The organism is Polyangiaceae bacterium (assembly GCA_015075635.1).
Classification (GTDB): domain Bacteria; phylum Myxococcota_A; class Polyangia; order Polyangiales; family Polyangiaceae; genus JADJKB01.
The window spans coordinates 739,908-852,277 of the sequence record JABTUA010000002.1 but is presented as its reverse complement, the minus strand read 5'-3'; the positions used below and the strand labels follow the sequence as shown (position 1 = coordinate 852,277).

Below are 112,370 nucleotides of genomic sequence, written 5' to 3'. Positions count from 1 at the left end.
GCCCCCGTACGCCGACGCTGCGGATGCCCGCCCCGAGCGACTCGTCGTGCTTTCGCCCTTCGCGCTTGACGCGGCCGAGCTGACGGTCGGGAAGTTCAGGTCCCTGGCTTCACAGCTATCGGCCGCTCCGACCTTGGCGGACCCGAAGCTCGATCCACGCGTCGGCTGCACCTACTCGCCGAGCGGCACCAACGACGACTTGCCCGTGAACTGCCTCGACCGGACGCTGGCCGCGGAGGTCTGCGCGCTGATGGGCAAGCGCCTGCCGACGGAAGCCGAGTGGGAGTACGCGGCGTCCGGCGCCGGAGTCGAGTCGACCTTTCCCTGGGGCGAGGACGAGGACGTGTGCGACCACGCCACGATCGCGCTGGGTGATCTGAGTCTGAGCCGACAGGACCCGAGCTGCCGCGCCATCAATCAGGTGATCTTTCCTGGTTTGGTCGCCGGCGGAAACCCGCTCGATCGCACCGCCCTCGGCCTGGTGAACATGGCCGGCAACGTGGCGGAGTGGGTCGAGGACGACTATGCGCTTTACGACGCGCCCTGCTGGACGGCGGGCCCGCAGCTGAAGGACCCGGTGTGCGTCGCTTCGAGTGCCCGCGCCTCGGTGCGTGGCGGCTCCTGGAAGAGTGGGCGGCAGTACGCGCGGGCCGCGGCACGCTCGAGCGCCGACACGGGTGACTCGGGCACGGGCGTCCGCTGTGCGAAGAGCGCCGGCGGCCCCTAGGCTCCGGGGATTCGGGCCGCCGATGCGCCGCCGGCGAACGCCTGCGCCCGTCGGGATCCGGCTCCCACACGCGCGCGGAGGCACTTCAGCCCGGCTTCCTGCCCACCATCAGCTGCTGCGTGTCGAGCAGCGTGATCTCCGGTCCATCGAGGCCCGCGGCGTGGAACCACTCGCGGCTCTGGCGCATCGTGGGGCTCGTGCCGTGGTTGGTGTAGAAGAGCATGGTCAGCCCGAAGAACACGGCGTTCTGCGGTCCCTTGCCGTGCTCGTCCAGGAACATGTCCTTGAGCGCCAGGTAGCCGCCGGGGCTCAGGCTCTTCGCGGCGCGCGCGACCAGCGCGGCGTTGTCCTCCGCCGACTCGCTGTGGACGACGTTGGCCATGAAGATCAGATCGTAGGGACCGCCGAAGCTCTCCACGTCGTGGAAGTTGCCCTCGCGGTACTCGAGCGCGGTGCCGTGCCGTGCCTTGGCGTAGGTGATGGCGTGGGGCAGGTCGAACAGCGTGGTCGAGAAGCCGGCGTCAGCGAACGCCCGCGCGTAGCGGCCGTGGCCCCCACCCAGGTCGAGCACGCGACCGCCCGCCGGCAAGAGCGGGGAGAGCCAGTCGAAGCTGCTCTGCGCGGCGGCGCCGCTCGAGTCGTAGAGCATGTCGAGGAAGCGCTTGGTGTGCTCGGGATCGGCGGCGATGGTCCCGCCCGTGGTCGCCTTTGGCTTGCCTCCCGCGTCCTTGACCGGGCCGCCGTCGCGGAGCACCTCCTTCATGCGCCCCAGGTCGGTGAGCGTCTCCAGGTTGCGCTCGGTGGGCATGCCGCCTTCGTCCATCAGGCGCCGCCCCGCCTCCGTGAGCACCAGCCGCTTGCCGTCCCCGGCGACCAGGCCCAGGTACTTCAGCACGGGCAGCGTCGTCGCGATGGCGCGTGGATCGGCGCCGAGCTCCTCGCGGGTCGCCGGCCCCTTGCGCAGGCGCGCGAACAGGCCGAGCGCGTTCCACGCGCTGACGACGGCCAAGGCCTTCGCGGCCCACACCCACTCGGTAGCGTCCCGTTCGGTCTCGAGCTTCATGGATCGACCACTATGTCGCCTTGAAGAGCCAGATCAACCCCAGGATGCTCACGACCAGCACGCCGAGGGCGATCAGCGCGACCACCACGTCCGTCAGGGTCCAGCCCCGCCGCACCGGCGCCGGCGGATTGGCGGCGCGCTCCGGGACCTTGGCGATGGGGGAGGCCGCTCGGGGCCCGAGCTCCGGGGCGATCGGGCTGACCTCGTCCTCGACCGCCTGCGCGGGCTCCGGCGACGCGTTCGGTGCGTCGATCAGGTCGTCCTCGCGCAGGCGCTCGTCCGCCGCGCGCTCGAGCTCGGCCAGCGCCTCGCTGACCGGGTCCTCGTAGCCGAGCAGGTTGGCGCCGACGCGGAGCGGCACGCTTTGGGGCCAAGGCACGTCCTTGCCAGCCTCGAGCTTGCGCTCCCCCAGGCTCGCGCCGTTCTTGCTGCCCAGGTCCCGCACCAGCACCTGCCCCCCACGGCGCTGCACCTCCACGTGCTTGCGCGAGGCGTCCGCGTCGTCCAGCACCAGATCCACGCCCTGCCCGCGCCCGAGCACGTAGGGGCGGCCCGGCTCCGTGAGCGCCAGCTCGCGCCCCGCGTCGGGTCCCTCGCGGACGAACACGCGCACGGCCGCGGGGTCGCCTTGGGCGGCCAGGGCCTCGGCCACCAGCCCGAGCGCTATCTCCTTGGTCGCCACGTTGGTGGCTGCCGTCGGCACCACGTGCTCGACGCGGAGCTCGAGCCAGATGCGTCCCACGCGCACCATGTCCCCGGACCGGACCACACGCGGCGCCTGGGGTGAGAGACGCACCGGTCCCACGAAGGTGCCGTTGGTGCTGCCCTCGTCCACCACGATGTACTCGCTGCCGCGCTGTCGGATGGAGGCGTGCCGGTGGCTCACGCTGGCGTCGGGCAAGCGCACGTCGCAGCCTTCGCCCCGACCCACGACGATGCGCGGCGCGTCGAAGGTCACCTTCGGCGCCGACTTCAGGTCGCCGGAGCGCACGATGACCGTCAGCGCCATCGGCGCGGATATTGGCTACGGAGAAGGGCAAAGGCAAGTTGACGCCGTTCGCCCGCTAGGCGCGCCGCCGTCCCGGTGACAAGCTCGGGGGCGACCGATGGGCGAGCTCCTGCCCCTGATCGCGCTGGGCCTGATGTTCGCGGCCATGGTGCGCAATCTCGGCCGGCGGAAGTCGGCAAAGGAGCGCCCCAAGAACGAGCCGGCGCCGGCCGAGGTCGAGCCGGCCGCGCCGCTGGCCGAGCTGGCGCGGCGCGCTCGGCTGAGCGTACGTGGCGATCAGGCGAGCGGTGTGGTGCGGGGCGTGCTCGTGACCGTGACGAGCGCCGGCGGCCGGCTCTCGCTCTCCGCCCCGCTGAGCCTGCAGCTCGGCGCCGTGCGCCGGATCGCGCCGCGACCAGCCTACGACTCGAGCGGCGTTCGGTTCAGCGTGAGCCCGGGGTTCGATCGAGCTCTCGTCATCGACCTCGACTCCGGTGCCACACCGGAGCTGGTCCGCGCCGAGCTGAGCGGCGCGCTGACCAGCGCCCTCCTGCGCGCGGCGCTCGAGGGGCTCGAGCCCGAGCTCACCGCGACGACCATCCGGCTCTCGCTGCCCTCGAACCGCCGCGCGCACGAGCACCAGAGCGCGCTGGGCCAGCTGGTCACCATCGCCAACGCGGCGGCCACGCGCGCCGACCCGGAGCCCGAGTCACCCCGGCAGCGCCGCGTGTTCGCGGTCTGGAGTCGCCTCGGGCCGGTGGAGGAAGCGCCAACTCGCCTCACGCTGGAGCGCCCGAGCGGTACGTTCGAGCTCGAGCTCGACGCCGACGCGCGAGAGACTCGGATCGATCTCACGTTCGCCAGTCCCGTGGCCACGGATCTGGCGGTAATCAGCGCCGAGCCGCACGCCGAGCCGTTGGAGGATCTCGAGCTGGGCGACGCGGACTTCGACCGCATGTTCGTCATCGGGGGCGACGAGGACGAGGCCCGGCGCGAGCTCGGCCCGGAGGTGCGAGAGGCGCTGCTCGTGCTGGTGCGGGATGGGGCGGCCGTCGAGGTTCGACCGGACGTGCTGACGGTCACCGTGCCCGGCGCGCTCGACCGCGAAACCGCCGTCGAAAGCTGGATCGGCGCCATGGAGCGGGTCGCCGCGGCCTTCGCGGAGCGCTTGGAACGCAGCGCGTATCGCTGAGCCTCACGCGGAGAGCTTGCAGCGCTTCCCAGTCGGCGAGCTCGTGTCGGCCTTGCAGGTGCCCGGGCAGCAGTCGTTGTCGCTCTGACAAGCCGTTCCAGAGACACCGCAGCAGAACCCTTTGGTGCCGCACTTGTTGCTGCAGCACTGAGCGGGTGCCGTGCACGCCGTGCCGAGGTCTTGGCAGCTCCCCGAGTCGCCAGCGTCCGTAGCGCTGCCCGCCGCGCCGCTCGAGCCGGCCGCACCGCCGGTCGCGCCGCCTGCTACGCCGCCCGATCCGCCGGCACCTCCCGTGGCGCCGCCTGCTGCACCGCCAGTTCCGGTTCCGGCGCTGCCGCCGGTGACGTTGCCCGCGGCGCCGCCGGTGGCCGCCCCTGCCGCGCCGCCGCTGCCCGACTCGTCCGACCCTTCACAGGCCAAAGCGAGAAAGGCCAGGGAAGTTGCCACGAAGACAATGCGTTCGATCGACATGGGCCGGAGGATAAGTCCGTTGCGAAGCCGGCGCCGCAGGTTCCTCCGGGGGCCCTGCGCAACACTTGCACCCGAGGTGCTGTCCACCGGGGGTGTCCCTCAAGGCTTGTAGCTCAGCGCGATGGTCGGATTGAAGACGGTCGAGTCGCAGCCGTCGTCGATGCCCTTGTTGATCACGAAGTCGAGCTTGTCACCGGGCGCGACGCTGGTGGCCACGTCGAAGCTCACCCCGACGCCGTCGTCCTTTGCGACGCTGTTCTGCCAGAGCACGCTCGCGCCCTTGCGGATCGACACGTTCACGCCGTCCGACCCGCAGCCCGCGTGGCCGTCGTAGGCCTTGCCGGTGATCTTCACGTTGCCGGTCTTCGTCGCCGTCCAGCGCCTCACCGCGTCGAGCGCGGCGCCGGGGTGCCCGCCGCTCGGGTTCAAGAGCAGGTAGGTCTCGGCGCCCTGCCACCAGTTCTTGCTCGCGTCGAAGACCATCGGGCTGCCGTCGGAGCTCAGGTAGCTCCAGCCCTTCGTGCCCTGCACGCCCGAGAAGTCGGCGGAGGCCTGGAAGCTGGCGGCGCACCAGCCGTCCTGACACGTCTCGCCCGCCGCGCAGGCCTTGTTGCAGCCTCCGCAGTGGCTGGTGCTCGAGCTCACGGTCACGCACTGGCTGCCGCACAACGTGGTGCCCCCGAAGCAGGCGAGCACGCACGAACCGTTGCTGCAGCTGGCGACGCCGTTCGGCGGGTCGGTGCAGGCCTTTCCGCAGGTCCCGCAGTGCTGCTTGCTGGTCTTCGTGTCCACGCACGCACCCGAGCACAGGCTCAGACCCGAGGTGCACGCGCAGGCCCCCGACTGGCAGGTCTGGTTCGCCGCGCAGGGGCTGCCACACCCTCCGCAGTGCTGGGGATCCGTCGCGGTGTTCACGCACGACCCGCTGCAGTTCGTCAGGGCCCCGCAGTTGGACGCGCACGAACCGGCCAAGCACACCTCCGACGCCGCGCAGGCCTTGCCACAGCCGCCGCAGTGCTCGTGGTTGGCCTCGGTGTTGATCTCACAACCGTCCGCGGCTTGCTTGTTGCAGTCCGCGTAGCCCACGTCGCAGGCCTTCACCGAGCACTGGTCGGACTCGCACTTCGCCGACCCCTGGGCCACCACGCACGGATCGCAGGCGGTGCTGCCGCAGCCGTGATCTGGGTCGGTCGTCTCCACGCACGCGCCGCACCACTTCTGACCCGGCCAGCACAGCGCACCGTCTTCCGGGCTCGTCGTGTCGTGGCCGGCGTCCGCCGAGCCACCGCTCCCGCCGGAGCCCGGCGGCTCGTCGCTGGACGACTCCACGGCCATGCAGGCGACCGCTGCCGCTGCTGCCACCATCCAGGCGACCGAGCGCATTCCGATAGAATAGCCCATCCCGGACTGGACAGCGGATCTCGCGGTCGATAGCGTTCCTTTCCGTGTGGGAGTGGCTCTCCGTCCTGGTGGTGCTCGCTTCGGGGTGGACTCAGCGCTCGGCGATCCAGAGCCGCGTGCACGACCACGAGTTCGATCGGGTCAGCGTGCAGAGCTCCGAGTGCTCGCTCGAAGTGAAACTCTGGTTCACCGCGCCGGAGTCCGGCTACAAGGACCGCTCGCCTCGGCGCAACAGCTACCTGTTCCGGGCGCGCGTGAAGCTCGACGACGGGCGGCAGGTGACCAGCGAGCTGTTCCGGACCTCGAAGCCGGGTCGAAAGCTCCAGACCTGGACCCACGACACCAGCGCCGAGGGCTGCTGGGCCAAGCAGAAGCCCGCGCTCCGCTCCGTGGTCGTCAACGGCTGCCGCGGCCGGCGCTGCGTGGTGCCGGAGCTCGAGTAGCCGTCAGTCACACTCCGCGTACGCCTCCTCGAAGATCGAGGCGCCGAGCGTGGCGTCGCCCCAGACGTTGCCGGAGAAATTGGTGTTCTGGCAGTTTCCGCCGTCCCAGAACGGGTTCGAAGTCCCGTCCTTGTTCGTCCAGAGGGTGCGGTTGCCGATCATGGCGTTGTCCTGACACGTCACGCCGGACTGATCCCAGACGTAGGCTCCCACGTTCGAGTAGGCGTTCTTCGGGCTGAAGGCACGGTTCTGCTCGAACGTGATGTGGCTACCGCCGGCGATCGCGAAGCCGACGTTGGCCGTCTCGACCAGCGTGTTGTGGTGGACGTACAGGTACTCGGAGCCCGAGTCGCCGGTCATGATCCCGGAGCCGGAGGTGCTGGGCCCACCGCCGCGCAGGCGGTTGAATGCGATCTCGATCGGGCTCTGGGCGGTGCCGCCGGACTTGTACATGCTCACGTGGTCTTCGGGGCCCGCCTGGTAGCCGGGCACGGTCTGGTCGCTGACGTTGCACGCGATGCGGTGGCCGGCGCCGTGAATGTCGTCGAATTGCACCATCTGACCTCGGGGCATGGGCCCGCGGATGCGCGTCACCAGGTTGTGGTCGAAGACGATGTCGCCGTTCGGGTCGGTCTGGGCGTAGAGCGCGCTCGCCACGTCGTCGAAGGCGACGTGATCGACGCGGACGTCGTGGGAGGCGTAGAGATACACGCCCACGCCCTCGGAGCCGGGACCGCAGGGGCCGATCTTGCTGTCCGTGATGCGCACGTTCTGGACGCCGTCGCCCTTGATGCAGGGCCCGCTGGTCGAGGTGACGTGGACACCGCTCACGGTCTGCCCGCTGACCAGGGTGATGGGACCCGAGGGCGTGAAGGTCGTGCTGGAGGGGCCGATGCCGCCATTGCCGCCGCCGCTGCCCGCGGCGCCCGCAGCCCCACCGGTCGCGCCGCCGCTGCCCCCGCTGGCCGTACCCGCCGCGCCCCCGCTCGGGCTGCCGGCGCTGCCTCCGTTGCCTCCGCTGGCCGCGCCGCTAGCGCCGCCGCTGCCTCCCGTCCCCGCCGTCTCATCCGTCTCGGAGCAGCCGGCGAGCAAGAAGGCCAGCGCGAGCAGGGCTGCCGAAGAGCGCATCCCGCGGAGTCTAGCTCATCGCGTATGATCACCCCAGATGAGCCAGCCGAAGGACGTGCACGCGACCGCGGTTCAGCTGGGCGGGGTTCCCCCGATCTCGAGCGGCTCGCTGCCCAAGAACCGCAGCGTGTTCACGGTGCTCACCGGGCCCGAGCCGGGGCGGGTGTTCTCGCTCGACGGGGCCGAGCTGGTGTTCGGGCGGGACGACGCGGCGAGCGGCAAGCTGCCCGACGACGGGCTGTCGCGGCGTCACGCCCGGGTGTTTCGCAAGGACGGCGTCACCTTCGTCGAGGATCTGGGCAGCACCAACGGCACCTTCGTGGGCGAAGAGCGCATCAGCGCCGCGCGCCAGTTGGCGGACGGCGATCGCATCGGCCTCGGGCGCAACGTGGTGGTCAAGTTTTCGCTGCTCGACGCCCTGGAGGAGGAAGCGCAGCGCGCGCTCTACGAGTCCACCGTGCGCGATCCGCTGACACGGGCGTACAATCGGCGCTACCTCGAGGAACGGCTGAACAGCGAGCTGTCCTACGCGGGCCGGCACGGCGCCGACTTGACCGTGTCGATGATCGACGTGGACCACTTCAAGCGCATCAACGACGGATTCGGCCACCCCGCCGGCGACCTGGTGTTGAAGATGGTCTCGTCGGCGATCAGCCGCTCGCTGCGCGCAGAGGACGTGTTCGCCCGCTACGGCGGGGAGGAGTTCGTGGTGGTCTTGCGCGGCATCCCACCGGACAAAGCCCTGCAATTTGGCGAGCGGGTCCGCGCCCTGGTCGAGTCCCTACCCGTGACCTGGGAGGGCAAGCGCATCCCCATCACCGCCAGCGTCGGCGTCGCCACGATGACCGCCGCGCGCCCCTTCGCGAGCGGCGCCCAGCTCATCGCTGCCGCCGACGCCGCGCTCTACGCCGCCAAGCACGGCGGGCGGAACCGCGTCGAAGCCGGCTGAGGCCCCCGAAACTTGGCCAAACGCGCCGCGGCGCCCTACCTCCCGGGCGTGGCCCCGTCCCCTCTCGTCCTTGGGGGCGCGGCTCACGGGAGGCAGACATGAGCTACGAACAGGAACGGCGCGCCAGCGGAATGCAGCGCGTCCCCGTGCAGGCGCTGGTCGAGATTTGTGGCCGCGACGTCGGCGGTGCACCGGCCTTCGAGGCCGAGAGCATCGACGTCAGCGGGCGCGGCATGCAGCTTCGAACCGCGTACCTGCCGGAGGTCGGCGCCCCCCTGGTCTGCCGCTTCGAGAACGGCGGCAACGAGATCGTGGTCGAAGGAGCCGTGGCCTGGCGCCGGGAAGGCGACCGAGGCGGCGAGTTCGGCATCAAGTTCACCGCGCTGGACAGCGGCAGCGTCGAAGCGCTCAAGGCGCTGTGCGGCATGTCCGGCGAGACGGCCCAGGAGGCGGAGCCAGGGCACGACAAGGACGAGAGCCAGTCGCCCGCCGGCGCGGGGATGCGCGTGCGTCTCCACATCGACGGGCTGGGCTCACCGATGAAGGCCTGCGTGCGCACCGGCACTCACAAGCAGGTTCAGGTGGCCTCGAACCTCGAGTTCCTCAAGGTCGGGCGCCACCTGGAGATCGAGGACGTCGGCGCCGGCGAGCGCCGCGGCGCGCAGATCGACGGCGTGGACGTGGTGATCGACCCCCAGACGCGGGTGCCGCAGCTGGTGGTCGCGCTGCGCTACGACGGCGCGACGGACGACACCCCCGAGCCCAGCGTGATCGACTCCGAAGATGGCGCGGAGATCGGCGGGCGCGGCGCGAACATCGGCGGCTTCACCGCTGCCGCCGCCAGCACCGAAGACGAGGGCACGTTCGGCGACGACGACTTCGTGGACGGGGCGGAGATGAACGAAGAGGCCGCCGCGATGCGTGGCAAGGTCGCCAACATGGCGGTCGAGGCAGGCGCTGCGGCGAAGAAGGGCGGGGCCATGTTCGCCAAGCTCGGCGGCGCCGCCGCCGTCGGGGTCGGGAAGTTCTTCAAGGGAGCAGGGGCGAAGGTGATGGAGCTCAAGCACAAGCGCCAAGGCGACGCGCCGCGCCGGACCACGGCCGCCGCGCCCTCGGGGGCGATGTCCCAGATGGGTCGCAAGCTGCGCCCGCAGACGGCCGCGGCTCAGGAGACCGAGCCGACGGAGCCGACCATCGATCCGGCGGCGAAGAAGCGTCGGGTCAAGAAGATCGCGGCGGCCAGCGCGCTCGGCGTGCTCTTGCTCACCGTCGGCGTGATCGCGATGAAGAAGCCGGCAGCGCCGCCCGGTGCCGAAGCGAGCAAGGAGCCCGCCGCGGCCATCGCGGTGGCCGCGAAGCCGGGTGACGTCATCGACGTGGACGAGCAAGGCAACCCAATCGCGGCCGCGAAGGGTGCCGACAAGATGGCCGCCCCTGGCGCGACCGGCGCCAACGCCGACGTGCCGCTCTTCGGCCCGACGCCGATGGCCACCATGGAGCCCGCGCCGCTCGGTGCGGTCCCCGGCTCCGCCGACGACGCGGAAGGCGGCGAAGAGGCCGAAGACGCCAAGGGCGCCGAGGCCAAGGAGAAGGCCGCCGCCAGCGCAGCGGTGGAAGACGAGGTCTTCGGCGAGTCCGGCGACGAGGGCGAAAAGGCCGGCGGCGATGCGTCGCCGTGGGGCCACGGCAAGCTGCACGAGCCGGTCGTGCACCGCCTGCGGCTCGACAAGGCCGGCACGAAGATCCAGGGCGCGGTCAACGCCACCGGCTTCACCGTGGTCCTGCCGGGCGTGAAGGTGATGGAGTCACCCGACGGCATCATGCAGCGCGACTCGCGCATCGCGCGGGTGAAGACCAAGAACGGCTCGAGCGGCGCCGAGATCAGCTTCCAATTCAAGGACGGCATCCCCGGCTACAAGGTCCGGCTGAAGAAGGACTCGGTGGAGTTCTTGATCAGCTCGGCGGCGAAGCAGGGCGGCGCCGGCGTGGCGAGCACCGGCGGCAAGAAGGCCAAAAAGAAGACCGCGTCCGTCACCAACGACAAGAAGGCGGCGAAGAAGGCCTCGACCGGCAAGAAGGGCGGCAAGGCGACCGCCAAGAAGAAAGCGAAGAAGAAGGCGGGTTGAGCGCCTTCGGGTCGCGACGAGCCCCGTTGCCGAGAGCGGCAGCGGGGCTTTCGTCTATTCGGCGTCTGGTCGAGGGGCGTGCGAGTCGTCACTCGCGCGAAAGGGGGCCTTGTCCACCAACGCTCCCGGCTGGGCGTCGTAGATGTGGGTGAGGCGCACCTCGGAGTGCGCCTTGTGGACGTGCTTGCGGGCGCGGAAGATCTGCCCGAGCGGGCGCATGCTCGGGAGGGTGTTCCAGGCGTTGAACTGCAGCGGCGACCACGGGAAGCGCTGGCTCAGATCGGCCTGGGCGGACGCCGGGAAGGTGAGAGTGCCGACGGGGACGTAGGGCGACTCGGTCTCGTCCCACTGGAGGTCGCAGTACTCCGCCGCCATCACGCTCTTCGGAGGATCGTCCGGGCCGGGAGTCGGGATGCACCCAGGGGTCGCCAGCTGGACGCACAGGTCGAACACCGCGTCCTTGCCCGCGGCGACCCAGGCCTTTGGCGCGTCGCGGTGCAGCGTCGTGGGCTCACCGGACGCCTCCGCGGTCCGACCGAGGTCGTGCGTCGCGTCGCCGAAGCGTTTGACGAGCATGCCGATGACTCTGCGTTGAGTGCGACCTGTTCGAGGCACAGATGAGCTCCTTTCCTTCGTCCGCATGCGTGCCCACGGCGCTGCCGCTGACAATGACCACCAAGGGCAATCCGTGCACACCCCATTCGACGTGGGGTGTGCCCGAACCGTCTCACGGTGTGAGAATGGCGAGCGTCGCGCGAAGCATCGGCTCGAGCAGCGGCTCCACCTCGCAGAGGCGCGCTTGCTCGACGGCTCGCCGCGCGTCCGCTCGCTTGAACCCCATCCGAACCAGCGCTCCGAGCACCTTTTCGGACACGCCGCCCTCGGGCGCGGGCGTCGGCGCCGGTGGCGCCGGTGGCGTGCTCTGTCTTCGCCTCGCTCGCGCCTCCGAGATCTCGTTCTGGATGTGGTCCTCACCGAAGACCTGGCGCGCTCGGTGGGCGTTGTGAGGTCTGCAGAGCAAGCAGCAGTTGTCCACCGTCGTGGGCCCGCCCTTCGCGAACGGGTCGATGTGCTCGATGGTCAAGAAGCGCGTCGCCGAACACCGCCGCCCCTCGGCGTCCGTGAAGGTGCACTGGTCGCCGTCCCGCTCCCTGACCGCTCGCTGGACTTCCACCGGAACATGCCGCGAGCCCGGCTTCGTCTCGCGGCGCTTGCGGGGCTTGCCCGCGCCGGCGCGGCGCTTCGTCTCCCGCTCGATGAGCAGGTCCAGCGCGCGCTCGAGGATCGTCGCGAGGTCGCCGCTGGGCACCGTGTGGCTGAGCAGCGCCCGGGCCTGCTCGAGCTTGTCGCGGAACGCAGCGTGGGCGCTGAATTCCACGCGAACGCTCTCCGGCGAGAGCGGCTCGACGCGAGGGCGAGGCGCCTGGGCCGGCGGGGCCGGGGTACCTGCCCCGGACCATGTGGACAACTGCCCTTGTACCGGCTCGGGCGTGACCGGGGTGATGGTCGGCGGCACGGCCGGCCGCGGGAACCAGCGGGCGAGCAGCTCCTCGAGCTGTCGCTTGGACTTCCCTCGCGCCTCGGCGAGGAGCTGCTCGGCGTTGTCGTCCGTCAGGTGGCCGGAGAGCAGGAACAGCCCCGTCAGGTGGAGCTCGCCGCTGGCGAGGTCATCGAGCACCTGGGGGAACTGCTGGGCCAGGCGGGCCACACGCACACGCTTGGTCGCGCTGTCCTCGGAATAGCCGAGGCGCTCGGTGCAGTAGGCGAAGAGGGAGGAACACGCATCGTCCAGGTACAGGTTGCGGCGGTCGAGCTCTGCCAGGTGGAAGATGACGTTGGCGCACGCCGACCGCTCCGAGCTCACGGCGGCCGAGAGCCGCTCGCGAAGCTCGTGGTCGGAGACCGAAGAGAGAGCGTTCATGCTTTCTGGTCTACCACGCGATTTTTCGAGCTCACCGCTGGCACGCAGAGCGCGTTTCGAGCACCGGAAAGCGTCGCGCGTCGTCGCGCGCACGAACGCGCACGAGCGCGTCAGCACGGGCGAGCGAGAGGCCATCGGCGGCGTGGTCGTCGAACGCGAACGAGCGTCGCCAGAAAATGCGTCAAGAGAAATCGACGGTCTCGATGCTCTTTCTCTCAGGTCACCGTACGCTGAAATGGTGCTGGCACGCGGCCAGCTGGGGCGTGCACGGGATGCCCTTGGTGGTCTTTGTCAGCGGCAGCGCCGTGGGTCCGGAAGCTGCGACCGAGCGGGACTGGCTCACTCCGGCGCGTGGTAGATGATCCTCGCGCGCTCCCGGCTCGCGTGGAAGCGTCGGTCGGTCGTCAGATTCCGTGGCACGCCCGGATCGCGCAACATGGCCAGGTGCTCGTTGGCCATGCCGCGTACGTGGGGCGGCTGCGTCGCGTCGGCGACGAGCTTCTGCATCGTGCTTCGGCAGCGATCGCCGAGCAGGCTGAGCGCCCAGAACGCCTGGTCCACGGCCTCGTCGGTGGCCAGCCGGGCCGCCTCGCCGACGAGGCCGCAGGCGCCCTTGGGCTGCGTCTTGGCGAGCAAGTACACGCTGAGCTCGCGGGTGAAGCCCTCGCGGTCGAGCAGACCGAGCACCCAGCGTTCGTCCCCGCGGGCCGCGAGCTCTTGCACGATGCGGCCGTGCTCGGTGACGACGTGGGCGCCGAAGCGCGGCCAGGCGTCCCGCGAGTAGCGGCGCATGTGCTGCTGCCTCGCCATCTGCAGGCGCTTCACCGCCAGATCGGCTGCCCCGGGCAGCTCGAGGCGCATCATGTAGTACGCCGCCACCCAGGGCGCGGTGCCGTCGTCCTGCTCGTCGGCTACCCAGGCGTCGAGCTGCTTCTTCGCCGCCGTGTCGCCCAGCGCCGCGAGCGCCGCCAGGTGCTTCGCGCGCTTCTCCGGCTGGTAGTCGTTGCGGCTGCGATCGCCCGCCACGTCCGGCTCCTTCGAGCGCTTGGCGAGCCAGGCGAGCAGGCGCTTCTTCGCCGGATCCGCCGCTGCGCTGCGGGTGGCCTCGAGCCAGGTGAGCATCTCGTCGTAGCGATGCCGGTGCATCCACACGTCCAGCTCGGACGCGTCCTGGCCCGGGTAGAGCGCCGGCATCAGCGTGCTGTAACACTCGACGCTACGCTGCGTGACGAGGGACGCCGTGTTCAGCTCGGCCCGCAGCTCCCGCGCGAGCTCGGCGTCTCCGAGCCGCAGACGCGTCGCAAGGACCGCGCAGCCGCCGGAGCCGTGGGCGAGGGCCACGCTGTCCTTGCTGACCTTGGCCGAGGCGCGCCGGAGCAGCGCCAGGGTCTCCGGCGTCGGCGTGACCAGGAGCGGCAGCAAGTCCGAGTAGAGCGTGACGTTCTGCGAATGGAGCTTGGGCTCGTCGAGCCCGCGCGCGATGAGCTCCTGCGCGTACTTCTGCGCCAGCGCGGGATCGAGCCGTGGCAAGCTGTCCAGGGTGTCGCGCCAGAGGTTCCATCCGTCGCGCTCGAGCGAGCGCAACAGCGCCAGCACCCGCGGCGCCGAGGCCACGTCGCCGAGGTCGGCCAGCGCGCGCGCCGCGGCGTGCTTGGTGCGACGGCGCTCGCCGTGCTCCCACGGCTCGGCCTCTCTGGGCAGCGGGCGGTCGAGCTCGCGCTGCAAGAGCGGCGCCGCCTCGGCGATGGACAGGTACCCCGCCGCCAGCATGTTCTCCTGCCGCCACGACTCCGTGTGCGGGTGGCCGTAGAAGCGCGTTCCCGGCGCGGCGCCGATGGCGCGCAAGATCCCCGGCGTGCCCCGGGGCACGCCGATGCAGTAGAAGGTGTTGCGGCTCTCCAGCGCCACGACCGCGGGCTCCTCGGGTCGCGGCGTCGGCTTCGGCCGCGTCGTGCGCCGCGACGGCATCGGATCCACCTCGGCGACGTCGAAGACCTCGAGCTTGGCGCGCTCGAGCCGGGGTGGCCGGCGGCGGGCGAGGGGCATCCAGTCGTCGGCCTCGCGAGCGCGCTGCTCGGGCTCCGGTCGGACCGGCGCGACCTTGCGCTCCTCGTGACAGACCGCGTAGCGCGGCGGGTGGGCGAGCGCGGCGCCGGAAGCGAGCCACACCGCGGCGAGCCAGCGCGCGTTCATGGCGTCGCCTCGTAGAGCGCGCTCTCGGCGTTCTCGCGGGCATCGCAGTAGAGCGTCGCTTCGGGTCGGCGCGAGCTGAAGAGAGCGCTGGCCCAGTGCGAGCCGCGCTGTTCCGGTAGGCGTACCTGATAGCTGGCCTCGACCCAGAGCTCGCCGTCGAGGTAGCGCACGGTGTGGACGTGCAGCGGAGCCGAGGGTTCGGAGAAGCGCAGGGTCGGCAGCGAGACGCGCTCCGACCCGCGGTAGAGCGCGCGCCCGCCCGCCAGCCAGAGCGTGCCGTGACCGTCGGTGGCGACCGACATCAAGCCGTCGGTGACCTTCGTCTCCACCCGCGTCCATTCCTTGCCGTCGAAGCGCGCCAGGTACGCCGCGCGCTCCGATGGCTCCTTGAAAGGCTCGTACGCCGTGGCGTAGAGCTCGCGCTCGCTCGCCGCCGCGAGGCTCAGGTTGACGATCCCGGCGAGCGTCTCCCCGCCCGGCAAGAGCGTGGCTCGCCAGCGCTTCGCGCCCGGCGCGCCCAGCGCGACGACCAGGTTGGTGACGCCGTAGTTCGCGGCCTTCTCGTCGTCGCAACGTCCGGCCACGACCAGGCCTCCCTCGGGTGTCGTGGTCCAGGTCAGGGGTACGAACGCGAGCTCCTCACTGCACAGCTCGCGATCGGGCAGCTCGGGCAGGTCTCGCGCGGACCTCGGGACCGTCACGGGCTCTTCGGTCGAGCGCCAGCCGGCGTCGAACAGGTATCCGGCCGGCGTGCGCTCGAACAGCGGGCCGCGCTTCAGCAAGCTATAGCGGACGGTGGTGCGCACCAGCCAGGGCTCGTCGGCGCTGCCGCCGAGGGCCAGCTCCCCGACTACCCAGCCGCGCGCGTCCGTGGGCAGCCCTTGCAGCAACGAAGCGCGCCGGAACGCCTTGCCGCCGCGCAGCTCGACGATGGACTCGGCCGTCGCTAGCCGGTCGCCGGGTAGCCAACCCGCCAGCACGCGGCCGTGATCGCCGTAGACCAGGAAGCGCCGCTTCCCCGCCGCCTGCACCGACAGCTTCGGGCACGGCCCTTCGGCGAAGACGTGGAGCTCCGAAGGTGGCGCGGCGGCTGCCGCCGGAGCGCGCGGCGGGGCCGGCGTGCACGCGCTCGCGAGCGCGGCGAGCGAGAGGGTCAGCGCGAGCTTCACGAGCGCCGCGAAGATATCACGGAAAATCTCGGCGCCCCCTTTACGCCGGCGCCGAGATCTGGCCCGCTCCCGCCGGAAAGAGAGGGACCATGGATCCGTTCGCCCCCATCAACGGCATTTCGCTGGAACGCTACGCCGAGCTGGGCGCCGCCCTCGACGGCGTCGACAAGGACAAGGCGAAAAAGGAGGAGATCCTGCGGGCGGAGGGGGTCACGGTCGCCGACTACGACGCTGCGGTCGCCGGCTGGACGGCTCGGATGCAGGACATGTCGCTGATGGGCCGCGTGGCCACGGCGTTCATGCCCATGTACCAGGCCGCGCTGGCCCGCAAGAAGGGTGGCGCCGCCCGCGTCAGCTACGAGGACTACGTCCACGTCAGCGCGCTGATCAAGATCTACGGCTTCGAGGCCGCCATCGAGGCGGCGGGTGTCTCGATGAGCGACTGGACCGAGGCGGGCGGCCACTGGAACAACACCATGGCCGCCAACATGATGCAGTACGCCGGGCACCACAACTACGTGAGCCAGGAAGAGGCGAAGATCCGCGGCGGCGCTCCGCCCCGCAAGGTCACCGTCACGAAGGACACCAGCGCCGCGGCGCAGGCCGCGCCGAACGCGCAGGCCTTGCAGCAGCAGGCCATGATGGATCCGGTGCAGGCGGCGATGATGAACCCCGCCTACCAGCAGTCGCAGATGGCCGCGGCGTCGATCATGGCGAACCCGCTGGGCTTCGGCCTGGGGCAGGCGGCGAGCTTCATGACTGGCGGCATCGTAGCAGGCTCGAAGGTCAAGGTGGCCTGGTCCGACGGCAACCAGTACCCGGCGTCGGTGATGCAAGCTGCGCCGAACCAGTACCTCGTGCAGTTCGACAACGGCTCGCAGCAGTGGGTGCCGTCGAACGCAGTGAGCAAGGCGTAGCGCCATGAACTGCGAGACGTGCGGCGCGACGCTGTCCTTGCAGGACATGACGCAGCCGAACTGTCCCTACTGCAAGAACGTGCTCAAGCACCACGCCCGCGCGGCGGAGCACGCGGCGCTGGTGAACAAGGTCCTGGACGACCGCATCCGCGCCCAATACCCGGGCATGCCGCCCGGGCAGGTCCCGCAGATCGGCTACGGCTTCGGCGCCCCGATGAACCCAGGGTTCCAACAGTTCCAGGAGCAGCAGTTCCAGACCGCGATGAAGCGCGCCGGCTGGATCACCGTCGTCTCCATCCTGGTGCCCATCGTCATGCTGCTCGTCATCGGCGGCGGCATGGTGGCCTGGATGCTCTTCAGCATGTAGCGACGGTGACACTGCGCCAGAGCTATCGCTGCCGGGGTTGCGGCTTCGGCTTCGGCCCCATCGGCGTCGGCCCGCTGTCGCCCTCGCGGCGACAGGTCTTCCGCTACTGCCGCGCTTGCTGCACCGGGCAGGCCCTGTTCGTCACGGACCCGGGCCAGGTGCTCGGCTGCGTTCACTGCCGCTCCGGGGAGCTCGTGGACGTGCAGTCGAGCTGTCCGCTGTGCGGCTCCGCCGAGGTGGGTTGGGAGACTCGGCTCTGAGTCAGAAGCGGTAACCGAGGCCAGTCGCCAGCCGGAAGTCCCAGCTGCTCTGGGCGGTGACCTCGTACTCGAGCGTGGCGGGATTGACCTTCACGCGGTCCGACCACTTCGAGTCCTGGGACATGTTCTTGGCCGCGCGCAAGTCGATCGGGATCTCCAGGTTCTCTCCGAGGTGAATCGCGAGGCCGAAGGCGAAGGTGAGCATGGTGGAGCTCTTGCTCTTCGCCGAGATCAGGTCCTCGATCTGCTGCTTGTTCGCGACGTTCTCCTTGACCTCGATGCTCGCGTCCACCGAGCTGCCCGCCACGTACTCGGGGCCCAGGCCGAGCCACAAGCGCCCGAAGGGAGTTGGCACGATGCCCTTGAAGAGCAGGCCCGTCCTGAGCCCGCTCATCGTGACCTTCTCCGTGACGTCCACGACGCCGTTGTAGGTCACGTTGCGCTGCAAGGCGGAGCTGTCGTAGCCGAGGTCGAATTCCACCCCGAGGTGCTGGACGAAGCGCGCCTCGTAGTAGGCTGCGGCGCCCCAGCCGAAGCCGCCGCCGCTGGCGGGGAACCCGAGCCCTTCGTAGCCGGCAGGAGAGACGTCGCTCGGCGCGGTCCAGACGTTTCCGCCTGCGAGGAGCTTGAGCCCCGCGGAAGACTCGAAGCTCTTGGGTTTGACCGCCGCCGGCTGGGCCAGCGCTGGCCCAGCCCGGAGCGCGAAACAAGCCCCCAACATCACCGGACCCAACCAGCGCTTGCCCTGCATGGCCGCGGAGCCTACGCCCCATGGGCGCGCGTGAGAACCCGCGGCGTGGCGTCGAACGCCTGGCCACTATAGAGTGACGTCATGCGGATCTTTGCTTGGCTGGTCTTGGGGACACTATCGCTGACCGCTGGCTGTGGCGGTGACTCCGACTCCGGTGGCGGCTTGGGAGGTGGCGGGTCGGGGGGAGCAGGCGGCAGCACCGGAGGCTCGAGCAGCGGTGGCGCGAGCAGCGGTGGCAGCGCGGGCTCGGGTGCCGGCGGCGGCGCGACGGGTGGTTCGGCGGGCACCGGTACGGGTGGCAGCGCGACCGGAGGCGCGGCGGGCACTGGAACGGGTGGCAGCGCGACCGGAGGTGCGGCGGGCACCGGCACGGGTGGAACGGGCACCGGAGGCAGCGGCACGGGTGGCAGCGGCACGGGTGGAACGGGCGGTGGCACCACTTGCACGAGCAACGCCAGCTGCACCGGCCAGACCTACTGCCTGTTCCCGGACAACCTGTGTGGCAAGGGCCAGGCCGGAACCTGCGACACCATCCCCAAGATGTGCCCCGACATCGCCGCGCCGGTGTGCGGCTGTGACGGCAAGACCTACGGCAACGAGTGCGAGGCTCACGCCGCGGGGGTGAGCGCTGCCAGCAAGGGCGCGTGTCCCAGCACGGGTGGGTGCACGTCGAACACCGAGTGCGGCGCCGGATACTGCAAGAAGGCGGACGGGAGCTGCAACTCGACGGGTAGCTGCGCCACCAAGCCGTCCGCGTGCTCGGGCCTCTACGACCCGGTGTGCGGTTGCGACAAGAAGACCTACAGCAACGGCTGCGTGGCAGCGAGCTCGGGCGTGAACGTGGCGAGCAAGGGCGCGTGCAACTGAGCAGGGGAGAGCCGGGATGAAGAACGGGATGCGAGGGTTGCTGAGCGCCGGCTTGTGCGCGCTCTGCTTCGCGCACGCGTGCGGCGGGGAGTCCGAGGGCGATGGCGGCGGCGGCAAAGACGCCGGCAGCGGGGGCAGCGACGCCAGCGCGGGCGGGGGCAGTGCCGGCGCTGCTGGCTCGAGCGGCGGCGCGGCCGGCAGCGCGGGAAGCGGCGGCGCGGGCGGAGCGGCTGGCGCAGCGGGCGCCGGCGGGACCACGAGCGTGAGCTGCGCTCCACCGAGCGACGTCACGAAGGCGGCGGTCTGCGTGCTGCTCCAGCCCGAGCCGATGAAGTTCCTGCCCACGGATCCCAAGCTGGACGGCAAGGGAGTGCTGGTCGTGCAGCTGTTCGACACCGCGCAAGTCGAGACGGCGGACGGCGGCGAGGTGCCGGCGGTCGCCACGGTGGTCTTGCCCACGCCGAGCAGCGACGGCGGCCAGTCCGAAGACACGCTCGCCAACCTGACCCAACAGCCGATCCGCTTCGACGCCCTGCCGGTCCCGAGCGCGCTCCACGCACGGGCGCTGTTCTTCGACGACACGAGCGTCCTCGCGAGCCCGGTCGACTTCCCGGTTCCAGGCGTCTGGATCGCGGGCATCGATCTCGGCGCCGGGCTCACCGAAGACCCCCCGCTCTTGCCCGTCGCCGCCACGGCGGGGCAGGGCACGGGGGTGACGCGCAAGCTGTGGGCCCTGCGCAAGCTGACGGTGCAGGTGTCGCGCGCCGCGGGAGTGAGCCCGAAGGGCAACGGGCAAGGGCCCCTCGGGGTGCTGGTGACCGACAAGGCCCAGGTGAGCTCGACCTCGAAGGTGTTCGGCACCGGCGTGTTGCCGTGCGCGGACGTGTCCGGGACGCAGAAGGCGAACGTCGGTGGCATCCTGTTCGGGGCGGGTCCCTACTGGCTGACCGCGGTGCTCGACGACTATGGCGTGGGCAGCAACGACCTGTCGGGGGCGTTGACGGCGCTCGAGCTGACCGGCGGGGGCCCGAAGATCCCGGCGAAGAACCAGCTCAACTTCGCGCCCGACGCCTACGCGGTCAACGCCACGGTCGAGCTCGACCTGGCCTTCGATCCGCCAGACGGCGGCGGAGACGCGGTGAGCTGCGGGACCGCGGACGCGGGCGGCGACTGACGCTCCGAGCCCCCGCTTCGGCTTCGTGCTAGACGGCGCGACGATGCCGGAGAGCACCCATGTCGAATGAGCTAGCAGCGACCCCGGACTGGCGCGCGGGCGTCGCCGCGATGGTCGAGAGCCGCCGCGCCGAGACCTTCATCCTCACGCTGATCATCCTGAACGCCGTCGTCCTCGGGCTGGAGACGACGCCCTTCGGGGCTCGCCACATCACCGTCCTGCACCAGCTCGATCGGGTCATGCTCGGTGCGTTCGTGATCGAGCTGGTCGCCAAGATGGCGATCCACGGACGCAACTTCCACCGCGATCCGTGGCGCATCTTCGACTTCGTGGTGGTCGCCATCGCGTTGCTCCCCGCCACGGGCCCGCTCGCCGTGCTGCGCGCCCTGCGCGTGCTGCGCGTGCTGCGCCTGATCACGGTCGTGCCGACCATGCGCCGCGTGGTCGGCGGCCTGCTCAGCGCCATCCCGGGGCTGGGCGCCATCATGAGCATCATGGTGTTGATCTTCTACGTCGGCGCGGTGATCGCGACCAAGCTGTTCGGCGCGGACTTTCCGGAGTGGTTCGGGTCGATCGGCAAGAGCGCGTACACGCTGTTCCAGGTCATGACGCTCGAGAGCTGGTCGATGGGGATCGTCCGTCCCGTGATGGAGAAGCACCCCTTCGCGTGGGCGTTCTTCGTGCCTTACATCCTGGTCGCCACCTTCACGATGCTGAACCTGTTCATCGCGGTGATCGTGAACGCGATGCAGTCCCAGGCGCTTCAGCAGCGCGAGGAGGGGGAGGCCGCGGTCGAAGAGGACGCGCAGGCCGACCGCGCGGTGATCCTGGCCGAGGTTCGCAGCCTGCGGCAGGAGGTCGCCGCGCTTCGCCGCGAGCTCGGCGGGGTCAGCGGCGGCTGAGCGCCTCCCCTCAGGGCAGCTTCTGCCCGCGATAGGTCTTCATGAACGCCAGCCGATCGGCCTGGGGTGCGTGCAGGCCGTTGGCGCCCCAGTCGTAGCTGACGAAGCCCGCGAAGCCGACGGCGTTGGCGGCCTTGGACCGCACCTGGATGGCCTTGTGCCAGTCCGCCGCGCTCACGGCCTGGCGTCCCCATTTGATCGCGATGCCGTTGTCCATGACCGTGCCGGTGTTGCCGAAGTGCTCGAACAAAAAGAGGCGGCTCTTCGGCACTCCGCGCGCCATGTACGAATTCAGGGACGCGGCGTACTGCGACTGACACCACGCCAGCGAGAAGCCGCTGTCCTTGATCTCCTTGCCGGACAGGTACGACTCGATGCCGATGAAGGCGTACTTCGCCAGCTCGGTCCAGGACTCGCCGTTCGCCGCGACGGTCTGGAACGGGGCGGCCACCACGGTCGCCTTGCCGTACTTCTGCTTCATGGTCTTGGCGAAATCGATGACGAACTTCCGATACTCCGGCAGGCTCTTCCACATGCTGGGAGAGATCTCGTTGACCAGGAACCACTTGGGCACGCCGCAAGGAAAGCCCTTCTTGGCCTTCGCCAGCGCGGCGTCGGCGCGCGCGACTCCGCCGAGCTTCCAGTCGGTGTTCATGTCGTCGATGTAGACGGCCTGGAGGTTGCCGCTGCCCCAGGTGACCGACTTGTTCTTGTCGGAGCTCACCGCCAAGAAGTGACCCGGGAGCGCGGCGAGCGCGCTGAAGTCGGGCAGACACAGGCACTTGTCCTCGGCGCCGCTGCACTGGCCGGTGGGGTTGCACTGCAAGGTCGCGACGTCGAAGCGCGGCACGAAGGGGCCCGGAGGCGGACCGTTGGTCGGGCATCCGCTGGGCGCGTTGGCTGGCGGAGGCTCTTCGGCGGGCGTCGGGTCCTCTGTGGGCGGGGGCTCTCCGCCGGGCGGGGGCTCCTCCGGTGGGTCGGCGGGAGGCGCGCCGGCAGCGCCTCCGGGGTCGCCGCTCTCGCCCGCCATGCCGGACGCGCCGCCGAGGTCGTTCGGCACGCCCGCCGCACCGCCTTCGCTCCCTGCCGCGCCCCCCATCTCCGGCCCCCCGGGCTCGCCGGCGCTTCCCCCGGCTCCACTCACGACGTCGTCGTGAGACCCGGCGGTCGCGCCGTCGGCGGGGTCGCCGCAAGCGGACAGAGTGAGAAGCGCGAGGCATGCCCAGGCAGGTGAATTGAAGGCCATGCACGCCCTTCAGCAACCCATGTGCCAGGGCATTTTCCGCGGAGCTTCGGCCGTGCTCGAGCGCCGGCGCGCGCAGTTGAGCACGGGCCTGCGCAGCCTTGACGACGCCGCGTCCCTCGATTGGCATCCTCGACATGCGCGCCTTCGCCCTCGGCCTCTGCCTGATCGCCTGCGCATCGCAGCCGCCCGCGCAGCCCGCGCCCGCGCCCGTCGCCGCGGCCGCGGCGCCGCCCGAGCCCAGCGCGTCCGAGCCGCCCGCGGCGCCCGAGCCAGAGCCGCCGCTCGCCGCCGCCGAGCCTGAGCCGCCCGCCGTCGCGGAGCCCGAGCCACCCGCTGCCGAGCCCGAGCCGCCGAGCCCCGAGCCGCCCGTTGCCGCGGCCCCGCCGGCACCGCTGCCTGCTTCGGCGACCGCGCGGGATCCGCGCATGGCCGCGCAGCGCCCGCGGGCGCGTGCGCTGCTGGTCACCGAGCTGCAAGCGCTGGAGCGCTTGCACCAGGCGACGCCCAAGAGCTCTCCCGATCGCCCGATGCTCATGCGGCGGCTCGCCGAGGGCTACGTCGAGCTCGAGTACGCCGCGGAGCGGGAGCCGGGCGGAGCGAAGGTCGTGCAGGCCGCGCGCAAGAACGCGCTGAAGTACTACCTGGCGGTCCGCAGCGACTACCCGACGTTCGCGAAGCTCGACGAGGTCCTCTACTACGCCGGTTACGAGCACGAGCGCGGCGGCAACTTGGCGCAGGCCCGCGCGCTCTACCGCGAGCTCGGAACCAAGTTTCCGAATTCACCTTTCCTCGTGCGCATCCCCAAGAAGGTGCTGGGCCGCTGACGCGTGATGCGGATCGTCGCCGTCGCCGACACGCACCTCTACCACCGCGAGCTCCGGGTCCCGGACGGCGACGTCTTCGTCCACGCCGGCGATCTGTGTCGCAGCGGCCACGTCCGCGAGCTGGCCATCGCACTCGACTGGATCGCGGAGCTGCCGCATCGCCGCAAGATCGTCGTGGCCGGCAATCACGACTGGGCCTTCGTGCGCGACCGGGTCACGGCGCTCCGCCTGCTCGGGCCGGGGGTCGTCTACCTCGAGGACGAACGCCTCGACATCGGCGGCGTGTCGTTCTGGGGCAGCCCCTGGCAACCGGAGTTCTGCTCCTGGGCCTTCAACCTGCCGCGCGGTAAGGCCCTGGCCGAAAAATGGGCGCTGATCCCCGAGCCTGTGGACGTGCTCGTCACCCACGGACCGCCCCAGGGCATCGGCGATCGCACCAGCACCGAGCGGCGCGAGGGCTGCACGGACCTGCTGGTGCGGGTCCAGCAGGTGAGACCTCGGCTGCACCTGTTCGGTCACATTCACGAAGACGGCGGAGCCTGGCTGCTCGACGACACCTGGTTCGCCAACGTGACCACCTGGGAGTGCGAGCGAAGCCCGACGGTCTTCGACATCGACGTCGCCACCAAAGTCGTCACGGCCGTGGACGTCCCGGTTGCGCGGGGCCGCGACTCGGGCGCGTGAGCACGCGCGCACCGCGACGCCACCGCTTCCCTCGGCGACGGGTAGCTGGCGACGCCGGTTCCCACGCGGTAGGCTCGCAGCGTATCCCGCCCCGTCGTCTCCCGGCTCGGTGAGCTCCTCGCGGGGCGGGGCGACGTGAAGCTCGCCCTCCTGTTCGGCTCCTACGCCACCGGAAGTGGCCTGTTCGCGATTGGGGTGAACGCGCGAGAAGACTTCATCCTGGCGCGTGTCGCCAAGGACGGCTCCGTGAGCTGTGAGACATGGCCCCGACTGCCGGCCGGGCACCTGCAGCTCACGCTCGCGCTCTGGCCGGAGCGAAACGTGATTCAGCTGCCACGTGATACGCGACCCTACCTGGGCCTCTCGATCCCACCCCCGAAGGCGGGTTGGGGCGTCGGGTGGTTCTTCGCGACGAGCCGCAACTCCGCATGGCTGCAGATCCCCAAGTTCCAGGACGGGCGCAGATGGACTTCCCACTTCGACGGGAAGCGCTGGGTGCTGGCATCGGACCTGCCTTTCGGCATAGCCAACGACATGTGGGAGGACTTAACCGGGGTGACTTGGGCCATCCCCGAACGCGGACCGGTATTCGGGCTCAGTCCCGGCTGGGTCCGCCCGACCTGCCTGGCCAAGAATCACGGGAAGACTTGGAGTCTGGTTTCGGTCCCAGGGGACAGCTGGTTTCAGCCGCACTGGCTGACCGGAACCGCGGCGGACGACATGTGGTTCGTGGGCAGAAGTGTCGTACTGCAATGGGACGGTAGTCAGTGGCGTGTCGAGAGCTTTCAACCTCCCGTCGACCGACCTACGCCGGTTGGGGCGTCGTTCGTGGGTCGGCCATTCATGGACCAGTCCGGCTCGCTCTGGCTTCTGGGCACAGATCATTCAGACGGGAAACAGAAGCTCTTTCGGACCGATCCGAAGCCGCCCACCTCTGTCCGGGGTAGGCCACCCGGCTGAACCCTCCTTCACCCCCTCCGCCCCCGCCCCTTCCTCGTCACCGTCTCGAGCGCCGTCCGCGGGCTCGTGGTCAGCGTGTCGCTGTCGTCCTCCCCGCGTGCGAGACGCGTGAGCCCTGCGAACGCGATCATCGCCGCGTTGTCCGTGCAGGCGCGGAAGGCCGGCACGACCACGCGCAGCCCGGCCTTCTCGCCGGCCGCGTGAGCGCGCTCGCGGAGCTCGCGGTTGGCGGCGACGCCGCCGCCGAGCACCAGCGTCTGCACGCCCTCCTGCCGCACGGCGAGCATCGCCTTCTTCACCAGCGTGTCCACCACGCGGCGCTGGAACGCCGCGCAGATGTCGCGGAGCGTCTGGTCGTCTCCGGGGCGGCCGTGCGCCTCGACCCAGCGGGCGACGTTGGTCTTCAGGCCGCTGAAGCTGCAGGGGTGCCCCCACTCGCCGCGCTTCGCGCGGCGCTCCGTAGGAAGGGGAGGTACGGGACGCTTTACACGATTCTGCCGCTGATGAGTGGTCGCTGATTCAGGGTTTCGCCTTGTCTCGCTCCTCTAGTGTGGCGATCAGGATGGGGAGGACGATGCGATCCTTCGCGCGCCCGGCCTTGGTCTTCACCGCGATGAGTGTCGGCAGATCGAGCACGAGTAGTCGGCGCCCTTCGTCGACCACCGACTCGGCATGCGGCAGGAGCTCCTCGTAGCCCTGGCCCTCTCCGAGCTCGCACAGCGGGTCGAGAGGGCCCAACGACGTCGAGAGGTTGATTTGGCCCTTGCCCGCCAACATCTCGGCGGTGGGCCGCAGCCCGCGATTGGCCGCATCGTAACGCATGGTCGCGTCGAGCTGAAGGACGAGGTCGAGCAATCGAGCCACATTCTCGGGTGTACGCCGGTGCACGATGTCCAGATCGTTCGTGGTCATCGGTGCCCCGTGGATCACTGCGGCGGCACCGCCGACGACGATGAACTCGACCCCGCCATCGCACAGCTTCGCGAGCAGCGCGGGGAGATCAGCCGCGCTCGGATGTCGCCGCATCGCGGATCCTGGCCAGTGATTGCGCCGCCTTCGACGCGGAACGCAGCCTGTCCCAGGGCGATTGCTCGAGCGACAGACCGATCAACGTACGATCGACGTCGGCGATGGCTGCGCGGACCTCGGCGTCGAGAGCTTCGATCAGCTCGGGGAGCGTGGGCACCGTCGAGGTCGGTGCCACCTCTCGAAGCCGAGCTGCTCGCGCTGCCATGACCGGATTCTACACGGCGAGACTCCCCGAGTGGAGGTGTACTTCGCGTCGGAGGCGCCTCGGCGCTCGTGCCCGCGCCTTCGCGGCGCGAGCTCCGGCTCCACGCATCACCCCCTCCGCCCCCGCCCCTTCCGCGTCACCGTCTCCAGCGACGTCCTCGGGCTCGTGGTCAGCGTGTCGCTGTCGTCCTCACCGCGCGCGAGCCGCACGAGCCCCGCGTAGGCGATCATCGCCGCGTTGTCCGTACACGCTCTGAACGGCGGCACCACCAGCCGCAGGCCCGCCTTGTCTGCCGCGGCCTGCGCGCGCTCGCGGAGCTCGCGGTTGGCGGCGACGCCGCCGCCGAGCACCAGCGTCTGCACGCCCTCCTGCCGCACGGCGAGCATCGCCTTCTTCACCAGCGTGTCCACCACGCGGCGCTGGAACGCCGCGCAGATGTCGCGGAGCGTCTGGTCGTCTCCGGGGCGGCCGTGCGCCTCGACCCAGCGGGCCACGTTGGTCTTCAGGCCGCTGAAGCTGAACTCGAGCGTGGCACGGCTGGGCATGGGTCGCGCGAGGGGGATGGCGTCGGGGTTGCCCTCCTTGGCCAGGCGATCGATCACCGGGCCGCCGGGGTAGCCGAGGCCCAGGGCCTTCGCGACCTTGTCGAAGGCCTCGCCGGCGGCGTCGTCGCGCGTCGCGCCGAGCTCGCGCACTTGCGACAGCTCCAGGCCGTCCACGCGGTAGAGCGCGGTGTGACCGCCGGAGGCGAGCAGCGCCACGAAGGGCAGCTCCGGCGGCGGCACGGGCGCGAGATCGGGGTACGAGAGGAAGACCGCGAGCAGGTGACCGACCAGGTGATCGACGCCGACGACGGGTTTGTCCGTGGCCCAGGCCAGACCTCGGGCGAGCTGCACGCCGACCAGCAGCGCGCCGGAGAGGCCGGGGCGGCAGGTCACCGCGATGCCGTCCACGTCGGCCAGCGTGACGCCGGCCTTGTCGAGCGCGGCGTGCAGCACGGGGCCGCCGTTCTTCAGGTGATCCCGCGAGGCGAGCTCGGGCACGATGCCGCCGAACGCGGCGTGCACCACCTGGCTCTGCACCACGTCGGCGTGCACGCGGCCGGTGTCGTCCACCAGGGCGGCGCCGGTCTCGTCGCAGGAGGTCTCGAGGCCGAGGACGAGCATGCTCAGAAGCCGCAGTCGTCCTTGCGGCGCGTCATCGGGAAGAGCGCGAAGCCCGGCTGAGGCGGCTCGGTGGCGGCGGCCGCGGGCGCTGGCGGAGGCTTCATCAGGCGCACCTCGACGTCGTCGTTCCTCAGGAGCGAGACCACTGCCAGCATCGGACCCGAGCAGGTCGAGTCCACCCAGGCCATGAAGTTGTGGTCACGCCCCATGCCGAAGTCGAAGGTCGAGAGCGGGTCGTGGAGCATGGCCTCGGTGATGCGCATGGGCGCGGCGTGCAGGATCGGTTGGCCCGTGCACGGATCTTCGGACGAGACGCTCGTGGTCAGCGTGCCCGGCGTGCTCGACAGCTGGTCCGTGTCCAGCGTCATGCGCAGGCGCAGGTCGTTGTCGGGGAATCCCTCGCGAAACGGCGTCCCGGTCACGAGGTTACCGCAGTAGGCCTCGCCGTCCTTGGTGTCGAAGCGATCCAGCGTGCTGCAACCGAGGGTGGCCGCGGCAGCGGCGAGGAGCAGCGCCGCCCTCACTTGGCGCCTCCGGCAGCGCGGGCCGCGTCGCGGACGCGGGGCTCGGCGTCAGTGCCGGCGATCTTGCCGGCGATCTCCCGGGCGGCGGCCGGATCGATCTTGCCCAGGGCGATGATGGCGGCCTCGCGCACCAGCGCCGTCTTGTCCGAGAGCGCCGCGCGTCTGAGCGCCTCGACGGCCTTCTTGTCGGCCGTGCCGGCGGCGAGCACGGCCAGCGTCTCCGCGGCCCGCACCCGCGCGGGCCAGTCCTTGGCGCTGCCGACCAGCGCGGTCACCGCGGGCACGGCGCCGGCCGGGCGCGTGCGCTCGACGGCGGCGAGGGCCGCACGCTGCACCGTGGCGTCCGGATCGTCCAGGTGATCGAGCACCGCGCGCTCCGCGCTCGGCGCGCTCTGCGTGGCCAGGAGCTGGATGGCGCGAGCCCGCACGTCCGGCGCGGGATGGCTCGCCAGCGCGACGAAGGCGGGGACGGTGCTCTTGGCGATGTCCTCGGCGGCCTTCTCGGCCTCGGCGCGCACCGCGGCGCTCACCTGCTCGAGATCCCGAGTGAGCGGGCCGAAGGCGGGCTTGCCGCCGCGGGCGAGGAGCGCGTCGCCCACCGCGCGGGCACGCTCCGGCGAGCTCTGCGCGGCGGACAAGCTCGCTTGTCCGAGGGAGGGCGCGAGCTTCACCAGCGCCTTGGCGTGCTCCTCGGCGGTGTAACCCTTGGGCACCAGCCGCTCGAGCACGGCACGCACGTCGATGCGTCCCTCGGGGACGATGAGCGCGTCGCGCGTCGCGCGGTGCTCGCCGGTGGCGATGACCAGCGCCGCTGCGGTGGCCGCGGTGGCCAGCGCCGGATCGCCGCTGACGAGGGCCTCGGCGATCACCCGCGACGCGCCGCTCGCGCCGAGCCGCGCCAGGGCGATCACCGCGGCGCCGCGCGCGCCGCCGTCGCTCGACTCGGCGAGCTGCGCCAGGGTGTCCGCCTGGGACTTGTCGCCGATCTCGCCCAGCGCGAAGGCGGCAGCCGCGCGCGGCAAGCCGCCCGCGTCCACCGAGCGCGCGATCTCGCCGAGCTCCGCGCCGGCGCGCTTGTCCTTGATAAGCCCGATGCCGATGGCGCCGAGGGCGCGCAGGCTGGGCGAGTCGCTCTTCAACATCTTGCCGAGCAGCGCCCGGGCCTGGGGCGACTGCATGCGCGCCACCGACCAGGCTGCGGCGACCACCACCGGATCCGACTCGTCCGCCCGGATCTGTCCGCCCGGCGCCAGGACGTCGCCGAGCTTCGGCAACAGCGCCGGATCCCTGAGCGAGCCTACCGCGAGCATGGCGCGCGCGCGCAGCTCCGCGTCGGCGTTGCCGGTCGCGAAGGCGAACAGCGCCGAGCCGGCACTCCTGTTCTCGATGTAGCCGAGCAGCTCGATGGCGGTGCGTTGCTGCTGGTCCTTCTCGTCGGTCAGCGCGTCGAGCAGAGGCTTCACGGCGCGCTCGCCGATCTTCTTCAGCTCAGCGCGCGCCTTGTCGGCGGTGGCGGCTTCGGGGCTCCGCGCGTGGTGCGCCAGCGGGAAGGCCATGGCGCCGTAGAGCTCGACCAAGAGGCGCCGGTAGAGCGGCTTCTGCGGGTTGCCGAGCGCGACCGGCAGCAGCTCCTTCTCCAGCGACTCCAGCGTGCCCTTGCCCAGGTTCACCTGCATGCTCAGGCGCGCCGCCTGGGCGACCAGCTCCTCGTCCGGCGACGCGCGGATGACCCGGCGGAGCAGGCGGTCGGCCTCGTCGAGCTCGCCTTGCCCCATGAGCAGCTCGGCGAGCTGGAAGTAGACCGCGAACAGCCGGTCGTTCTTGGCGATGGCCTGGCGGAAGGCGTTGATCGCGCGCGAGGTGTCCTGGCGGCGGCGGTACATCTCGCCGAGCTTCTTGTGCCCCTCGGCGTCGTCCGGCGAGAGCTCCACCGCCTTGGCCGCGTATTGGATGGCGTCGTCGTCCTGGTAGAGCTCGGCGGCGTAGCCCGCCATGCGCTGGTAATACTCGCGGGCACGCTTGGGGTCGGCCAGGGTGAGCTTCTTCAGCGTGGCGATGGCCTCCTTCAGCTTGCGGCGCAGGACCAGCACGCGCTCGAGCTGGGTCAAGCTGCCGATGTCGCCGGGGGCCTTCTGCACGATCAAGCCCAGCGTGCGCTCGGCGTCGGCGTAGCGCCGCAGGCGGACCTGCACCTCCGCGAGGAGGCGGCCTGCCTCCAGGTCCGGGGGCGTCTGCTTCAGGCGCCGGTCGAGCGGCACGGCGCGCTGCTCGAGCTGCCCGGAGAGCCCCCACAGCGTGACGATGTGCTGGCGCGCTTCGCGGGCCAGGTGCTCGTTGCTGTCGCCGGCCTCCTTGGCGATGGCCTCCCAGATCTTGCGGGCCTCGTCGTACTGCCGGTTACGCTGCTCGACGCTGCCGGCGCTCGCGCCGGTGCGCTCCAGCCCCATGGCGTAGGCCTTCTTGTACTTCATGGCCTTGGGCTGGAGCTTCATCGCCTCGCGCAGCGCCTCGATGGCCTGCTGCGGCATGTCGTGCTCCAGGTACACCTCGCCGAGCACCTCGTTGGCGCGGGCCTTGTCCGGCACGATTATCTTGATGCGCGCCCAGGTCTGCTGGGCCTTCGTCTTGTCGCCCTCTTGCCAGTAGCGGTCGCCCAGCTCGACCAGGTGGCGCGGGTCGCCGCGGCCGGTCTTCGAGAGCCGCTGGAGCACGTCCATGGCGCGCTGCTTCTCCTCGACACGCTCGTAGAAGTCCACCAGCGCCGCCAGCGTCTCCTCGTCGTTGCCCGAGCGGGCCTCGAGCTTCTTCAGCTGCTCCAGCGCCTTCTGGCGGTCGCCGCGCTGAATCAAGGCCTCCGCCAGCTGGAACACGTAGTCGGGGTTGCGGGGCGCCGCGCGGATCAGCTCCTCGAACTGCTTGATGGCCTCGTCCAGCTCCCCCTGGATCTGTAGGAGCTGCACGACCTTCAGCCGTGTTCCGACGTCGTCGGTCTTCTTGCCCAGCGCTTGCTTGTAGGTCTTGAGCGCCTTGTCCACCTGACCCGTCTCTTCGTACAGGCTGCCCAGCATGCGCAGCTGCTCCGGGTCGGACACGTTCTGGCCCTCGAGCTCCGTGATCAGATCGCGCAGTCGATCTTCTGCGCGGTAGATCTCCACAGTGATCTCGTAGATCTCGCGCCGGATGCCGGCCTGTGTCCCCGCGGTCCGCAGGGCCTTACGCAGCATCTCCATGGCTTCTTTGCGCTTGCCCTGCTTGGCCAGCGCGCGGCCCAGGTCGCGCTGCGCCGGGCCGAGCACGCGGTTGTCGCCGGCGGCCGCCTTGACCACGTCCTCGTACTCCGCCGAGGCCCGCTCGTAGTCGCCGCGCAGCATCAGCTCGCGGCCCAGCTCACCGCGCACGTAGAACGAGCCCTTCGCTCGCGCGACCAGCGCCTTGTGGTGCTTCTTCGCGTCGTCGAAGCGTTTCAGGTCGAGGGCGAGCTGCATCAGCGTACGCAGCACCTGCTCCTTGTCCGCGTCGTTCTTCAAGAGCGGCAGCGCCGCCTCGTAGCGCGCCACGGCGGCGGTCTTGTCGCCGCGATCCGACAGCAGGTTCGCGAGTGCCATGATGGCGGTGGGCTCGCTCGGCTTCTGCGCGATGGCCTTCTCGTAGGTGGCGATGGCCCGCGCGTGCTGGCCGTCTTGCTTGTAGATGCCGGCGAGGGCCACCTGCGCGTTCCAGCCGTCGGCCGCCTCCGCGCGCTTCTCGAAGTCGGCGATGAGCTTCTCGACGTTGCCGTCGCGCTCCCGGTAGAGCTCGGCCAGGCGCTGGAGCGGGAAGGGCGCTCCCGGCTGGGCGAGGACGATCCCGGTGTAGCGCTGGATCAGCGCCTCCTTGCCGGGACCCTTCGGCCCCTTGCCTTCCGGCTCGGCCCCGGGCTCGCCGCCCGGCTTGCCGCCGGGCTCGGCACCCGGCTTGCCGCCCGGCTTGCCGCCGGGCTTGCCGCCGGGCTTGCCGCCGGGTTTGCCGCCCGGCCTGCCGCCGGGCTGGAAGGTGCCGGGCTTCTTCCCTTTCTTGCGCCCGTCCGGGTTGAACTGGGCGTCTGCCGACGAAGGCAGCGCGACACCCAGCGCGACGACGGCGAGCAGGGCGCGGAGGGTGGGGCGGAGCTTCACGGTCCAAATCCTACGTGGGCGGCCCCTCCGGGGCCACACCCGTGGAGGTTGGACGCACGAGCGGCCGATCTCGTGGGCTTCTCGGCGGGGTCCCGGCCGGTGTAAACCCTTCTGGGGACCCCCACGATGCGCTGGCACGCCGCCCTGCTCGGCCTCTTCGTCGGAACGGCGACGGCCTCGTGCTCATTCCTGCTCGACTTCGACGAGCTTCAGAAGGAGCAGGGGGCGGCGACGGGAGGGACCGGCGGGACCGGTGGGACCGGCGGTGATGCCGCCGTGACGATCCCCATCGGGGAGGCGGCTCAAAAGTTCGCGGAGGCGCTCTGCGCGCGCTTCGAGGAGTGCATGCCCGGCGCCGGCGCTCTGGTCTACGGCGACGTGCCCTGCGTCGACTACACGAAGCGGCGTCTGGCCGACAGCGTGCTCGCTGGGATCGACCAGCTGCCCCCGGACACTGCGGAGTACCATCCCGAGCTGGCACCGGCCTGCGTCGCGGCGCTCCGCTCTGCGGGCGCGCCCAAGAGCGAGTGTCCGAAGGCGCTCGAGTGGCCGACCGAGTGCGAAGCCGCCGTCGAGGGCAAGGTCGCCGAGGGGAAAGGCTGCGTCCACCCTGCGCAGTGTGCACCCGGCCTGTACTGCGATCTCGCCTCGGGCTGTCCCGGCAAGTGCAGCCCGAAGCTCGGCGAGGGCTCCCCTTGCTACGAGGGGATCTGCGCGGAGGGCCTGAACTGTCAGGAGCTCAAGGCGCCGGAAGGGTCGTTCTGCACGAAGCCGGTCGCGACTCCCGGCGCGCCCTGTGGCGGCGACGCGTTGCCACGCTGCACCATCGGCATGCTCTGCGTCGGCGTCAGCTTCGATCAAGACGCGGGCGCGGACGCCGGCGCCAGCCCCGGCAAGTGCAAGGCCGCCGAGAGCGTGTTCGCCTCCGGCGCGACGTGCAACTGGACGAACGGAGACCTCTGCCAGCCCGGCCTTCACTGCAAGCTGAAAGACGCGCAGGGCAGCGGCGACTGCGTCGCCACGGTCCAGCTCAACGAGCCCTGCGGGCTGGCCATCCCGGACATGTGCCCTGCCGGTCAGTACTGCAAGCCAAACGTGTTCAATCCGCCGCAAGTGTCCCTCGCCGGCTCGTGCACGAACCTGCCGGACATCGACGACGCCTGCGCGGTCGACGCGATCTACAACGAGAACTGCAAGGCCGGCACGCGGTGCGTGAACGGCTTCTGCAAGGCGTTGGTCCCTATCGGCGTCGCGTGCAAGGACAACGAGGTCTGCTACAGCGGTCTCTGCAACAACGAGTGCGTGCCGCCGATCTTCTGTAGCCAGTGACGAGCCCGAGCGCGAGCAGCGCGAGCCAGCTCGAGCTCGAGCTCGAGCTCCCACGGACCCGACACCCACACCCGCCGTCGTCGCTCGACTCGGTGGTCGAGCCCTTTCCGCCGCCGCCGCTCCCGCCGCCGCTGCCACCGAGAGTGCTGCCATCGATGGGGCTCGCGTCGGGGAAGCCGCCGCCGCTGCCGCCACCGCCGGCGCTGCCGCCGCTGCCCGCGTCCGGGTCGCCGGGCGTGCCGTCGCAGGCGTCGCCCATGCCGTCCTTGTCCGTATCCTTCTGGTCGGTGTTCTTGATCAACCGGCAGTTGTCCACGCCGTCGAGGATGGTGTCGTCGTCGCTGTCCGTGTCCTGGAAGTCGGGCTTGCCGTCCTTGTCGGTGTCCACCGGCGGCAGCAGGGGATCGGCCGGGCTCTCGACGGAGTCCTTCACGCCATCGCCGTCTGAGTCGTCGTCGTTGTAGTCGGGCTTGCCGTCCTTGTCGGTGTCCACGGGCGGTGTGGTCGGGTCTTTGTCGCCGGCCTCGAACAGGTCGAGGATGTTGTCCCCGTCGTTGTCCCCGTCCAGGTAGTCGGGCTTGCCGTCCCCGTCCGTGTCGCCGGTGGTGCCCTCGACCTCGTCCGGGATCGGGTCGTGCGCTGTCTGGGCGACCCAGGCCAGCGTGTTGAGGAAGAGCTTCTCGTTCGCCGGCTGGGTCACGAACATCGAGCCGCAGCCGCTCTCCAGGTAAGGCCCAGCGAAGTGCTCCTCGTCGCCGAACGAGACGGCGCGCGCCGAGCCCGGTGAGCTCGTGCCCAGGTCCAGCAGCAAGGAGTTGGGCCCCTTCGAGTTCGTGGCCAGCTCCACCACGCCGCTCTCCATGTTCTTGAAGGAGCAGTTCCAGCCGGTGGAGAAGGTCGCGCCGACCAATCCGAAGGGTCCGTTCATCACCGGCGTCGCGCTGCCGGCGCTGGTCACGTTGGCGACGTTCTCGCCGGCGCAGTCGCTCTTGTCGGCCATGAAGGTCACGCCCTCGTTCTGGAACGAGATGAACCCGACGCCGCCGAGCGCGTAGGTGCGGAAGGGCATGAACACCTGGCGGTCCACCTGGATCTTGACCGGGTTCAACAGCAGGATGTCCGCGCCGTCGAGCTCGCCGGGGTCGAAGCTGTCGAAGGGCGGGTTGAAGACGAAGTCGTCCTTCACCGTGCCGCTCGCGCCGAACTTGGTGGTGTCCTTCACCAGCTCGCGGCCGCGCTGGTACCAGATGCCGTCGTGGAAGCTCCAGTTGGCCTTGGAAGTGCCGCACTCCAGGCTCAGCGCCTGCGACGGCGCGCGCAGCTTCAGCGTCTTGGCTTCCGCGCTCGACGCGAACGCCAGCGCTGCGATCACGGCCAGCTGAGCGACATGTCCGGGGCGCGTCATGCCCCCATGCTAAACCAATTGTGGGACTTCAGTTCCCGCCGCCGCCCGGTGAGCCGCCGCCCGGCAAGCCGCCGCCGGGCAGGCCGGGGATCAGGCCGCCGCAGGTCTGACCGCAGTTGGTGAAGAAGCACTGGAGCGACTGGAAGGCCTTGAACGCGGCCTGGAAGTCGCCGTTGAAGCACTGCAGCATGCACTGGAGGTTCGGACCGCCGCCGCCGCCGGCCAGGCAGTTCTGCACCGCGCAAATGGTGCCGTCGCGGCAGGCCTGGTTGAACAGGCACTCCTGCACCGACGGGCACTTCTGCACGATGCAGCCGATGCACGCGATGGGGCCGGTGCCTCCTCCGCCCCCGGTGCCGCTGCCGCCGGTACCGCCGCCGCCGGTGCCGCCCGTGCCCCCGGTGCCCACGCTGCAAGGGCAGCTGTTCGCGTTCTGGCACTGGCCCACGGCCTGCGCGAGACCGACGGAATTTCCGAGCGGCCCTCCGTTCTGGTCGATGACCCCCTTGCACGGGCCGGTGTAGCACTGCACCCCTTTGCAGCCGGTCGACCAGACGCAGCCCAGGATGTCCAGACACCCGCCGTCACTGTCGCAGTCGGTCAGCTCCTCGAGGCAGTTGCCGCAGGTGCACATCTCGCACGGCGAGCCGCCCGGGTTGGAGCAGACGTTGCTGCCACCGCCGGCGCCGCCGGCGCCACCTCCGCTCACGCCACCGCCGGGTGCGCCGCCGTCGCCGGAGACGCCGCCGTTGCCGCCGACCGTGCTTCCTCCGCCACCGCTGACGGCGCCCGCGCCACCGCTGCCCGCGGCGCTGGTGTCGAGGCCGAAGTCGATGGTGCTGCGACCACCGCAGGCCATGAACACTAAAGTGAGTGAAGCGAAGAGCCCCGCACGAGATCGCGACCGTGAGCGCATGGTCTGCTCCCTTGAGCCTCGGGGTTGGAACGGACACCCGCGGTGTGCCCGCCGCCCGAAAGGTGACATGGTCTACCACAACGCCGCGCGCGCGGGGGCCGCTCGGCGGCAGGCTTGTCCTACATCCACGCAGGGGGGCGTGGTAAACGCGCCCAGATGACCTCGGCGAAGCCGGAGACGCCCCCTCCGGACCCGCCGGACCGGGCCGAGGAGGTGCGGACGGGAGCCGCTCGGGTCAAGCGCGCGCTCCGGCCGGTGCTCGCCGTCTTCGCCGTCGTCTTCGTGGTCTGGGCGTTCCGCGATCTGGTGCGGCGCTGGGACAGCAGCAGCGTCCACATCAGCTGGGGGCTCGTGGCGTTGTCCCTGGTGCCGCTCGGGCTCGGCGGCTTGGTGCTCGCTGGCGCCTGGGCGTATCTGGTCGAACGCATGGCGGGCTCGAAGGTGGCGTTCGGCCCTGCCCTCGCGCTGCACGCGGAGAGCCAGCTCGCCCGCTACGTCCCGGGAAAGGTCGGCATCCCCGTGGTGCGCATGGCCGGCGCCAAGGGCATCGGCGTCCTGCCGGCGGTGGCGGGCTCGTCGGTGTTCGTCGAGCTCGCCTCCTTCGTCGCCGTGGGCGGGCTGGTCGGCTTCGGCTTGATTGCTTGGCTCGGCCAGAGCGACGCGAGCCTCGGCGCGTTGCTCGGGCGCTTCGCCCCCATCGTCGTCGGACTGCTCGGGCTGGTCGTCGCCCTGCTCGTGGTGGTCGATCGGCGGCGCTGCCCGGCGCGCCTGACCCGCGCCCTCGGCCTGCAAGGCGAGGGGCCGCTGGTGCCTCGCCGTCTGCCGCTCCTTCACGTGGCGTACTGGCTGACCTGGGCGCTGCACGGCTACTTGGTGACGCGCGCAGTCGGCGCCGACGCGCTCGGTGCCTGGTCGAGCTCGGGCATGTTCGTGGTGGCGCCCATCGTCGGCTTCCTCGCGCTCGCCGCGCCGGCGGGCGCAGGTGTGCGCGAGGCGGTGCTCTCGATGGGCCTGGTGCCCGTCGTGGGCGCGGCCCCGGCGCTGTCGGCGCTCCTGCTCTCGCGTGGCGCGACCTTGGTGGCTGACGTGGCGGTCTGGCTCGCGCTGCGCCCGTTGCGCGCGCGCCAGAGCTCAGGCCGCTGAGGCTTCGACCGGGGCGACGCCCGCGACCTCGTAGCCGTCGGCGTACTCTGGACGAACCCGTCCCGTCTCGTCGAGCAACCAGAGCGGCGCATGCCGGCGCGGCACGCGCATCTTGCCGTGGTCCGCGTAGGTGCCAAACACGAGATCCCACACCGGGCTGGTCACGCCGTGGTTGGTGTTCGGGTTGGAGAAGTGGTGCGAGAGGTGGTGCTTGCGCGCCCAGCGCCCGTAGAAGCCGCGCGGCGCGTGGGTGTGCGTGCGGCGGTGCAGGATCTCGTAGCCGGCGTAGGTCAGCCCGAACCCCAGCACATACGACAGCGCGCGCCTCGGTCCGAAAGCCAGCGAGCCCAGGGTCCCGACCGCCGCGAGCGCGACGGCGGCGGTCTTCACCTTGCGCTCCGTCGGGGTGAAGTAGCGCGTGTCGGTGTGGTGCGCCTGGTGCTCGGAGCCGAAGTCCCCGTCGAACAGCCCGGGCTTCTGGTCGCTCTTGCGCTGCCGGGGTGCGTGGCCCGCGAAGCGGTGCAGGGAGTACTCGGCGAAGCTCCAGGTGGCGGCACCGGCGACGAAGGCGATGGGCGAAATCATGGGCCCCGAGGTAACACCTGATCCGCACCCTGCCCAGGGGGGGGCCGGCACGGATCTTTCAATGGACCCGCCCACAGGCCGAATTTCGCCGCTCTTGCGGCACAAAGGTGAGCCAATGCCGACAACGCTGTCAGACCGATCATTTTCCTGGGCATTCGCTGCGTTCGCGTGGCTCGCGGCGTGCGGCGGCTCCACCACCGAGGACGGAACCGGGACCGGTGGGGCTGCTGGAACTGGCGGAGGCGGGGGCGTCACGTGCAGCTACGGTGGAAAGACCTATCAACCGGGGGACTCGTTCCCCGCCGGCGACGGCTGCAACACCTGTGGCTGCGGCAGCGACGGCTCCGTCGGCTGCACCTTGATGTGGTGCGCGACCCCCTGCGAGTACAACGGTCAGCTCTACTCGCCGGGACAGTCCTTCCCCGCCGGCGACGGCTGCAACACCTGCACCTGCGACTCGGGCGGCGGCGTTTCCTGCACCGAGATGGGGTGCCCCACCGCCTGCGTCTACGGCGGCAAGCCCTATCAGGTCGGCGAGACCTTCCCTGCGCTCGACGGCTGCAACACCTGCACCTGCACGCAGCCCAAGGTCGTCTCGTGTACGACCAAGGCCTGCGCCTGCGATCCCGCGAAGGAGTGGTGGCGGAACTACGTGGCAACCGATCCCAAGACCTGCATGGTCATCGACTACGCATGCCCCGAGCACACCACCGGCTTCCAGAACCAGTGCGGCTGCGGCTGCGAGCAGGACAAGAGCTGCCCGCAGTTCATCGACTGCATGCCTCCCACGGACTGCACGGAGCTCGTGAAGAAGTGCCCGTACTCGGGCGTGGCGTACTGAGCGATCCCCTGCGATGCGCCGAACGTCCGCGGGATGGACGTTTCGTGCGTCGGAGGGGCGTGCGACGCGCCGAACGTCCGCGGGATGGACGTTCCGAGCGTCGGAACCCCCTGCGACGCGCCGAATGTCCGCGGGATGGACGTTTCGTGCGTCGGAGGGGCGTGCGACGCGCCGAACGTCCGCGGGATGGACGTTTCGTACGTCGGAGGGGCGTGCGACGCGCCGAACGTCCGCGGGATGGACGTTCCGAGCGTCGGAACCCCCTGCGATGCGCCGAACGTCCGCGGGATGGACGTTTCGTGCGTCGGAACCCCCTGCGACGCGCCGAACGTCCGCGGGATGGACGTTCCGAGCGTCGCAACCCTCTGCGACGCCCCGAACGTCCGCGGGATGGACGTTCCGAGCGTCGGACATCGGATGGGCTACGAGGCGGGATGGGGCGCCCGGCGACCACATGGACGCACGTGTCCCGCGCGATCGGGCACGCAACTGGCTCCCCGGTTGGCCGATGCATGGGCATGCCGATCATCCACGTCGTTGCCCGCGCTTTGCGCGGACACAAACCCCTCCTCGAGCCTCGCGCCGCCTGGTGGTTGATGTGGCGCCTCCGCATTGCGTTTCCGGAGGCGCTGTCGGCGTGCGTGTTGCCGGACCACTTCCACCTGATCACGTGCACTCCGGATCCGCCGCGCGCACGCGGGCGCTTGTCCAAGATCCTCGCCGTGCTGACCGTGCGGGCCGGGATGCGTCACCTCTTCGAGCCGGTGCCCGAGCCTCGCGTGGTTCCTCCAGGTGGGCACCTGGAACGGAGCGTGCGCTACGTTCATTTGAACCCCTGTCGGGCGGGCCTCGTCTCCGATCCTCTGAGCTGGCCGTGGTCCACGCACCGCGGTCTGATCGGCGCCGAGCTCGACCCTTGGGTGACGACCGAAGCGCTGGCCGGCGCCCTGGGGCGTCCCGCACGCGGGCTGGCAGAGTGGCTGCACGCCTACGTCTCCGGGGACTCCACCGTAGCCGTCGAGGGCACGGAGCTCCCGACGCCCGCCCTCCAGACCGAGGTGCCCAGGGCGCTCTTGGGCACCGTGCGCGTCGCTGCGCTCTCGGCAACGCCGTGGTCGCCGGCCTGGCGCCGGCGCAAGCTCGTCGTCGAGCTCGCGCGTCATCAGGGTTGGAGCGACGCGGATCTCATCGCGCGCACCGCTGGATTCTGCGCCCGATCCGCGCGTCGCTGCCGCACAGCCGTCCGCGACCGCGTCGCTGAACGCGCCGCCGCCCTGTGCCTCGGCGATCCGCGGCTGCTCTTGCCCGAAGCTTGGCTCCGCCCCCTGGGTCCCGTGGCGCGCTGGCCTGGCGCGAGCGCGTCGGGTACCCTGGCGGGCCGAGCGTTCGCATGAGCGACAGGGTCAGGGTCGGCGTTGCGCGCAGCGTGGGGGTCACGCGGCTTCCCATGCACATGGTGGATGCCGCGGTGACGCTCGCGCGCCTCGAGCGCTTCTGCCGGGCGCTGGGGGGGCGCCTCGGTCTGGTCGCCGAGCCCGTTCAGACCCGCAGCTACGCGGAGCTGGTGCAGAAGCTCGACGACTGCGAGGTCGACGTCGCTTGGTTGCCCCCGGTGGTGGCGCTCCACGCGACCCAGGTCGGGTTGGCGCTGCCGCTCCTGGCGCCGATCCGCGGTGCTTCGTCGAGCTTTCACACCGCGCTGTTCGCGCGGGCCGCGTCCGAGCTCCGCGGCGTGGACGACCTCTCGGGAGCTCGCGTCGCTTGGGTCGATCGCGAGAGCGCCGCAGGCTACGCCGTGGTCCGCGCTGCCCTGCGCGCGCAGGGGCACGACCTCGCGCGACTGTTCTCCCGAGAGAGCTTCGAGGGCTCGCACCAGGCCGTGGTGCAGTCGGTGTCCGACGGCACCGCCGACGTCGGCGCTACTTATCTGCACCGCGGCGCGGGAGGCGCGCTCGTCAGCGCTGGCTGGGGCGACGCCGAGATGCGTGTCGTGTTCGAGCACGGGCCCATCCCGGCGGACGTGGTCGCCGCCTCGGTCGAGCTCGAGCCGGCGCTCGCTTCGCGGGTCGTCGGCGCGTTGCTCGACACGCCGCCCTCGGAGCTCCGCGGCGCGGCGCGCGAGCTGTTCGAGGCCGAAGGTTTCGTCCGCGTGGACGCCGCGCACCTCGGGCCGCTCGCGTCGCTGATCGATCACTTCGACGATCGCCGGGGCGATCGGTGAACGAAGGCCCGTCGGGGTTCATCCCTCCGAAGCACGCGCCCTGCGCGGCTTGCGGGCGCCCGCTCGACCCGAAGGCTGCGCTCTACTCCAGCCAGGGCGAGCTCATCTGCGACGGCTGCTTCGGGACGCAGGGCGTGAACGATCGAGTGAGCCGCGCGGCCCGCAACATCGCGTTCGGGACCTTGGTGGCCGCGCTGGTCAGCTGGTTCTGCAACCCGTTCTTCATCTTCAGCATCATCGCCATCGCCAACGCCGTCGGCGCGCTGCGCCTCTTGGTACGCGCCGAGGTCAAATCATCCCTGGGCTCGGCCCACAGCTCGATGATGATCGTGTCGCTGCTCGGTCTGGGCATCGCCGCGGCCCGCCTGCTCTTGGAGCTCGGGGTCGTGGGTCTGTCCATGTTCTTGCGCTGAGCGTGGAACTCGGCGCCCCGGTCGGCTGTCCCAAGGCTCATGTCTCGCTCAACGGCCGTGTTGGCCCTGGGTCTCTTCGCCTGCGCCGCGAGCCCCGAGCCGCCGCCGCGCGCTCCCGCGCCGCTCCCAGTCGCCCAACCCGCCGCGGCTCCCGTCGCGCCGGCTCCCCCGCTCGCCGAGGCCCCACCCGCTCCACCACCTGCTCCGGATCCCACTCACGCCCAGGTCGTCGCCCGCGTCGTCGGCATGACGACCGACCCGGCGCTCCGGCAGCGCGTCGCGCGCCGTGGCCTCGACGTCGTGAACGTGGCCTGGGAGGACACCGGCCGCGCCTGGGGCTCCGCGCTCGGCCCGAACATCTCCGACGTCACGCTGCAAGTCCGGTACCGGGACGGCGAGGCGCGTTGGGAGCGCACCGCGTTGATGCCGGTGGTGCGCTTCCCGAACTTCACCGACCGCACCGCCGACATCAAGAAGAGCCGACTGTTCGTGCGCACGGGCAACCACAAGGCGAACGGCAAGCTCGCTTCGACTCCGCTGAGCGACGTGCTGCGCAACCTTCCCGGGTACCTGTCGCGGCCTGGCAGCGTGCGCGGCAACGGCAGCTTCCTGGCGGCGCGCGACACGCACTTCCTGGTCGCGGCCCAGGCGGTGTTCCTGCCCATCCCGGCCAAGGGCAGCGCCGAGTTCAACCCGGTGGTGTTCAACTACCAGTCCGCGCCGAAGTCGCCGGCCGTGCTCACGCTCCTGGTCAGTCGCCAAGGCACCAGCATCTCGATCATCGACAACCAGCCCGAGGACGCCAGCGTGGCGGGGCGCGGTCAAGAGCTGTACTTCAACGCCGCCGGCCAGCGCGCGCCCTTCAAGGCCGAGCGCAGGAGCGAGGTGGCCGCGCGCATCGCCGCCCAGGGTGGACCCAGGAACGACGACGAACGAAGCGCCCTGGCGAGCGGCGCCGACGTGATGTTCCTGATCCAGGTCCCGCTCGTGCACCGGCACCGCGGCGTGCTCGGCGGGCTGGCCACCGGGAACATGTGGGGGGACGCCATCGGAGACGCCTACGGCGCCGGAGGCCTCGGCCTGTCGGGTATCGGTCAAGGTGGCGGCGGCGTCGGCACCTTGGGTCACGGCGCCGGCAGATCGAGCGACGTCGAGCGGGCCGTGATCGGCCACGGCGACAAACGCGGCCCCTTCGGCGAGGGCGGTGGGCTCCGGCTCGAGCGCGACGCGCGCTTCCCCGTGCGGGTGACGGTGCAGTTCTACAAGGCCACCAGCAACGGCGTGGTGAGTGACGCTGATCTCGATGCCATCGCGAAGAACATCGGCAGCGTCTACGAGCACGCCGACTTCGTGGGCTCACTGGTCATTCCCACCGATGACGCGCGCCGGCCGACGGCGTGGCAGAGCGTTCCCGGCGAGTGGTTCCCGTGGTGACGTGACGGTCACTTCTCGTCGTAGGGATTCGCGGCGCCGACCTCGTCGCTGAGCACCTTGCCGTCGAGGCCGATTGTCCCCGTCCAGCCGTAGGCCGTATCCGAGCTGTCCTTGTAGATGTGCCCATCGAGGAACAGCTTGTCCTGGCGCAGGCGGACGTTCTGCGCGAACGGCGTGTTCTCCTTGCCCTGACCCCTGAGCTTCGTGTCCCAGACCACCGCGCCCTGGAGATCGATCCGGAGCAGGCGCACGACGGCGCCCCGCCCTGGGTGCACGTAGGAGAGCACGTAGACGACGTAGCCGTCGTCGAGCTCGGCCGCGCTCGCGCCTTCGTAGTCGAGGAACCCGCGGGTGCGGTAGGCGCGCTCCCAGGTGGGAGCGCCCGCGGCGTCGAGCTTGGCCACGACCGGCCGCGACTTGCCGACTTGGTACTTGCCACCTGGGTAGTCCGCGCGGGTGCCGACGACCAGGAACCCACCGTCAGCCGTCAGCAGAATCGGCGCAAGGTACCCTTCGACGTTGCCGATCCGGCGCTGGTGATAGCTGTAGGTGTCGAGCTTCGTCGTCTGGATGAAGCGTCGCGCGGGCTCGAAGCGCTCCGCTGGGATCGGCTCGAGTAACGGAGCCGGGGGCGGCGGTGCCGACGCGGTCACGGCCGGCACTGGCTCCGCCGGAGGGGAAGCGAGGAGCATCGGTGCCTGCGTGGGCGGAGGCGGGTGGCCACCTCGCGCTCCGCAGGCACAAGCGACGATCAGGCCGACCACCGAGAGCCCCCGCATGCGATCGGCATTGTGTCGGCGCGGAGCCCGTCCTGCAACGATGATAGACTCGGCCGCTCGATGATCGTCGTCACCAATCGAATCCCCGTCGCACAGGGCCACCAGATCGATTTCGAGGAGCGCTTCCGGCGACGCGTTCACCTCGTGGACCAAGCTCCGGGGTTCGTTCGCAACGAAGTGCACCGGCCCCGGCCGATGAAGTTCAGCCATGAACCAGGCGGCTTCGTGGACGACCCGGGCGAGCAGGGCTACTACGAGGTCAAGACCTGGTGGAGAACCCTGGAGGACTTCGTCGCCTGGACGAGGAGCCCGGCGTTCGCCGAGGCGCACGCGAACCGCGCTCCCAAGGAGATGTTCGCCGGCCCGAGCAAGCTGGAGATCCACGAGGTCTTTCTGAGCACCGACCTCGGTGACGAGCAGCCCAGCGGAGGCTGAGTCAGGCTTTCGGCCTGCCCAGCGCCAGCAACCACGGATAGCTCTTCGCCGTGCGCTCCAGGACCAGGTGGCGTTCGAGCAAGCGCCGGAAGCGCGTCGAGGTGAAGAGCTGGATGTGCTCCGGGTCGTTGCCTAGGCGCGACAGGTTCTTTCCCCGCATCAGGTTCGACAGCAAGAACCAGGGCTCGTGCGGCACGGTCAGGAGCAGGTGCTGCGGCTTCAGGCTGACCAGCGCGGAGAGCGCGCGATCCGGATCGTCCACGTGCTCCAGCACCTCGGCGCAGATCACCAGATCGTAACGCCCCGGGATCTGCCCGACGTCGTAGATGTTGGCGGCGTGGGTGGTGATGCGCGGGAACTTGGCGCGCAAGCGGGCGAGGTCCTCCTCGCGTACGTCCACGCCGGTGAAGCGCTTCTCCGGCAGCTTCTCCGAGAGATAGCCGGAGAGGAAGCCCTCCCCGACGCCGACCTCGAGCACGGACTCGACGGGTCCCGCCTCGAGGAACAGCGCGTGCAAGCGCGTCACGAAGCGGCGGATCAGCTCGCGCTGCACCGGGTTCCGCGAGCGGTACTTCGGCGTGTCGAAGCGCTCGAAGTAGCTGTCGGGGATCATTCGCCGGGCTCCTTGGGCTGGAAGCCCGACTTCTTGCGCACCACGAACGGCATGTCGGGCCGCGCGTGGACCATCAGCTCCGCGATCAGGCCCGTGGCCAGGATCTGCACGCCCACCACGACCAGGAGCACGCCCAGGCTCAGGAGCGGGCGGTGTCCGATGGCTTCTCCCATCACCTTCAAGACCGCCAAGTAGGTGCACACCGCGACCCCCGCGAGCAGCGTCAGCGAGCCCAGGCCGCCGAAGAAGTGCGCGGGCCGGCGCTCGTATTTCATCAGGAACACCACGGTCAGGAGATCCATCAGCCCGCGGAAGAAGCGCCCGCCGCCGAACTTGCTCACGCCGTGCACGCGGGCGTGGTGCTCGACCACGATCTCGCCCACGCGGAAGCGCTTCCAGTGGGCCAGCACCGGCACGAAGCGGTGCAGCTCGCCGTACAGGCGCACGTTCTCGAGCACGACCTTCTTGTAGGCCTTGAAGCCGCAGTTGACGTCGCGCAGCCGAATCCCCGTCGAGCGCCGCACCATCCAATTGAAGACCCGAGAGGGGAGCACCTTCGTGATCGGGTCGTTGCGCTTCTGCTTGTAGCCGCTGACCACGTCGAAGCCCTCCTCGAGCTTCTCGAGGAAGCGCGGGATCTCCTTGGGGTCGTCCTGCAGGTCGGCGTCCAGCGTGAACACCACGCGGCCGCGCGCTTGCCCGAAGCCCGCGGCCAAGGCGGCGCTCTTGCCGAAATTCCCCTGGAGCTCGATCAGCCGCACGCTGTCGTGCTCGTCCACCAGCTTCAGCACCTCGGCGACCGAGTCATCCGTGCTGCCGTCGTCCACGAACACCACCTCGAACTCTTCGCCTTCCGCGAGCACGGGCTGCACGGCCTCCCGGATGCGCACGTAGAGCTCGCGCAGGGTCTTCTCCTCGTTCAGGAACGGGATCACGAAGGAGAGGGCGATGGACGCTTTCGAGGCCAAGGCGCCTGCATGCTACTCCGTCCCACCAGGGAGCCTGTAGCTAGTTTTCGGCGTGGGCCGTCGCCTCGAGCGCGGCGCGCATGGCTCGGTAGAGCGCCGAAGAGTAGCGACTGCGCTCCTCCTCCAAGGCCGGATCGGCCAGCGGCACGAAGTCGTTCCAGGAGCCCATGCCGCCGAAGACGTCCGACAGGTTGGCGGCCAGCGCCAGCTGGTGCGCCACCGCGGGCGCCGTCGGCGGCAGTGGAGTGGTCCCCTGGCTCCTCTCGCCGCGGGCGACGGCGAGCACGTCTTCGAAATAGGACGCCCACTGCTCCAGGTTGGCGCGCGCGCCGAGCCCGACCAGGCCCTCGAGCGCGGCGCACAGCTCGGCCAGCACCTCTTCCGGAGAGCGGCTCGGTGGCGGCAGGACCGTGGGCGCCGCTTCGCGCGAGAAGGTCGCGTCGAACCACGGTGGCGCCGTCGCGCCGGCGATGCGAGTCCACTGCTGGCGCCACGCCGCGAGCGGACGCTCGCCACACACGATGACTCGCTCGCTTCCGGGGTAGTCCGAAGCGTCGAGGAGCAGGCGCATCGCGCCGTGAGCCCGCTGGGACGCGAGCCAGGTAGCCGGGCTTTGCGCAGGGTCCGCGCCGTCGCGAAACGACAGCGCTCGCACGAAGCCCGACTTCTCCCACCAAGCGTCGAAGAGCTCGAGTGCGAGCTCGTTCCGAAGGCAAGCGTTGCCCCAAGCGACGACCGAGCGAGCGAACGAAGGCTCCGGACGCATCGGCGGAGCATACCTGCGCCGTCCGTAGTCACCACCCGCTGCCTGCGGTTTCGCCGCCAGGGTTACTGACTCGTCTGAGGCGGCGGACGGAGAACACACGTGATTGGATGCTTGCGGGGATCTTCGCTTCGATCGGGCTGGTCGCGGGAGCCTGCGGCGGCAACGACGAGTCGGGCCTGAACAGCAGCGGCGGCGGCGACGACGCCCAGCTCTGCGTGAAGGGCCAATGCCGGGACTTCGCGCCGGCGTCACCCTGCACCACCTGCCCCTGCACCAACGTCTGCAACGACCAGCTGGGCGGCAACAACAACAGCTGCTGCCCGGGGCTGGGCGGCGGCACCCAACCCATCTGCGTGGAGGGCTCGAACAACTGCCCGTGAGCGAGCGCTGAGCTCGATGGACGAGGCGTCGGCTTGGAGCCGGCGCCTCGTCTTCTCTTCTAGAAGTACCCGGGCCCCGTGTTCGCCGTCCCCGCGCAGTTGTTCCCGCTCCAGACGTTCGCGTCGGTCATCCACTGGCCCGGCTTGAAGTCGTCGGCGCAGCCGTAGCTCGAGCCGAACACGTCGTTGTTCTGGAAGGTGTTGTTGCGCGGCGCGAAGTACGGCTTCAGCTCGTCGGCGCCCACGCTCAGGATGCCGTAATAGCTGGAGCTCTTGTTGCCGACGATCTTGTTGCCGTTGACGACCAGGTTGTTCGCGTCCGTGTCCTGGCACAAGAAGATGCCTGCCGAGTGCCCGCCGGCGGGTCCGGTCGCGCAGTACGGGTGATAAGGCTGCGGCGGCTCGTTCGCGGGGTGGCTGATCTGGTTGTTCTCGATCAGCCAGTTGCTGGCGCCATACAGGCTCACCGCCGCCCAGGCCGTGTTCTCCGAGACGATGTTGTTCTTGAAAACGCCGCCCCAGGCTCCGTTGACGTCCAGCGCGGGGCCGAAGCTCTGCTTGATCGTGTTGCCGTCGATCACGGTGCCGAAGTCCTCGGCCTTGGCCTCGGAGTAGATGGCCGCGCCTTCGGCCACTCCGCCGAAGCCGCCGGTCGCGCAGCTGACGGTGCCTTTGCCGGGCACGCTGGTGGGCTGCGCGCTCTCGAGCATCTGGTTGTTCTTAGCGGTCACGCCTTTGCCGGCGGCGCCAATCGCCGAGCAGCGCGAGCGCCGGAGCACCGAGCCCTCCACCAGGTAGCCGCGACAACAGACGTTGTAGGTCGCGACCCCGGCGCCATCGAGCGTGAGCTTCTGGACCTTGAACGGGTTGCCCTCGGCGCCTGCGCCTTCGGAGAGCATCGAGTCGCAGCAGTGGAAGCTCCAGCTCGTCTGACTCGCCTTCAAGATGGCCTGCGCGGCGGAGACGCCCCGCAGCGTGTGCCCCGCCGGCATCACCACGCCTTTGGTGAGCGTGTACGTGCCGGCTTGGACCTCGACGCAAGCGTGGGCGTCCACGGCCGACTGCAACGAGCTCTGCTCGCTCCATTTGAAGCAGCCATCCGGCGTGAAGTTGGGATCGCCTCCGCTGCCGCCGCCCCCACCGCCTCCGCTCGTGCCGCCGCCGCCGGTCCCGCCGCCGCCCGAGCCGCCGCCCGCGCTTCCGCCCGAGCTCACGCCCGCGCTCCCCCCGCCCGTGGGAGCGCCGCCCCCGCCCGGGAACGCGCCCCCGCTGGCTCCGCCCCCGCCGGAGCTCGCTCCGCCGCTGCTCGCACCGCCGGTCCCCGAGCCGCCGCCGTCCGCGCTCTCGCCGCAGCCGAGCAGCACCAGAGGGAGAAGCAGCACGCCGGTCCGCACGACGACCATCATAGCGCGACGCAGCGCGTTGACGATCCTTGCGAAACTATGACGTAAGGTGCCCTGGAGCCGTGGTACGGCGCGGGGCCGATGGGTGAAGTTGCCGTTGTTTTCCCCGGTCAGGGGTCGCAGCGCACGGGCATGGCGAGGGACTTCCACGCCGAGCACGCGGTGGCTCGAGCGGTGTTCGCGGAGGCGAGCGAGGCGCTCTCCCTCGACCTGGCGGCGCTCTGCTTCGAGGAGGATCCGCGCCTCGATCTGACCGAGTACACCCAGCCCGCCATCGTCACCGCCGAGATCGCGATGCTGCGGGCGTGTCGGGAGGCCTTTGGTTTCACCCCGACCCGCTTCGGCGGTCACAGCCTGGGCGAGTACACCGCGCTCTGCGCAGCAGGCGTGATCCCGCTGGCGGACGCAGTGCGTCTGGTGCGAAAGCGCGGCGCGCTGATGCAGCAGGCGGTGCCGGTGGGCGAAGGCGCCATGAGCGCGGTGGTCGCAACCGGCGTGGCCGACGCCGGGCTGAAGGAGCTGATCGCCGACCTCGGCGTGGACGTCGCGAACCTGAACTCCCTGGATCAGGTCGTCATCTCCGGTCCAGCCCCCGGAGTCGAAGCGGCCGAGACGCGCATCGCGGAGAAGCTGCCCGAGGCCGAGGTCATCCGGCTCAACGTCAGCGCGCCCTTCCACTCGCGGCTCATGCGCGGCATCGAGGCGGAGTTCCGGCGCGAGCTGGAAGCCGCCGCGCCGCGCTTCGACGCTTCGCGAGCGACGGCAGTTACCTCGAACCTCCGCGGCGGCTTCCACACGGGTCAGCTCGGCGACCTGCTCGACGCGCTGACCGGCCAGATCTCCGGCACCGTGGACTGGGTAGCGAACATGCGGGCCCTGTCGGGATCGGAGCGCATCGTCGAGCTCGGCCCGAACCGCCCGCTGAAGCGCTTCTTCTCCACGCTCGGCGTGTCGATCGCCTCGGTCATGAATCTGAAGGGCGCGCAGAAGGAGCTCGGCGCGTGAAGTTCGATCCTGCGCACTGGGCGCTGATCCTCGGTGGGTCCAGCGGCTTCGGCCTGGCCACCGCCCAGAAGGTCGCGCGCCACGGCATGAACGTGTGCGTGGTGCACCGCGATCGGCGCGGCGCCATGGCGAACATCGAGCCCGAATTCGCGAAGATCCGCGATGCTGGCGTGGGCTTCCTCGCCCTGAACCTGGACGCGCTCTCGGCCGAAGGCCGCGCCAAGGTGCTGGACGAGCTGGCGGCGAAGGGCGCAAAGGTCCGCCTGTTGATGCACTCCATCGCCTACGGCAACCTCAAGCTCCTCGGCCCGCTGCCCCCCGGGCAGGAGGGCGCGGGGACCTACGACGCCGACGCGCGGCTCGAGGACGAAGACTTCGCGCGCACCGTGTACAGCATGGGCACGAGCCTCGCGAGCTGGGCCCAGGACGTCTTCTCCCGGAAGCTCTTCGCCGACGACGCGCGCGTCATCGGCATGACCAGCGAGGGCAACGAGGTCGCCTGGCGCGGCTACGCCGCCGTGAGCGCCGCGAAGTGCGCGCTCGAGTCGGTGTCGCGCTCGCTGGCCCTCGAGCTCGGCCCCTTCGGCGTGCGCTCGAACGTGGTGCAGGCGGGGGTCACCGACACGCCGGCCCTGCGCCTCATCCCGGGCAGCGAGCAGATGAAGGCCGCCGCGCTCGCGAGGAACCCCCTCGGCCGGTTGACCACGCCGGCGGACGTGGCGGACTTCATCGCGCTCCTCTGCACGGACGAGGCGCGCTGGGTGAACGGCGCGCTGATCCGCGTGGACGGCGGCGAGCACATCGCGGGGTGAGGTCGTGCCGAAGCTCTACCTCCACGCCCTCGGTCACTTCCATCCGGAGAACGTGATCGACAACCGCTTCCTGGAGGAGCTGGACATCGGCACCACCGACGAGTGGATCCTGGAGCGCGTCGGCATCCGCGAACGCCGCACGGTGCTGCCCCTGGACTACATCCGCGAGACGAAGAACGCCGACCTTCGCGCGGGGCAAGAGGCCGCGCTCTACAGCAACGTCGAGACCGGTCGTCGCGCCGCGCTCGCGGCCCTGGAGCATGCGGGCCTCCGGCCCAGCGACATCGGCATGGTGGTGGCGGGCGGTTGCTGTCCGGAGATGCAGATCCCGGCGGAGGCCTGCCGCATCGCCCAGGCCCTCGGCATCGAGGTGCCGGCCTTCGATCTGAACAGCGCCTGCTCGAGCTTCGGCGCGCAGCTTCACCTGCTCGCGTCCATGAGCGGGCTGCCCCCCTACGTCCTGGTGGTGAACCCGGAGAACACCACCCGCGCCGTGAGCTACGCGGATCGCACCTCCGCCGTCTTGTGGGGCGACGGCACCAGCGCGGCCATCGTCTCCTCCGAGGTGCCCGCCCGCGCGGCCGTGGTGGAGACGACGCTCGCCTCGTCGCCGGCCGGCGCCGGCTCGGTGGTGATCCCGCGCTTCGGTCACTTCACGCAGGACGGCGGCGCGGTGCAGCGCTTCGCCATCAAGACCACGCAGGCCTGCCTCGAGGCGATGTTGCCCGGCGCCCGCGCGCGCACCCACGAGACCGGCGGCCGCATCCACTTCGTCGGCCACCAGGCGAACCTGCTGGTGCTCGAGTCGGTGGCGCGCCGCGCGGGGCTCGGCTGGGACGAGCAGTGGCACAACGTGATCCAGTTCGGCAACACCGGCGCTTCGGGCGCACCCTGCGTGCTGTCGCAGCACTGGGCAGAGCTCAAGCCGGGCCACAGCGTGCTCGTCGCCGTGGTGGGCTCGGGGCTCACCTGGTCGAGCCTGCGCATCGACATCGAGGAGAGCCGATGATTTCCTACGCCGAGTTCCTCCAGCGCACGAGCTTCAGCAAGGAAGAGCTGCTCGCCATCTCCCAGGGCAACCTGGTGAAGGATCCGCCGGCGGAGTTCATCCGCCTGCCGGCGCCGCCCATGCTGATGGTGGACCGCGTGCTCGAGATCACCCGCACCGGTCCCCGCGGCCGCATCGTCGGCGAGCAGGACATCCACCTGGACGACTGGTTCTTCCACTGCCACTTCCGCGGCGACCCGGTGCAGCCCGGCTGCCTCGGCGTGGACGCGGTCTGGCAGCTCGTGGGCCTATACATCTCCGCGGCGGGTGCGCCCGGCTCGGGCCGCGCCCTGGGCTGCAAAGAAGTGGAGTTCGCCGGGCAGATCCGCCCCTACAACAAGGTCGTCCGCTACGAGGTGGACATCCGCCGCTTCTCGCAGCTGAAGGAGTCGGGCTCCGCGGTCGCCATCGGCAGCGCCAAGGTGCTGGTGGACGGCGAGCTCATCTACACGGTGAAGGACGCCAAGGTCGGCATGTTCCTGGGCATCGCCTACCCGGACTACCCGCTGAAATCCGCCAACAGCGTCGGCGGCATCATGGATCGGAGCGAGGCATGACGCTGTCTTCGGAAGAGGTGCTGGCGCTCATCCCGCAGCAGCGGCCGTTCCGCTTCATCGATCGTCTGATCGAGCTCAGCGACACGCGCGCGGTGGGCGAATACACCTTCCGCGCGGACGAGACGTTCTACCCCGGGCATTTCCCCGGCGACCCGGTGACGCCCGGCGTGATCCTGATCGAGACCATGTGTCAGACCGGCCTGGTCGCGCTCGGCATCTACCTGCTCGGGCTCGAGGTGCCGAAGGAAGAGGTGGCGAAGACGGTCACGCTCTTCACCGACTGCCAGGTGGAGTTCGAGCGCATCGTCCGGCCCGGCGACACGGTGCGCGTGGAGGCGGAGAAGGTGTTCTGGAGACGCAGGAAGCTCAAGTCGAACGTGGTGCTCTCCCTCGCGAACGGCGACTCGGTCGCCAAGGGCACCGTGGCTGGAATGGGGGTCGGGCGTGGCTGAGCGGCGCGTGGTGGTGACGGGCCTGGGCGTGCTCGCGCCGAACGGCCACGGGCTCGACGCCTTCGAGCATGCGCTCCGCGCGGGGCAGAGCGGCATCCGCTTCGTGCCGGAGCTCGCCGAGCTCAAATTCGGCTGCCAGGTCGGCGGCATCCCGCAGGGCGTGGAGGAGATCCAGGGGCGCTACCTCTCCGACGAGGAGCTCTACGCCATGAACCCGAACATGGTGTACGCGGCCATCGCGGCCATCGACGCCTGGACCGACTCCGGCCTGCCCCGCGTCGCCGCCGACGCCGAGCCCGACTGGAACACCGGCGCCGTGCTCGGCACCGGCATCGGCGGCATCGACACCATCGCGGAGAAGCTCGCGCCCAAGACCGACGCCGGCAAGGTGGCGCGCCTGGGCAGCACCATGGTCGAGCAGATCATGTCGAGCGGGAACAGCGCGCGCGTGGCGGGCTTGCTCGGCTTGGGTAACCAGGTCACCACCAACTCCAGCGCGTGCAACACCGGCACCGAGGCCGTGGTGGACGCCTTCCTGCGCGTCCGCGAGGGCCGCGCCGAGCGCATGCTGGCCGGCGGCTCCGAGGGCCACTCCAAGTACATCTGGGCCGGCTTCGACGCGATGAAGGTGCTGAACCGCACCAAGAACGACGCTCCGGCCGAGGCCTCACGCCCCATGTCCGCCAGCGCCGCCGGCTTCATCCCCGGCTCCGGCGCCGGCGTCTTGATGCTGGAGAGCCTGGAAAGCGCCCGCGCGCGCGGCGCGCGGATCTACGCCGAGCTGCTCGGCGGTCACGTCAACTGCGGCGGTCACCGCCTGGGCGGCAGCATGACGGCGCCGAACCCGGTGAGCGTGCAGCGCTGCATCCGCGGCGCCGTGGCCATGGCCGGCATCCGGCCGAGCGAGATCGATCTGATCAACGGCCACCTGACCGCGACCTTCGCCGATCCGCACGAGGTCGAGAACTGGCGCGCGGCCCTCGAGCTCACGCCGGAGACGCTACCGCTCATCCAGTCCACGAAGTCGCTCATCGGCCACGCGCTGGGCGCCGCGGGCGGCATCGAGTGCGTGGCCAGCGTGCTCCAGCTCGGGCGCGGCTTCGCCCACGGCTCCATCAACTGCGAGGATCTGCACCCCGAGCTGGCGAAATACGCCGCGCGGGTGCTGCGAGAGACCCGAGATTTGCCCGAGCTCCGCACCGTCGCCAAGGCCAGCTTCGGCTTCGGCGACGTGAACGGCTGCGTCATCTTCAGGAAATGGTCGGAATAGGAGAAACCATGAGCATGTCTGAGCAACAAGTGTTCGAGAAGGTCGTGTCCATCATCAAGCCGTTCGCCAAGGCGCCCGAGGCGCTGGCCGGCGCCGGCATGGAGACCTCCATCTTGAAGGACCTGAAGGTCAACTCCGCGCGCCTGGTGGACGTGGTGCTCGAGATCGAGGACGCCTTCGAGATCGAGGTGAAGGACGAGGACGCCGACAAGGTGAAGACCATCGGCGACGCGGTGAAGCTCATCCTCGCGGCGAAGGCATGACGCCAATACTCGGCGAGCTCGCGCTGGTCGGCAACGACGTGGTGGACCTGGGCGACCCGGACAACCGCGAGTCCTTCGCGCGGCCGGGGTACGTGGAGCGGGTCTGCACGCTGGCCGAGCGGCGCGTGCTCGAAGCGGCGCAGGATCCAGAGCGCCTGTTCTGGTGCTTCTTCGCCGCGAAGGAGGCCGCTTACAAGCTCTTGGTGAAGCTCGGCGAGGAGCCCGGGCTCTCGCACAAGCGCATCGAGGTCGCGGGGGATCTCGGCTCGTCGCGCTACGACGACCGCGAGATCGCGCTCCGAGTCGGGCACGCTGAAGGATGGGTGCACGCGCTCGCCAGCGTCGGCCCGGCGGATCCCCGCTTCGAGGTCAGCGAGCTGGGCGAGCACGCGCGGGCGAGCGCCGCCGGCCGCGAGCTCCTGTGCCGCATGGCCGCCGAGGTGCTCGGCGTGTCGGGCGCCGAGCTCAGCGTCGAGCGCCGGCCGTCGCCCGCCAGCTACGACGGCTTCGAGCCGCCGAGGCTGTGCGACCGAGGCGTGCCCACCGGCCTCGACGTGAGCTTGTCGCACGACGGGCGGTACGTCGCGGCGGCGCTGGCGGGCAGGAGAGGATAGGGGCGCACCACTGAACCCAGCGCGCAGGGCGGCGAGGGGCGGCGAGGGGTGACCGAGGGGCGGCGAGGGGCGGCGAGAGTAGCGCGCAAGCGCGCAGGGAAACGGGAGGGAACGCGGGCGAGAGCGCGGGCGCGGGCGCGGGCAGACCCTGCGCGAGGTGCGCCGCATCGCGGCAGAGCGCGAGACCACGGTGAACGCCCTGGTCCGCGAGTTCCTCGAAGGCCTCGCGGAGGCACATGAACGCTGAGGTCTTCGTCGATACCAACGTGCTGCTCTACGCGGTCTCGTCGGATCTCGCCGAGGGCGCGAAAGCGCGCCGCGCGCGCGAGATCCTCGGGCGCGAAGACTTCGGCGTTTCGGCGCAGGTGCTCCAGGAGCTCTTCGTCAACGCCACGCAGAAGATCAGGACGAGATTGACGGATCAAGAGGCGCTCGAGTTCATCGACATCATCTCCCTAGCTCCCATCGTGCCAATCGACCTCGCGCTGGTCGTGGAAGCGGCGGGGTACGAAGCCCGTTTCCGAATCTCGTACTGGGATGGGGCCATCGTGGCCGCTGCGCACGCGCTCGGAGCCAGCGTTCTCTATACCGAGGATCTGAACGACGGACAGGTCTACGGAGACGTTCGGGTCGAGAACCCGTTTCGCAGCTCGGGCCGGGCGCGCTAGCACGCGGGCCGGCGTTGCTGGCGCGGGCGAGAGCCCGGGCGAGAGCGCGGGGTGACCGAGGGCGGGGTGGGGCGCTCCGGAGGAAGCTCGGTCATTCCGTGCCCTCGTCGAGCACTTCCTCGACGAGGCGCATCATCTGCCGATGCCATGGCCCGAGCGGCGCGTCCCGTCGCTCGCGGACGATGCTCAGGCGGGCATCCACGTCGCGTTGGCTTCCCGCGAGCGGATCGCCCTCGTCGGCTCGGAAGAATCGGTCGAGCTCGACGCACTGGAAGCAGACGCCCTGCTGAGCGACGAGAGCGCAGCTCACGTCGTACTTCGCCTTCAGCTGCGCCCTGGCCGACTGGATCCAAGCCTTCGCTTGCCCGAAGCTCGCGCCCATGACGCGCGCGACCTCGTCGACCGTGAAGTCGTAGACTTCTTTCAGGAGTAGCGCGGCCGACTCCTCGCTGCGCAGGTTCCGAAGCGTGCAGGCGAAGCACACGGCGAGGTGGTCCTTCGCGATCGTCTTCAGCTCCGGGGAGCCGGCCATGAGCCGCGACGACGCGACGAATCCAGCGTCCGCTTCGGCGCGACCGCGGGTCTCGCCGAGAACCCCCTCTCGCCAGGTGCTGTGTTTCCGAAGGTGATCGAGCGCGAGGTTCGTGGCGACTCGGAAGAACCACGCGCGCAGCTCCGCGGCATCCTCTGGCAAGCTCTCCTGTTCGAGGGCGCGGACCGCGGCCTGTTGGACCAGCTCCTCCGCGATTTCCTCTCGAACGACGAGCCGCGTCAGATACCCCGTCAGCGCTTTGCGGTTCGACTGGAACGCCGCGGCGACCTGCTCGCCGGCGCTCACGCCTGGCCCTCCACGTCCTCCGGCCACCACGTCCGGATCGCGGCGGCGATTTCGGCGGGCGACTCCTCTTGGACATAGTGGCCGGCCCCGCGGAGCGCAACGGTACGGGACCGCGAGAAGGCCTTCTCGAACCGTGCCCGCTCCTTGTCCCGGAAGGCGATGTCCTCGTCCCCCCAGCAGAGGAGGACCGGCTTGTCGGCGAGCCGTTTCAGCCCGGCTTCCACGGTGGCGAGCAGGGGCGTGCTGCCGACGATCGCCTTGGGAAAGATGTGGGTGGCTTCCCGACGGGCGGCTGTGCTCATGGGTCGGCGATAGGCCTGCATCACCTCGGCGGTGAGCTTCCGGCGCGGTGTGCCGAGAGGGATCATGACGTTCACGAAGGCGTTGAAGTATCGGATCGCGAGGCCGCCGATCGGGCCGCCCATCAGCTGGGAGAATCGCACGAAGTGTGGGTCGTCCGCGACAGGCCACGCCCACGTGTTGAGGACGACGAGGGCGCGAGCGCGCTCAGCGTGCCGGCCGGCGAGGCCGAGGCCGATCGGTCCTCCCCAGTCCTGCACCACGGGGGTGAGCTCGTCCAGCCCGATGCGTTCGACGAATCGCTCGACGACCCCCAAGTGACTCTCGGGCAGGTAGTCGTAGCCCTTGGCGGCGACCGACAGACCGAAGCCGGGGTAGTCCAGCGCGACGCATCGAAAGCGGTCGCGCAAGAGCCCGATGAGGTGGCGGTAGACGAACGACCACGTGGGGTTGCCGTGAAGCATCAGGAGCGTCGGCCCACTGCCCTCGTCGACGTAGTGGATCGTATGGCCGGCCATGCTCACGAACTTGCTCTCGCACGGAAACAGATCCCGGGTGAGCCAACCGGGCCGGACGCAGCGCTCGACGCTCACGCGCCGCTCCGCGCGACCAGAGCCGCGATGGCGTCCGCGGTCTCCGCAGGGCGCTCCTCGGGGACGAAGTGCCCGCACCCCGTCAGTACGCGAAGCTCGGCGCCGAGAGCCTCCGCAGTGCGCTCGCCGACGGCCGTTGGGAAGAATGGGTCTCGGTCGCCCCAGAGGACGAGCGACGGAATCTCGAGCGTCCTGCCGATGCGCTCGACCTCGGCGTAGAGCCCAGGAAGGTCTCGCATGCTGCCGAGGAAGATTCGGCGCGTCGAGCGAACGCCGCGACCCTCGAGAGCGAGCCGATACCGCCTGAAGGGAAACGCTGCTCGGTCGGCCACAGCGACGAGCCACATCGCCATCAGCCCGAGTGTGCCGAACGCGAGTCGGAAGAACAGCGAGCCCAAGACAGGGACCCTCGCGATTCGAAGAGGCGGCGGGATGGGCGTGTCGGGGAACATGTTGGTCGCGGCGACCGTGAGCGATTGGATGCGGCTGCCCAGTCGGCTTGCGACGCGGATGGCCGTGGGACCTCCGAAGTCGAAGCCCACGAGGTGAAGCTTCTCGATGCCGAGCTGCTCGAGGAACTGCACTACGACGTCCGCGTGCTCGGCTGCGTGGTAGTGCGCGGGCGCGTCGGGCGAGCCGCCGAAGCCGAGGAGATCGGGCACGACGACTCGACAGGTCTCCCCCAACCGTCCACCGACCTCCGCGAACGTCCTGCGTGAGCCAGGAATGCCGTGGAGCAATACGACCGTCGGGCCAGACGCGCCGTAACTGTCGTAGGCCAGGGACGGGGCGGCGAGCCTGAGAGCCAGCGCCTGTGAGGGGCCGCGCTCGGCGTCGCTGCGGATGACCGAGCTTCCCATGCCCCTTCAACGGGTGAGGGGCGCGGATCGGATGGAACCGCCAGCGGCCCGCCCCGCGCTGCAACCGATACTCACCGCCTTGCTGCAAGTCCGAGGGGGCTCACTCTGCGCTGCCGAGTCCGGCGAGCATCCGCACGAGCTTCTTGTCGGCTTCCGACGCGCCGCCACGCTTCTCGATCACCTGCAACAGCGCGACGGAGAGGCTCATCGGAGCAACATAGCGGAAAGCGCACCGACCAGGCCATGGGCATTGACCCGATCACGCGCAGCGTGGCTCCCCCTGCACCGGGGTGGGCTCCGCCTCGCCGGTGTGGTCGTCGGGGCACAGCGCTGACAGCGCCGTCAGGGTCGGAGCGGAGTCGTCGCTCGCCGTGCGACCTTTCCCACTTGGCGCGCACCTTGCTGGTCGCGCGACCATGTCGAATCTCGCTCGATGGTGGTGGGTGGGTGCGCTGGGTCTCGCTTGCGGCGCGGGTGGCTGCGGCGACGGCGACGATGACGGGGGCTCCGGCAGCGGCGGCAGCAGCGGCTCGTCCGGACAAGCCGGAGCGGAGTGCGCGGGCGGTGCCGTCTGCGCCGCGGGACAGAGCTGCTGCGTCCCGCTCAGCGGTGCCGCCAGCTGCGCGCAGAGCTGCGGCAGCGACCCGGGGTTCGCCTGCGACGGCCCGGAAGACTGCGCCGGCAATCCGTGCTGCGGCACCCTGACGACTGGGTTTGCCTGCGCGAGCACGGATGCCTGCGAAACCGGGGTCGCACGTCGCTGTCACACCAAGGACGACTGCGCGAGCGGGGAGCAGTGCGTTCCCGTGACCGCTGGCGGGGTCCCCGGTGACAGCTGCGCCAAGATCTGAGTGAAGACCAGCTCGAGACGCGCATTCAGTGCGTCTCCGGGGGTGAGCGAGCTCGCTGGGCGCAAGTCGCGCGCACTCGAGGACGGACGCGCTTCGTCGTTGTTGCGATCGATCAACGTGCTGCCGACTGCTTTCGGTACGCTCCGGATCGGCACATCCCCGACCCGAAGGAGGATGCCATGCAACGAGCACACGGGCAGCGACCGAGCGGTGGCGCTGCTCTCCAGGAAGGTTGGGTCATCGCCAACCACATCCTCGTGGCGTTTCACGTCGCGTTCATCTCTTCGGTGCTGGCCCTCCCGGCCGAGTCACTCCTGAAGGGGCAGGTCCTCGGCTTCATCTTCGTGAGCCCAGAGACGCTGGTCTCGGCGCTGTTCACGTACGTGACGTTCCACTTCTGCATCGCCTGGCACGAGCTCGGCCATTTCTCTACGGCTGCGCGCCTCAACGCGCTGAGCGAGAGCGTGCTCGAGCAGGTCCAGGAGCGGCTGCGAGCTCCGCTCGCCGCGCGGCTCTTCTGGTACGTGAAGCTCGGGCTGCTGATTCCCTACGGCAAGGCTCCGGGCATCAAGCGCGAGGGACTGAACTACTACCCGGACGCTCCCTACAACCTGGCCGTCTCTGCGGCGGGTCCGCGAGCGAGTCGGAATGCAGCGCTGTTCACGCTGCCGCCGGCCATCGCGCTGCTCGCGGTCGGCCTGACCGGCGATCACACCGTGCCCATCTACCTGGGCCGCCTGCTCCTGGGCATTGGTGTGGTCTCGTTCCTCGACTTCAAGCTGGCCGACCCTGGCAAGTACAAAGCATTCCGTGACCGCGAGCGGCAGGCCGAGGAGAAGGCCAGGGCCGTCGGTGAGCTGTCGGGCTGGCTGGCGCAGGCGCCGGAGCTCAAGCGCCGCATGCTCGGGACCCGGATGCAGACGGGAACTCACCCGCGCCTCGGCGCCGTCTCCGCTCCCTGGCAGTTCCGCAACTGCGGGATGGGCGGCCGCCACACCGAGAAGGAGTACCCCGAGTCGAACGTGAGCATGCAGGAGGCGATGTTCCTGATCCTCTCGGCCACGAGCTATCAGGAGGCGCAGGAGCTGACGGTCCGGCTGCAGAACCGGCTCAAGGAGATCATCGAGAAGGAAGAGGGCTGCCGCGTGATGGGCATCGGCCTGGAGGGCGGGCTCGCTCCCTACATCGAGAAGGGGGACTATCCGCTGCCCGAGGTGCGCCTCTGGTCGATGATGAAGCGCGCCATCGCCGACTGCGGTTGCCGTCCGGGTGTGGACGTGGCCATCGCGCTCGATCCGGCGCTGAGCGAGCTCGAGCTGGCGTATCGGGACGAGCACAACGTCCCGGACGCGGTGGGCATGTACCTGTTCTGGCGCGACAAGGCCAAGACGGTGCTCGATCGCGACGGCGTGCTCGAGGTGTACACCCAGGCGATCGAGAAGTACGAGATCCCGCTTCTGTCCATCGAAGACGGCTTCTCCGAGAACGACCACGAGGGCTGGCGCCTGCTCGAAGAGAAGCTCGGCAAGAGCGTGTTCATCATCGGCGACGACCTGGTCACCACCAACGACAAGACCATCGAGCAGGCCGCCGATCAGGGACTGATCAACTGCGCCCTGATCAAGGCCAACCAGATTGGGTCCCTCTACGAGACCTTGCTGGCGATGCTGGTGGCGCTGGGCAAGGGCCTCGAGCTGGTGGTGTCGCACCGTTCGAAGAGCCCCAACGACGACATGGAGGCGCACATCGCGCTCGCGGCCAACTCGCTCGGGCTCAAGGCCGGCGGCGGCGCCAACACCGAGCGGCTGGTGAAGTACCAGGCCGTGTCCGAGCTGCTGCTGAAGCTCGACGAGTCGCTCGACAGCCAGGGGCTCGCCGAGGGCGATCAGGCGCTGGTGCGGAAGATCCGGGGCTACGAGGAGCCGACGAACGCGGGCATTCCCACGGTGGGCAGCACGGCAGAGATCTGGCTGCCCGCGGGCAGCGTCTCGCTGCGTTTCAGGGGCGCGACGCCGCTCGGGACGTCGGCCGGGACCGGCGAGGCCATCCACCTGGTCGACTCCGCCGTCGAGTATGCCGAGCACAAGGAGGTGGTCGACCGCTTCCCCTCGCTGTTCAAGGACGTGGAGCTCGGCGTCCACGCGTTCAAGAAGGGCCTGGACGAGGCCCGCATCCGCGCCGAGGGCGACGACGATCTCACCGAGCTCTACCTTCGCGCGCAGCGCTACGGAGGCAAGGGTTGTCTCGGAGCCGTGGACAACGTGACCCGGATCTTGGCGCCGTGGTTCGAGGGCAAGAACGTGGCGGAGCTCGGCCTGCTCGACCTCGACCGCGCGCTGCTCGGCCTCGAGCTCCGAACCGCCACCCGTCGCGGCAAAATCGCCGAAGATGCCGCGCTGGTAGACCGTATTCGCGTGATGCAGCGCAAGCAGAACATCGGCATGAACGCCATGTTGAGCGTGTCGCTGGCGCTGGGGCGCGCCATCGCTCGCGTGCAGGGCAAGGAGCTCTACGAGCTGTTGCGGGAGGAGATGATGTCCATCGTGGACCGGCTCGCCGCGCTCCACGGTGTGGAGATCGCCGGCAGCCGCTTCGAAGATTACGTCGCAGCGCTGCGCGAGGTGACGGGTCTGCTCGAGCGCGAAGGCAAGCCGCTGCACGACGTGCTGCGCGAGCTCACCGGCATCTATCTCGCGCCGGGCGCCGAGCCCCAGCTGGTGGCGCCGAGCGCCCAGCCGCCACGTCCTCCGCGCAGAGCCCGACCGAAGCCGGAGCCGGAGCCGGAGCTCGTGCCGGAGCTGCTCCCGGTCCCGGCCCAGCGGGCGCCGGAGCTGGCCGCGACGAGCGCGTCGCCGGCCGTCGCGGCGGAGGTGCTCGACTCGATCGCCGAGCGTCTCGGAGCGGGCTACCGCAACGACGCTCATCACGGCCTCGTACACGCCAAGGACCTCCTCGGCCGAGCAGAGCGCCTGGTCGCCGCGCTCGGTGTGGAGCAAGAGGTGGACTGGCGCGTGCTGGCGGCTGCGATTGGCCTGCACGATGTCGCCGCGGAGAAGGCCCCTCACGGAGCCGAAGGAGCGGAGCGCGCGCGGGCGCTGCTGCCCGAGCTCCGGGGGTTCGGCGAGAGAGAGGTCGAGCGCGTGGCCGATGCCATCGTGCTGCACGAAGATCGAAGCTCGGCGGGAGTCGAGCGGCGCAAGCAGGCGGGGCTCGAGGCGCAGCTCCTCTATGACGCCGACCAGCTCGAGGCGTTCGGGCCAAAGGGCGTCTACCGCTACGTCGCCGCCTACGCTCGACGGGAAGCGTCACTCGAGCGCATCCCCGGCGACGCGACCGCTCGCTACGAGTCGCTCGCGTTCGACGCCACGCGCAAGCTCGCCGAGGGGGACTTCGGCTTCACGCGTCGATTCTTCGAACGTCTCGGGAAGGAGCAACCCGCCGGTGATCGCATGGTCGGAGCCGCCGGCGTGGTGCGCTGGATCCGCGAGCACGTGACCGAGCCGCCGGCAGCGCTCGCAGAGCACGCGCTCGGCGAGCTCGCGCGGGGCGAAGGCGACGGCCCCGACGTCGCTTTCGCAAAGGACTACTTCCGCGCGCTGCGGGACGCGTACTCGCCGGCGCGCGCGCTCGCGCCGACCGAGCAGGTGGAGCCGGAGTCAGCAGAATCGGAGCCGCCGGCCAGCGCCGGAGCGCCGAGCCCGGACGCCGCCGTCCTGGCGGAGCTCGACCGCGCGTTGGCCTCGACGCTGCTCGGTGAAAAGCCCGACCTTCAGGCCGCGCTCCGCGGCTACCTCGCGGCCAAGTCACGCCTCGCCCGACCGGAGCGTCCTTTCGGCATCGTGAACAACCGGGTGTTCAGGAGCGGCGAGCAGCTGCTGATCCCATACCTGATCGACAACGAGCTGAGCTTGCATCGCGCCGCGGCCGAGCAGAGCTCGGTGCTCGTCGAGAGGCGCTTCGCCCCCGGCACGATCTTCACGGACGCCCTGGTGCTGCGCGTCGCCGGCGCGAGCGGCGAGCCGATCGACCTCGAGTCCCTGCTCTACTTGGTCCGCCCCGAAGAGACACCGCTGCTTCCCATCGTCCGCATCCGGGACGTCGCGGCTCTGCTCGAGAAGGTCAACGCCACGACCAACCGAAATCATGCGGTGTTCTGGCTCAGGGCGCTCGCGGCGCGGCTCAGCCACCTGTCCGTCAAGGACCTGCTGGGGGCCAAGAACCTGCAGCCCGAGATCCGAGCCCTCACGGCGCAGCTGACCCGCTTCCTGAACGGCCCCCTGCGCCGCCGGCTGTTGCTCCTGTCTCGCCTCGTCGTGCGCAATCTGTCGAGCCTGGTGGGAAAGCCGAACGTGATCGACCGGCTGTGGAACGACACCATCGAGCTGGCCGAGATCCGGGTGCCCGGTAGCGCGGTGGTGAACGAGCTCAGGCGGACGTGCCACCACGCGCTCGGGAAGCGCACGCTGCAGATCGCGCTCGCCTACCGTGAGTTTCTCCAGACCGGCGACAGCGCGGGCCTGGCGAACCTCGGCTTCGGGGAGCCGAGCAAGGCCGACCACGACGCCCGCGGCAAGGGCGAGCCGCTCGAGATCTTGGAACGCGTGGTCGACGACCTGCAGCGCTTGCTCGGCACCTCGCAGATCGTCAAGCGGATCGAGGAGTGGCAGGAATCTTATGCCGAGGTGCTCACCCGCTGCGAGTTCGGGAGCTCGATCGAACAGGAGCTCGAGACCATCGTCGAGAAGGGTCTGATCGAGAAGAACCGCTGGGTCTACTACCATCACCTGCGCATTCTGGAGGGCAAGACCCAGAGCTTCTGGTGGCCCGAAGGCCTTGGCGGAGAGCTGAGAACGCGCATCGCCGAGGCCGCGCAGCAGAAGCCCGACGAGGCCGGCTTCGACCGCGAGTCCACCGAGCGCGCGCTGCGCGAAGGCGTGGAGGCCTTCGTGCGCGAGATCCGCGCCGCCCACCAGGACGAGCTGTTCAACGCCCTTGCGCAGACGCTGGAGGCGCACGAGGCCGAGCGCTTCTTCGAGGCGTTCGACAAGACGCGCACGGCACGCGCGCTGATCGTGAAGCTGATTCAAGACGCGGCCTTCGACGAGCAGCGCTACTACCTCTGTCAGCTCGAGGGACTGCTCGAAGAGATGGGCTACCTCGCGCTCCGGCACGTGGCCACGAGTTATCACGAGCACGGGGTCGACCTCGCTCAGTGCGTCGAGATCATCCGGATGTGCGCGACGAACCTGCGCTTCGACGGGTTGTTCTCGCGTGAGCTGAACGACTTCGGCGTGATGCTCGCCGATCCGATGCGCAGCGACGAGGAGCTCTTGAACGTGCTCGAGAACATCGAGCGCGTCTACCACCGGGTGCGCCAGCGGGTGACCATGCCGTACGAGAAGATGCAGGAGCGCCTCGGGCTGCAGCCCGGCGACCTGCGGCAGATCCTCGCCAACATCCAGCGCTACATGCACGACCTCAACTGCATGGTGAGCTTCTCGGACTTCGCCGCGACGTTCGTGCGCGCGCGGCTCGCCCGGGGGGAGCCGCTGCGCAAGCCGCGGCCCGAGCTGGACCTCGCACGAGTCACCGACCCGGTGCTCCACATCTCGCACCGTGCAGCGATCGCCGAATGGGTGCGAGACGAGAGCGGGACACGCAGCCTGCGGGAGCGTTACGGCGGCAAGGGGAGCGGGCTCTGCTACATCAGCTACCTGAACGTCCCGACCCGCGACGGCTTCGTCTTGCCCACGAGCTACGGCCGAGCAGGCCTCCAGCGGCGCGATCCGGCGCGGTTGCGCCGCGAGCTCGCCGAGCACTTGGCCATTCTCGAGCGTGACGTCAGTCGGCGCGACGGCGTCGAGAAGCGCTTCGGCGTGGTGGAAGAGAGCCCGATGGTGCTCGCGGTGCGCGGTGGCTCGGTCTTCAGCATGCCCGGCATCCTCTCCACCGTGGTGTTCGTCGGCATGAACGACGCCATCGCCGAGAAGCTCGCCGCGGACGGTCCCTGGCGAGCCTACGACTCGTACCGGCGCTTCCTGGCATCGTATTCCGGCGCGGTCTGGGGCGTGGACCTCGAGCAACACGATCTGGTCGAGAAGGCCAAGCAGCGCCACGGCGTGCGCTACAAGCACGAGCTGCCCTGGGAGGCGATGAAGGAGGTCGCCGACGAGTCCAAGCGCCGGCTGCGCGAAGCCGGCTACGGCAGAGAGCTCGACGCGGCGCTGGCCGACCCGTTCTCACAGCTGGTTTGCGCGGTGAACGCCGTCTACGCCTGCTGGGACGCGGACACGGCGAGCCGCTTCCGCGAGATCAAGGGCCTTTGCCACAGCTGGAGCACGGCCGTCATCGTGCAAGAGATGGCGTTCGGGAACAGCGTCAACGACAGCATCGAGCCGGGAATGGACGAGACGCGCGCCTCTCTGACCGGTGTCATCACCCGGACGTTCCCGACGAGCGCCGGCGTGCGGGCGTTCGACGGCGAGGTCAAGTTCTCGGCCGCCGGGGACGATCTGGTGAGCGGCGTCACCTTCGCCGACTCGTTCCGCCCGATCGGCGAGCTGGAGACCTTGATGCCCATGCTCGAGACGCGGCTCAAGCACGCGGTAGCGAAGATCCGGCGCTTCATGGGCACCGACCAGGAGATCGAGTTCACGGTGGAGCGGGGCGTGCTGAGCGTGTTGCAGACGCGACGTGCGGAGGCGCGCATCGACCAGGCGACGGACCGCTTTCTGGAGCCCGGCGAGCCCGCCACGCGCGGCCTCGGAGTGCGCGGCGGCGGCTTCCGCGGGCTGGCGGTGTTCGACGACGCCGATCTCGCCGAGTTGTCCAAGGTCGATCTCAGTCAGCGCGACGACGTGGACGGGTTGTTGCTGATCATCGAGAACCCGACGCCAGACGACATCCCGCTGATCATCTCCGCGGGTGGGCTGCTCACCGCTCGCGGCGGCTCGACCTCGCACGCGGCCGTCGCGTGCAACGGGCTCGATCGTGACTACTCGGGCGTGGTCAGCGGTCAGAACCTGAGCGTCTTCGGGGACCGGCACGAGGCCCTGATCCGCGATGCTCAGGGCAACGTGCTCCACCGCATCAAGAAGGGGGACGTGGTGAGCATCCACGGCACGACCGGCGAGGTCTACGTCGGCTCACGGCGAAAGCAGCTCGCGGCGAGCTGAGGGGTCCGAGTCGCGGTGCAGGCCTCGAGCGCCGCGCTTTCGACGTCCTCCCGCGCCCGCGCCGACTAGCTCGGCTGCGGATACACTCGGCGGATCAGGCGGCCCACCGTGAGCCCTTGCACGATGATCGAGAAGATGACGATGCCGTAGGTGACGGTGAGGACGGCGTTACGGCCCTCGAACTCGGGAAGCTTCATCGCGAGCGCCACCGAGATGCCGCCCTTCAAGCCCCCCCAGGTGAGGACACGCACGGTGCCGGGGTCGATCTCGCGCCGGAGTCGCAGAATGGCGATCGGCAGCGCCACACCGACGAATCGAGCGAGCAACACGCCCGGGATCAGGCACGAGAGGACCATCCAGTAGCTCTTGCGAGAGTAGTCGATCGCGAACACCTCGAAGCCGATCAGCAGGAACAGGACCGCGTTCAGCATCTCGTCGATGAACATCCAGACCACGTCCAAGCTCTGGGCGGTCCGCTCGCTCATGGCGTGCAAGCGACCTCGGTTGCCGATCAACAGGCCCGCGGCCACCGCCGCCAGGGGCGCGGACACGTGCGCCCTGCTCGCCACGACTCCGATCGCGAACACCGTCGCCACCGACATGAGAATCTCGAGATTGGGCTCGTCGAGCGTTCGAAATCCGCGATAGCAGACCCAGCCCAGCGCTAGCCCGAGCGCGACACCACCCACGATCTCCTTGACCAGCAGCGAGACGATCTTGCCGGTGCCGAGCGCCTCTTCTGCGGCCCCGGGGGCGGCAGACATCGTCGCGACTCCTGCGCCGACCAAAATCGTGAACAGCACGACGCCCGTGCCGTCGTTGAACAGGCTCTCGCCGATGACCTTGACCTCAAGCTGCTTCGGCGCCTTGGCAGCCTTCATGATCCCGAGCACGGCGATCGGATCGGTCGGCGAGATCAGCGCGCCGAACGCCAGGCACCAGATCCAGCCGATTTCCACCCCGAACGCGCGGAACCCCAGGAACGCGATGCCGCCGGCGACCGCCGTGCTGATGACGACGCCCACCGAGGCCAGCGCGCTGATCGTCGCGATGCGCTCTTTCAGCTGGCTGAGGTCGGTGTGCAACGCACCGGCGAAGAGCAGCAGGCTCAGCATGCCGCTGAGAACGGTCTCGGAGAAGTCGATCCCGATCACCACCCGCCGGACCATCTCGGCGGCACCCCACGCGGGAACCAGCGCATCCAGCACGAGCACTCCGCCCGACGCGAGCAAGCCGCTCACCATCAAGCCGATCGCGAACGGCAGCTTGAGCACGTGATGGTTCACGAAGCCAAAGGCCGCGGCCAGCACCAAGAGCAGCGCAGCGGCATCGAGAAACGCCATCAGTTCACCTTGCCTTCCGGTTCCCTCGGCGAGCACCCACGCCCGCGAGCGTCCGGTGTCGGCGTTGGACCGGACCGACTCCGCAGTCAAGCCGAAGCGACCGCCGACACTTCTGAATCGCTCGCTCGCCCACGGGTCGCGCGGTCCTGCGTCGCGAACCCCTCACGGCCAGACCAACGCCGCCATCAGGCCGAGCATCGCGACGAGCTGGATGCAGAAGAAGCTGAAGCGCACCGAGACGGAGCCGGCGGTCACGGGGAACCCCACGTGAGTGACCGTTTGGCACACCCGCGCGCCGAGGACGACGGGCGGGAGAACGTCGAAGACCCGGCCGGTCGCGCCCGTCGTCGCGATCGCCGCCACGATGGCTGCGAAGACGGGGAGGTTCTCCACGCAGTTCATGTGCGCGCGCGTCGCGCGGCGATACCAGTCGGGTCCGTCGGAGGCGTCGGGGGGAAACGCGTGGATCCGGGCCGTTCCCGCGAGGATCCGGCTCCAGCGGTGCGCGCCGATGGTGAACACCAGGGTGGCGAGCGTCCAGGCGGCGAAGCCGAGCAGAGCGGAAGTGGCGGGGGTCATGGCTGGCCAGGCTCGGGAAGTGGTGTCTCGACGGAACGGGCCGCGCACACGGCCCGTCCCGTCGAGCTGCTCAGGCGAGCGGTGCGAGCGCCGCGACGACGCGGCTCATGTCTGCGTCCGAGATGAGCTCGCTCAGGATGGCCGGGAACCGCGTGCGCTCCACGCCCGACAGGATGTACTGGTAGCGGTACGCGCCGAGGAAGACCTGCTCGACCTCGGCCGTCTGGGCTTCGCCGAGCTTCCGATCGAGGTGGGCGACGAAGTAAGCCGCGTCTGCCGCCGCTTGAGCCTGCAAGATGCCGTCCACCGCACCCACCAAGTCGATCAGGTCGCTGACGGCCTGCTCGCGCCGCTCGGGGCTGGTGCGCGCGTCGGCTGCGCGCCACTCGAGCTCGTCGACGACGGCGTGTTGGCTCTCCTCCATCCAGTGGTAGCGGAAGATGTCCTTGAAGAGCGGGTTCAGCTCCGGGTCGGGCGCGATGCTCTCGGTGTAGTGGGTCTGGGTGAAGAGCTCGATGAGACAGGTCAGCGCCAGCACCGACCACGTGGACTTGCCCAAGACCACGTGGGCGACCTCGTTGGGATCGGCCACCAGGCGGTAGCCTTCGGGCATGACGGCGGCGCACATGACGTCCACGCGGCGGAACAGCTCCTGGTGCTTGAGCTCCTCCTCGCTGAAGCGAACCAGCGCCTCGAGCGCGGTCTGATCGCCGAAGTGATGCCGCGCGCTGAGCTCCAGGATCTTGGCGTTGATGAAGCGCTCGACCAGGCCGAAGACGTTGGCGTACGTGCGCCCCTGCACTCGGCTCATCCAGCGGCGTTCGCTGGCCGTGAGGAAGGCGACCCGGTCCGCCTTGGACAGGCCGTCGGGCAGGAATTTCTGGTCGGCGCCCAGGCTCCTTCCGCGGAAGACGTCCTCGATGTCCCAGCGGGCGCGCTTGGAAGCAGCCACCGCGCGGGCATAGCGAGCGTGGGTCGGAGTGGGGTTCATGTTGGTGTGTTCGGTCATGTTGGCGTCTCCTCGGACTGGGTTGTTGGTTTTCGTTTCGTTTCGAGATCAAAGCGCGCGACGCGCGGTGAACGTGACGGCGCCGAGCCGGAGATCGCCGGACACGCGCGCCTCCGCGCTGCTGCCCGCGAAGCTGGCGAAGCGCGCGCGCACTTCCCCGTGGACGAAGCCCATCTCGGCGGCCAGCGACGAGAGCTCGCTCTCCACCAGCGCGCCGCCGACGCAGGCCGCCCAGAGCTCTGCCTCGCTGCGGGCGCGCAAGCTGAGCTCGCGCTGTACGACCACGTCGGACAGGCAGAGCAAACCGCCGGGCCTGAGCACTCGGCGTACCTCGGAGAGCACGCGCCGCTTGTCGGGGGCGAGGTTCAGCACACCGTTCGACAGGACGACGTCCACGCTCGCGCTCGCGACCGGGAGGTCCTCGAACATGCCGGCACGGATGTCCACGCGGTCGGCGAGCCCGGCTTCGCGCGCCGAGAGCAGGGCCGCTTGGCGCATGAGCGGCGTCATGTCGACGCCGATCACGTGCCCCTCGGGTCCAACCCGCCTGGCAGCGATGAGCACGTCCATTCCAGCGCCGCACGCGTGATCGAGCACGGTCATCCCGGGCTCGAGCGCGGCCCAGGCGAGCGGATTACCGACTCCCGCGAAGCGGTCGGTCGTCCGACGAGGCAGCGCCGACAGCTCGTCGGCGTCGTAGCCGAGGACGTCGACCGCGTAGCGTGCGCCCCGGTGGAAATGGAAGTCGCCGCTGGGATCTTCGGCGACTCGGGTGTAGACGTCGCGGATGCGCTCGCGCAGCGCGTCGACGTCGAGCTCGCTGGGACAGGAAGTAGCCATGATTCCCTCCGCCTCAGCAGGAGCCGTGCCGCGGCCGCCCTCGGGCTGATTCCGCTGGGATTTCCGACGTGTTCGCGCGAGGACCGGCACCGGCTCGAGGCGTGAGATTTCGCGACTTGTGATATCTCACGAGTGGATTGGCGGAATCTCACGAGCGACGATGGCCTCCCTGAGCGACCTCGACGAGCTGGCGGCGCTTCGGAGCATCGTCGAAGGGACGGCCACCGAAACCGGAGAGAGCTTCTTCTCCGCGCTCGTCACGAACCTGAGCCGCACCATGGGGACCATGGGCGCCTGGATCGCCCTGTACTCGGAGCACAATCGCGAGCTCGTGGCCGTCTCGATGAAGATGCGCGACGAGTGGCTCGACGGCTTCTCCTATCCGGTCGAGGGCACGCCCTGCCAGACCGCGCTCGACGAGCGCCGCACGGTCCACATTCCGGACCGAATCGTGGACCTCTACCGCGGTGACCCGTCGCTCCGGCACTACGGAGCCGTGAGCTACATGGGTGTGCCGCTGCTGGACGTCGACGGGGCCATCATCGGACAGCTCGCCGTGCTCGACGACAAGCCCATGCCGCCGGAGCCGCGCGGGGCCGCGATTTTCCAGATCTTCGCCAACCGCGCCTCTGCCGAGCTCCGGCGCCTGCGCGCCGAGAGAGCCACCCGGGAGCGCGAGGCCCAGCTCAGCCAGCTGCTCGGGAGCGCCATGGACGCCATCGTGGTCCTCGACGACGACCTCCGCATCGTGCTCGTGAACTCCGCTGCCGCCCGCGCGTTCGAGCTGGACGAGGCGTCGTGCCCCGGTCGGGCCTTCCGCGAGCTCGTGGAGGGCGAATCCGCCGACTTGTTGCGCAAGCAAGCCTCCGCGCTGGTCGTCTCGAGTGGAAAGGACCAGAGCTCGTGGATCGCCGGCGGCCTGCGCGCGCGAAGCGCCGGCGGTCGCCCCTTCCATGCCGAGGCCACGCTCTCTCACTATCGCGCCGGCGGTCGCGGGTTCTTCACGCTGATCCTGCGCGACGTCGAGGAGCGCATCGCGGCAGAGGAGCGCATCCGTTCGCTCACCCGCGAGACCGAGCTGTTGCGCCGCGAGCTCGGCTCGCTCCGGACCTTCGACCCGATCCTGGGGTCGTCCAAGGCGCTGCTCGACTCGCTGGCGCAGGTGGGGAACGTGGCGGCGACGGACGCGACCGTGTTGCTCCTGGGTGAGACCGGAACCGGCAAGGAGCTGTTCGCCGAGGCCATCCATGCCGGGAGCAAGCGAGCCGACCGCCCGGTGGTGCGCGTCAACTGTGGCGCGATCCCCGCCAACCTCATCGAGAGCGAGCTGTTCGGTCACGAGAAAGGCGCGTTCACGGGCGCGATCCAGCGGCGCGATGGCCGCTTCACGCTCGCGGACGGCGGCACGCTGTTTCTGGACGAGATCGGCGAGCTGCCCCTGGAGCTCCAGCCCAAGCTCTTGCGCGTGCTGCAGACCGGTGAGCTCGAGCCCGTCGGCAGCGCGAAGACCATCAAGGTCGACGTGCGCATCATCGCCGCGACGCATCGCGACCTCCGCGAGAGCGTGAAGCGGGGGACGTTCCGCGAAGACCTCTTCTACCGACTCGACGTCTTCCCGATCTCCATCCCGCCGCTGCGCGAGCGCCGCGACGACATCCCGGTGCTCGCGCAGGCCTTCGCGGAGAAGTTCGCCAAGAAGCTGGGGCGCAGGCTCGCCCCGCTCTCCGCGCCCGTCCTCGAGCGTCTCCAGGCCTATCCGTGGCCTGGAAACGTGCGGGAGCTGGAGAACGTGGTCGAGCGCGGCGTCATCCTGTCGACGCGCGGGGTGTTCGAAATCGACCGCGCGCTCCCGAGCACGGCGCCGCCCTCCGACCTGCGGGGCGAATCGTCGCCAGCGCTCCCCGACCGGATCCTCACGGCCGACGAGCTGTTGGAGCTCGAGCGCGCGAACATCCAGCGCGCGCTCGAAGCCGCCGCTTGGAAGGTCGCGGGCCCGAGCGGAGCTGCGGCGCTCCTCGGCATGAATGCCTCGACTCTGAGCTCGCGCATGCGAGCTCTCGGCATCCGTCGTCCCGGGAAGGCGTGAGCCAGGGCCTTGGCCGGAAGCCAGCCCATCGACGCGACCGTGGGCGCGTCCTACGATGGCCGGCCACCTCCGAGAAGAAGCCATGAAGAGCACCCAGAGCCTGGTTCACCAACTCGCAGCGCACGCTAGTGAGACGCCCGACGCTGCTGCCATCCACGGCAAGGTCGATGGTGTCTGGAAGACGCTCACCTGGGCCGAGTACTTCGCCCAGGTACGCGAGGTAGCCAAGGGCCTCATCGCGCTCGGGCACCAACCGGGCGACTGCGTCGCGGTCGTCGGAGCGAACCGGATGGAGTGGGTCCTCTGCCAGTTCGGCATCATGGCCGCCAAGGGGATCCCAGCGCCGGGGTACCCGACCAACACGGTCGAGCAATTCGCGCACATCCTCCGCAACTCGCGCTCGAAGATCGCAATCGCGGACACCAAGGCGCTCGTCAGCCAGTACCGCGCGGCCATCGCGCTCGACCCAAGCCAGGTACAGGTGGAGCACCTGGTCGCCATGCTCGACGGCGAGGACGACGGGGCCATGAGCCTGACCGCGCTCCGTGACAAGGGGCGTGCCGAGCCGGACACCGAGCTCGACGGGCGCCTCGCATCGCTCGGGCACGACGACACCTGCCTGTTGATCTACACGTCGGGGACGACCGGCGTCGCGAAGGGTGTGATGCTCGATCACGGCAATCTCCTCGGGATGCAGGAGATGCTCTTCAACCACGTCCCCATCTTCCGCGGCCCCGAGCGCAAGCCCTACATCGTCGTGAGCTACCTGCCGCTCTGCCACATCGCCGAGCAGATCATGACGAACCTGATGTCGATGGGGGCGGGGGGAGAGGTCTACTTCTGTCCCGACATCTCTCAGGTGAAGGACCACCTGCTCGAGGCCCGCCCGACCGTGTTCGTGGCCGTGCCGCGCGTGTGGGAGAAGTTCCAGGCAGCGCTCGAGGCGAAGCTCTCGGCCGCGACCGGCATCAAGGGCGCGCTCGCCCGCTGGGCTCGGGACACGGAGCTCGAGGCGATGACCCGCGAGCTCGCCGAGAAAGCCCCCGTCTCCGGGCTCGGGCGCGCGCTCGCCCACAAGCTGGTGCTCGGCAAGGTGCGCTCCGCCTTGGGGCTCGACCGCCTGGTCATGGCCGGCACCGCCGCAGCCCCGATCTCGGTGGGGACGCTGAAGTTCTTCGCGTCGCTCGGCATCGCCATCCACGAGTACTACGGGATGAGCGAGACGACGGGGATCCTCACCGGCTGTCGCTTCGGCGAGGCCCGCTTCGGGACGGTGGGTACGCCGCTCGAGGGCTGCGAGGTGAAGGTCGCCGACGACGGGGAAATCCTCGCGCGCGGTCGCACCATGACCCGGGGCTACCTGCGCATGCCCGCGGAGACGGAGGAGCTCATCGACGCGGAGGGCTGGGTCCACACCGGCGATCTCGGGGCCTTCGACGCGGACGGCTACCTGAAGATCACGGGCCGGAAGAAGGACCTGCTCATCACCGCCGGAGGCAAGAACGTCGCGCCGGCCGAGATGGAAGGCTACATCAACCAGATCCGCGGGATTGCGCAGGCCGTGGTCGTCGGCGACCGCATGCCGTTCCTGGCGGCCCTGCTCGTGCTCGACCCCGAGAACCTCGACGGGTTGGCCGCGGACGCCGGCACCCAGAAGGATTCGCTGGAGAACATGGCGAAGGACCCCAAGGTGGAGAAGCACCTGTTCGCCGCCATCGAGGAGCACTGCAACAGCAAGGTCGCGAGGTATCAGACCATCAAGCGCATCCGCGTGCTCCCGGTCGCATTCTCGGTCGACGGCGGCGAGCTGACGCCGACCATGAAGATCAAGCGTAACGTCATCGCCCAGAAGTACGCCGCCGAGATCGAGTCGCTGTTCGCGTCGAAGGACGAGCTGCTCTCGGCGCAATAGCGGAGCGGCAGCGCCGTGGGTACGAGCGGCGCCTTGCTCGCAGTGGCCGGGAGCAGGAGTCTGCGATGGCCGAGCGGCTCAGAGCGCGGACAGCGCGCTGATGTAGGCGCCGAGATCGCCTGGCGCCGCGCCGGCCAGGTTGCGCAGTCGAGCCCCGTCGAGCGGCGCCGACCCGACGAAGAGCCCAGCTCCCACCTCGACCCGCCCGAGGCGCAGCGGCCGCCAGCTCATCGCCTTGGCCGCCGACTCGAGCGCGCCCAGCCGCGACTCCGGCACGCTGAACACCAGCTCGAACTCGCCGTGCGGGGCTGCGAGGAAGGGTAGAGCCGACAGCTGGAGCGCGCGCTGCAGGGCCGCCGACCGGGCGTCGAGGAGGGAATCGAGCGGCACGTCGATCCGGAGCGCCACCTGGTTCAGACGAACGAGCTGGTCCACGGTCGCGACGAGGCCGTCGCTCGTGTCCATGCACGCCGATGCGATGCCGCGCAGCGCCTTGCCCTCCCCGATTCGCTGCTGCGGTTGCCAGTCCGATTCGACCCGCTCTCGCTCTGCGAGCCCGAGCAGCGCGAAGGCCGCGACGGTCGTCCCCGAGCCGAGCGGACCGGAAGCGAAGACGGTGTCTCCCGGAGCCATGCCCACGCGGGAGAGGTGTCCCTGCATCGGGACGATCCCCGCGGCGACACACGTCACCGACAGCGTTCGACCCTCGTTGGTGTCGCCGCCCAGCACGAAGGTCCCGGCCGCGCGACAGGTCTGAGCGACTCCCTCGGCGACCGCCTGCTGCACGGCCTCTGTGTCCCGGCTGGGGAGGCTCACCGAGAGCAGGAGGCCGAGCGGCTCCGCACCCACGGCGGCCAGGTCGGACAAGGCTGCTGCGGCCGCGACTCGTCCCGCCGTGCGCGGGTCTCGGTAGAGCCCGAGCTCGATCTCCTCGAGCACGGTATCGACGGTCAGGGCCAGGAGGCGACCGTCCCCGAGCGGCACGAGCTCGGCGTCCGTCTGGTGAACCGAGCCGACTTGGCCAGGCGAGCGCGGGAGCGCCGCCGCCCAGCGCGAGAGCAGGCGGTTCTCCGCGATTGCGTGCATCAGCTGCATGTCATGATCCTCTCGTCCAGCAGGTCGAACCAAGCGCGCCGCGCGCGTACCGTCTCCCCGTCGAGCTCGAGCAGGCGCTCGTCGTCGAGCTCCACCTCCAGCGCTTCCGCCATCCAGTGCCGTGTACCGGGTTGTCCCACGAAGCGACCTCGGCCGAGGTTCGCAAGGGTCTGAGCCAGCCTGGCGCGACTCCGGGTCTCGCACAGGTTCACGGCCACGAGCCCGCTCGCGCCGCCGACCGGGGTGTCGTAGCGCAAGCTGCCGGACAGGTGTGGGGTCTTCATGATGCTGAGGTTGGCGAGCGAGACGGCGAAGTCGCGCCCGCCGACGCGGACTCGGCCCCGGGCGGCCGAGTGCAGGCAGAGCGTGCGCAGCGCTGCGTATGCGATTGCCGCGCCGGTCCAGCGACGCTTGAGCGCGCGGAGGAGCGCGTCGCCACGGTTGAAGAACGCATTGGCCTCCGCCGTGACCCCGAACGAGGCGCTGATGACGAAGAAGCGCTCGTGCCGTCGCTCGCGCTCCGTCTGATAGCGAACGCGGACGATGTCGCGCGGCGTCGCGCCCCTCCGGTCGATGCGGAGCGGGATGCCCGCGACCGAGGCGCGCGCCGGCTTGTGGAAATCGTTGCTCGAGCCGAGGCCCACGGCGCCGAGCGCGATCTGAGCGAGCGGGACGTTCCCGTGAGCCGAGACGAGCGCGCCCGTGACCGCGGAGACGGTGCCGTCTCCGCCTGCGGCCAGGAACGTCCGGGTGCCCTCCCCGAGCTCCTCCCGGACGGCGTGCTGCCAGGCGCCGTGGGCATCGAGCTCCTCGGTTCGCAGGTGAAAGTGCGCCTCCACCGCAGCCCGGACCCGCGCGTACTTCACCCGCGCCGCACCCTGCGCAGCCGCGGGGTTGAGGATCACCAGGGCACGCGCTCTCTCCGTCATATCTGGCTCTCGCAAGGTCGAGCCGCCAGCGCGAGCTCGAGACCAACGACGAGGAAGACGCCCAAGAGCGCGAGCTCCGGGCGCAGCCATGCCGCCTCGCCGGCGTGCAGCGCGACGAACGCGCGGACCGAGCAGGCAATGGCGGGGTGGGCCTGGTCGTCCCGATCCGTGCACGCCATGCGCAGATGGGCGAGCACGAGCCAGACCAGCGCCAGGCAGACGAGGCCGGCGCCAAGCAGCGTGGCCAGGGGCGTGGGTGGACGCTGCTCGAAGACGCGCAGCGAGAGCAGGCTCGTGAAGGCCAGCGCAGCGGCGGCGAACACGGCGCTGACCGCGACGGTAGCCCTGCGCCCGAAGCGCACCGGCAACGTCTCGTAGCCGGTCGCGCGGTCTGCGCTCACGTCCTTGAGGTAGCCGAGCAAGACGAAGACGGCGTACGAGCAGAACACGCTGCCCACGAGCCACGGCAGGAAGGGATCCGCGGGCATGCTGCGGAGCGTCTGCGCTCCACACAGGAAGCCGAGCAGCGGCAAGAGCGCCACGATCCACGAGTTCCACGCCGGGCCGCCCCACCAGCGGCGCTTCAGCGGCGTGTAGGTCGCGAGCCCGAGTACCCCGGCCACGGACAAGAGCGCCGTCTCGGCGTTGATGAACCAGAACGTGGCGGCACAGAGCGTGAGCCCCCCCAGGCTCACCAGGAAGACCTGCGGGCGCGACACCTCGCCGCGCACCAGCGGCCGATAGGGCGACGAGAGCGAGTCGGTGTCCACCTGGAACACGTCCGTCAACGCCTGGCCCAGACCGTAGGAGCAGAAGAAGGCGGCGAAGGCGGCCACGAGTGTGGCGTGGGCGGTCCGCTCGGGCACCGCGAGCCCCGCGAGCCCTGCGGCGCCCGACACGAAGAACAGGTACGGACGCAGGGTGACCCAGTACGCGCGCCAGAATCCGGGGCGGGGCAGCGCGTTCGCGCTCGACGGCTGCGTCATGCGGCCTGGTCTCTCTCTCGCTCGGAGAGCAGCCCGTGGCGGGAGCCCACGTGCCGCAGGACCTCCACGGTGCGCTCGATGTCGGCGTCGGTGTGGCGCGCGTTCACAGTCAGGCGCAGGATGCTCTCGCCGCGGGGAACGGCCGGATGACTCACGCTGCCGACCTTGATCCCGGCATCGAACAGCTCTCGCGCGACGGTCCACAGCACGTGATCCTCACCGACCGCGACGGGGACGATGGGCGACGGGCTGGCAGGCACCGAGAGGCCCGCGCTCTGCAATCCATCCCAGAGCTGCTTCGCGTTCTGTACGAGGCGCAGCCGATGTTCGGGCTCCTCCTGCATGACGCGCAGCGCCTCGCAGATGCCCGCGCAGGTCGCCGCTGGTAGCGACGCCGTGAACATCCCCGCGCGCGCGAAGAAGCGCAGGTACTCGATCAGGTCTTCGCCGCCGCAGACGTAGCCGCCGAGAGAGCCGGGTGCCTTGCTGAAGGTGCCCATCAACACGTCGATGCTGCCCGGCATGTCGAAGTGCTCCTCGATGCCGCGCCCCGTCGCGCCCAGGACGCCCACCGAGTGCGCCTCGTCGAGCATGAGTCGCGCACCATGACGATCGGCCAGCGCACGCAGCGCCGGCAGTGGCGCGAGCTCGCCGTGCATGCTGTAGACGCTGTCCGTGACGATGAGCTTGCCGCGGGCCGCAGGCGCGTCGCGCAGCAGCAAGCGCTCGGCGTCGTCCAGGTCGGCGTGAGCGAACGCTCCGCCGAAGCGCGCGCCGGAGTAGCGGCAGCCGTCCTGGATGCTGGCGTGGGCGAAGCGGTCGCACACGAACAGGTCTTCCGGTCGCAGCAACGCGGTCAGCGTGCCGACGTTCGCGGCGTAGCCGGAGGGGAAGATGATGGCTGCCTTGCGCCCGTGGAAGTCGGCGACGGTCTCCTCGAGCTCGCGCAGGTACCGGTTCGTCCCGCCGAGGAGCTGTGCGCTGGGTGTTCCGTAGCCCACGCGGCGGAGCGCACGCTCGACGGCCGCGACGACCCGCGGGTGCAGGTGCAACCCGAGGTAGCTGTTGGAGTCGAAGCAGATCATCTCCTGGGTGACACCGGTGAACGGGTTCTCGACGCGGATCCGGTGGTCCAGCGGGCCGTCCAGGGTCACGCGGTACTGAGAGTCGTAGATGCCCGCGGCCTTCGCCATACCGACGAAGTCGTTCAGCCGGCGGCACTTCTCGAACAGGTCATCCGACTGACTGCCGAAGAAGTCGGAGAGTGACGGGGACGAGGGGCTCACCTTGCACCCCCTGCCGCGTGTGCGGCGACGTCTGCGACCGAGAAGCGCCCGAAGGCCCCGGGCTCGGCGATCAGCCCGAGCAGATCCACGCGCGGTGCGCGGCTCGCATCGGGGTGCACGCTGTACCAGCCCGTGGCCTTCACGAACACGCTGCGGTCGAGACCAGGTGCGGGTGGTGGAGCGCGAAACGAGAGCGCTGCTCGCTCGGCATTCGGCATGTCGAAGTAGCGAGCGTCGGCGCGCTCCAGCTCCTGCCGCCGGTCCCGCTTGCTCGAGTCGCGCGCGGTCGTGGCTCGAAGCTCGACGGCGTTCACCCGGCGTGGCGGGCCGAGCTCGAGCGCCGCGCGGTCCAGGCTCCACAGCCCCGCGCTCGACTCGAGGCGGATCCTCACCAGCTTGCCCCTCACTCCCGACAGGTCCACCGGGACCGCGACCGCACGCGTCGTCGCGGGTCCGACCGGCCACACATGGTCGATCGTGCGCCACTTGCCGCTTTCCTCGACCTTCACCAGGAGCGCCAGCTCGCGGATCATACCGGTACGAACGGCGGCCTGGAGCTTGGGAAGCGTGCGCAACGCGGCGTACAGCGGGTTGACGGCTCCCGGCTCGACGGCGAGCATCTCGCGCTCGAGGTGCGCCGCCCACAGCGTGTTACGCGCGTGGAGCAGCAGGGTGCCGGGGCCCGAGCCCCTCGGGAGCGAGAACTCGAGCTCGACGTAGTCCCGGACCTCCTCGGGGACGTCGGCGCGTCGGCCGAACGGGGTGCTCACCCAGGCATTGCCATCGGCGCTCTGGAGCTTCTGGAGGATGTCGGCGTTCTGCCAGTCGCGCGCGCGAGTGGGCGGCGTCGGATGGGCGATGGTGCGAAGCTCACCCGCCTGCGTCGGCCAGAGCTCGCTGTGTCTCGCCGAGCTGACCTTCCACCTCGATGCGGATCTCGCCGTTCTCGGCCTTTGCGTGCTCGAGCCGCACGAAGTCCGTGCGGTCCAGACCTGGGAAGACGGTGGCGACGAGCACCTCCGCGTCAAGGTGCCGCGACGTGCCGTCGACGCTGTAGATGAGGGGGCAGGAGCCCGCGCTCTGTTCGCCGCCGCTGCCGCCGCTGCCGCCCGAAGATCGGGAGGCGCTGACGGCCAAGGCGACCAGCGCGACGTCGGCGGCGAGGCCGATGCCCGCGCCCACCAGGGCTCCACCCGGCTTGCCTGCGATGGTGACGGAGTGGATGTCGCCCACTGCGATGCGACGACGGCGCCCGCCATCCACCAGCGCGATCGCGCTCGGGTCCAGCGTCCCGTCCGGGTTCCGCCAGGCCGGGTCGAAGTTGCCGCTGTAGTGCCCACCGGTGAGCATTCTGACCGTGACCTTCTTGCCGGTCGGGATCTGGTCGATCTCGGATCGGTCGAGCTCCCGAGGGTTCTCGCCCGGGCTGGAGCCCTCCCCGATGCCCGCCCCGATCAGGGTGCAGCCGGTGGCCAGGGCGACGAGCGCGGCGGCGAGCAGAACAGACTTGGGTCGCAGGTCGAGAGCCATGGTCGCGTCCTCCGCGGATCTGGAGGAGCAATGGCCGTGCCGGAACGCCGAGCGCAGCTTCAGGGCGCGAGCGCCGTCGAGTGTGCAGCGAGCCGCACACTGCGTGCGGGGAGAGGCACGGGGTTACTGGAAGAGCACGCTGGGCGCGAGGGCGACCTCACGGCTCGGCCGTGAGGCGAGGTCGGCTCCCGCCCAGGACGGCGCTGGTCGCCAGCACCGACGATAGCAGGTGCTCTCGGGCGATGACGCCGACTGGAACGCCTTCATCGAGCACCACCGCCAGGGCGCTTTGCCCGCGCTCGAGCTCGTCGAGCACGACCTCGACCGGAGCGTTCACGTCCACCTCGGACCACGCTCGGGTCTGGAGCGCGGCCACCGGGTCGTCGTGACGCCCCGCCCGACCGGCGAAGACCAAAGCGTCTCGAGTGACCACGCCGACGAGGGTCTCTCCCAGCACCACGGGGAAGACGTCGTCCGACGTACGGAGCGTCCGCCGGAGCGCCGCTCCGACGAGCTCTCCCGGCTGGAGGAGCACGCTCGGGCCCCGCGCGACGTCGCCCGCGCGGAGCCCGGCGAGGGCGCTGCGCGCCGTCGCGTCGAGGCGTTCGCGACCCGCGGCGAAGAAGACCATCACCGCGATCAGCGCCAACAGGAACGCGCCGTTGACCAGGGCGAACGTGCCCATTCCCAGCGCCGCGATCTGACCGAACCCCGCGGCCCAGCGCGTTCCACGCGCCATGCCGAAACGACCTGCGAGCAGCGCTCGGAGCACGCGGCCGCCGTCCATCGGGAAGATGGGCAGCAGGTTGAAGAGGCCCAGGCTCAGGTTCCCGAGCACGAGCAGAGCGAGCAGCGTGCTCCAGGAGGGCACGAGGCCGCGGATCTTGGCGACGTCGAGCAAGCCCATGGCATGCAGGCCGACGGCTGCGCCGCCCAGGACGACCGCCAGGGCGAAGTTCACGGCCGGACCTGCCAGCGCGATCCACAGCTCGTCGCGCGGGCGAGCCGGCTTGCCGTCGAGGGCGGCGACACCACCCAGGGGCAAGAGCACGATCTCGAGCACGCGGAGCCCGCGCCGTTGGGCGGCCACGCCGTGGCCGAGCTCGTGGAGCGTCACGCTGACGAACAGGGCTAGCGTCGAGATCACTCCGAACAGGGCGCCGTGGAACCCATGGCGACCACCCCAGCTGAAGGCGGCCCAGGCCACGATCAAGAGGAACGTCAGGTGGACTCGGATGGGAATGCCGAACGCGCGGGCGATCTGAAACGACCAGGACATGCGCTTCAGATGCGGCCGGGTCCCGTATTGGTCCAATCGAAAAGTTGAGGCTGAATCATAGTCCAGCGCTATGCGCGGCCCCTCCACTCACGGGCTCGCCAGGAGCGGCACTGCGATCCTGGCGGGCGCCCTGTCCGGCGGCGCGAGGACGGCGCGCCGGATCACGTTGGTCGCGCACTTCACGACTCGACCGTCGGGGATGTCACCTGACGCAGTGGCGCTCTGCACGCGCCCCGCCTCGCCGAGCACAGCCAAGATGCTGACGCGACCCTGAAGGTTCGGATTGTCGAGCAGGCCGAGCGTGTAGCATGCGCGGAACTGGGGAACGAGGCGTGCGAGGGAGTCCTCGAGGGACTTCTGCCCCGTCGTGGCGGTCGTCGTGATGGCGCCGAGCCGGACGGTCCCCGGCTTGCGCTTCTTGGCTTCCGCGAACGCGGTTCGGAGCGGCGCGGGCGCAGCAGGTGGGAGCTGGAGGTTGGGGTCGAGCGCGAGCGCAAGCGTGACGCTCTTCTTCGCTCCCTCGGCGTCGTCGTTGGCTTCGAGGCTCGCGCTCAGCACGAGCAGCTTCGCCGCCGTGGCGGGCGCGCACAGGGAGACGAGCTCGCCGCTCGGCGCCGCCCCCGACCCGTCGCCGTCGCGTCCCCACACAGCCGGTTCGCGGAAGTCCCCGCAAACCGCGAGGGCGGCAGCAACGCGCTGCTTCGCCTCCGCGGGGCCCGCTTCGTCGAAGGGCGCGATGGTCGCGATTTCCCTCTCCGCGTCGCGTAGCTTCGGTGGGTCGAGGGCGCTCGGTGACGCTCCGTCCGGCTCCGGGGTGGAGCCCGCGCTCGCGCTCCCCGGGGGTCGAGGGGCGCTGGCAGCGACCGAGAGATCTGGGCTGGACGCGGGCGCGGGGGACGTGGTCTTGGTCTTGTCACAGGCGCAGAGCGCGAGCGTAGTCGCGACGGCGAAGGCGACCTCGAACGACGAGCGGCACGTCATGCAGACGCAGACGGGCTATCACAACCCCGAGGCCACGTCGCGGATCAGCTCGCGGAGCCAGCGGTGGGCCGGAGAGTCGTCCGTACGCGCGTGCCAGACCTGACCCACGCCACCTGCCGGCAGCGCGAGGGGTGGTCGGAACAGGCGCAACCGAAACATGCGCGAGAACGGCTCCGCCACGCGGCGGTCGAGGGCGGCCACCAGATCGGTGCTCGCCACGACGGCGGGCACCATCAAGAAGTGGGGCAGCCGGAGCTCCACGCGGCGCTCGAGACCGCGGCGCTCGAGCTCCACGTCCACGATGCCCTTGGCCTCCGGCTCGGGGGTCACCAGCACATGGCCGAGCTTCAGGTAGGTCGCCAACGTCAGGCGCTTGCCCACCTTCGGGTGCGCGTGCCGGACGACGCAGACGAACGAATCCTGGAAGAGCCGCTCGTGCCGGTGACCCGGCGGCACGCTCTCGTAGAAGCCAACGTGCAGGTCGGCCTCGTTGCGCTCCAGCGAAGGCGGGACCCGGTGGTGCGGCCAGGCTTGAACGCGCAGTCGGACGCCGGGAGCTACCTCCGACAGCTTCGCGAGCAGCTTGGGTAGGAGCACGAACGTCACGTAGTCCGTCGTCGCCAGCGTGAAGCTGCGCTCGAGCGCGCTCGGGTCGAGCTCGGCGCTGGGCTCGAGCGCGGTGCCCAGGCTCTGGAGCGCGGCGGCGAGGGGCGCCGCCAAGGTCAGCGCGCGCTCGGTCGGCACCATGTGTGAGCCCGAGCGGACCAGGATCGGATCGTCGAGCAAGCCGCGGAGCTGAGCGAGCGAGTTGCTGACGGCTGGTTGCGTCATGCCCAGGCGGCGCGCCGCGCGCGTGACGTTGCGCTCCTCCAACAGCGCGGAGAGCACCGGCAGGAGGTTCAAGTTCAGCGCCCGCATATTCAAGGACATGATGATCAACAATATACATTATCAATTGGGCAGATGGCACGGATGGGCGCATGTTGTGGCTCGAAAGGGAGAAACGACATGAACCACCTCGAAACCCAGAGCCCCAGCACCACCCCGAGCCGCCAGACCCGCTGGCAGATCGACCCGACCCATGCCGCCGCCGGCTTCCGGGTCCGCCACCTGATGGTCGCCCACGTGCGCGGCCTGCTCGGCCCGGTCACCGGCTCGGCCGTCATCGACGAGGCAGACGTGACGCGCTCGCGCGTCGAGGCCAGCATCGACGTGACGGGCATCGACACCCGCGAGGCGAAGCGCGACGAGCACCTGCGGAGCGCCGACTTCTTCGACGTGGAGCGCTACCCCACCGTCACGTTCCGCTCCACGGAGGTGCGCCGAGGCAAGGGGGACTCCCTGCGACTCACCGGCGACCTGACGATTCGCGGGATCACCAAGCCGATCACGCTGGAGGTGGACGAGCTGCCCCCGGCGGTGAAAGACCCCTGGGGCAACGTCAAGCGCGGCCTGACCGCGCGCGGGAAGCTCAACCGGAAGGACTACGGTCTGACCTGGAACGTCGCCCTCGAGGCCGGCGGCGTGCTCGTCGGCGAGAACGTGGACATCGAGATCGAGGTCGAGCTCGCGCAAGCGAAGGAGTGAGGGCGGCGCCGCGCCGGAGGCGGACGGGACGCGAGCGCTCGCCCGCGCTGCGGCCCGTCCGATTGCCTCTCGCCCTGTGGCGAGGCGTTTCCGGACCCCTCGCGAGCGCGGGAGCCGTCGGCCCGCGTCCACGGTTGTGTCGCGGTCGGTGGTGCGTAACCTTCGACGCGGAGATGCCGAGCCCGACAGAACCCCGTGCGGCTTCGATCGCGGTGGCGCCGGTCCGCGAACAGCCCGGCGATCCCGAGGCGGTGCGCCTGGCGAACGGCTTTCTCGAAGACGTGATCGCCGAGCTCGCGAGGTTCCCCGAGTTCGAGGTGCTCTCCGCGCGGACTTCGCTCGCGCTGACGAAGGAGGAGCTCCACCCCGAGCGACTCGCCGCGCGTTTCGGCGTCACTCATCTGCTCGACAGCGCGATCGTCCCGAGCCCGTCGTCACTGCGCGTCCGAGCCGACCTGATCGAGGTCCCGTCCGGAGTGCAGCTCTGGAGTCAGCGGTACGACGTCCCGTTGCGAGAGCTCTTCGCCGTGCAGGACGACGTCGCCGCTCGCGTGGCCAATCACCTGAAGGGTCACATCCACCGTTCGCGTCTCGTCCGCGCGAAAGCGCGCCCCGTCACCACCCTCGAGGCCTACGACTGCTGGCTCCGCGGTCGCGCCTGTCTGGCGCAGGGAACGATCACTGCGGACGCCGAAGCGCGCGACCTGTTCGAGCGCGTGCTCACGCTCGACCCGAGCTATGCGCGGGGCTACCTCGGCCTCTCGCTCAGCCACTTCAACGAGTGGAGCTGCCAGCTCTGGTCGGAATGGGAGACGAGCGAGCGGCTCGCGTTCGAGTACGCGAAGAAGGCGGTGGACCTCGACGACACCGATCACCTCGCCCACTCCGTTCTCGGGCGCGTCCTGGTCTACCGGCGCCAGTACGCGCCAGCGCGCCGCCACCTCGAGCGGGCCATCGCGCTGTGCCCGAACGACGCCGACTGTCTCGCCCAGGTCGGCTTCTGGTACGCGTATCTCGGCGAGCCCGAGACGGGGATCGCCATGACCGAGAAGGCGTTCCGCCTGAACCCGCTTCACGACGAGGTCTACTGCGTCTACGGAGCCATCCCGTACTTCGTCGCGCGGCGCCCGAAGGACGCGCTGGCGCTGGTCGAGAGAGCGCCGCCCAACCTGATCGTCGATCAGTCGGCGTACATCGCTGCGGCGTACGCGCATCTGGACGAGATGGCGGCGGCCCGGCGCCATTTCGCGCAGTTCCTCGGCATCTTCCAGCAGAAGATCACGTTCGGGCGCGTCCCCGACCCGGACGAGCCGCTCGCGTACCTGTTGCACGTGAACCCTTTCGCTCGCCCCGAGGACGCGGCCTACCTGGCCGACGGCCTGCGCAAGGCCGGCCTCACGTCCGCACCACGAGAGGGCGCGTACCTTCCTGCCAGGTCGACCGAGGCGGCGGCGTTTGCGCTCGATCCGGCCGCGGGCACCTGGAGCCTCACGTTCGCCGGCAAGACGGCGCAGATCAGGGACATGAAGGGCTGCCGCGACCTCGGCCTGTTGCTCTCGTCCCCCGGCCAGCGCTTCCACGTGATGGAGATCGCCGGGCGCGTTCACGAAGGCGATGGGGGCGCGGCGATGGATGGCCGCGCCCGCGCCGCGTGCCAGCGCCGCATCCAGGAGCTCGAGGACGAGATCGCCGACTCCGAGGCCAAGCACGACCTAGGACGCCTCGGAAAGGCCCGAGCTGAGCTCGAGCAGGTCACTGACCAGCTCGTGGCCGCCCTGGGGCTCGGGGGGCGAGCTCGGAAGCTGGGCGACCCGGTGGAAAAGGCCCGGACGGCGGTGACCTGGAGAGTACGTAGCGCACTCAAGAAGATCGCCGAGGCGCACCCCGAGCTCGGCCGGCATTTGGGTGTCTCCGTGCGGACCGGGACCTTCTGCGCCTACGACCCCGAGCGCGAGGTTCGGTGGCGCCTCACGATGTGAGGCCGGCCCTCACGCCCATTCGGGCATGAACCAAGCAATCACCCGCACCACCATCCTGCCTCACGAACAGCCTCGCCGCTTCCTCACCGACGGCGGGCTCGAGACGACGCTCGTCTTCCACGAGGGGCTCGATCTGCCCTGTTTCGCCGCGTTCGTCCTCCTCCGAGTCGAGGAGGGTCGGGCTCGCCTGCGCGCCTACTACGAACGCTACTTGGAGCTCGCGCGCCAGGCTGGCACCGGCTTCGTCCTCGAGGGGCCGAGCTGGCGGGCGAACCCCGACTGGGCGGAGAAGCTCGGTATCTCGCGCCGCGAGCTGCGCGAGCTCAACGCCGCTGGGGTCGAGCTCCTGCGCGAGCTGCGCGCGGCTCACGAGACGGCCGACCTGCCGCTCGTGATCAGCGGCAGCGTCGGGCCGCGAGGCGACGGCTACGTGGCTGGCGAGCTGATGACTCCCGAGCAGGCGGAAGGCTACCACCGGGAGCAGATCGAGGTGCTCCGCGACGCGGGCGTCGACCTCGTCTCCGCCTTCACGATGACGAACGTGAACGAGGCCGTCGGCTTCGCGCGCGCGGCAAGTGCTGCAAAGGTCCGGCACGTGGTCTCGTTCACGCTCGAGACGGACGGCACACTGCCGAGTGGCGAGACGCTCCGGGGCGCGATGGAGGCTGTGGACGCAGCGACGGACGCGAGCGTCGCCTACTACATGATCAACTGCGCCCACCCGACTCACTTCACGCACGCGCTCGAGGGAGGAGCGGGGTGGACGGCGCGGATCCAAGGGATCCGTGCCAATGCCTCCACCCGGAGCCACGAAGAGTTGGACGAGTCGCCCGACCTGGACGCGGGTGATCCCGGAGAGCTCGGCGCCGAGTACGAGGAACTGGTCGGCATGCTGCCGCAGCTCCGCGTCTTGGGCGGGTGCTGCGGGACCGACGACACCCACATCCGTGAGATCGCCGCGGCTTGCATCGGAGCCTGACCGACGGCGTGCCCATCGCGCTGCCACCCCGTGTAATGTGTCCCGTCGGTGCGCGTCTGCTCGGGGGAGGAGGAACGAGCAAATGAGCACCAAGGTACGAACGAGGAGAGCTGTAGTCGGGCTCGCCAGCGCGCTCTTGTTGATGATGGTCTCGGCGTGCGCGAAGGAGGACGCCGAGTCGCGCCCAGAGCCGCGAGGGAACACGCCCCCTGCCGTGGTCCACGGCAGCCACGACCCCGCCCACGGCGGGATCATCAGCATGACGGCCGATCTGCACTTCGAGACCGTGCTCCACTCGGCAGGCAGGCACGAAGTCCACTTCAGCGACGGGGCGCGACAGCCCCTGCCGGCGTCTACGCTCGCCGCCGTATCGATGACGCTCGAACGCCCCGGGGCTCAGCAGGAGCGGCTCGACCTCGACCCGGACGCGCGTGGCGCGTTCTGGGTGGCGGAGGGACGGCCGCTCGGGAAGGTCCCGGTCACGAAGGTCGTGGTCACGTTCAATCGACCCGGAGAGGTGCCGACCTCGTTCCCCATCGCAGTGCCCGACCACGGGCATCACGAACACTGAGGCCCATCGTATCGCCGGGTCCGCCTCCGCGAGCGCCGCGCCGGAGCCGATACGACCCGACCGCGAAGCTCGTCGGCAACTCGCCGCTGCTCGCGAACGCCCGCGAACGTCCGCGGACGGTCGATGGCCCCTGGGGCACCGGCGCTGCACCTGGGCTAGGGTCAGCGCCATGACGTGCGTCGCGCGGCTCGGAACCGCCGTGGTGTGGGTCCTGGTGAGCGCCTGCGGCTCGCGCAGCGCGCTCCCGAGCGACTCGGGTACGGGCGGCTCGGCAGACCCCTGCGCTGCGCCGAGCATCCCCCTGGCCTGCGCCGAGAGCATCGCTGCAGCGCCCGCCGGAGCAGAGGTCTGGAGCAGAGCGCTGCCCGTCGGCGAGCTCTCGTTGCTCGGTCCCGTGGCCGCCGACGAAGCCGGCTCGACCTACTACTTGGGTGCAGAGAGCGCGCTCTACGTGAAGACGGTCTACGCTCTCGACGCCTGTGGCGCGCTGCGCTGGCAAGCCGACGTCTCTCACTCGATCGCCGCCTCGGGCTACGTGCCCCAAGTGATGGTGGCGGGCGGCCGGTTGCTGCTCGTCGGCATCGGGAACATCGTGGCCCTCCACCTGGACACCGGTGAGCCCGCGTTCATCGCCGACCTCGCGGGCTTCGCCCAGGGCGGCGGGCTCGGGGTGCCGCCCGGCAAGGTGGTGGGCATGGGCTTCACCGCCGCGGACGCTCAGGGCACCGTGTTCAGCTTGGTCGCGAACGATCTCGACGTGTTCATCGTGTCCGTGAGCGTGACGGGTCAGATGCACCCGGTGGCGAAGGTCGAGCACTACCTGGGCGGGGCCGGCTATCCGCTCGGCGCCCAGCAGCTCGCCCTCGACGCGGCCGGGCACGTCGTGCTCGCGGGTGGCACGGGCTCGGGCAACGGCGAGCCGATCCGGGCGTTCACCAAGAGCGGGAAGGCCGTGTTCGACACGGTGCTCCCGAGCTTCGGCATCGGTCAATTCCTCGCGGCAGGCCCGGATTTCATCACCGGACGAGGCATGTGGATCCTCGACCTCGACGGCACGCCTCGCAACTCGTTCGTCGGCGGGGGACCCACGTTCATCTCCTGGGACGGTCCCACGGTGATCGACGCCGAGGGCACCCTCTACGTCGTCGGTGGCCAGCACCTGGAGCCGGGGGTTTCCACGATGACCTTCAACTTGCTGGGCCGCTTCTCGCCCGAAGGCAACAGCGAGTGGAGCGCGACGCTGGACGAGCAGATCGTGGGAGGACCGGTGCTGGACGATCGCGGGCACCTGTTCGTGACGACGACGGCGAAGGTCGAGCCGGGGAGCCCGCTGCACCTCGCAGCCATCGGCCTGAACGGAGAGCTCGCCTGGCAGATCCCGCTCCCGCTGGCCGGGAGGACCCCGAGCTACTGGTTGCTCTCGAACGCCGCGGGGGCGCTGACGGTCGCCATCGATGGGCGCGTCCACGCCTACTCCAGCGGCGGAGGCAGGCCGCCGCGCTGCGCCTACTGGCCGACGCCCCGGGGCGACCTGGGCCAGCGCGTCTGCGCGCGGGAGAAGTGAGCCGTCCCAGCGGGCTCGTGCGCGTCGCCGCGCGCCTGTGCGCGGGGTGGCACACCTGGGCGGCGGGTGCGTCGCCGCTTGGTCAGTTTTCGCCCGTTTCCGAACCACCACAGCGGGGTGGCAAACACGCCTGTGCGTCGCAAACGCAGTCGCCTCGAGCCCGCTCGGTGTGCCACCGACCGCCGGCATGCCCATTGCATCGTGCGCGGGCATGGCGCGACACGGGGATCACGCGGAGGAGTGGGTGCCGCCTTGTCCGGCGCCGGTCGGCCTCAGGGGTTGTCGGCTCGAGCTCGACGAACGCAACGTCCTGGTCATGAGCTTCCCGCTGCATCGCGGTAGCGCGCTGCCCACGCTGACGGCAGCCGAGCACGACGTCCTCCGGCTCGTGCTCGCGGGGGCCTCGAATGCCCAAGTCGCCCGCGCGCGCGGCAGCTCGCCCCGGACGGTTGCGAATCAGCTCGCCTCGATCTTCAGGAAGGCCGGAGTCTTCTCCCGCAGCACACTCGCGCTGCGCTGCGCCGCCGTCGAGCTCGGTGACGAGCTCCCCGAAGAGGCCCGATGAGCCCAGACGAGTTGAGGCGAGTGGCGTTTGCCGCGTTGTGCTCGGAGCGAGCAGAGGAAGAGCTCGAGCCCTGGTTGTCCTTCGTGCGGGGCGACTGGAGCGTGGTCGATCAATTCGATCACGATGGCAGGCGTTACCTGATCGCCGAGCGACGCCGCGGCCAGGAGCTCATCTCCCGTGCGGAGTGGCAGATGCTCGCCGCCCGCGCCCGCGGCTCGCCGCTCAAGGTGATCGCGGTGGAGGTGGGCTTGTCGGTGTCGGCGGTCTCCCGGCGCATCCGGCAGGCGATGCAGAAGCTGGGGCTCCGAACCCAGAGCGAGCTGGCTCGCCTGCTCGCTCGAGGCCCGGCGTATGGACCCGATCGTTGACGGGGTGCGTTTCGGCGTGCGATAGCTGAAAACGCTATGCGAAGTGGCGCTGTCGTCGTCGTCGTCACCTTGCTGACCGCGCTGGCGGGTTCTGCGCTGGCGCAAGAGGTGGGCGACACGCTGCCGATCGACGATGAGGAGACGACGCCGGAGCCCGAGGGACCGGCTGCGCCGGTGGAAGCCGCGCCCTCCCGCACGAGCGGCGCGCGGATCCACGACGGGTTCTTCTTTCGCGGCGGGCTCAACGTGGGGCTCCTGATGCTGACCGCCGACGCTTCCCGAGAGATCGAGTACAGCGGCCTCCAGGGCGGCCTGGATCTCCTCTTCGGGGGCACGCTGATGCCCGGGCTAGTGGTCGGCGGCGCCTTGATCACGGGCCGCACGAATCGGCCTGGGGTAGACGACGGCGTCACCAGTCGGGATCTCGAAGGGTCGCTGCTCTTCGCCGGTGCCGCGGCGTTCGGGAACTACTACCTGGATCCTCGCGAGGGCCTGCACCTGCAAGGCCTGGCAGGCTTCGCCGGCCTGGACTTCGTGTCGGCCTCGGGGGCCAGCTCCGGCAACGACCCGACGGGGTTCTTCTTCGGCTTCGGCGCCGGTTACGACTTCTGGATCGCCGACGAGTGGAGCGTGGGTCCGTTCGCGCGCATCCTCTACTCGATGCTCAGCACGAAGACCGACGTGACCTACCGCTACTTCTACCCGAGCATCGGCGCGGCCATCACCTACCACTGAGCGCAGAACGGCGTATCATCGCGGGATGTTCACGCGACTGTGGCCGGCGTTCGCCGCCTGCTGCCTGCTCGGCTGTGGCGAGAGCGACTCGAGTGGCGGCAGCTCGAGCGGCGGTGGGGGGACCCAGTCCAGCGGCGGCAGCGGCGGCAGCGGCGCGACCGGCGGCGGCAGCGGCGGCGGCGGCGGCACACCCATCCCGAGCTGCGCCGGAGCCGGCGGCGCATCGGGCGGCAAGGTGTTTCACGTCGCGACCAGCGGCACGACCGGCGGCGACGGTAGCGCGGGCGACCCATGGGATCTGCCCACCGCGCTGCTCGGCCCCGCAGCGGTCTTGCCCGGCGACACGGTGCTGGTCCATGGCGGCGTCTACAGCGGCGGCTTCGTCAGCAAGCTCGCGGGCCAGAGCGGGGCGCCCATTACGCTCCGGAGCGCGCCCGGCGAGTGGGCGGTGCTCGACGGGCAGAGCTCCACGGAGCCGACCCTACAGGTCTACAAACAGTGGGTGGTCATCCGGGACCTGGAGATCACCAACAGCAAGACCGACCGCCAGAGCTCGCGGCCGAGCGGTATCTACGTGGAGGCCCAGCACGCGAAGCTGGTGAACCTGATCGTGCACGACGTGGGGACCGGGATCATCTGCAACAGCGCCGGTGCTCAGAACCCCGAGTTCGCCCTGGAGCTCGAGGTGGCCGGTAACATCCTCTACAACAACGGCTGGGACGACGTCGATCGTTCCCACGGACATCACCTGTATCTGCAGAACCGAGACGGCACGAAGCACGTCCGTGACAACGTGCTGTTCAACGCGTTCGGCTTCGGCGTGCACGCCTACTCCGACAGCGACACCTACTTCGCCCAGGGCTACGAGCTCGCCGGTAACGTCTGGTTCGGAAACGGCGCCGCGTCGGCCATCCCCGAGAGCGCGGGCGCCGCGGAGAGCAAGTACTACGACGGCTGTCTAGTGGGCCACAACGGCACGCACCCGGTGTCGCGGCTCGAGCTTCGAGAGAACTACGGTTGGGCCCAGGGGCTGGGCGAGCGGAGCCTCCGCCTCGGCTGGGACGCGCCCAACGAGGATGTGAAGCTCGAGGACAACTACATCGTCGGGCAGACGATCTTTCAGCCTTCCTGGCAGAGCGTCACGATGACCGGCAACACGTTCATCGGCGACGTCAGCGGGGTCACGACCGCGAGCCACCCGAACAACACCTATCTGACCAACGCTCCCAGCGGCGCCAAGGTCGTGGTGCGTCCGAATCCTCACCAGCCGGGCCGCGCTCACGTCATCGTCTACAATTGGGATCAGGCCGACAGCGTCGAGCTGGACGTGACCAGCGTCGTGCCGATCGGCGCCAGCTACGAGCTTCGCAGCGTGCAGGACGTGTTCGGCGCTCCCGCGCTGTCCGGGACCTTCGACGGGAAGCCCCTGAGCTTGCCGATGGTCGCGCCCAAGGTGGCGCAGCCCATCGGGCTGCCCGGCGCGATCACCGCGGCGGAGCAGCCGGGCAAGCGCTTCGACGTGCTCCTGCTCACGTCGGCCTGTCCTCCTTGAGCTCGGGCAGCTCCCCGCGGACGAGCTCCACCAGCGCCTCGAACGCCTCGCGCCCGCTCGGGTGGTAGGCCGCGAACACGGCGGGGTTGTGCGGCATGTCGCTCGCCTCGTGGACGCGAGTCTCGACGCCCGCGCGCCGGAGCGCGTCCACCAGCGCCAGGATGTCGTCCTTCGGGGTCTCGCAGCCGCCGACCGAGACGAACACGGGTCCGAGCCCGTCGAGGCGCGCGTGGACCGGCGAGAGGCGCGGATCGTCGAGCGGCACGTCGCCGGCGAAGGCGGCCGCCTGCCGAACCAGCTCCTGCCGACGCCCGAAATCGAAGCGCTCGTTCGTCCGGAACGAGTCCCCGGGCATGCTCAGGTCGGCCCACGGCGAGAGCAACGCGAGCGCTCGGGCGCGGGCTCCGCCGCGGTCCCTGAGCGCAATCTGCGCCACGATGGCGAGGTTGCCTCCAGCCGAGTCCCCAGCGAGCACTATCCTCTCGGGCGCGATGCCGCGCGCAACCAGCGCGTCGAAGGCCGCGAGGGCGTCCTCGAGCTGCGCGGGGTACGGGTGCTCGGGTGCCAGTCGATACTCGAGCCCGAAGACCTCCACGCCGGTGTCTTTGGCCAGCCCTGCCAAGAGCTCCGCGTGAGTCGTCCGAGCGGAGCCGTACACGTACGAGCCCCCATGGAAGAACAAGATCGCGCCCGCCCGCGGCGGCGTGCGCGGCGCGAAGACCACCGCCGGCACTCCGCCCAGCACCTCGTCGCGGAGGTCAACGAGACGGACGAGCTTCTTCGGATACGGTCGCCGGTTCATCTCCTCGCGCAGCCGCGCAAAATCCCAGTCGGCGGTCCGCTCCCAGTCGACGCGCAGGTAGCGCACCATCCACTGGAACGTGAAGGACCAGCTGGGGCGGAGCGGGCCATCGCGCAGGCGCGCCGCGAGCGTCTGGAAGAACGCCAGCCAGAGCAGGCCGAGCGCGCGCAGCATGGTCGGCTTCTAGAGCGACCCGCACGGCGGCGAAAGCAGAAAGAGCGACGCTTTGGCATGCTCGTTGCGATCTCCGTGCAGAGGTCGCATCCTGCCCGGAACCCGCGAAATAGTTGCCAACCTCACTCGAATCGCCAACGAAGCCAGCGCCGTCGCGGTCGCGTGGCACGTCGTGATCGCGCTCGTCGGCGTCGCCTTCGCGTTCGGATTTCGCCCGTCGGTGCGCGTCGCCGCCGTGTCGCTCGGTCTGCCGCTCGCGTCGGTGAGCATCCTCGCATGGGTGTTCGGCAATCCCTTCAACGGCGCGGTTTTTGCGCTCATCACCACGGCGCTGACGGCCCTCGCTCTCGGCGGAGCCTCGTCCCCGGTGGCGCGGGGGCCGGACTGGTCTTCCATGCTGGGCGTCCTACTCGTCGCCTTCGGCTGGGCCTACCCACACTTCCTCGACGGATCGCCGCTCGTGTACCTGTATCGCGCACCGACCGGCACCGTGCCCTGCCCGACGCTCGCCCTGGTATGCGGTCTCGCCCTCGTGGGCGGCGGGCTCGTGGGCGGCGCGTGGCGGCTGCTCCTGGCTTCGACAGCCACCTGCTACGCGCTGTTCGGCGCGCTGCGGCTCGGTGTCGCGATCGACTGGATCTTGCTCGCGGGTGCGCTGGGGCTCTTGGTGCAGTACTTCCTGGCGCCCAGCAGGCGCGCTCAGCTCCGCTGCCCGTAGTCCACGGCCAGTGTGCGATCGCTCCCGCTCAGCGGCTCCGCAGCAGCGCGACGCGACCGCAGGGTGGCGCCGTGAGTGCTCCACCACTCCCGGGCCCGCTTCGCGTCCCAGGGCGGCAGGCCGGTGTCGCGCAGGCGCTCTTGCAGCTCCAGCGCGGTCTGCGGGCGCTCGGCGGGGTCCTTGGCCAAGCACTGGAGCAAGAGCTGCTCGAGCGCCGCAGGCACGGGCTGCCCCAGACGCTCCGACGGCGGCGTCGGCACGGCGTCGAGGTGTTTCAGGCACACGTCCACCACGGCTGTGCCCTCGAACACGTGGTGGCCCGTCAGCATGTAGTAGCCGACCGCGCCCAGCGCGTAGATGTCGCTCCGACCGTCCACCGCCTCCGGGTTTCGGATGGACTCCGGGGACATGTAGAGCGGCGTTCCGAGGAGGGTGTCCGCCTTCGTCTGGAGCACGTCGCCACCCGCGTCGATCTGCTTGACCAGGCCGAAATCGACGATCTTGGGCACGTCGGGCGCTCCACCTTGCTGGCACAAGATGATGTTGGCGGGCTTGATGTCCCGGTGGATGAGCCCGATGTCGTGCGCTTCTGCGAGCGCTCCGGCGACGCAAGAGAGCACGTTGACCACCCGCTCCGCCGGCATGGGCCCGCCGACCTCCACGATCTCGCCCAGATCAGCGCCATCCAAGAGCTCCATCGCATAGTAGAAGGTGCCGTCGGGCGTGCGACCGTAGTCGAAGATGGTGACCGTGTTCGGGTGGCTCAGCCGAGCCGTCTGGCGCACCTCTCGCTCGAAGCGCACCAGGCTCTCGGCTCCCGCGCGCTCCGGCAGCAATAGCTTCACCGCGGTGTCCCGCCGCAGCATGGCGTGGTGCGCTCGGTACACGGCGCCCATCCCACCTTCGCCGAGCTTGTCCTCGAGCACATATTGCCCGAGCTGGCGCGCCTCCTGCACCTGTCGCTGCAGACCGTAGATCACGCGCGACACCGCCGCCGACGCGAGCGCGAAGGCGATGGTCCAGGCGAACACGAAGCCGGGCTCGGGCTGCGCCTCGGCCCCCCGGTGCCAGTAGCCGTAGGTGACGATCAGGCTGGCCACGACGCCGACTGCGAAGGTCCGTGGTCCGCTGCTCGGCACGATCGCCGCGCGGGCGACGACCGCGAACGCCACTGCAAACGCAGGCCCCGGGACGACCAGCTGGGCAGGAATCGTGGCCAGCAGCCCGGCGCCCATCAGGCAGATCCCGAAGGTGCTCGCGGCGTCGATCACCCCGAGGGCAGTCATCGAGCGCTCGCCCCGGCGCACGAACCGCCAGGCCGAGAGCAGGCCCAGGAGCAGCGCCAAGTGGAACAGCATGCCCAGCTCGAGCATGCCGCGGGCCCCCGCTCGGCCGACGGCCCCAATCGCGTCGATCAGGTAGAAGCTCCCGAGCAGGATCAGCAAGAGCTTCACGTACAGGGCGACGCGCTCCTGCTGAAACGCGCGCGGGTCCGCCGACGACGGAGCGCTCGGGCCAAGGACGCGGTTCCACAGCTTCATCTCCGCCGCGCCATCCCTCTTTCGTCATCGTCTACCACACCGGCCACCCTTGGTGAGCGGTTCGACGCCGGCTAGGGTAGGCGAATGCTCTCGAACCCTCGCGTGGGGCTCCTGGCGGCGCTGCTATTCCTGGCCCAACCGAGCGCGGCGCAGCCTGGGCGCCAGCCCGGCGAATATTTCCACGACGGTGTCTACGTGCGGCTCGGCGTCGGCGTCGGCCTCGTTCGTGACGACGTCAGCATGAGCCAGAGCGGCGCCTTCGGCTTCGAGCAGGAGGGAACCGTGACCGGGTTCGGCCAGGCCAACGAGCTCGCGGTGGGTGGCGCGCTGGCGCCTGGGCTGATCCTCGCCGGTGGCTTCTTCCTGAACGCCGCCTACGGAGTGAAGTCCGATTTCGGCGACGTCGAGACCCAGACGAGCGACGGCTACGCGGTGGTGACCTTCGGCCCCATGGTGGACTACTACCCAGACCCCGCATCCGGGCTGCACTTCGAGCTGGGCTTCGGCCTTGGTGCCACGAGCGGCGTGGCGCTGAGGTCGATGGACGAGCCCGGCGGCGCGACTGGCTACGGCCTGGCGCTGGGAGTCGGGCACGAGTGGTGGATCGCCAAGCAGTGGGGGATGGGCGTGCTCCTGCGACTTCAGCACGTCGAGGCGGAAGACAACATCGTCACGCTGCTCGGCCCCGAGTTCGACGCGAAGCACTCTGCCAACGCCCTCGGGTTGATGTTCACCGCCACCCTCAACTGAACGACTACTTCCAGCTCCATCCGCAGTCGGGGCACCGCTCGGCGTCACCCACGATGAGCGTGCCGCACTCGAAGCAGGTGAGCTCGGCGTCCGGACGACCCAAGACCACGACCGTGTCGCACTCCCGACAGCGGAAGCCTCGATGTCCGACCTCTGGGTAGATCGCGTTTCCCGCGGCGTCCGTGAAGCACAGGGATGCATCGTCGACGCGACTGGCAGGCCAGAGCCGGGGCGAACGCAGCTCGATGCGTCCCTCCTGCAAGGGCGACTGGCAGTTGGGACACAGCACGCGCTCAGGTTAGCGGAGGGGCGGGGCGGCAGCGAGCATTCAGCGCTTGGGACACGAGAGCTGGACCCCGAGCCCGCCGAGCGGCACGTCGAGATCGAAGTAGACACTCGGCGCTCGTCCCGTCACCTGGACCGAAACCGCACGATGCGTCAGGTTCGGGCGAGAGCCTTGCGTCACGTTCGCCATGCCGGTCGCGCGCGCGGACTTCCTGGCGCCCGCCGCGAGCGCACCGAGCTCGCGGCGCTCGGTGTGCGTGAGCGCCTTGCCGTAGCAGCCCTCGTAGTGCACGAGCAGCGCCACCTGCTCCAGGCCGACGTCGAGGGGGTTCGTGAAGTCGATGGCCAGGTCGTCGCCGTCGAGGCGAGCCGCGAGCTGCTCGAAGCGCCGGCTGGCCCGAACGCGGAACGACGCGAGGCCCGGGCCCGCGTCGCGTCGGAGGATCACGCCGTCCGGACCGTCGATCCAGTCCGAGCGCCTTTGGATCGGCAGGCAGGTTCCGGGGTCTCGCGGCAGCTTGGGCTCACCCTGCTCGAGCACGGAGCCGAACAGGATGACGGGCGTGCCGCGCAACGCCTCGAGCCCGCCCACGTTCCCTTCCAGGCGCACCAGGCCCGCGCGCAGGTGTACGTCCTCCCAGTCCGCCTGGTCGATGCTCTTGCAGAGCTTGGTGCCCAGGCGATGGATCGTTCCGAGCAGCACGGCCTCGTCGCGCGTGCGCTCGGCGGGCCCGGGCGGCTCGGCTGCGACACTCGCGCTCGCGGGCCCAGGCACCGCGACCGACGCGGGCTCGGGTTTGTCCGGCGCACGGGGACAGGCGGTGAGCGACAAGGAGAGGAGGACGGCAATTCGTCGCACGGTGGGGCGCTCGGTACTGTACCCGCGATCCGAGCTCGATGTTGCTGCCGCGCGGGTCTTCACGAGATGTCCCTGGCTCGGCGCGGCAGCCGGCGCTAGCCTAACGGGGAGCTCGGAAGGACAGTGCCATGCTCTCCCGTTCGCTGTTTGCATCGCTTTTCGTCTGCGGCGTGCTGATCGTCGGCTGCGGCGGCGAGAGCGACGAAGGCCTCTACGGGAAGGGCGGCAGCCCGGGCGGCGGCGGCACGGGCAATCTGAGCGGAAGCGGCGGCGTCGCGCTCGGGGGCGCAGCCGGCACCGCGAGCGGCGGCAGCGGGAACGAGGCCGGCATCGGCGGGACCGCCGCCTCCGGCGGAACCGCCGGCGACGCCAGCGGTGGCGCTGGCAACGTGGGAGGCAGCGGCGGCGGCGGAGCCGTCGGTGGCAGCGGAGCCGTCGGTGGCAGCGGAGCGGTCGGTGGCAGCGGAGCCGTCGGTGGCAGTGGAGGCGTCGGCGGCAGCGGGGCCGTCGGCGGCACGGGCGGCGCAAGCGGCGGCACGGGTGGCGGCGGAGGGATCAGCAGCTTCGTCGCCTGTGGGACCAGCAGCTGCGACGGCTCGCTCACCTATTGCTGTCAGAGCTACTCGACCGGGAGCCTGAAGGGCACGTGCAACCTGTTCTTGCAGAGCTGCCCGGGGACCAGCGTGCGCTGCGACGGACCCGAGGACTGCTACGGTGGCCAGGTCTGCTGCGGGAACCTGGTGCAGAATCGTCAGGGCTACTGGTTCTACTCGGAGCTCAGCTGCAAGTCGTCTTGCAGCGGCAACACCAATCGCGTCGTGTGCGGCAAGAACGCCGGCGTTTGCCCCTCCGGCACGACCTGCAAGGGCAGCACCATCCTTCCCGGCTACAACCTCTGCGGCTGAGGTAGCCTCGGCGAGTGCTGCACGCCGTCTTCGTGCTCTCGGGCTTCGCTGCGCTGCTCTACCAGGTCGTGTGGCAGCGCTCGCTCTACGCCATCTACGGGATCAACGTCGAGTCGGTCACCGTGGTGGTGACCGCGTTCATGCTCGGGCTCGGGCTGGGTAGCTTGGCGGGCGGCGCGGTGTCGAAGGATCCCCGGCGGCCCGCGCTCTTGTGGTTCGCGCTGGTGGAGCTCGGGATCGGCGCGTTCGGCTTCTTCTCGCTGGCGTTGTTCCGCGAGGTCGGGCGGGCGACCCTGCACCAGTCACCGCTCACCACGGCGCTGGTCACGTTCCTGCTCGTGCTCCTGCCCACGCTGCTCATGGGCAGCACGCTGCCGCTCCTGGTCGCCCACCACGTGCGCGCCACCGGCAACGTGGGCCGTGCGGTCGGCGGGCTGTACTTCGCCAACACCCTGGGCTCGGCGGCCGCGGCGGCCGCGGCGCCGCTGGCGCTCTTCGCCCCGCTGGGTCAGGCCGCCACCGTGCGCATCGCGGTCGCGATCAACGTGGCCGTCGCGGTCGGCAGCTACGCGTTGTTCCGCAGCTCCCGCCGCCCCGTCGAGGCCGGCTCGTGAGGCTCCGAATCGCCGTCCTGATCGCGGGAGCCAGCGGGTTCCTCGCGCTGTCCTACGAGATCCTCTGGTATCGGGTGATCGCCTTCATGACCCGCGGCATCGCCGCGAGCTTCGGCCTGCTCCTCGCGGCGTACCTGGGTGGATTGGCGCTGGGCTCGTGGGGGAGCCGGCTGTTCTGCCGCGACGCGCGGCATGGCGGCGAGCTCCGAGCGTTGCTCCCGCTCGGCGCCTTCGTCGGCCTGGCCAATGCCGCGAGCGCGGCGGTGGTCCCGGTCTTCGCGTGGTCGGCGAAGCACACGGACTTTCGCGCGGGGCTCGGCATGGTCGCGCTGGGGGCCGCGCTGCTCGGCGCGGTGCTGCCGCTCACCAGTCACTTCGGCATCGACCCCGACGAGCGGGCCGGGGCGCGACTGTCCTACGTGTACCTCGCCAACATCGTCGGCTCGGCGCTGGGTAGCGTGCTCACGGGCTTCGTGCTCCTGGACGCGTGGCCCATTCTGCAGATCGCGCGCGGGCTCGCCTACGCGGGCTTCGGGCTCTCGGCGCTGCTCTTCGTCGCCAGTCGCGTGCCGCGCCGACAGCTGGGAGTCGCCCTCGGGTCGCTGTCGCTCCTGACCGCGCTCGTGGCTTGGTCGCTACCGCGGGGCTACGACCGTCTATACGAGCGGCTGCTCTACAAGCACGAGCTCACGAACCAGCGCTTCGCGCGCGTCATCGAGACCAAGAGCGGGGTCATCACGGTGACGGACGACGGCACGGTCTACGGAGGCGGGGCTTACGACGGCGTCGTGAGCACCTCCATTCACCGTGACCGCAACGGCATCGTGCGCGCTCTGGCCATCGGCGCCTTGCACGGCGCGCCGCGCGAGGTGCTGATGATCGGTCTGTCGTCGGGCTCCTGGGCGCAGGTGGTGGCGCACCTGCCCGGTGTCGAACGCTTGACCGTGGTCGAGATCAACCCGGGGTACGCCGAGCTCATCGCCGAGCACGCCGAGGTGAGGGGCCTGCTGGCGAATCCGAAGGTGACGCTGGCCTTCGACGACGGCCGGCGATGGCTGTTGCGCAACCCCGACCGCCGCTTCGACCTGATCGTGATGAACACCACATGGCACTGGCGCGCCCACATCACGAACCTGGTCTCGCGCGAGTTCCACGAGATCGTGCGCGGTCACCTGCTCCCGGGCGGGGTGTTCTACTTCAACACGACGTGGTCGGAGGACGTGCTCCGGACGGCCGCCAGCGGGTTCCCCCACGCGCTCCGCGTCAACAACTTCATCGCGGTGAGCGACGCTCCCATCGACTTCGATCGCCGGCGCTGGAGGCGCTCGCTCGAAGGACTTCGCATCGAGGGGCGGCCCGTCATCGACGTCGCGCGGGACGACGACCGCGAGCTGCTCGAGAGCCTGCTCGCCTACGGTGACCTGGAGGGCCGGGAGGCGCTGCTCGGCCGCACCGGCCGGGCCGGCATCGTGACCGACGACAACATGCTGCCGGAGTTCCGCGAGCCGCTGCGCTACCCGAAGCTCGAGTGAATGGCGGGCCGGCGCTGCGGTTCGAGCACGCGCGTCAGCGTGCCGCTCGCTCCGCGCGCTCGAGCTCGGCGAGCTTCGCGATCTCGTCGAGCACGCGCCGGCCGACCGCGATCTGCGCCCGCAGTCGCGCAGGATCGGCCGCGAGCAGCTCGCCGAATTCGACCGGCGGACCGAAGGCGATGATGATGGGGATGCCCGTGCCGTCGAGGGTGGAGCGGCACTCCGCGATGAAGTCGTTCGTCATCCCGTTGACGAACACCGGCACCACGATGGGCGCCGAGCCGAGCACCACGCGGCCGAAGCCCTGCTCGGGGGGAAGGAGAGCGTAGGGGTCGTCGCCCTTGTTGCGCGTGCCTTCGGGGTGGATGCCGACGACCGTACCGGGCTTCTTCAGCTCTTCTGCCAAGAAGTCGAGACCGACTCGCGTGACGGCGCGCTTCTCGGTCTCGCGGTAGACCGGCGGGTACATGCTCATGGCGCTGGCCACCACGTTGGTCAGGACGCCCAGCGGGTGGTCGTACCAGAACTGAGCGCGCACCGGGAAGTAGGCGCGCTCGCACCAGTCCACGTGTTTGTGCAGGTGCGTGAGCACCATGTACATGTCGAAGAAGCTGCGGTGGTTCGCCGCCAGCACTACCCCGCGGTCGGGCCGGAGCGCCAGCATGTGCTCGAGCCCGAGCAAGGTCATGCGCCGGTCCGACACCAGCGTCATCCAGCGACCGGTGAACGCCTCGTTGAAGCGGCGGGCCGCGCGCTTCACCCGCGGCGACTCGTTGACGGCGGCGCCCAGCCTCAAGGCCACGCGCTCGAAGCGGGTGAGCGAGGAGAGGTCGGCGTCGAGGACCCGCACGGCGCTCCGGTGGTAGGAAATCGAGCGGGAGACCGCAAGTCGGGAGCGTCGCCGGCGGGTCACGAGCCGGGTGTGAACCCCCGTCCCGGGCCCCTCGTCTGGCACGCGAAAGCGTGCGATCCTGACTGGCACACGAGTTGCTGGAGGACCCCCCCATGCGAGCGGCGATGCGTTGGTTCGGTGCGAGTCTGTGTGCTTCCCTGCTGGTCGGCGCCTGCGGCGGCGACAGCGACAGCGGCCTGAGCGAGAGCAGCGTGCCCATCGAGGACGTGCCGGGGCTCTACGCCGGCGCCGTCTGCAAGGCGTACGAGGCCTGCTTCGCCGGTCTGCTCGAGGTGTTTCTGGCCGGCGAAAGCTGCCAGACCAACTACGAGACCGCCATCGGCGACGAGCTGCCGCGCATCAAGCAGGCCATCGACGACGGCAAGGTCCTCTACGACGGCACGAAGGTCAAAGCCTGCCTGAGCGCCATCGAGAAGCGGGGCTGCAGCCTGGAGGGTGAGCCCACCGAGTGTACCGCCGCCCTCGACGGCACCGTCGAGGTCGGCGGCGACTGTCAGGCGGACATGGAGTGCAAGGGTGGCGACACCTACTGCAAGGTCGCCGCGGCTTGTCCCGGCAAGTGCTCGTCGAAGGAGTTGGCGGGAGGCAGCTGCGACCAGGACTCGGACTGCGCCGCGGGGCTCAAGTGCTCGGAGGCCACGGACAAGTGCATCGTGCCGGCAGCGTTGGGCCAGCCCTGCGAAGGCGGCGGCACCGCGCCGGAGTGTCAGCCTGGGCTCTTCTGCCTTGGCAGCGACGATGACGGCAAGAAGCCGGGCGCATGCAAGACCTTCGAGGACGGGTTCTCCGGCAAGCTGGGCGACCCCTGCTTCTTCGACGGCAAGCCAGCGTGCACCGCCGACCTGCGCTGCATCGTGCAGAGCGTGGACACGACCACCGGCAAGATCGTGACCGCGTGCGGCGCGCCCTTCGCCGCGGGCGCCGCCTGCAAGATCGCGATTCCCGACGGCTGCCCCACGGATCAGTACTGCAAGGTGCTGCAGAACTCGTTCGACGGCACCTGTACGCCGCGCCCGGCGGCAGGGCAGGCGTGCGGGAAGCTGTTCGACGACGATCTGTGCGCCGCCGGCGCCCGCTGCGAGAACGGCACCTGCCGCGCGCGCCAGCACCTCGGCGCCCAGTGCACGGTGGACGACGTCTGCTACAGCGAACACTGCGTGGGTGGCGCCTGTGCGCCGTCCGGCAGCTGCAGCTGACGAGCCGGGTTCCCCAGGCCCACGGCTTCGGCTAGCTTCCGGCCAAGATGGCCAAGCAGAGCGTGAAGGTCGGCCTCGTGCAGATGTCGACGCTGGACGACAAGAGCGCCAACATCGACAAGGCGCTGGCTCAGGTCCGGGTCGCGGCGGGGCGCGGCGCCCAGATCGTTTGCTTGCAGGAGCTGTTCGCCTCGCCCTACTTCTGCCAGGTCGAAGACGCGGCGTTGTTCGACCTGGGCGAGGCCAAAGACGGCCCCACCGTCTCGGCCGTCGCGAAGGTCGCCCAGGAGCTCGGCGTGGTGGTCCTGACCAGCATGTTCGAGCGCCGCGCGCCGGGCCTCTACCACAACACCACCGTCGTGCTCGGCACGCGGGGCGAAGAGCTGGGCGTGTACCGCAAGATGCACATCCCCGACGACCCGCTGTTCTACGAGAAGTTCTACTTCACGCCGGGTGATCTCGGCTTCATGAGCGTGGACACGCCCTTCGCCAAGGTCGGCCCGCTCGTGTGCTGGGACCAGTGGTACCCGGAGGGCGCGCGCCTCACCGCGCTGGCCGGGGCCCAGATCCTGTTCTACCCGACGGCCATCGGCTGGCACCCGCAAGAGAAAGCGTCGCACGGCGCGGCGCAGCTCGCCGCCTGGCAGACCATGCAGAAGAGCCACGCCATCGCCAACGGCGTGTTCGTGGTGGCGGTGAACCGCGTCGGCCACGAGGGGCCGAACGACGGCGGGCTCGAGTTCTGGGGCCACTCGTTCGTGTGCGATCCGGCTGGTGTGGTGCTCGCGGAGGCGGGCACCGGCGAGGAGACGCTGGTGGTCGAGCTCGACCTCGGACGCATCGAAGAGCAGCGTCGCGGCTGGCCGTTCTTGCGCGATCGCCGCATCGACGCCTACGCGGGGTTGCTCGAGCGCTACCTGGATCGGGGCAAGTGATGGCCGCTAGCGCTGCGGCAAGACAGACGCGCTTCCGCATGCCCGCCGAGTGGGAGCCCCACGCGGCGACCTGGCTCGCCTGGCCCCACAACGAGACGGACTGGCCCGGCAAAGGGCTGATGGTCGAGTGGGTGTTCGTGGAGATGGCTCGGCTGCTCCACCGCCGCGAGCGCGTGCGGCTGCTCGTCTCGAGCCGCGCCCAGAGGAGCCACGCCAAGAAGAAGCTCGCGCAGGAGGGCGTGGACCTCGCTCGCGTGGACTTCTTCGTCGCGCCCACCAATCGCTCCTGGACCCGGGACTTCCTTCCCAGCTTCGTGGTGGACCGCCAGCGGCGCGTCGCGGCCGTGAAGTGGCAGTTCAACGGCTGGGCGCGCTACCCGGACTGGAAGCGCGACGACGAGGCGGGCGACGCCGTCGCCACGCGCTACGCGGAGCTCGTGTCCCGACCGGCCTACCGCCGGCACGGCAAGCCGGCACGGGTCGTGCTGGAGGGCGGCGCCATCGACGTGGATGGCGAGGGCACGCTGCTCGCTACCGAGCAGTGCCTGCTCAGCGGGCCGCGGGCGCGCAATCGGGCTCTCGGCCGCGAGGGCACGGAGCGGGTGTTCCGCGAGGAGCTCGGCGTCGACAAGGTGCTGTGGCTGCCGGAGGGCATCGAGGGGGACGACACCAGCGGGCACATCGACGACTTCGCGCGTTTCGTTGCGCCAGGGCGCGTCGTGCTCTGCCAGGAGAAGAACCGGCGCGACCCGAACCAGCGCATCTTGGCCCGGGCGGCCGAGCGCCTGCGCGGCGCCACGGACGCCCGGGGGAGGAAGCTCGAGGTCGTGCCGCTGCCCATGCCGGAGCCCGTGGTGTTCGCCGGTCAGCGCTTGCCGGCGAGCTACGCGAATTTCTACCTGGCCAACGGCGTCCTGCTCGTCCCCACCTTCAACGACCCCCGGGACGGCCAGGTGCTCGGCGTGATGCGCGAGCTCTTCCCGAAGCGGGAGGTGGTCGGCGTATTCTGCCGCGATCTGGTGCTCGGTCTCGGCACTCTGCACTGCAGCACACAGCAGGAACCCGGATGAATCCGAAGCTCTGGCTCCTCCTGATCTTCAGCGCGCTCCTGGCCTGCAAGGGCTCGGAGAAGAGCGCTGCCTCCACTGCCGCCCCGGCGGCGACTCCAGCCCCGCCGCCGCCCAAGCTGCCCTACCGGCCGAGCGTCTCCGAGCTCGAGAAGGTCTGCGCGGGCCAGGGGGTGCCGAACATCGAGCCCCAGCCGCGCGACAAGGCCCGAGCCGCGCTGTTCGTCAAGAGCGACCCGGCGGGCAAGCTCGAGCACGTGCCCTACGAGAGCGTCGTCGCCTACAAAGATGGCCTCGCCGTCTCGCTGGAGGACGCGAGCTTGGTCGCCTGCATCGAGGTCACGAAGAAGAAGAAGCTCACCACCTGCGAGATGAAGCCGCTCGACCCCTCCAAGATGGGCGGCACGCTCACCACCTACGGCTGGGACTATGTCGTCAGGCTGCGGGACACCAAGACCGGCAAGGTGCTCTCCGAGAAGAAGATCACCCGGGCGGACAAGAAGTGCCCATCGCTCCACAGCTTCAAGCAGCTCGAAGAGGATCTGCTCCCCCCGTTCGAGACCGGTGCGTCGCTCGCCGTCTCGAACTACCGCGACGGCAAGTAGGCGGCCTTGACGATCAGGTAGCGGAACGGCGCTTCCGCGCTGGCGTTGTCGATCTCGAGCTTGCCCCCGAGAGGCAGACCCGCAGCGCCGCCAGGGCGGAGCGCGTGGGCCAGACCGTCCACGTAGAGCACCGCCTCTCCCGCGAGGCCCACGACGATCTCGGAGTCCGTCTGCTGCACATGGGCGCCGACCCGACCGCCCGGCGAGAGCTCGCACAGCAGGACCGTGGTGAACGGCGCCGGCAGCGGGCTCTCTTCGAGCGCCTGGACCAGCACGCTGCCCACGCCTCCGAACAGGGCTTCGCGGCGGACGACCCTAGCGGGGTCGAAGTCCATCAATCCGCCTCGGCGTGCGCGCGCACGCTGGCGCCGGTACGAAGCGCATCGAGCTCTGCCACACAAGCGGCGGCGGCGGCGGGCGAGGGCGCAGGAATGCACACCGTCTCGCCGTCGAAGACCGAGCGGTTCACGTAGCGGAGCGCCTCGCCCAGGCTCAACTCGAGCGTCCGCTCGACCACGCGGATCACCTTCACCGTGCCGACGCTCACGGGTCCGCACAAATCGGGTTCGATGCTCAGGCGCACGCAGCTCATCTCAGCGATCCTTCGCGCAGCGGAAGCCCAACGTCACGTCCCGGTAGCTCGCCGGATGAGCTGCGCGCTTCTCCGGACGGAGCGCGTCTTCCTTCGTGCTCTCCCAGTTGCCGCCGCGCACGACCTTCTTGCTCGCGTCCGGGGCGGCGCCGCCGTACGGGCCGTAGGCCGTGCTCGTCCACTCGCTGACGCCGCCGGCGAGGTCGTGGATGTCGAAGGCGCCGGCCTTCCTGCTGCCGACCCTGCACGGCACGCGCCGATTCCAGCAAGCGTTCTCGTCCGAAGGCAGCGCCTGACCCCAGGGCCAGGCGAGCTTGTCGTCGCCTCCGGTCGCCGCCCACTCCCACTCCGGCTCGCTCGGCAGGCGCAGGCCCTTCCACGCACAGTAGCGGGTGGCCTCCTCGAAGCTCACGCAGCTCGCGGGCAGGTCGGCGTTGTCGGCGAGGTTGGCGCTGCACTGCGCGCTCTGCGCCTTGTGCTCGGCCTCGGGGAGCGGAGAGAGCAGGCGCACCTCGGTGGGCAGCGCTTCACAGGCTCTGTTCGACTCACACGCACGATAGTCCGCCACGCTCACCTCGCGGGCATCGAGACAGTATTCGGCTACGGACACCTTCTGCTCGGGGCGCTCGTCGGCGCTGCCGCTGCCCGCGGGCGAGCCGAGCCAGAGCGTGCCGCCCGGTACGAGCAGCATGCCCCTGGGACAGCTGCTTTCGGGCTCGGCCGCTTCGGGAGCAGCGGCGGTAGGCTGAGCCTTCGGGCTCTCGGCCCTGGGCGGCGGTGCCGCCGGGCTCGGCGCGCACGCCGAGAGAGAGCCGATGAGTACGGGGCCCAGCCACTGCGAAAATCGGCGCATCACGAGCCGAGTCTCGACAACCCCTGAGCGTTTGGTCAAGCCAGGCCAAAATCGCGAGATCCGCTGGCTTTCGTGCGCGACGCGGGATCCGGCACGAAAATCGTTGCCACGAAGTTGAAAAGACCGCGCCCGTGGGCCACGGTGGGGCCCTCCCTCATGCTGCGTGCCCCCCAGATTCTGCGACGTGCGACCGGGCTCCTGGCTCTGGCGTTCGGGCTCGGTCTGGCGCAGCCCGCGCTCGCGGCGCCCGCCGACGCGCCGGCCAAGGCTGCCAAGCAGAGGAAGCAGAAGAGCAAGGCCAAGCCGCAGAAGACCGACAAGACTGCGAAGAAGGCCGACAAGCGGGGCGACGCGATCGCGAAGGCGAAGAAGCAGAAGGCGGACGAAGAGAAGGTCGCCGCCAAGGCCAAGCCGGGCCTCGTGAAGGTCAAGCCTTCCGAAGACACCAAGGCCGACAAAAAGCCCGACGAGAAGGCGGACACCAAGCCTGCCAATTGGGTCGTCGAGAAGCCCAGCGCCGAGACGCAGACGCAGAAGACGGCCCAAGAGCGCGGCATCAACCCCTGCAACACGCCGGACAAGGGCTGGGGCGTCTACGACAAGTGGAGCCGCGCGCCCTCGATGGGGCAGATGATCTCGCCCGGCAAGGGCGGCATCGCCGCGAACGGCGCCTTCGACGTGATGTTCCACTTCCACGGCCACGAGCCGGTGCGCAAGGAGTGGACGCAGGTGATGGACGGCGCCGTGCTGGTGGGCATCGACCTGGGCATCGGCTCGGGACCTTACGCTTCGGCGTTCTCGGCACCGGACTCCTTCAAGAAGCTGGTGGAGAGCGTCGAGAAGGCGATGGCCGACAAGACCGGCAAGAAGAACGCCCACGTGAGGCACGTGGGCCTCTCGGGTTGGAGCGCCGGCTACGGCGCGGTCGGCGAGATCCTCGGGCAGGCCTACGGCAAGAAGGTCGTCGACACGGTCATCCTGCTCGACGGGCTGCACAGCGGCTACGCCGGAGACTCCCTCAACGGGGCGCAGCTCCTGCCGTTCGTCGAGTTCGCGAAGGAGGCCTCGGCGCGCCAGAAGCTGATGTTCGTCAGCCACTCGTCGATCATCCCGCCGGGCTACGCCTCGACGACCGAGACCGCGAAGTACCTGATCGAGAAGGTCGGCGGAAAGCCGCGGAAGACCAAGCCTCGGGGCGCCGACCCGATGGGCCTGGACCTGAACGCGCGCTTCTCCAAGGGGAGCTTCCACGTCCGCGGCTACGACGGCAACGACAAGATGGACCACTGCGCCCACATCGGCCTGCTCCGCGACGTGCTGAAGGTCCACGTGAAACCGCGCTGGGACTCGCCGAAGGGTCGAGCCAAGAACTGACGGACGCTCGGCGATGACGGTCGTCGAGACGCTCGCGGAGTGGGTGTGCGCCGTCGAGCACGGCGACGTGCCGGAGCGCGTTCGGGAGCTCACCCGCGCGCAGATCGCCAGCGTGATAGCCGCCATCCACGCCGGCCAGCACAGCCGCGACGCGGGCGCGGTACGGACTGCGGTGAAGGGCTGGGCTGCCACGGGTCGAGCCAGCGTGATCGCGAGCGGCGAGCGCTGGTCGGTCCAAGATGCCGTGCTCGTGAACAGCGCCTACTCCATGGCGCTCGACTACGACGACTACCTGTACATGGGGCACACCGGACACTCGGCGGTGCTCGCCGGCCTCGCTCTCGGCGAGGCGGAGAGCCACGCCCCGAAGGACGTGCTCACCGCCATGGTGCTGGCCAACGAGCTCGGCGGTCGGGTCGGCGCCAGCGCCGTGCTCGGCCCGCAGAACGGCCAGGCCTGGAGCTTCATCCACGCCGTGGAGGGCGCCGTGGTCGCCGCCAAGCTCTGGCGTCTCTCGCCCGTCCAGACGGCCAACGCGCTCGCCATCGCGCTCTACCAGCCCACCTTCACGCTCTGGCCCGGCTTCATGGGCCCCGGGAGCAAGGTGCTGACCGCGGCGCACCCGACCGTGGTGGGGATGCAGGCAGCCGCCTTCGCGCGCGCCGGCATGACCGGGGCGCGGGAGATCTTCGAGCACCCGCGCAAGGGCTTCTGGGCCTCTTTCTCCTGGGCGCCGCTGCCGAAGATGCTCTCCGGGCTGGGTGAAGCCTGGGTCAGCGACACGCTGGCCTTCAAGCGTTACCCCGGCTGCGCTTACATCGACACCACGCTCGACGCGCTGTTCGCCGTGCTCGCGGAGTATCGCGAGGCGACTGGACGCGATCTCGTGCCCGCAGATGTGAAGCGCATCGTCGTCGACGCGAACCTGCTCAGCGTCGAGATGGACAACCTGTCGAGCGAGCACGTGCGTCCGGGTGAGCCGCTCTCGCCTGTGAACGTCAACTTCTCCATCCCGTTCAACGTGGGCATCGCCGTCGCCGCCGGCGCCCACGACGGCGCTGCGCTGAGCCAGGAGGCCCTGGACGCGAACGACGCGGCGATCCGCGAGATCGTCGGCAAGACCGAGCTCCGTCACGACTGGGGCATGAGCCTGGCGGTGGTCCGGGCCTTCGACGGCGCTCTGGGCGGGGGTGGCACGCTGGGCCAGCTCCGGCCGACCCAGCTCGCCGCCGTGCTGGCCGGCTATCAGAAGCAGCTCGGCGGCAAGAAGCGCACGGGCGTGCGGCCGAGCGCGCTGCTCGGCGAGTGGAGCACGCTCGGCCGCATGCTCGGCGCCGCGCGGCGCCGCGGCGGTGGACGCTCCGGGCCCCGCGACTTCACGCGCTTCCGCATGGTGTTTCCGGCCCAGGTCCGCCTCGAGACCCAAGACGGCGAGCGCTACCAGGCGCGGCAGGACATTCCCATCGGAGCACCGGGAGAGCCGGGGCGAGTCGAAGCCGCGTACGCCAAGCTCGCGCGGGAGGTTAGCTTGCCCCGTGAGCGCGCCTTGGCGCTTTCAGACGCGCTCCGGGATTTCGAAGCCAACCCGGTGGCGGACACCGTGCGCCTTTCGTGCGGCGCGTGACCTCCGCTAAGCTCGGCCCGCGATGGAAGAGGAAGCACCGAAGTCGCTGCGCAGGATCGCGCCGACCGTCTCGCTCTTCCTCAAGAAGAACCCGCCGGTGGGCGCGCGGCCCGGCGCCCTGGTCATCGGCAAGGACGCTCCGAAGCCGCGCATCCACGTCATGGCTTACGACGCGGATCACCTGCACGAAGGCGACCTCGATCGCGTCTCCGAGCTGCGTGAGTTGATGCGTTCGCACGCCGTCACGTGGGTGGACGTACAGGGGCTCGGCGACGAGAAGGTGCTGCGTCAGCTCGCGGATCTGTTCGCGCTGCACCCGCTCGCGTTGGCCGACGTCGTCAACGTGCCGCAGCGACCGAAGACCGAGAGCTACGAGGGCCAGCAGCTCTTCATCTGCGGCATGCTGCGCCTGGACGAGAACGGGGACCTGCACAACGAGCAGGTCAGCGTCTTCATCGGCAAGGGTTATCTCTTGACCTTCCAGGAGAGACACGGCGACCTGTTCGATCCAGTGCGGTCGCGCCTCCGCGACAACGTCGGCATGCTGCGCGGCTCCGGCGCGGACTACCTCGCCTACTCGATCATCGACACCATCGTGGACGGATATTACCCGTTGCTCGAGGTCTTCGCGGACGAGCTCGAGGTGCTGGAGGAGCGGGTGATGAAGCGCCCGCGGCCGGAGCTCCTCATGCGCGTGCACGAGGTGAAGCGCACGCTGCTCCTGGTGCGGCGCGCGGTCTGGCCGCTCCGCGACGCGCTCTCCAGCTTGATCCGCGATCCCGTGCCGATGGTCACCGACTCGGCGCGGATCTACCTGCGTGACACCTACGACCACTGCATCCAGGTCTCGGAAATGGCCGAGAGCTACCGCGAGCTGGTGAGCGAGCTCACGAATACTTACATGTCCGTGATCTCGAACCGCACCAACGACGTGATGCGGCTGCTCACCGTGGTGACGACCATCTTCATTCCGCTGACCTTCATCGTGGGCGTGTACGGCATGAACTTCGAGCACATGCCGGAGCTCAAGTGGCCGAACGGCTACTTCATCGTGCTCGGCGGCATGGGCCTCTTGGGCGTCGGCCTGCTGATCTACTTCCGTGTCCGCGGCTGGCTGGGCGTGCCGGACGAGCCGAACGAAGTGGATGACGACTGAGCGTCACCCGGGGGTCAGCTCGGCGCGCGCCCGATCGCGCTCCCGGTCCAGCTGATCGCCCGTGGCGCCGAGACCGCGGAGCAGGTGCTCGGCCATGGCCAGGGCCACCTCGCCCTCCGCCGAGACCACGGTGTGAGCGCCGGCCTGCCGGAGCGACGCGACCTCACCCACGTAGGTCGTCCGCGCCATGATGGTGATCTTCGGGTTGAGCTCCCGCGCCTGGCGGATGACGGCGTCCGGCGAGCCGGAGGCGGCGAACACCAGGCTGCCCGCCGTGCGCACGCCCGCCTCCTCCAGCACGGCCTGCTGCGTGGCGTCGCCGAAGATGGCGCGGATGCCCTGCTTGTTCAGGCCGTTCACCGTCTCGTGGTTCAGCTCGATCACGGTCGGCTCGATCTGGTTCTCGATCAGCAGCTTCGACAGCGTCCGACCCACCGGTCCGTAGCCGATGACCACCGTTCGGTGCGCGGCGTCCACCGGTGGACCTGGCTCGTCGGCCTTGGCGCTCCGCCGCCGCAGGCGGGCGTCGAGCCAGCGCGAGAGCGGCGGTGCCAGCCGGTAGATGAGCGGGTTCAGCGTGATGCAGATCATGGAGACTGCGACCAGGGACTGCGTCGCCCGATCCGGCAACAGGCCCAGCTGCCGCCCGAGCGCGGCCACGATGAACGAGAACTCGCCGATCTGTGCCATGCCGAGCGCCACGGAGACGGCGTTCTTCGCCGACTGCCCGCGGGCCAGGGTCATCCCCAGCGTCACCAGCGGGGTGCCGATCAGCACCAGGCCGAGCGTGGCGGCGGTGAGCCCGATGTTGGGCACCACCTGGGCCGGGTCGAACAGCATGCCCATCGACACGAAGAAGAGCACCGCGAAGGCGTCGCGCATCGGCAACGCCTCCGACGCGGCCCGGGTCGCGAACTCCGACTGGCCGACCACCATGCCAGCCAGGAAGGCGCCCAGCGCCATCGACGCGCCGAACAACTTCGCCGAACCGACCGCGATGCCGAGGGCCAGCACCAGCACGGTCAGCGTGAACAGCTCGCGGGACCGGGTCTTCGCGACGTAGCCCAGGAGCGCCGGGATCACGCGATTGCCCACGAGCAGCGTGAAGGCGACCAGGAGCGCGATCTTCAGCACCGCGAGCCCAGCGGACATCAAGAGCTCCTGAGTGCCGCCGCCGCCGCCGGCCTTGCCCGAGAGGATGGGCAGCATCACGAGCACCAGGACCATGACCAGGTCCTGCACGATCAGCCAGCCGATGGCGATGTGGCCGGCGGAGGTGTGCAGGACGTCCGCGTCGGAGAGCACGCGCAACAGCACGACCGTGCTGGCGATGGAGATGCTCAGGCCGAACACGATGGCCGCGCCCGACCCCCAGCCGAAGGCCCGCGTCACCAGGTACCCGCCGGCCGTGGCCAGGCCGATCTGCACCAGCGCGCCCGGGAGCACGACGTGGCGCACCGCCAGCAGCTCCTTCAGGTGGAAGTGCAGCCCCACGCCGAACAGGAGCAGGATCACGCCGAGCTCGGCGAACTGCTCACTGATCGCGCCGTGCGCGACGAAACCCGGCGTGAACGGCCCCACCGCCACCCCCGCGAGCAGGTAGCCCACGATCGGCGAGAGCTTCAGCTTCTGGGTGACGAAGCCCAGGAGCAGCGCCGCCGCGAGGCCGCCGGTCAGCGTGAGGATCAGGTCGAGGTTGTGAGGCATCGGCCTTGGATCTCAACGGTGCACGAGGAGGGACTCGAACCCACACACCTTTTGGGCGCCGGAACCTAAATCGGGAGCTTCTGTCGCGAACGGATGCGAACCGAGGTGATCCGAGGGGTTGCAGGTCACCGTATCACGCCGTTCGGCGTCGTTCAGCGACGTTTCCGACGATTCGCCGACGATTGGAGGAGGGCTGGTCAAGGGGCCTTACATACGCCTTGTCCGCTTGCATCGGGGACACACTGGGCAGGCGAGCCCGAGAGGCATTCTCCATCCGTCGCGCACGACTGGTAGCACCAACCCAGCGTGCCGGGTTTTGGAGCAACGCCGGTCCCAAGCGCGATGCACCGGGCTCCGTCACCGCAGGCGTCGCTACGGGTAGCAACGCACACTTTCGAGCAGACTCCGGGTTCTGGCGGGCCTCCACCCAAGCCGAGGCATGCCTTGCAGGTTGAGTAGGGCGACATGACCGCAGTGCAGGGCGTCCCGATGGGATCCGAAACCGCCGGGTTGGAGACGCAAAACCCAGTGCCGGGATGGCAGAATTCAGGGTCACAATCGTCGTCGGACGCGCATACGGGAACGCAGAGCCCGGTGTCGCCGGAGATCAGCATGCACGCCAGATCTTCGCGTCCGTGGCAGACACCCGGCAAACCCGGAATGCAGCTCAGAAGGCAATGCTTGGCAGGCCCCATCAGGAGGGTCCAGCACCTCGCGTCGAGGTCGTCGCAGGCCGCGCCCGGCTCAGCGTCGCATTCCTTGGTGCAGTACCCATGTGCCGGCCCGCCGCTGCTCGTCGTGGCATCGTTCGAGGCGAGGCAGATGAGGCCGCCACGGCAGTCGGCGTCGCCCGTGCATTCCGTGCCTACTGAGCCGCCAGTCTCATCCGTGTTGCCGCCACATGCCGCCAGGCCACACACGGCAAACGGTACGACCACCACGGCGCACCTCAGAATGCGTCGTCCGATTCGCGACATGAGGCTCACGCCGCTTACCCTTCCCCCGTCTCCGATCCGACGTGGTCGCCGTGCAGCTCTCGCAGCTTGGCGACCGACTGATCTAGGCTGCACTGCTTGAGGGTGTCGAGCAACTCCGGAAGCGTTCTCGGCGGGTTCCTCAATGAACCGGCCTGCTCGCGAACGACTCCTGCAATGGCAGCGGGCGCGAGGTCGATCAGGTCCAGCACGAAATCGTCCGGATGGACGGCCTCCAGGCCGTAGGGTTCCAGGGCCGAGTGCGGGAAGTCCCTCAGGTTGAAGGTCACGATGGCCTGAGCACCAGCACGGATCGCGGCGGCAAGAACATGCCGGTCGTCCGGATCCGGAAGCGAGAGGCCGTCGATCAAGTGCTCGTACCCGGTGACGGTGCAGTCGGCGATGGCTTCCCGCATCAGCTCACGAGTTCGAACCAGGGCCTCCGGCTTCAGGTCGGGGCGTTGCTCCTGGATCGAGCGGAAGCACTCGTCGAGGATTGCTTCGGTCCACCGGACCCGAACCAGACCGACCATTCCGATTCGAATGAGGAGATCTCGCAGCGGTGCTGGGTACAGCGCACACGCATCGTAGATGACGACGAACGCCATCGGTCTTCAGTACCCGAGACCATGCTTCTGTGCTTCGGCGGTCAGCTCGTCGAGCACAGCCTTCCTGTACTTCGAGTCCTTCTGCTTGTAGGT

General features: G+C 69.9%; 109 protein-coding genes (2 of these 109 cut by a window edge). 57 read left to right on the top strand and 52 right to left on the bottom strand.

All coding sequences use genetic code 11. The features are described 5' to 3' along the window. Window positions 1-727, top strand: the 3' portion of a protein-coding gene (locus HS104_20185; protein MBE7482285.1) for an SUMF1/EgtB/PvdO family nonheme iron enzyme. It extends 596 nt beyond the left edge of the window; only the last 727 of its 1,323 coding nucleotides appear in the window; the start codon falls outside the window, past its left edge; it ends in the stop codon at window positions 725-727. 85 nt (window positions 728-812) lie between these two features. On the opposite strand, the gene HS104_20180 is transcribed toward HS104_20185, so the two are convergent. Both HS104_20180 and HS104_20175 read right to left on the bottom strand, forming a co-directional pair. Then, window positions 813-1,790: a methyltransferase domain-containing protein gene (locus HS104_20180; protein MBE7482284.1), complete on the bottom strand. Its 978-nt coding sequence runs from the start codon at window positions 1,788-1,790 to the stop codon at window positions 813-815. A gap of 10 nt (window positions 1,791-1,800) precedes the next feature. Then, complete coding sequence (locus tag HS104_20175) at window positions 1,801-2,799, bottom strand: FHA domain-containing protein (GenBank protein ID MBE7482283.1); 999 nt, start codon at window positions 2,797-2,799, stop codon at window positions 1,801-1,803. Between the two features lie 97 nt (window positions 2,800-2,896). On the opposite strand from HS104_20175, the gene HS104_20170 reads away from it, so the two are divergent. After that, window positions 2,897-3,970: a hypothetical protein gene (locus HS104_20170; protein ID MBE7482282.1), complete on the top strand. Its 1,074-nt coding sequence runs from the start codon at window positions 2,897-2,899 to the stop codon at window positions 3,968-3,970. Between the two features lie 3 nt (window positions 3,971-3,973). Here the strand turns inward: HS104_20170 and HS104_20165 are convergent, their stop codons facing one another. Next, window positions 3,974-4,441: a hypothetical protein gene (locus HS104_20165; protein ID MBE7482281.1), complete on the bottom strand. Its 468-nt coding sequence runs from the start codon at window positions 4,439-4,441 to the stop codon at window positions 3,974-3,976. Window positions 4,442-4,540: 99 nt separating this feature from the next. Then, the gene (locus HS104_20160) at window positions 4,541-5,824 is read right to left on the bottom strand and encodes a hypothetical protein (GenBank protein MBE7482280.1); all 1,284 of its coding nucleotides are present in this window, start codon (window positions 5,822-5,824) and stop codon (window positions 4,541-4,543) included. A 62-nt stretch (window positions 5,825-5,886) separates the two neighbouring features. Here HS104_20160 and HS104_20155 point away from each other — a divergent pair, with 62 nt between their 5' ends. Next, on the top strand, window positions 5,887-6,285 hold the full coding sequence (locus tag HS104_20155) for a hypothetical protein (protein ID MBE7482279.1): 399 nt from the start codon (window positions 5,887-5,889) through the stop codon (window positions 6,283-6,285). Between the two features lie 3 nt (window positions 6,286-6,288). Here the strand turns inward: HS104_20155 and HS104_20150 are convergent, their stop codons facing one another. Continuing rightward, window positions 6,289-7,413 carry a right-handed parallel beta-helix repeat-containing protein gene (locus tag HS104_20150; GenBank protein ID MBE7482278.1) on the bottom strand — a complete coding sequence of 375 codons (1,125 nt, stop codon included), beginning with the start codon at window positions 7,411-7,413 and terminating at the stop codon, window positions 6,289-6,291. A gap of 37 nt (window positions 7,414-7,450) precedes the next feature. On the opposite strand from HS104_20150, the gene HS104_20145 reads away from it, so the two are divergent. After that, the gene (locus HS104_20145; protein MBE7482277.1) at window positions 7,451-8,362 is read left to right on the top strand and encodes a diguanylate cyclase; all 912 of its coding nucleotides are present in this window, start codon (window positions 7,451-7,453) and stop codon (window positions 8,360-8,362) included. A gap of 98 nt (window positions 8,363-8,460) precedes the next feature. Continuing rightward, on the top strand, window positions 8,461-10,488 hold the full coding sequence (locus HS104_20140; GenBank protein MBE7482276.1) for a PilZ domain-containing protein: 2,028 nt from the start codon (window positions 8,461-8,463) through the stop codon (window positions 10,486-10,488). A gap of 54 nt (window positions 10,489-10,542) precedes the next feature. On the opposite strand, the gene HS104_20135 is transcribed toward HS104_20140, so the two are convergent. The 4 genes from HS104_20135 to HS104_20120 form a co-directional block, all read right to left on the bottom strand. Continuing rightward, on the bottom strand, window positions 10,543-11,064 hold the full coding sequence (locus HS104_20135) for a hypothetical protein (protein MBE7482275.1): 522 nt from the start codon (window positions 11,062-11,064) through the stop codon (window positions 10,543-10,545). A gap of 151 nt (window positions 11,065-11,215) precedes the next feature. Then, a complete protein-coding gene (locus tag HS104_20130; GenBank protein MBE7482274.1) occupies window positions 11,216-12,409 on the bottom strand; it encodes an HNH endonuclease in 1,194 nt (397 codons plus the stop codon). A gap of 339 nt (window positions 12,410-12,748) precedes the next feature. Then, on the bottom strand, window positions 12,749-14,602 hold the full coding sequence (locus HS104_20125; GenBank protein MBE7482273.1) for a hypothetical protein: 1,854 nt from the start codon (window positions 14,600-14,602) through the stop codon (window positions 12,749-12,751). Beyond that, entirely contained in the window at window positions 14,599-15,771 is a 1,173-nt protein-coding gene (locus tag HS104_20120; GenBank protein ID MBE7482272.1) for a hypothetical protein, read from the bottom strand. The genes HS104_20125 and HS104_20120 overlap by 4 nt, the downstream gene beginning before the upstream one ends. A gap of 89 nt (window positions 15,772-15,860) precedes the next feature. Here HS104_20120 and HS104_20115 point away from each other — a divergent pair, with 89 nt between their 5' ends. From HS104_20115 to HS104_20105, 3 genes are read left to right on the top strand one after another with little or no spacing between them, the layout of a single operon-like run. Continuing rightward, a complete protein-coding gene (locus HS104_20115; GenBank protein ID MBE7482271.1) occupies window positions 15,861-16,688 on the top strand; it encodes a hypothetical protein in 828 nt (275 codons plus the stop codon). A gap of 4 nt (window positions 16,689-16,692) precedes the next feature. Next, a complete protein-coding gene (locus tag HS104_20110) occupies window positions 16,693-17,055 on the top strand; it encodes a hypothetical protein (protein ID MBE7482270.1) in 363 nt (120 codons plus the stop codon). A gap of 5 nt (window positions 17,056-17,060) precedes the next feature. After that, the gene (locus HS104_20105) at window positions 17,061-17,315 is read left to right on the top strand and encodes a hypothetical protein (protein ID MBE7482269.1); all 255 of its coding nucleotides are present in this window, start codon (window positions 17,061-17,063) and stop codon (window positions 17,313-17,315) included. 1 nt (window position 17,316) lies between these two features. Here HS104_20105 and HS104_20100 read toward each other — a convergent pair whose 3' ends face one another. After that, complete coding sequence (locus HS104_20100; protein MBE7482268.1) at window positions 17,317-18,066, bottom strand: hypothetical protein; 750 nt, start codon at window positions 18,064-18,066, stop codon at window positions 17,317-17,319. Window positions 18,067-18,147: 81 nt separating this feature from the next. On the opposite strand from HS104_20100, the gene HS104_20095 reads away from it, so the two are divergent. From HS104_20095 to HS104_20085, 3 genes are read left to right on the top strand one after another with little or no spacing between them, the layout of a single operon-like run. After that, window positions 18,148-18,933, top strand: coding sequence for a hypothetical protein (locus HS104_20095; GenBank protein ID MBE7482267.1), 786 nt, complete (start codon window positions 18,148-18,150; stop codon window positions 18,931-18,933). A 16-nt stretch (window positions 18,934-18,949) separates the two neighbouring features. After that, window positions 18,950-20,107 (top strand): hypothetical protein, encoded by a 1,158-nt coding sequence (locus HS104_20090; protein ID MBE7482266.1) that lies wholly within the window; start codon window positions 18,950-18,952, stop codon window positions 20,105-20,107. Window positions 20,108-20,166: 59 nt separating this feature from the next. Continuing rightward, window positions 20,167-21,009, top strand: a complete 843-nt coding sequence (locus HS104_20085; protein ID MBE7482265.1) for an ion transporter — start codon at window positions 20,167-20,169, stop codon at window positions 21,007-21,009. Window positions 21,010-21,019: 10 nt separating this feature from the next. Here the strand turns inward: HS104_20085 and HS104_20080 are convergent, their stop codons facing one another. Next, window positions 21,020-22,069, bottom strand: coding sequence for a hypothetical protein (locus HS104_20080; protein ID MBE7482264.1), 1,050 nt, complete (start codon window positions 22,067-22,069; stop codon window positions 21,020-21,022). A gap of 320 nt (window positions 22,070-22,389) precedes the next feature. On the opposite strand from HS104_20080, the gene HS104_20075 reads away from it, so the two are divergent. From HS104_20075 to HS104_20065, 3 genes are all read left to right on the top strand, one after another. Then, window positions 22,390-23,079: a tetratricopeptide repeat protein gene (locus HS104_20075; protein MBE7482263.1), complete on the top strand. Its 690-nt coding sequence runs from the start codon at window positions 22,390-22,392 to the stop codon at window positions 23,077-23,079. A 6-nt stretch (window positions 23,080-23,085) separates the two neighbouring features. Next, window positions 23,086-23,763, top strand: a complete 678-nt coding sequence (locus HS104_20070; GenBank protein MBE7482262.1) for a metallophosphoesterase — start codon at window positions 23,086-23,088, stop codon at window positions 23,761-23,763. 135 nt (window positions 23,764-23,898) lie between these two features. Beyond that, complete coding sequence (locus HS104_20065; protein ID MBE7482261.1) at window positions 23,899-24,723, top strand: hypothetical protein; 825 nt, start codon at window positions 23,899-23,901, stop codon at window positions 24,721-24,723. Between the two features lie 8 nt (window positions 24,724-24,731). Here the strand turns inward: HS104_20065 and HS104_20060 are convergent, their stop codons facing one another. From HS104_20060 to HS104_20035, 6 genes are all read right to left on the bottom strand, one after another. Next, window positions 24,732-25,130: a hypothetical protein gene (locus HS104_20060; GenBank protein ID MBE7482260.1), complete on the bottom strand. Its 399-nt coding sequence runs from the start codon at window positions 25,128-25,130 to the stop codon at window positions 24,732-24,734. Between the two features lie 112 nt (window positions 25,131-25,242). After that, a complete protein-coding gene (locus HS104_20055) occupies window positions 25,243-25,749 on the bottom strand; it encodes a hypothetical protein (protein ID MBE7482259.1) in 507 nt (168 codons plus the stop codon). Continuing rightward, on the bottom strand, window positions 25,724-25,927 hold the full coding sequence (locus HS104_20050) for a hypothetical protein (GenBank protein ID MBE7482258.1): 204 nt from the start codon (window positions 25,925-25,927) through the stop codon (window positions 25,724-25,726). Before HS104_20050 ends, HS104_20055 begins: the two co-directional genes overlap by 26 nt. Window positions 25,928-26,064: 137 nt before the next feature. Continuing rightward, on the bottom strand, window positions 26,065-27,123 hold the full coding sequence (tsaD, locus tag HS104_20045) for a tRNA (adenosine(37)-N6)-threonylcarbamoyltransferase complex transferase subunit TsaD (GenBank protein ID MBE7482257.1): 1,059 nt from the start codon (window positions 27,121-27,123) through the stop codon (window positions 26,065-26,067). Window positions 27,124-27,125: 2 nt separating this feature from the next. Continuing rightward, window positions 27,126-27,647, bottom strand: a complete 522-nt coding sequence (locus tag HS104_20040; protein MBE7482256.1) for a hypothetical protein — start codon at window positions 27,645-27,647, stop codon at window positions 27,126-27,128. After that, window positions 27,644-31,801, bottom strand: a complete 4,158-nt coding sequence (locus HS104_20035; GenBank protein ID MBE7482255.1) for a tetratricopeptide repeat protein — start codon at window positions 31,799-31,801, stop codon at window positions 27,644-27,646. Before HS104_20035 ends, HS104_20040 begins: the two co-directional genes overlap by 4 nt. 126 nt (window positions 31,802-31,927) lie before the next feature. Between HS104_20035 and HS104_20030 the strand changes: the two genes are divergently transcribed. After that, window positions 31,928-33,130 carry a hypothetical protein gene (locus HS104_20030; GenBank protein ID MBE7482254.1) on the top strand — a complete coding sequence of 401 codons (1,203 nt, stop codon included), beginning with the start codon at window positions 31,928-31,930 and terminating at the stop codon, window positions 33,128-33,130. Here HS104_20030 and HS104_20025 read toward each other — a convergent pair. After that, window positions 33,042-34,535, bottom strand: coding sequence for a hypothetical protein (locus HS104_20025; protein MBE7482253.1), 1,494 nt, complete (start codon window positions 34,533-34,535; stop codon window positions 33,042-33,044). The two genes, HS104_20030 and HS104_20025, sit on opposite strands and share 89 nt — an antisense overlap. 28 nt (window positions 34,536-34,563) lie before the next feature. Then, the gene (locus HS104_20020) at window positions 34,564-35,394 is read right to left on the bottom strand and encodes a hypothetical protein (protein ID MBE7482252.1); all 831 of its coding nucleotides are present in this window, start codon (window positions 35,392-35,394) and stop codon (window positions 34,564-34,566) included. 213 nt (window positions 35,395-35,607) lie between these two features. Here HS104_20020 and HS104_20015 point away from each other — a divergent pair, with 213 nt between their 5' ends. Next, window positions 35,608-36,594, top strand: a complete 987-nt coding sequence (locus HS104_20015) for a flippase-like domain-containing protein (protein MBE7482251.1) — start codon at window positions 35,608-35,610, stop codon at window positions 36,592-36,594. On the opposite strand, the gene HS104_20010 is transcribed toward HS104_20015, so the two are convergent. Then, on the bottom strand, window positions 36,583-37,179 hold the full coding sequence (locus HS104_20010; protein MBE7482250.1) for a sterol desaturase family protein: 597 nt from the start codon (window positions 37,177-37,179) through the stop codon (window positions 36,583-36,585). The genes HS104_20015 and HS104_20010 overlap by 12 nt on opposite strands. A 115-nt stretch (window positions 37,180-37,294) precedes the next feature. Here HS104_20010 and HS104_20005 point away from each other — a divergent pair, with 115 nt between their 5' ends. The 5 genes from HS104_20005 (at window position 37,295) to HS104_19985 (ending at window position 42,088) form a co-directional block, all read left to right on the top strand. Further along, window positions 37,295-38,020 (top strand): hypothetical protein, encoded by a 726-nt coding sequence (locus HS104_20005; protein MBE7482249.1) that lies wholly within the window; start codon window positions 37,295-37,297, stop codon window positions 38,018-38,020. 596 nt (window positions 38,021-38,616) lie between these two features. Further along, entirely contained in the window at window positions 38,617-39,414 is a 798-nt protein-coding gene (locus tag HS104_20000; GenBank protein ID MBE7482248.1) for a hypothetical protein, read from the top strand. Further along, entirely contained in the window at window positions 39,411-40,241 is an 831-nt protein-coding gene (locus tag HS104_19995) for a PhnD/SsuA/transferrin family substrate-binding protein (GenBank protein ID MBE7482247.1), read from the top strand. The genes HS104_20000 and HS104_19995 overlap by 4 nt, the downstream gene beginning before the upstream one ends. Further along, window positions 40,238-40,654, top strand: coding sequence for a hypothetical protein (locus HS104_19990; GenBank protein ID MBE7482246.1), 417 nt, complete (start codon window positions 40,238-40,240; stop codon window positions 40,652-40,654). Before HS104_19995 ends, HS104_19990 begins: the two co-directional genes overlap by 4 nt. A gap of 39 nt (window positions 40,655-40,693) precedes the next feature. Beyond that, window positions 40,694-42,088, top strand: a complete 1,395-nt coding sequence (locus tag HS104_19985) for a hypothetical protein (protein ID MBE7482245.1) — start codon at window positions 40,694-40,696, stop codon at window positions 42,086-42,088. Between the two features lie 8 nt (window positions 42,089-42,096). Here the strand turns inward: HS104_19985 and HS104_19980 are convergent, their stop codons facing one another. Continuing rightward, window positions 42,097-42,867 carry a hypothetical protein gene (locus tag HS104_19980; GenBank protein MBE7482244.1) on the bottom strand — a complete coding sequence of 257 codons (771 nt, stop codon included), beginning with the start codon at window positions 42,865-42,867 and terminating at the stop codon, window positions 42,097-42,099. Window positions 42,868-42,927: 60 nt separating this feature from the next. Between HS104_19980 and HS104_19975 the strand changes: the two genes are divergently transcribed. Then, window positions 42,928-43,302 carry an antibiotic biosynthesis monooxygenase gene (locus HS104_19975; protein MBE7482243.1) on the top strand — a complete coding sequence of 125 codons (375 nt, stop codon included), beginning with the start codon at window positions 42,928-42,930 and terminating at the stop codon, window positions 43,300-43,302. Between the two features lies 1 nt (window position 43,303). On the opposite strand, the gene HS104_19970 is transcribed toward HS104_19975, so the two are convergent. The 3 genes from HS104_19970 to HS104_19960 are packed head-to-tail and all read right to left on the bottom strand — an operon-like array spanning window position 43,304 to window position 45,124. Next, window positions 43,304-43,915 carry a class I SAM-dependent methyltransferase gene (locus tag HS104_19970; GenBank protein MBE7482242.1) on the bottom strand — a complete coding sequence of 204 codons (612 nt, stop codon included), beginning with the start codon at window positions 43,913-43,915 and terminating at the stop codon, window positions 43,304-43,306. Further along, entirely contained in the window at window positions 43,912-44,865 is a 954-nt protein-coding gene (locus HS104_19965; protein MBE7482241.1) for a glycosyltransferase family 2 protein, read from the bottom strand. The genes HS104_19970 and HS104_19965 overlap by 4 nt, the downstream gene beginning before the upstream one ends. Before the next feature lie 58 nt (window positions 44,866-44,923). After that, on the bottom strand, window positions 44,924-45,124 hold the full coding sequence (locus HS104_19960; GenBank protein MBE7482240.1) for a hypothetical protein: 201 nt from the start codon (window positions 45,122-45,124) through the stop codon (window positions 44,924-44,926). 632 nt (window positions 45,125-45,756) lie between these two features. On the opposite strand from HS104_19960, the gene HS104_19955 reads away from it, so the two are divergent. After that, window positions 45,757-46,029 carry a hypothetical protein gene (locus HS104_19955; protein MBE7482239.1) on the top strand — a complete coding sequence of 91 codons (273 nt, stop codon included), beginning with the start codon at window positions 45,757-45,759 and terminating at the stop codon, window positions 46,027-46,029. A gap of 59 nt (window positions 46,030-46,088) precedes the next feature. Here the strand turns inward: HS104_19955 and HS104_19950 are convergent, their stop codons facing one another. Next, window positions 46,089-47,423 (bottom strand): right-handed parallel beta-helix repeat-containing protein, encoded by a 1,335-nt coding sequence (locus HS104_19950; protein ID MBE7482238.1) that lies wholly within the window; start codon window positions 47,421-47,423, stop codon window positions 46,089-46,091. A gap of 90 nt (window positions 47,424-47,513) precedes the next feature. Between HS104_19950 and HS104_19945 the strand changes: the two genes are divergently transcribed. The 9 genes from HS104_19945 (at window position 47,514) to HS104_19905 (ending at window position 54,121) form a co-directional block, all read left to right on the top strand. Next, window positions 47,514-48,437, top strand: a complete 924-nt coding sequence (locus HS104_19945) for an ACP S-malonyltransferase (GenBank protein ID MBE7482237.1) — start codon at window positions 47,514-47,516, stop codon at window positions 48,435-48,437. After that, window positions 48,434-49,249 carry an SDR family oxidoreductase gene (locus tag HS104_19940; protein MBE7482236.1) on the top strand — a complete coding sequence of 272 codons (816 nt, stop codon included), beginning with the start codon at window positions 48,434-48,436 and terminating at the stop codon, window positions 49,247-49,249. The genes HS104_19945 and HS104_19940 overlap by 4 nt, the downstream gene beginning before the upstream one ends. 4 nt (window positions 49,250-49,253) lie before the next feature. After that, entirely contained in the window at window positions 49,254-50,258 is a 1,005-nt protein-coding gene (locus HS104_19935) for a ketoacyl-ACP synthase III (GenBank protein ID MBE7482235.1), read from the top strand. Further along, on the top strand, window positions 50,255-50,854 hold the full coding sequence (fabA, locus tag HS104_19930; GenBank protein MBE7482234.1) for a bifunctional 3-hydroxydecanoyl-ACP dehydratase/trans-2-decenoyl-ACP isomerase: 600 nt from the start codon (window positions 50,255-50,257) through the stop codon (window positions 50,852-50,854). The genes HS104_19935 and fabA overlap by 4 nt, the downstream gene beginning before the upstream one ends. Next, entirely contained in the window at window positions 50,851-51,306 is a 456-nt protein-coding gene (locus tag HS104_19925) for a beta-hydroxyacyl-ACP dehydratase (GenBank protein ID MBE7482233.1), read from the top strand. Before fabA ends, HS104_19925 begins: the two co-directional genes overlap by 4 nt. Continuing rightward, window positions 51,299-52,576: a beta-ketoacyl-[acyl-carrier-protein] synthase family protein gene (locus HS104_19920; protein ID MBE7482232.1), complete on the top strand. Its 1,278-nt coding sequence runs from the start codon at window positions 51,299-51,301 to the stop codon at window positions 52,574-52,576. The genes HS104_19925 and HS104_19920 overlap by 8 nt, the downstream gene beginning before the upstream one ends. Before the next feature lie 14 nt (window positions 52,577-52,590). Continuing rightward, complete coding sequence (locus HS104_19915) at window positions 52,591-52,839, top strand: acyl carrier protein (GenBank protein MBE7482231.1); 249 nt, start codon at window positions 52,591-52,593, stop codon at window positions 52,837-52,839. After that, the gene (locus tag HS104_19910) at window positions 52,836-53,453 is read left to right on the top strand and encodes a 4'-phosphopantetheinyl transferase superfamily protein (protein ID MBE7482230.1); all 618 of its coding nucleotides are present in this window, start codon (window positions 52,836-52,838) and stop codon (window positions 53,451-53,453) included. The genes HS104_19915 and HS104_19910 overlap by 4 nt, the downstream gene beginning before the upstream one ends. 236 nt (window positions 53,454-53,689) lie before the next feature. Continuing rightward, entirely contained in the window at window positions 53,690-54,121 is a 432-nt protein-coding gene (locus HS104_19905; GenBank protein MBE7482229.1) for a PIN domain-containing protein, read from the top strand. A 91-nt stretch (window positions 54,122-54,212) separates the two neighbouring features. Here the strand turns inward: HS104_19905 and HS104_19900 are convergent, their stop codons facing one another. The 3 genes from HS104_19900 to HS104_19890 form a co-directional block, all read right to left on the bottom strand. Beyond that, window positions 54,213-54,959, bottom strand: a complete 747-nt coding sequence (locus HS104_19900; GenBank protein ID MBE7482228.1) for an RNA polymerase sigma factor — start codon at window positions 54,957-54,959, stop codon at window positions 54,213-54,215. Further along, entirely contained in the window at window positions 54,956-55,777 is an 822-nt protein-coding gene (locus HS104_19895) for an alpha/beta fold hydrolase (GenBank protein ID MBE7482227.1), read from the bottom strand. The genes HS104_19900 and HS104_19895 overlap by 4 nt, the downstream gene beginning before the upstream one ends. 71 nt (window positions 55,778-55,848) lie before the next feature. Next, window positions 55,849-56,712, bottom strand: a complete 864-nt coding sequence (locus HS104_19890) for an alpha/beta hydrolase (GenBank protein MBE7482226.1) — start codon at window positions 56,710-56,712, stop codon at window positions 55,849-55,851. Between the two features lie 416 nt (window positions 56,713-57,128). Here HS104_19890 and HS104_19885 point away from each other — a divergent pair, with 416 nt between their 5' ends. Continuing rightward, complete coding sequence (locus HS104_19885) at window positions 57,129-57,563, top strand: hypothetical protein (protein MBE7482225.1); 435 nt, start codon at window positions 57,129-57,131, stop codon at window positions 57,561-57,563. Between the two features lie 179 nt (window positions 57,564-57,742). Continuing rightward, entirely contained in the window at window positions 57,743-64,738 is a 6,996-nt protein-coding gene (locus HS104_19880) for a hypothetical protein (GenBank protein ID MBE7482224.1), read from the top strand. 65 nt (window positions 64,739-64,803) lie between these two features. Here HS104_19880 and HS104_19875 read toward each other — a convergent pair whose 3' ends face one another. The 4 genes from HS104_19875 to HS104_19860 all read right to left on the bottom strand — a co-directional run bounded on the left by HS104_19875 (window position 64,804) and on the right by HS104_19860 (window position 68,509). Continuing rightward, on the bottom strand, window positions 64,804-66,081 hold the full coding sequence (locus HS104_19875) for a sodium:proton antiporter (GenBank protein MBE7482223.1): 1,278 nt from the start codon (window positions 66,079-66,081) through the stop codon (window positions 64,804-64,806). Between the two features lie 162 nt (window positions 66,082-66,243). After that, the gene (locus HS104_19870) at window positions 66,244-66,660 is read right to left on the bottom strand and encodes an MAPEG family protein (protein ID MBE7482222.1); all 417 of its coding nucleotides are present in this window, start codon (window positions 66,658-66,660) and stop codon (window positions 66,244-66,246) included. A gap of 70 nt (window positions 66,661-66,730) precedes the next feature. Next, window positions 66,731-67,669, bottom strand: coding sequence for a hypothetical protein (locus HS104_19865; GenBank protein ID MBE7482221.1), 939 nt, complete (start codon window positions 67,667-67,669; stop codon window positions 66,731-66,733). A 48-nt stretch (window positions 67,670-67,717) separates the two neighbouring features. Beyond that, window positions 67,718-68,509: a methyltransferase domain-containing protein gene (locus HS104_19860; GenBank protein MBE7482220.1), complete on the bottom strand. Its 792-nt coding sequence runs from the start codon at window positions 68,507-68,509 to the stop codon at window positions 67,718-67,720. A 160-nt stretch (window positions 68,510-68,669) separates the two neighbouring features. Here HS104_19860 and HS104_19855 point away from each other — a divergent pair, with 160 nt between their 5' ends. Together HS104_19855 and HS104_19850 are read left to right on the top strand one after the other, a co-directional pair. Beyond that, the gene (locus HS104_19855) at window positions 68,670-70,595 is read left to right on the top strand and encodes a sigma 54-interacting transcriptional regulator (protein MBE7482219.1); all 1,926 of its coding nucleotides are present in this window, start codon (window positions 68,670-68,672) and stop codon (window positions 70,593-70,595) included. Between the two features lie 82 nt (window positions 70,596-70,677). Next, window positions 70,678-72,507: a long-chain fatty acid--CoA ligase gene (locus tag HS104_19850; protein ID MBE7482218.1), complete on the top strand. Its 1,830-nt coding sequence runs from the start codon at window positions 70,678-70,680 to the stop codon at window positions 72,505-72,507. Window positions 72,508-72,585: 78 nt separating this feature from the next. Here the strand turns inward: HS104_19850 and HS104_19845 are convergent, their stop codons facing one another. The 9 genes from HS104_19845 to HS104_19805 all read right to left on the bottom strand — a co-directional run bounded on the left by HS104_19845 (window position 72,586) and on the right by HS104_19805 (window position 81,523). Then, window positions 72,586-73,602, bottom strand: coding sequence for a hypothetical protein (locus tag HS104_19845; protein MBE7482217.1), 1,017 nt, complete (start codon window positions 73,600-73,602; stop codon window positions 72,586-72,588). Beyond that, window positions 73,593-74,531, bottom strand: a complete 939-nt coding sequence (locus tag HS104_19840; protein MBE7482216.1) for a hypothetical protein — start codon at window positions 74,529-74,531, stop codon at window positions 73,593-73,595. Before HS104_19840 ends, HS104_19845 begins: the two co-directional genes overlap by 10 nt. Beyond that, a complete protein-coding gene (locus HS104_19835; protein ID MBE7482215.1) occupies window positions 74,528-75,517 on the bottom strand; it encodes a UbiA family prenyltransferase in 990 nt (329 codons plus the stop codon). Before HS104_19835 ends, HS104_19840 begins: the two co-directional genes overlap by 4 nt. Further along, window positions 75,514-76,803: an aminotransferase class I/II-fold pyridoxal phosphate-dependent enzyme gene (locus HS104_19830; protein MBE7482214.1), complete on the bottom strand. Its 1,290-nt coding sequence runs from the start codon at window positions 76,801-76,803 to the stop codon at window positions 75,514-75,516. The genes HS104_19835 and HS104_19830 overlap by 4 nt, the downstream gene beginning before the upstream one ends. After that, window positions 76,800-77,573, bottom strand: a complete 774-nt coding sequence (locus tag HS104_19825; protein MBE7482213.1) for a hypothetical protein — start codon at window positions 77,571-77,573, stop codon at window positions 76,800-76,802. Before HS104_19825 ends, HS104_19830 begins: the two co-directional genes overlap by 4 nt. Before the next feature lie 100 nt (window positions 77,574-77,673). Beyond that, the gene (locus HS104_19820) at window positions 77,674-78,333 is read right to left on the bottom strand and encodes a hypothetical protein (GenBank protein ID MBE7482212.1); all 660 of its coding nucleotides are present in this window, start codon (window positions 78,331-78,333) and stop codon (window positions 77,674-77,676) included. 157 nt (window positions 78,334-78,490) lie between these two features. Beyond that, complete coding sequence (locus tag HS104_19815) at window positions 78,491-79,612, bottom strand: site-2 protease family protein (protein ID MBE7482211.1); 1,122 nt, start codon at window positions 79,610-79,612, stop codon at window positions 78,491-78,493. Window positions 79,613-79,699: 87 nt separating this feature from the next. Further along, window positions 79,700-80,593 carry a hypothetical protein gene (locus HS104_19810; protein ID MBE7482210.1) on the bottom strand — a complete coding sequence of 298 codons (894 nt, stop codon included), beginning with the start codon at window positions 80,591-80,593 and terminating at the stop codon, window positions 79,700-79,702. An 18-nt stretch (window positions 80,594-80,611) separates the two neighbouring features. Continuing rightward, window positions 80,612-81,523 carry a LysR family transcriptional regulator gene (locus tag HS104_19805; protein ID MBE7482209.1) on the bottom strand — a complete coding sequence of 304 codons (912 nt, stop codon included), beginning with the start codon at window positions 81,521-81,523 and terminating at the stop codon, window positions 80,612-80,614. A 78-nt stretch (window positions 81,524-81,601) separates the two neighbouring features. On the opposite strand from HS104_19805, the gene HS104_19800 reads away from it, so the two are divergent. The 9 genes from HS104_19800 to HS104_19760 all read left to right on the top strand — a co-directional run bounded on the left by HS104_19800 (window position 81,602) and on the right by HS104_19760 (window position 90,493). Then, window positions 81,602-82,180 (top strand): YceI family protein, encoded by a 579-nt coding sequence (locus HS104_19800; protein ID MBE7482208.1) that lies wholly within the window; start codon window positions 81,602-81,604, stop codon window positions 82,178-82,180. A gap of 212 nt (window positions 82,181-82,392) precedes the next feature. Further along, the gene (locus HS104_19795; protein ID MBE7482207.1) at window positions 82,393-84,159 is read left to right on the top strand and encodes a hypothetical protein; all 1,767 of its coding nucleotides are present in this window, start codon (window positions 82,393-82,395) and stop codon (window positions 84,157-84,159) included. Between the two features lie 25 nt (window positions 84,160-84,184). Next, window positions 84,185-85,138 (top strand): homocysteine S-methyltransferase family protein, encoded by a 954-nt coding sequence (locus tag HS104_19790; protein ID MBE7482206.1) that lies wholly within the window; start codon window positions 84,185-84,187, stop codon window positions 85,136-85,138. A gap of 82 nt (window positions 85,139-85,220) precedes the next feature. After that, window positions 85,221-85,709 carry a hypothetical protein gene (locus HS104_19785; GenBank protein MBE7482205.1) on the top strand — a complete coding sequence of 163 codons (489 nt, stop codon included), beginning with the start codon at window positions 85,221-85,223 and terminating at the stop codon, window positions 85,707-85,709. A gap of 169 nt (window positions 85,710-85,878) precedes the next feature. After that, on the top strand, window positions 85,879-87,273 hold the full coding sequence (locus HS104_19780) for a PQQ-binding-like beta-propeller repeat protein (protein ID MBE7482204.1): 1,395 nt from the start codon (window positions 85,879-85,881) through the stop codon (window positions 87,271-87,273). Between the two features lie 187 nt (window positions 87,274-87,460). Next, window positions 87,461-87,838 (top strand): hypothetical protein, encoded by a 378-nt coding sequence (locus HS104_19775; GenBank protein ID MBE7482203.1) that lies wholly within the window; start codon window positions 87,461-87,463, stop codon window positions 87,836-87,838. Beyond that, window positions 87,835-88,206, top strand: a complete 372-nt coding sequence (locus HS104_19770; protein ID MBE7482202.1) for a hypothetical protein — start codon at window positions 87,835-87,837, stop codon at window positions 88,204-88,206. The genes HS104_19775 and HS104_19770 overlap by 4 nt, the downstream gene beginning before the upstream one ends. Before the next feature lie 36 nt (window positions 88,207-88,242). Next, complete coding sequence (locus tag HS104_19765) at window positions 88,243-88,941, top strand: autotransporter domain-containing protein (protein ID MBE7482201.1); 699 nt, start codon at window positions 88,243-88,245, stop codon at window positions 88,939-88,941. Window positions 88,942-88,966: 25 nt separating this feature from the next. Then, a complete protein-coding gene (locus HS104_19760; GenBank protein MBE7482200.1) occupies window positions 88,967-90,493 on the top strand; it encodes a hypothetical protein in 1,527 nt (508 codons plus the stop codon). Here the strand turns inward: HS104_19760 and HS104_19755 are convergent. Next, on the bottom strand, window positions 90,471-91,469 hold the full coding sequence (locus tag HS104_19755; GenBank protein MBE7482199.1) for an alpha/beta hydrolase: 999 nt from the start codon (window positions 91,467-91,469) through the stop codon (window positions 90,471-90,473). The two genes, HS104_19760 and HS104_19755, sit on opposite strands and share 23 nt — an antisense overlap. Before the next feature lie 172 nt (window positions 91,470-91,641). Here HS104_19755 and HS104_19750 point away from each other — a divergent pair, with 172 nt between their 5' ends. Further along, on the top strand, window positions 91,642-92,187 hold the full coding sequence (locus HS104_19750) for a hypothetical protein (GenBank protein ID MBE7482198.1): 546 nt from the start codon (window positions 91,642-91,644) through the stop codon (window positions 92,185-92,187). Here the strand turns inward: HS104_19750 and HS104_19745 are convergent. After that, window positions 92,169-93,728, bottom strand: coding sequence for a serine/threonine protein kinase (locus tag HS104_19745; protein ID MBE7482197.1), 1,560 nt, complete (start codon window positions 93,726-93,728; stop codon window positions 92,169-92,171). The genes HS104_19750 and HS104_19745 overlap by 19 nt on opposite strands. Before the next feature lie 84 nt (window positions 93,729-93,812). On the opposite strand from HS104_19745, the gene HS104_19740 reads away from it, so the two are divergent. Next, window positions 93,813-94,478 carry a hypothetical protein gene (locus HS104_19740; protein MBE7482196.1) on the top strand — a complete coding sequence of 222 codons (666 nt, stop codon included), beginning with the start codon at window positions 93,813-93,815 and terminating at the stop codon, window positions 94,476-94,478. Window positions 94,479-94,482: 4 nt separating this feature from the next. Here the strand turns inward: HS104_19740 and HS104_19735 are convergent, their stop codons facing one another. Next, window positions 94,483-94,767: a hypothetical protein gene (locus HS104_19735; GenBank protein ID MBE7482195.1), complete on the bottom strand. Its 285-nt coding sequence runs from the start codon at window positions 94,765-94,767 to the stop codon at window positions 94,483-94,485. Between the two features lie 39 nt (window positions 94,768-94,806). Continuing rightward, window positions 94,807-95,622 (bottom strand): hypothetical protein, encoded by an 816-nt coding sequence (locus tag HS104_19730; protein ID MBE7482194.1) that lies wholly within the window; start codon window positions 95,620-95,622, stop codon window positions 94,807-94,809. A gap of 128 nt (window positions 95,623-95,750) precedes the next feature. Here HS104_19730 and HS104_19725 point away from each other — a divergent pair, with 128 nt between their 5' ends. From HS104_19725 to HS104_19715, 3 genes are read left to right on the top strand one after another with little or no spacing between them, the layout of a single operon-like run. Then, window positions 95,751-96,527, top strand: a complete 777-nt coding sequence (locus HS104_19725; GenBank protein ID MBE7482193.1) for a hypothetical protein — start codon at window positions 95,751-95,753, stop codon at window positions 96,525-96,527. Window positions 96,528-96,541: 14 nt separating this feature from the next. Then, window positions 96,542-97,141 (top strand): hypothetical protein, encoded by a 600-nt coding sequence (locus tag HS104_19720; GenBank protein ID MBE7482192.1) that lies wholly within the window; start codon window positions 96,542-96,544, stop codon window positions 97,139-97,141. Next, window positions 97,138-98,673: a fused MFS/spermidine synthase gene (locus HS104_19715; protein ID MBE7482191.1), complete on the top strand. Its 1,536-nt coding sequence runs from the start codon at window positions 97,138-97,140 to the stop codon at window positions 98,671-98,673. The genes HS104_19720 and HS104_19715 overlap by 4 nt, the downstream gene beginning before the upstream one ends. A 34-nt stretch (window positions 98,674-98,707) precedes the next feature. On the opposite strand, the gene HS104_19710 is transcribed toward HS104_19715, so the two are convergent. Next, a complete protein-coding gene (locus HS104_19710; protein ID MBE7482190.1) occupies window positions 98,708-99,523 on the bottom strand; it encodes a 1-acyl-sn-glycerol-3-phosphate acyltransferase in 816 nt (271 codons plus the stop codon). Window positions 99,524-99,678: 155 nt separating this feature from the next. Between HS104_19710 and HS104_19705 the strand changes: the two genes are divergently transcribed. From HS104_19705 to HS104_19690, 4 genes are read left to right on the top strand one after another with little or no spacing between them, the layout of a single operon-like run. After that, entirely contained in the window at window positions 99,679-100,782 is a 1,104-nt protein-coding gene (locus HS104_19705) for a hypothetical protein (GenBank protein MBE7482189.1), read from the top strand. Window positions 100,783-100,829: 47 nt separating this feature from the next. Further along, a complete protein-coding gene (locus HS104_19700) occupies window positions 100,830-101,717 on the top strand; it encodes a carbon-nitrogen hydrolase (GenBank protein MBE7482188.1) in 888 nt (295 codons plus the stop codon). Next, a complete protein-coding gene (locus HS104_19695) occupies window positions 101,717-102,787 on the top strand; it encodes an agmatine deiminase family protein (GenBank protein MBE7482187.1) in 1,071 nt (356 codons plus the stop codon). The genes HS104_19700 and HS104_19695 overlap by 1 nt, the downstream gene beginning before the upstream one ends. Further along, on the top strand, window positions 102,784-103,389 hold the full coding sequence (locus HS104_19690; GenBank protein MBE7482186.1) for a hypothetical protein: 606 nt from the start codon (window positions 102,784-102,786) through the stop codon (window positions 103,387-103,389). The genes HS104_19695 and HS104_19690 overlap by 4 nt, the downstream gene beginning before the upstream one ends. Here HS104_19690 and HS104_19685 read toward each other — a convergent pair. The 3 genes from HS104_19685 to HS104_19675 are packed head-to-tail and all read right to left on the bottom strand — an operon-like array spanning window position 103,371 to window position 104,672. After that, window positions 103,371-103,724 carry a cupin domain-containing protein gene (locus tag HS104_19685; GenBank protein ID MBE7482185.1) on the bottom strand — a complete coding sequence of 118 codons (354 nt, stop codon included), beginning with the start codon at window positions 103,722-103,724 and terminating at the stop codon, window positions 103,371-103,373. The genes HS104_19690 and HS104_19685 overlap by 19 nt on opposite strands. Beyond that, complete coding sequence (locus HS104_19680) at window positions 103,724-103,981, bottom strand: hypothetical protein (GenBank protein MBE7482184.1); 258 nt, start codon at window positions 103,979-103,981, stop codon at window positions 103,724-103,726. Before HS104_19680 ends, HS104_19685 begins: the two co-directional genes overlap by 1 nt. A 1-nt stretch (window position 103,982) precedes the next feature. After that, window positions 103,983-104,672, bottom strand: coding sequence for an SUMF1/EgtB/PvdO family nonheme iron enzyme (locus HS104_19675; protein MBE7482183.1), 690 nt, complete (start codon window positions 104,670-104,672; stop codon window positions 103,983-103,985). 318 nt (window positions 104,673-104,990) lie between these two features. Here HS104_19675 and HS104_19670 point away from each other — a divergent pair, with 318 nt between their 5' ends. The 3 genes from HS104_19670 to corA are packed head-to-tail and all read left to right on the top strand — an operon-like array spanning window position 104,991 to window position 108,988. Further along, complete coding sequence (locus tag HS104_19670; GenBank protein MBE7482182.1) at window positions 104,991-106,208, top strand: hypothetical protein; 1,218 nt, start codon at window positions 104,991-104,993, stop codon at window positions 106,206-106,208. A gap of 13 nt (window positions 106,209-106,221) precedes the next feature. Further along, complete coding sequence (locus tag HS104_19665; protein MBE7482181.1) at window positions 106,222-107,832, top strand: MmgE/PrpD family protein; 1,611 nt, start codon at window positions 106,222-106,224, stop codon at window positions 107,830-107,832. Between the two features lie 22 nt (window positions 107,833-107,854). Next, on the top strand, window positions 107,855-108,988 hold the full coding sequence (gene corA, locus HS104_19660) for a magnesium/cobalt transporter CorA (GenBank protein MBE7482180.1): 1,134 nt from the start codon (window positions 107,855-107,857) through the stop codon (window positions 108,986-108,988). A 3-nt stretch (window positions 108,989-108,991) separates the two neighbouring features. Here corA and HS104_19655 read toward each other — a convergent pair whose 3' ends face one another. The 3 genes from HS104_19655 to HS104_19645 all read right to left on the bottom strand — a co-directional run. Further along, window positions 108,992-110,695 carry a cation:proton antiporter gene (locus tag HS104_19655; GenBank protein MBE7482179.1) on the bottom strand — a complete coding sequence of 568 codons (1,704 nt, stop codon included), beginning with the start codon at window positions 110,693-110,695 and terminating at the stop codon, window positions 108,992-108,994. A gap of 991 nt (window positions 110,696-111,686) precedes the next feature. Further along, window positions 111,687-112,277 (bottom strand): PIN domain-containing protein, encoded by a 591-nt coding sequence (locus HS104_19650; protein ID MBE7482178.1) that lies wholly within the window; start codon window positions 112,275-112,277, stop codon window positions 111,687-111,689. A 6-nt stretch (window positions 112,278-112,283) separates the two neighbouring features. Next, window positions 112,284-112,370 carry the 3' end of a helix-turn-helix domain-containing protein gene (locus tag HS104_19645; GenBank protein ID MBE7482177.1) on the bottom strand. 369 nt of this gene lie beyond the right edge of the window, so only the last 87 of its 456 coding nucleotides appear in the window; its start codon lies off the right edge, out of view; the stop codon is at window positions 112,284-112,286.

Bases quoted from the DNA above. Each gene is read 5' to 3' on its own strand.
- HS104_20140 (MBE7482276.1), top strand. From the start codon at position 8,461: ATGAGCTACGAACAGGAACGGCGCGCCAGCGGAATGCAGCGCGTCCCC.
- HS104_19870 (MBE7482222.1), bottom strand. From the start codon at position 66,660: ATGACCCCCGCCACTTCCGCTCTGCTCGGCTTCGCCGCCTGGACGCTC.
- HS104_19975 (MBE7482243.1), top strand. From the start codon at position 42,928: ATGATCGTCGTCACCAATCGAATCCCCGTCGCACAGGGCCACCAGATC.
- HS104_20165 (MBE7482281.1), bottom strand. From the start codon at position 4,441: ATGTCGATCGAACGCATTGTCTTCGTGGCAACTTCCCTGGCCTTTCTC.
- HS104_19905 (MBE7482229.1), top strand. From the start codon at position 53,690: ATGAACGCTGAGGTCTTCGTCGATACCAACGTGCTGCTCTACGCGGTC.
- HS104_19740 (MBE7482196.1), top strand. From the start codon at position 93,813: ATGCTCTCGAACCCTCGCGTGGGGCTCCTGGCGGCGCTGCTATTCCTG.
- HS104_19725 (MBE7482193.1), top strand. From the start codon at position 95,751: ATGCTCTCCCGTTCGCTGTTTGCATCGCTTTTCGTCTGCGGCGTGCTG.
- HS104_19705 (MBE7482189.1), top strand. From the start codon at position 99,679: ATGCGAGCGGCGATGCGTTGGTTCGGTGCGAGTCTGTGTGCTTCCCTG.
- HS104_19800 (MBE7482208.1), top strand. From the start codon at position 81,602: ATGAACCACCTCGAAACCCAGAGCCCCAGCACCACCCCGAGCCGCCAG.
- HS104_20005 (MBE7482249.1), top strand. From the start codon at position 37,295: ATGCCGACAACGCTGTCAGACCGATCATTTTCCTGGGCATTCGCTGCG.
- HS104_19995 (MBE7482247.1), top strand. From the start codon at position 39,411: ATGAGCGACAGGGTCAGGGTCGGCGTTGCGCGCAGCGTGGGGGTCACG.
- HS104_20130 (MBE7482274.1), bottom strand. From the start codon at position 12,409: ATGAACGCTCTCTCTTCGGTCTCCGACCACGAGCTTCGCGAGCGGCTC.
- HS104_19680 (MBE7482184.1), bottom strand. From the start codon at position 103,981: ATGAGCTGCGTGCGCCTGAGCATCGAACCCGATTTGTGCGGACCCGTG.
- HS104_19670 (MBE7482182.1), top strand. From the start codon at position 104,991: ATGCTGCGTGCCCCCCAGATTCTGCGACGTGCGACCGGGCTCCTGGCT.
- HS104_19810 (MBE7482210.1), bottom strand. From the start codon at position 80,593: ATGACGTGCCGCTCGTCGTTCGAGGTCGCCTTCGCCGTCGCGACTACG.
- HS104_19790 (MBE7482206.1), top strand. From the start codon at position 84,185: ATGAACCAAGCAATCACCCGCACCACCATCCTGCCTCACGAACAGCCT.
- HS104_19780 (MBE7482204.1), top strand. From the start codon at position 85,879: ATGACGTGCGTCGCGCGGCTCGGAACCGCCGTGGTGTGGGTCCTGGTG.
- HS104_19775 (MBE7482203.1), top strand. From the start codon at position 87,461: ATGCCCATTGCATCGTGCGCGGGCATGGCGCGACACGGGGATCACGCG.
- HS104_19760 (MBE7482200.1), top strand. From the start codon at position 88,967: ATGTTCACGCGACTGTGGCCGGCGTTCGCCGCCTGCTGCCTGCTCGGC.
- HS104_20100 (MBE7482268.1), bottom strand. From the start codon at position 18,066: ATGCAGGGCAAGCGCTGGTTGGGTCCGGTGATGTTGGGGGCTTGTTTC.
- HS104_19690 (MBE7482186.1), top strand. From the start codon at position 102,784: ATGAATCCGAAGCTCTGGCTCCTCCTGATCTTCAGCGCGCTCCTGGCC.
- corA (MBE7482180.1), top strand. From the start codon at position 107,855: ATGGAAGAGGAAGCACCGAAGTCGCTGCGCAGGATCGCGCCGACCGTC.
- HS104_19765 (MBE7482201.1), top strand. From the start codon at position 88,243: ATGCGAAGTGGCGCTGTCGTCGTCGTCGTCACCTTGCTGACCGCGCTG.
- HS104_20030 (MBE7482254.1), top strand. From the start codon at position 31,928: ATGCGCTGGCACGCCGCCCTGCTCGGCCTCTTCGTCGGAACGGCGACG.
- HS104_20125 (MBE7482273.1), bottom strand. From the start codon at position 14,602: ATGAACGCGCGCTGGCTCGCCGCGGTGTGGCTCGCTTCCGGCGCCGCG.
- HS104_19890 (MBE7482226.1), bottom strand. From the start codon at position 56,712: ATGGGAAGCTCGGTCATCCGCAGCGACGCCGAGCGCGGCCCCTCACAG.
- HS104_19745 (MBE7482197.1), bottom strand. From the start codon at position 93,728: ATGAAGCTGTGGAACCGCGTCCTTGGCCCGAGCGCTCCGTCGTCGGCG.
- HS104_19650 (MBE7482178.1), bottom strand. From the start codon at position 112,277: ATGGCGTTCGTCGTCATCTACGATGCGTGTGCGCTGTACCCAGCACCG.
- HS104_19840 (MBE7482216.1), bottom strand. From the start codon at position 74,531: ATGACGGAGAGAGCGCGTGCCCTGGTGATCCTCAACCCCGCGGCTGCG.
- HS104_19980 (MBE7482244.1), bottom strand. From the start codon at position 42,867: ATGCGGGGGCTCTCGGTGGTCGGCCTGATCGTCGCTTGTGCCTGCGGA.
- HS104_19675 (MBE7482183.1), bottom strand. From the start codon at position 104,672: ATGCTGCTCGTACCGGGCGGCACGCTCTGGCTCGGCTCGCCCGCGGGC.
- HS104_19955 (MBE7482239.1), top strand. From the start codon at position 45,757: ATGCTTGCGGGGATCTTCGCTTCGATCGGGCTGGTCGCGGGAGCCTGC.
- HS104_20170 (MBE7482282.1), top strand. From the start codon at position 2,897: ATGGGCGAGCTCCTGCCCCTGATCGCGCTGGGCCTGATGTTCGCGGCC.
- HS104_20010 (MBE7482250.1), bottom strand. From the start codon at position 37,179: ATGATTTCGCCCATCGCCTTCGTCGCCGGTGCCGCCACCTGGAGCTTC.
- HS104_19665 (MBE7482181.1), top strand. From the start codon at position 106,222: ATGACGGTCGTCGAGACGCTCGCGGAGTGGGTGTGCGCCGTCGAGCAC.
- HS104_20000 (MBE7482248.1), top strand. From the start codon at position 38,617: ATGTGGCGCCTCCGCATTGCGTTTCCGGAGGCGCTGTCGGCGTGCGTG.
- HS104_20180 (MBE7482284.1), bottom strand. From the start codon at position 1,790: ATGAAGCTCGAGACCGAACGGGACGCTACCGAGTGGGTGTGGGCCGCG.
- HS104_20145 (MBE7482277.1), top strand. From the start codon at position 7,451: ATGAGCCAGCCGAAGGACGTGCACGCGACCGCGGTTCAGCTGGGCGGG.
- HS104_20110 (MBE7482270.1), top strand. From the start codon at position 16,693: ATGAACTGCGAGACGTGCGGCGCGACGCTGTCCTTGCAGGACATGACG.
- HS104_20160 (MBE7482280.1), bottom strand. From the start codon at position 5,824: ATGCGCTCGGTCGCCTGGATGGTGGCAGCAGCGGCAGCGGTCGCCTGC.
- HS104_19885 (MBE7482225.1), top strand. From the start codon at position 57,129: ATGTCGAATCTCGCTCGATGGTGGTGGGTGGGTGCGCTGGGTCTCGCT.
- HS104_19880 (MBE7482224.1), top strand. From the start codon at position 57,743: ATGCAACGAGCACACGGGCAGCGACCGAGCGGTGGCGCTGCTCTCCAG.
- HS104_20090 (MBE7482266.1), top strand. From the start codon at position 18,950: ATGAAGAACGGGATGCGAGGGTTGCTGAGCGCCGGCTTGTGCGCGCTC.
- HS104_19655 (MBE7482179.1), bottom strand. From the start codon at position 110,695: ATGCCTCACAACCTCGACCTGATCCTCACGCTGACCGGCGGCCTCGCG.
- HS104_19805 (MBE7482209.1), bottom strand. From the start codon at position 81,523: ATGTCCTTGAATATGCGGGCGCTGAACTTGAACCTCCTGCCGGTGCTC.
- HS104_20175 (MBE7482283.1), bottom strand. From the start codon at position 2,799: ATGGCGCTGACGGTCATCGTGCGCTCCGGCGACCTGAAGTCGGCGCCG.
- HS104_19925 (MBE7482233.1), top strand. From the start codon at position 50,851: ATGACGCTGTCTTCGGAAGAGGTGCTGGCGCTCATCCCGCAGCAGCGG.
- HS104_19695 (MBE7482187.1), top strand. From the start codon at position 101,717: ATGGCCGCTAGCGCTGCGGCAAGACAGACGCGCTTCCGCATGCCCGCC.
- HS104_19985 (MBE7482245.1), top strand. From the start codon at position 40,694: ATGTCTCGCTCAACGGCCGTGTTGGCCCTGGGTCTCTTCGCCTGCGCC.
- HS104_19770 (MBE7482202.1), top strand. From the start codon at position 87,835: ATGAGCCCAGACGAGTTGAGGCGAGTGGCGTTTGCCGCGTTGTGCTCG.
- HS104_19915 (MBE7482231.1), top strand. From the start codon at position 52,591: ATGTCTGAGCAACAAGTGTTCGAGAAGGTCGTGTCCATCATCAAGCCG.
- HS104_19910 (MBE7482230.1), top strand. From the start codon at position 52,836: ATGACGCCAATACTCGGCGAGCTCGCGCTGGTCGGCAACGACGTGGTG.
- fabA (MBE7482234.1), top strand. From the start codon at position 50,255: ATGATTTCCTACGCCGAGTTCCTCCAGCGCACGAGCTTCAGCAAGGAA.
- HS104_20075 (MBE7482263.1), top strand. From the start codon at position 22,390: ATGCGCGCCTTCGCCCTCGGCCTCTGCCTGATCGCCTGCGCATCGCAG.
- HS104_19860 (MBE7482220.1), bottom strand. From the start codon at position 68,509: ATGGCTACTTCCTGTCCCAGCGAGCTCGACGTCGACGCGCTGCGCGAG.
- HS104_19845 (MBE7482217.1), bottom strand. From the start codon at position 73,602: ATGCAGCTGATGCACGCAATCGCGGAGAACCGCCTGCTCTCGCGCTGG.
- tsaD (MBE7482257.1), bottom strand. From the start codon at position 27,123: ATGCTCGTCCTCGGCCTCGAGACCTCCTGCGACGAGACCGGCGCCGCC.
- HS104_20135 (MBE7482275.1), bottom strand. From the start codon at position 11,064: ATGCTCGTCAAACGCTTCGGCGACGCGACGCACGACCTCGGTCGGACC.
- HS104_20150 (MBE7482278.1), bottom strand. From the start codon at position 7,413: ATGCGCTCTTCGGCAGCCCTGCTCGCGCTGGCCTTCTTGCTCGCCGGC.
- HS104_20055 (MBE7482259.1), bottom strand. From the start codon at position 25,749: ATGCGGCGACATCCGAGCGCGGCTGATCTCCCCGCGCTGCTCGCGAAG.
- HS104_19685 (MBE7482185.1), bottom strand. From the start codon at position 103,724: ATGGACTTCGACCCCGCTAGGGTCGTCCGCCGCGAAGCCCTGTTCGGA.
- HS104_19815 (MBE7482211.1), bottom strand. From the start codon at position 79,612: ATGTCCTGGTCGTTTCAGATCGCCCGCGCGTTCGGCATTCCCATCCGA.
- HS104_19945 (MBE7482237.1), top strand. From the start codon at position 47,514: ATGGGTGAAGTTGCCGTTGTTTTCCCCGGTCAGGGGTCGCAGCGCACG.
- HS104_19865 (MBE7482221.1), bottom strand. From the start codon at position 67,669: ATGACCGAACACACCAACATGAACCCCACTCCGACCCACGCTCGCTAT.
- HS104_19820 (MBE7482212.1), bottom strand. From the start codon at position 78,333: ATGGCTCTCGACCTGCGACCCAAGTCTGTTCTGCTCGCCGCCGCGCTC.
- HS104_20025 (MBE7482253.1), bottom strand. From the start codon at position 34,535: ATGACGCGCCCCGGACATGTCGCTCAGCTGGCCGTGATCGCAGCGCTG.
- HS104_20085 (MBE7482265.1), top strand. From the start codon at position 20,167: ATGTCGAATGAGCTAGCAGCGACCCCGGACTGGCGCGCGGGCGTCGCC.
- HS104_19700 (MBE7482188.1), top strand. From the start codon at position 100,830: ATGGCCAAGCAGAGCGTGAAGGTCGGCCTCGTGCAGATGTCGACGCTG.
- HS104_20020 (MBE7482252.1), bottom strand. From the start codon at position 35,394: ATGGCCTGCGGTGGTCGCAGCACCATCGACTTCGGCCTCGACACCAGC.
- HS104_20015 (MBE7482251.1), top strand. From the start codon at position 35,608: ATGACCTCGGCGAAGCCGGAGACGCCCCCTCCGGACCCGCCGGACCGG.
- HS104_20070 (MBE7482262.1), top strand. From the start codon at position 23,086: ATGCGGATCGTCGCCGTCGCCGACACGCACCTCTACCACCGCGAGCTC.
- HS104_19785 (MBE7482205.1), top strand. From the start codon at position 85,221: ATGAGCACCAAGGTACGAACGAGGAGAGCTGTAGTCGGGCTCGCCAGC.
- HS104_20095 (MBE7482267.1), top strand. From the start codon at position 18,148: ATGCGGATCTTTGCTTGGCTGGTCTTGGGGACACTATCGCTGACCGCT.
- HS104_19855 (MBE7482219.1), top strand. From the start codon at position 68,670: ATGGCCTCCCTGAGCGACCTCGACGAGCTGGCGGCGCTTCGGAGCATC.
- HS104_19970 (MBE7482242.1), bottom strand. From the start codon at position 43,915: ATGATCCCCGACAGCTACTTCGAGCGCTTCGACACGCCGAAGTACCGC.
- HS104_19895 (MBE7482227.1), bottom strand. From the start codon at position 55,777: ATGGCCGGCCATACGATCCACTACGTCGACGAGGGCAGTGGGCCGACG.
- HS104_19850 (MBE7482218.1), top strand. From the start codon at position 70,678: ATGAAGAGCACCCAGAGCCTGGTTCACCAACTCGCAGCGCACGCTAGT.
- HS104_19875 (MBE7482223.1), bottom strand. From the start codon at position 66,081: ATGGCGTTTCTCGATGCCGCTGCGCTGCTCTTGGTGCTGGCCGCGGCC.
- HS104_19755 (MBE7482199.1), bottom strand. From the start codon at position 91,469: ATGCTGCGCGCGCTCGGCCTGCTCTGGCTGGCGTTCTTCCAGACGCTC.
- HS104_20115 (MBE7482271.1), top strand. From the start codon at position 15,861: ATGGATCCGTTCGCCCCCATCAACGGCATTTCGCTGGAACGCTACGCC.
- HS104_19835 (MBE7482215.1), bottom strand. From the start codon at position 75,517: ATGACGCAGCCGTCGAGCGCGAACGCGCTGCCCCGCCCCGGATTCTGG.